This window comes from Roseburia intestinalis L1-82 (assembly GCF_900537995.1).
Lineage (GTDB): Bacteria > Bacillota > Clostridia > Lachnospirales > Lachnospiraceae > Roseburia > Roseburia intestinalis.
In genome coordinates this window covers 3,947,501-4,062,843 of record NZ_LR027880.1, presented here as the reverse complement: position 1 = coordinate 4,062,843, position 115,343 = coordinate 3,947,501, and the positions used below count along the sequence as shown (strand labels likewise).

At 41.7% G+C, this 115,343-nt stretch carries 103 protein-coding genes, 1 tRNA gene, 1 pseudogene and 1 riboswitch (2 of these 106 running past the window's edge); of the genes and pseudogenes, 95 read left to right on the top strand and 10 right to left on the bottom strand.

The annotated features are described in order from the left end of the window. The 10 genes from RIL182_RS19070 to RIL182_RS19020 form a co-directional block, all read left to right on the top strand. On the top strand, window positions 1-205 hold the 3' end of the coding sequence (locus tag RIL182_RS19070; RefSeq protein WP_006857403.1) for an ABC transporter permease. Its footprint begins 731 nt before the window's first position; 205 of the gene's 936 nt are visible here — the last part of the coding sequence; the start codon falls outside the window, past its left edge; its stop codon occupies window positions 203-205. A gap of 1 nt (window position 206) precedes the next feature. Then, on the top strand, window positions 207-1,277 hold the full coding sequence (locus tag RIL182_RS19065) for an ABC transporter permease (RefSeq protein ID WP_006857402.1): 1,071 nt from the start codon (window positions 207-209) through the stop codon (window positions 1,275-1,277). A gap of 16 nt (window positions 1,278-1,293) precedes the next feature. After that, on the top strand, window positions 1,294-2,385 hold the full coding sequence (locus RIL182_RS19060) for an ABC transporter ATP-binding protein (protein ID WP_006857401.1): 1,092 nt from the start codon (window positions 1,294-1,296) through the stop codon (window positions 2,383-2,385). Next, window positions 2,372-3,307 (top strand): ABC transporter ATP-binding protein, encoded by a 936-nt coding sequence (locus tag RIL182_RS19055; protein WP_006857400.1) that lies wholly within the window; start codon window positions 2,372-2,374, stop codon window positions 3,305-3,307. Before RIL182_RS19060 ends, RIL182_RS19055 begins: the two co-directional genes overlap by 14 nt. 210 nt (window positions 3,308-3,517) lie before the next feature. Beyond that, the gene (locus RIL182_RS19045) at window positions 3,518-5,239 is read left to right on the top strand and encodes a methyl-accepting chemotaxis protein (RefSeq protein ID WP_006857452.1); all 1,722 of its coding nucleotides are present in this window, start codon (window positions 3,518-3,520) and stop codon (window positions 5,237-5,239) included. Between the two features lie 108 nt (window positions 5,240-5,347). Then, window positions 5,348-6,730, top strand: a complete 1,383-nt coding sequence (locus tag RIL182_RS19040) for an alanine/glycine:cation symporter family protein (RefSeq protein ID WP_044999105.1) — start codon at window positions 5,348-5,350, stop codon at window positions 6,728-6,730. Window positions 6,731-6,760: 30 nt separating this feature from the next. Further along, complete coding sequence (locus tag RIL182_RS19035; protein WP_006857397.1) at window positions 6,761-8,116, top strand: sodium-dependent transporter; 1,356 nt, start codon at window positions 6,761-6,763, stop codon at window positions 8,114-8,116. A gap of 101 nt (window positions 8,117-8,217) precedes the next feature. Continuing rightward, window positions 8,218-8,835 (top strand): DUF4317 family protein, encoded by a 618-nt coding sequence (locus RIL182_RS19030; RefSeq protein ID WP_006857396.1) that lies wholly within the window; start codon window positions 8,218-8,220, stop codon window positions 8,833-8,835. 1 nt (window position 8,836) lies between these two features. Then, complete coding sequence (locus RIL182_RS19025; RefSeq protein WP_006857395.1) at window positions 8,837-8,995, top strand: hypothetical protein; 159 nt, start codon at window positions 8,837-8,839, stop codon at window positions 8,993-8,995. 75 nt (window positions 8,996-9,070) lie between these two features. Then, entirely contained in the window at window positions 9,071-10,282 is a 1,212-nt protein-coding gene (locus RIL182_RS19020) for an HD-GYP domain-containing protein (RefSeq protein ID WP_006857394.1), read from the top strand. 148 nt (window positions 10,283-10,430) lie between these two features. On the opposite strand, the gene RIL182_RS19015 is transcribed toward RIL182_RS19020, so the two are convergent. Beyond that, a complete protein-coding gene (locus RIL182_RS19015) occupies window positions 10,431-12,212 on the bottom strand; it encodes a methyl-accepting chemotaxis protein (protein WP_006857393.1) in 1,782 nt (593 codons plus the stop codon). 185 nt (window positions 12,213-12,397) lie between these two features. Continuing rightward, window positions 12,398-12,483, bottom strand: a tRNA-Ser gene (locus RIL182_RS19010). A 176-nt stretch (window positions 12,484-12,659) separates the two neighbouring features. Continuing rightward, window positions 12,660-12,844: riboswitch (cobalamin riboswitch) on the top strand. 175 nt (window positions 12,845-13,019) lie between these two features. Between RIL182_RS19010 and RIL182_RS19005 the strand changes: the two are divergent. From RIL182_RS19005 to bsh, 19 genes and pseudogenes are all read left to right on the top strand, one after another. Next, window positions 13,020-14,252: pseudogene (locus tag RIL182_RS19005) on the top strand (sirohydrochlorin cobaltochelatase); the annotation flags it as partial. A 435-nt stretch (window positions 14,253-14,687) separates the two neighbouring features. After that, a complete protein-coding gene (locus RIL182_RS19000; protein ID WP_242655570.1) occupies window positions 14,688-16,319 on the top strand; it encodes an ABC transporter substrate-binding protein in 1,632 nt (543 codons plus the stop codon). Between the two features lie 28 nt (window positions 16,320-16,347). Next, entirely contained in the window at window positions 16,348-17,352 is a 1,005-nt protein-coding gene (locus RIL182_RS18995; protein WP_006857391.1) for a FecCD family ABC transporter permease, read from the top strand. Window positions 17,353-17,358: 6 nt separating this feature from the next. Next, entirely contained in the window at window positions 17,359-18,540 is a 1,182-nt protein-coding gene (locus RIL182_RS18990; protein ID WP_006857390.1) for an ABC transporter ATP-binding protein, read from the top strand. Next, the gene (locus RIL182_RS18985) at window positions 18,537-21,575 is read left to right on the top strand and encodes an AAA domain-containing protein (protein ID WP_006857389.1); all 3,039 of its coding nucleotides are present in this window, start codon (window positions 18,537-18,539) and stop codon (window positions 21,573-21,575) included. The genes RIL182_RS18990 and RIL182_RS18985 overlap by 4 nt, the downstream gene beginning before the upstream one ends. A gap of 81 nt (window positions 21,576-21,656) precedes the next feature. Further along, on the top strand, window positions 21,657-22,361 hold the full coding sequence (locus tag RIL182_RS18980) for a FadR/GntR family transcriptional regulator (RefSeq protein ID WP_006857388.1): 705 nt from the start codon (window positions 21,657-21,659) through the stop codon (window positions 22,359-22,361). Between the two features lie 225 nt (window positions 22,362-22,586). Then, entirely contained in the window at window positions 22,587-23,942 is a 1,356-nt protein-coding gene (locus tag RIL182_RS18975; protein WP_006857387.1) for a GntP family permease, read from the top strand. Between the two features lie 180 nt (window positions 23,943-24,122). Beyond that, window positions 24,123-25,910: a dihydroxy-acid dehydratase gene (ilvD, locus tag RIL182_RS18965; RefSeq protein ID WP_015559689.1), complete on the top strand. Its 1,788-nt coding sequence runs from the start codon at window positions 24,123-24,125 to the stop codon at window positions 25,908-25,910. Window positions 25,911-26,190: 280 nt separating this feature from the next. Continuing rightward, on the top strand, window positions 26,191-27,372 hold the full coding sequence (locus RIL182_RS18960; protein WP_015521045.1) for a BadF/BadG/BcrA/BcrD ATPase family protein: 1,182 nt from the start codon (window positions 26,191-26,193) through the stop codon (window positions 27,370-27,372). A 19-nt stretch (window positions 27,373-27,391) separates the two neighbouring features. Next, window positions 27,392-28,117 carry a glucosamine-6-phosphate deaminase gene (gene nagB, locus RIL182_RS18955; protein WP_044999086.1) on the top strand — a complete coding sequence of 242 codons (726 nt, stop codon included), beginning with the start codon at window positions 27,392-27,394 and terminating at the stop codon, window positions 28,115-28,117. A 17-nt stretch (window positions 28,118-28,134) separates the two neighbouring features. Continuing rightward, on the top strand, window positions 28,135-29,277 hold the full coding sequence (gene nagA, locus RIL182_RS18950) for an N-acetylglucosamine-6-phosphate deacetylase (RefSeq protein ID WP_006857386.1): 1,143 nt from the start codon (window positions 28,135-28,137) through the stop codon (window positions 29,275-29,277). 207 nt (window positions 29,278-29,484) lie between these two features. Continuing rightward, window positions 29,485-31,065 carry a glucose-6-phosphate isomerase gene (locus RIL182_RS18945; protein ID WP_044999084.1) on the top strand — a complete coding sequence of 527 codons (1,581 nt, stop codon included), beginning with the start codon at window positions 29,485-29,487 and terminating at the stop codon, window positions 31,063-31,065. A gap of 357 nt (window positions 31,066-31,422) precedes the next feature. Continuing rightward, window positions 31,423-32,475 carry a 16S rRNA (cytosine(1402)-N(4))-methyltransferase RsmH gene (rsmH, locus tag RIL182_RS18940; protein ID WP_006857385.1) on the top strand — a complete coding sequence of 351 codons (1,053 nt, stop codon included), beginning with the start codon at window positions 31,423-31,425 and terminating at the stop codon, window positions 32,473-32,475. Window positions 32,476-32,707: 232 nt separating this feature from the next. Next, the gene (gene pdxS, locus RIL182_RS18935; RefSeq protein ID WP_006857384.1) at window positions 32,708-33,598 is read left to right on the top strand and encodes a pyridoxal 5'-phosphate synthase lyase subunit PdxS; all 891 of its coding nucleotides are present in this window, start codon (window positions 32,708-32,710) and stop codon (window positions 33,596-33,598) included. 11 nt (window positions 33,599-33,609) lie between these two features. Further along, window positions 33,610-34,311 carry a pyridoxal 5'-phosphate synthase glutaminase subunit PdxT gene (pdxT, locus tag RIL182_RS18930; RefSeq protein ID WP_006857383.1) on the top strand — a complete coding sequence of 234 codons (702 nt, stop codon included), beginning with the start codon at window positions 33,610-33,612 and terminating at the stop codon, window positions 34,309-34,311. Window positions 34,312-34,341: 30 nt separating this feature from the next. Further along, window positions 34,342-34,512 (top strand): hypothetical protein, encoded by a 171-nt coding sequence (locus RIL182_RS21415; RefSeq protein ID WP_006857382.1) that lies wholly within the window; start codon window positions 34,342-34,344, stop codon window positions 34,510-34,512. Window positions 34,513-35,012: 500 nt separating this feature from the next. Then, window positions 35,013-36,347, top strand: a complete 1,335-nt coding sequence (locus RIL182_RS18925; RefSeq protein WP_145988331.1) for an MATE family efflux transporter — start codon at window positions 35,013-35,015, stop codon at window positions 36,345-36,347. A gap of 504 nt (window positions 36,348-36,851) precedes the next feature. Continuing rightward, on the top strand, window positions 36,852-37,337 hold the full coding sequence (locus tag RIL182_RS18920) for a hypothetical protein (RefSeq protein WP_015559698.1): 486 nt from the start codon (window positions 36,852-36,854) through the stop codon (window positions 37,335-37,337). Between the two features lie 52 nt (window positions 37,338-37,389). Further along, window positions 37,390-38,364 (top strand): choloylglycine hydrolase, encoded by a 975-nt coding sequence (gene bsh / locus RIL182_RS18915; RefSeq protein WP_172606727.1) that lies wholly within the window; start codon window positions 37,390-37,392, stop codon window positions 38,362-38,364. On the opposite strand, the gene RIL182_RS18910 is transcribed toward bsh, so the two are convergent. Further along, window positions 38,361-39,257 (bottom strand): LysR family transcriptional regulator, encoded by an 897-nt coding sequence (locus RIL182_RS18910; RefSeq protein WP_006857380.1) that lies wholly within the window; start codon window positions 39,255-39,257, stop codon window positions 38,361-38,363. The two genes, bsh and RIL182_RS18910, sit on opposite strands and share 4 nt — an antisense overlap. A gap of 249 nt (window positions 39,258-39,506) precedes the next feature. Here RIL182_RS18910 and RIL182_RS18905 point away from each other — a divergent pair, with 249 nt between their 5' ends. Further along, complete coding sequence (locus RIL182_RS18905) at window positions 39,507-40,193, top strand: DUF6198 family protein (protein ID WP_006857379.1); 687 nt, start codon at window positions 39,507-39,509, stop codon at window positions 40,191-40,193. A 110-nt stretch (window positions 40,194-40,303) separates the two neighbouring features. On the opposite strand, the gene mscL is transcribed toward RIL182_RS18905, so the two are convergent. Next, a complete protein-coding gene (gene mscL / locus RIL182_RS18900; RefSeq protein WP_006857378.1) occupies window positions 40,304-40,585 on the bottom strand; it encodes a large conductance mechanosensitive channel protein MscL in 282 nt (93 codons plus the stop codon). A 138-nt stretch (window positions 40,586-40,723) separates the two neighbouring features. On the opposite strand from mscL, the gene RIL182_RS18895 reads away from it, so the two are divergent. From RIL182_RS18895 to RIL182_RS18815, 17 genes are all read left to right on the top strand, one after another. Beyond that, window positions 40,724-42,754 (top strand): M28 family peptidase, encoded by a 2,031-nt coding sequence (locus RIL182_RS18895; protein WP_243128714.1) that lies wholly within the window; start codon window positions 40,724-40,726, stop codon window positions 42,752-42,754. 26 nt (window positions 42,755-42,780) lie between these two features. After that, window positions 42,781-43,416 (top strand): GNAT family N-acetyltransferase, encoded by a 636-nt coding sequence (locus tag RIL182_RS18890; RefSeq protein ID WP_006857377.1) that lies wholly within the window; start codon window positions 42,781-42,783, stop codon window positions 43,414-43,416. A 130-nt stretch (window positions 43,417-43,546) separates the two neighbouring features. Then, on the top strand, window positions 43,547-43,828 hold the full coding sequence (gene flgM, locus RIL182_RS18885; protein WP_006857376.1) for a flagellar biosynthesis anti-sigma factor FlgM: 282 nt from the start codon (window positions 43,547-43,549) through the stop codon (window positions 43,826-43,828). A 28-nt stretch (window positions 43,829-43,856) separates the two neighbouring features. After that, complete coding sequence (locus RIL182_RS18880) at window positions 43,857-44,357, top strand: flagellar protein FlgN (protein ID WP_006857375.1); 501 nt, start codon at window positions 43,857-43,859, stop codon at window positions 44,355-44,357. 21 nt (window positions 44,358-44,378) lie between these two features. Further along, window positions 44,379-46,142 (top strand): flagellar hook-associated protein FlgK, encoded by a 1,764-nt coding sequence (gene flgK / locus RIL182_RS18875; RefSeq protein WP_006857374.1) that lies wholly within the window; start codon window positions 44,379-44,381, stop codon window positions 46,140-46,142. 17 nt (window positions 46,143-46,159) lie between these two features. Further along, window positions 46,160-48,001: a flagellar hook-associated protein FlgK gene (gene flgK, locus RIL182_RS18870; protein WP_006857373.1), complete on the top strand. Its 1,842-nt coding sequence runs from the start codon at window positions 46,160-46,162 to the stop codon at window positions 47,999-48,001. Between the two features lie 21 nt (window positions 48,002-48,022). Next, the gene (locus RIL182_RS18865) at window positions 48,023-49,624 is read left to right on the top strand and encodes a flagellin N-terminal helical domain-containing protein (RefSeq protein WP_006857372.1); all 1,602 of its coding nucleotides are present in this window, start codon (window positions 48,023-48,025) and stop codon (window positions 49,622-49,624) included. Between the two features lie 69 nt (window positions 49,625-49,693). Beyond that, window positions 49,694-50,155, top strand: a complete 462-nt coding sequence (gene fliW, locus RIL182_RS18860) for a flagellar assembly protein FliW (RefSeq protein ID WP_006857371.1) — start codon at window positions 49,694-49,696, stop codon at window positions 50,153-50,155. A gap of 2 nt (window positions 50,156-50,157) precedes the next feature. Continuing rightward, window positions 50,158-50,373: a carbon storage regulator CsrA gene (gene csrA / locus RIL182_RS18855; RefSeq protein ID WP_006857370.1), complete on the top strand. Its 216-nt coding sequence runs from the start codon at window positions 50,158-50,160 to the stop codon at window positions 50,371-50,373. A 169-nt stretch (window positions 50,374-50,542) separates the two neighbouring features. Then, window positions 50,543-51,070 (top strand): flagellar protein FlaG, encoded by a 528-nt coding sequence (locus RIL182_RS18850; protein WP_006857369.1) that lies wholly within the window; start codon window positions 50,543-50,545, stop codon window positions 51,068-51,070. A gap of 72 nt (window positions 51,071-51,142) precedes the next feature. Continuing rightward, window positions 51,143-53,884, top strand: a complete 2,742-nt coding sequence (gene fliD, locus RIL182_RS18845; protein ID WP_006857368.1) for a flagellar filament capping protein FliD — start codon at window positions 51,143-51,145, stop codon at window positions 53,882-53,884. A 186-nt stretch (window positions 53,885-54,070) separates the two neighbouring features. After that, window positions 54,071-55,069, top strand: coding sequence for an IS5 family transposase (locus RIL182_RS18840; protein ID WP_006857367.1), 999 nt, complete (start codon window positions 54,071-54,073; stop codon window positions 55,067-55,069). A gap of 180 nt (window positions 55,070-55,249) precedes the next feature. Continuing rightward, window positions 55,250-55,630, top strand: coding sequence for a flagellar export chaperone FliS (fliS, locus tag RIL182_RS18835; RefSeq protein ID WP_006857366.1), 381 nt, complete (start codon window positions 55,250-55,252; stop codon window positions 55,628-55,630). 13 nt (window positions 55,631-55,643) lie between these two features. Then, complete coding sequence (gene flgN, locus RIL182_RS18830; protein ID WP_044999101.1) at window positions 55,644-56,123, top strand: flagellar export chaperone FlgN; 480 nt, start codon at window positions 55,644-55,646, stop codon at window positions 56,121-56,123. 220 nt (window positions 56,124-56,343) lie between these two features. Beyond that, entirely contained in the window at window positions 56,344-57,162 is an 819-nt protein-coding gene (locus RIL182_RS18825) for a flagellin N-terminal helical domain-containing protein (protein ID WP_006857364.1), read from the top strand. A 110-nt stretch (window positions 57,163-57,272) separates the two neighbouring features. Continuing rightward, a complete protein-coding gene (locus RIL182_RS18820; RefSeq protein ID WP_006857363.1) occupies window positions 57,273-57,554 on the top strand; it encodes a hypothetical protein in 282 nt (93 codons plus the stop codon). 12 nt (window positions 57,555-57,566) lie between these two features. After that, window positions 57,567-59,411, top strand: coding sequence for a motility associated factor glycosyltransferase family protein (locus RIL182_RS18815; protein WP_006857362.1), 1,845 nt, complete (start codon window positions 57,567-57,569; stop codon window positions 59,409-59,411). On the opposite strand, the gene RIL182_RS18810 is transcribed toward RIL182_RS18815, so the two are convergent. Then, a complete protein-coding gene (locus RIL182_RS18810; protein WP_006857361.1) occupies window positions 59,408-60,571 on the bottom strand; it encodes a CgeB family protein in 1,164 nt (387 codons plus the stop codon). The genes RIL182_RS18815 and RIL182_RS18810 overlap by 4 nt on opposite strands. A gap of 11 nt (window positions 60,572-60,582) precedes the next feature. Continuing rightward, a complete protein-coding gene (locus tag RIL182_RS18805) occupies window positions 60,583-61,767 on the bottom strand; it encodes a CgeB family protein (RefSeq protein WP_006857360.1) in 1,185 nt (394 codons plus the stop codon). 162 nt (window positions 61,768-61,929) lie between these two features. Between RIL182_RS18805 and pseB the strand changes: the two genes are divergently transcribed. The 11 genes from pseB to RIL182_RS18750 all read left to right on the top strand — a co-directional run bounded on the left by pseB (window position 61,930) and on the right by RIL182_RS18750 (window position 73,891). Further along, the gene (gene pseB, locus RIL182_RS18800; RefSeq protein WP_006857359.1) at window positions 61,930-62,922 is read left to right on the top strand and encodes a UDP-N-acetylglucosamine 4,6-dehydratase (inverting); all 993 of its coding nucleotides are present in this window, start codon (window positions 61,930-61,932) and stop codon (window positions 62,920-62,922) included. A gap of 15 nt (window positions 62,923-62,937) precedes the next feature. After that, entirely contained in the window at window positions 62,938-64,140 is a 1,203-nt protein-coding gene (locus RIL182_RS18795; RefSeq protein ID WP_006857435.1) for an N-acetyl sugar amidotransferase, read from the top strand. Then, window positions 64,141-64,755, top strand: a complete 615-nt coding sequence (gene hisH / locus RIL182_RS18790) for an imidazole glycerol phosphate synthase subunit HisH (RefSeq protein WP_006857358.1) — start codon at window positions 64,141-64,143, stop codon at window positions 64,753-64,755. 16 nt (window positions 64,756-64,771) lie between these two features. Continuing rightward, window positions 64,772-65,530 carry an imidazole glycerol phosphate synthase subunit HisF gene (gene hisF, locus RIL182_RS18785; protein ID WP_006857357.1) on the top strand — a complete coding sequence of 253 codons (759 nt, stop codon included), beginning with the start codon at window positions 64,772-64,774 and terminating at the stop codon, window positions 65,528-65,530. 92 nt (window positions 65,531-65,622) lie between these two features. Further along, window positions 65,623-67,356 carry a GNAT family N-acetyltransferase gene (locus tag RIL182_RS18780; protein ID WP_049938249.1) on the top strand — a complete coding sequence of 578 codons (1,734 nt, stop codon included), beginning with the start codon at window positions 65,623-65,625 and terminating at the stop codon, window positions 67,354-67,356. A gap of 301 nt (window positions 67,357-67,657) precedes the next feature. Beyond that, window positions 67,658-69,223 carry a glycosyltransferase family protein gene (locus RIL182_RS18775; protein ID WP_044999080.1) on the top strand — a complete coding sequence of 522 codons (1,566 nt, stop codon included), beginning with the start codon at window positions 67,658-67,660 and terminating at the stop codon, window positions 69,221-69,223. A 19-nt stretch (window positions 69,224-69,242) separates the two neighbouring features. Further along, window positions 69,243-70,352 (top strand): DegT/DnrJ/EryC1/StrS family aminotransferase, encoded by a 1,110-nt coding sequence (locus tag RIL182_RS18770; protein WP_006857356.1) that lies wholly within the window; start codon window positions 69,243-69,245, stop codon window positions 70,350-70,352. Between the two features lie 38 nt (window positions 70,353-70,390). Further along, window positions 70,391-71,101 carry a WbqC family protein gene (locus RIL182_RS18765; RefSeq protein WP_044999078.1) on the top strand — a complete coding sequence of 237 codons (711 nt, stop codon included), beginning with the start codon at window positions 70,391-70,393 and terminating at the stop codon, window positions 71,099-71,101. Continuing rightward, window positions 71,098-72,054, top strand: a complete 957-nt coding sequence (locus RIL182_RS18760; RefSeq protein WP_006857355.1) for a hypothetical protein — start codon at window positions 71,098-71,100, stop codon at window positions 72,052-72,054. The genes RIL182_RS18765 and RIL182_RS18760 overlap by 4 nt, the downstream gene beginning before the upstream one ends. A 1-nt stretch (window position 72,055) precedes the next feature. Beyond that, a complete protein-coding gene (locus tag RIL182_RS18755; protein WP_006857354.1) occupies window positions 72,056-73,054 on the top strand; it encodes an NAD-dependent epimerase/dehydratase family protein in 999 nt (332 codons plus the stop codon). Window positions 73,055-73,066: 12 nt separating this feature from the next. After that, the gene (locus tag RIL182_RS18750; RefSeq protein WP_006857353.1) at window positions 73,067-73,891 is read left to right on the top strand and encodes a glycosyltransferase family 2 protein; all 825 of its coding nucleotides are present in this window, start codon (window positions 73,067-73,069) and stop codon (window positions 73,889-73,891) included. A 3-nt stretch (window positions 73,892-73,894) separates the two neighbouring features. On the opposite strand, the gene RIL182_RS18745 is transcribed toward RIL182_RS18750, so the two are convergent. Next, on the bottom strand, window positions 73,895-74,998 hold the full coding sequence (locus RIL182_RS18745) for a radical SAM protein (RefSeq protein WP_006857352.1): 1,104 nt from the start codon (window positions 74,996-74,998) through the stop codon (window positions 73,895-73,897). Window positions 74,999-75,174: 176 nt separating this feature from the next. Between RIL182_RS18745 and RIL182_RS18740 the strand changes: the two genes are divergently transcribed. From RIL182_RS18740 to RIL182_RS18670, 15 genes are all read left to right on the top strand, one after another. Beyond that, entirely contained in the window at window positions 75,175-76,794 is a 1,620-nt protein-coding gene (locus RIL182_RS18740; protein WP_006857351.1) for a glycosyltransferase family protein, read from the top strand. 10 nt (window positions 76,795-76,804) lie between these two features. Beyond that, window positions 76,805-77,545, top strand: a complete 741-nt coding sequence (locus RIL182_RS18735) for a class I SAM-dependent methyltransferase (RefSeq protein ID WP_197730449.1) — start codon at window positions 76,805-76,807, stop codon at window positions 77,543-77,545. A gap of 117 nt (window positions 77,546-77,662) precedes the next feature. Beyond that, window positions 77,663-78,025 (top strand): hypothetical protein, encoded by a 363-nt coding sequence (locus tag RIL182_RS18730; RefSeq protein WP_006857350.1) that lies wholly within the window; start codon window positions 77,663-77,665, stop codon window positions 78,023-78,025. A gap of 86 nt (window positions 78,026-78,111) precedes the next feature. After that, entirely contained in the window at window positions 78,112-78,807 is a 696-nt protein-coding gene (gene pseF / locus RIL182_RS18725) for a pseudaminic acid cytidylyltransferase (protein ID WP_044999076.1), read from the top strand. Between the two features lie 25 nt (window positions 78,808-78,832). Further along, window positions 78,833-79,972 (top strand): glycosyltransferase family protein, encoded by a 1,140-nt coding sequence (locus RIL182_RS18720; RefSeq protein WP_006857429.1) that lies wholly within the window; start codon window positions 78,833-78,835, stop codon window positions 79,970-79,972. Window positions 79,973-80,007: 35 nt separating this feature from the next. Next, complete coding sequence (locus RIL182_RS18715) at window positions 80,008-81,435, top strand: CDP-glycerol--poly(glycerophosphate) glycerophosphotransferase (protein ID WP_006857349.1); 1,428 nt, start codon at window positions 80,008-80,010, stop codon at window positions 81,433-81,435. Window positions 81,436-81,439: 4 nt separating this feature from the next. After that, window positions 81,440-81,814 carry a hypothetical protein gene (locus tag RIL182_RS18710; protein ID WP_006857428.1) on the top strand — a complete coding sequence of 125 codons (375 nt, stop codon included), beginning with the start codon at window positions 81,440-81,442 and terminating at the stop codon, window positions 81,812-81,814. Between the two features lie 9 nt (window positions 81,815-81,823). Further along, complete coding sequence (locus RIL182_RS18705; RefSeq protein ID WP_082241362.1) at window positions 81,824-82,291, top strand: class I SAM-dependent methyltransferase; 468 nt, start codon at window positions 81,824-81,826, stop codon at window positions 82,289-82,291. A gap of 30 nt (window positions 82,292-82,321) precedes the next feature. After that, entirely contained in the window at window positions 82,322-82,726 is a 405-nt protein-coding gene (locus RIL182_RS18700) for a sugar 3,4-ketoisomerase (RefSeq protein WP_006857347.1), read from the top strand. Between the two features lies 1 nt (window position 82,727). Beyond that, window positions 82,728-83,825 carry a DegT/DnrJ/EryC1/StrS family aminotransferase gene (locus RIL182_RS18695; protein WP_006857346.1) on the top strand — a complete coding sequence of 366 codons (1,098 nt, stop codon included), beginning with the start codon at window positions 82,728-82,730 and terminating at the stop codon, window positions 83,823-83,825. An 11-nt stretch (window positions 83,826-83,836) separates the two neighbouring features. Beyond that, on the top strand, window positions 83,837-84,880 hold the full coding sequence (locus RIL182_RS18690) for a glycosyltransferase (RefSeq protein ID WP_006857345.1): 1,044 nt from the start codon (window positions 83,837-83,839) through the stop codon (window positions 84,878-84,880). A 16-nt stretch (window positions 84,881-84,896) separates the two neighbouring features. Further along, window positions 84,897-85,631, top strand: coding sequence for a class I SAM-dependent methyltransferase (locus tag RIL182_RS18685; protein ID WP_006857344.1), 735 nt, complete (start codon window positions 84,897-84,899; stop codon window positions 85,629-85,631). 19 nt (window positions 85,632-85,650) lie between these two features. Further along, the gene (locus RIL182_RS18680; RefSeq protein ID WP_006857343.1) at window positions 85,651-86,388 is read left to right on the top strand and encodes a class I SAM-dependent methyltransferase; all 738 of its coding nucleotides are present in this window, start codon (window positions 85,651-85,653) and stop codon (window positions 86,386-86,388) included. A gap of 17 nt (window positions 86,389-86,405) precedes the next feature. Further along, on the top strand, window positions 86,406-88,229 hold the full coding sequence (locus RIL182_RS18675) for an aminotransferase class I/II-fold pyridoxal phosphate-dependent enzyme (protein ID WP_006857342.1): 1,824 nt from the start codon (window positions 86,406-86,408) through the stop codon (window positions 88,227-88,229). Window positions 88,230-88,240: 11 nt separating this feature from the next. After that, on the top strand, window positions 88,241-89,236 hold the full coding sequence (locus RIL182_RS18670; protein ID WP_006857341.1) for a GNAT family N-acetyltransferase: 996 nt from the start codon (window positions 88,241-88,243) through the stop codon (window positions 89,234-89,236). On the opposite strand, the gene RIL182_RS18665 is transcribed toward RIL182_RS18670, so the two are convergent. Continuing rightward, window positions 89,231-90,250, bottom strand: coding sequence for a hypothetical protein (locus tag RIL182_RS18665; protein ID WP_172606726.1), 1,020 nt, complete (start codon window positions 90,248-90,250; stop codon window positions 89,231-89,233). The genes RIL182_RS18670 and RIL182_RS18665 overlap by 6 nt on opposite strands. A 302-nt stretch (window positions 90,251-90,552) precedes the next feature. On the opposite strand from RIL182_RS18665, the gene RIL182_RS18660 reads away from it, so the two are divergent. The 12 genes from RIL182_RS18660 (at window position 90,553) to RIL182_RS22360 (ending at window position 102,920) form a co-directional block, all read left to right on the top strand. Beyond that, on the top strand, window positions 90,553-91,746 hold the full coding sequence (locus RIL182_RS18660) for a transposase (RefSeq protein ID WP_243128698.1): 1,194 nt from the start codon (window positions 90,553-90,555) through the stop codon (window positions 91,744-91,746). Window positions 91,747-92,097: 351 nt separating this feature from the next. After that, window positions 92,098-93,309, top strand: a complete 1,212-nt coding sequence (locus RIL182_RS18655; protein ID WP_044998570.1) for a glycosyltransferase family protein — start codon at window positions 92,098-92,100, stop codon at window positions 93,307-93,309. Between the two features lie 31 nt (window positions 93,310-93,340). After that, complete coding sequence (locus RIL182_RS18650; RefSeq protein WP_006855749.1) at window positions 93,341-94,237, top strand: DUF1919 domain-containing protein; 897 nt, start codon at window positions 93,341-93,343, stop codon at window positions 94,235-94,237. Window positions 94,238-94,307: 70 nt separating this feature from the next. Beyond that, window positions 94,308-95,336, top strand: a complete 1,029-nt coding sequence (gene pseI / locus RIL182_RS18645) for a pseudaminic acid synthase (RefSeq protein ID WP_044998569.1) — start codon at window positions 94,308-94,310, stop codon at window positions 95,334-95,336. 2 nt (window positions 95,337-95,338) lie between these two features. Beyond that, entirely contained in the window at window positions 95,339-96,403 is a 1,065-nt protein-coding gene (pseG, locus tag RIL182_RS18640; protein WP_006855747.1) for a UDP-2,4-diacetamido-2,4,6-trideoxy-beta-L-altropyranose hydrolase, read from the top strand. Between the two features lie 23 nt (window positions 96,404-96,426). Continuing rightward, window positions 96,427-97,551: a UDP-4-amino-4,6-dideoxy-N-acetyl-beta-L-altrosamine transaminase gene (pseC, locus tag RIL182_RS18635; RefSeq protein ID WP_006855746.1), complete on the top strand. Its 1,125-nt coding sequence runs from the start codon at window positions 96,427-96,429 to the stop codon at window positions 97,549-97,551. 125 nt (window positions 97,552-97,676) lie between these two features. Next, complete coding sequence (locus RIL182_RS18630) at window positions 97,677-98,504, top strand: flagellin N-terminal helical domain-containing protein (RefSeq protein ID WP_006855745.1); 828 nt, start codon at window positions 97,677-97,679, stop codon at window positions 98,502-98,504. Window positions 98,505-98,568: 64 nt separating this feature from the next. Beyond that, on the top strand, window positions 98,569-100,101 hold the full coding sequence (locus RIL182_RS18625) for a glycosyltransferase (protein WP_006855744.1): 1,533 nt from the start codon (window positions 98,569-98,571) through the stop codon (window positions 100,099-100,101). Further along, window positions 100,094-101,227, top strand: coding sequence for a dTDP-4-amino-4,6-dideoxygalactose transaminase (gene rffA, locus RIL182_RS18620; RefSeq protein ID WP_006855743.1), 1,134 nt, complete (start codon window positions 100,094-100,096; stop codon window positions 101,225-101,227). The genes RIL182_RS18625 and rffA overlap by 8 nt, the downstream gene beginning before the upstream one ends. Before the next feature lies 1 nt (window position 101,228). Next, window positions 101,229-101,930 (top strand): WbqC family protein, encoded by a 702-nt coding sequence (locus tag RIL182_RS18615; protein WP_006855742.1) that lies wholly within the window; start codon window positions 101,229-101,231, stop codon window positions 101,928-101,930. A gap of 10 nt (window positions 101,931-101,940) precedes the next feature. After that, window positions 101,941-102,705: a formyltransferase family protein gene (locus RIL182_RS18610; RefSeq protein WP_006855741.1), complete on the top strand. Its 765-nt coding sequence runs from the start codon at window positions 101,941-101,943 to the stop codon at window positions 102,703-102,705. Between the two features lie 71 nt (window positions 102,706-102,776). Next, the gene (locus RIL182_RS22360) at window positions 102,777-102,920 is read left to right on the top strand and encodes an NAD-dependent epimerase/dehydratase family protein (RefSeq protein WP_408638722.1); all 144 of its coding nucleotides are present in this window, start codon (window positions 102,777-102,779) and stop codon (window positions 102,918-102,920) included. Window positions 102,921-102,954: 34 nt separating this feature from the next. Here the strand turns inward: RIL182_RS22360 and RIL182_RS18605 are convergent, their stop codons facing one another. Continuing rightward, the gene (locus RIL182_RS18605) at window positions 102,955-103,968 is read right to left on the bottom strand and encodes a glycosyltransferase family 2 protein (protein WP_006855740.1); all 1,014 of its coding nucleotides are present in this window, start codon (window positions 103,966-103,968) and stop codon (window positions 102,955-102,957) included. Window positions 103,969-104,089: 121 nt separating this feature from the next. Here RIL182_RS18605 and RIL182_RS18600 point away from each other — a divergent pair, with 121 nt between their 5' ends. From RIL182_RS18600 to RIL182_RS18580, 5 genes are all read left to right on the top strand, one after another. After that, window positions 104,090-105,829, top strand: a complete 1,740-nt coding sequence (locus RIL182_RS18600) for an AAA family ATPase (RefSeq protein WP_006855739.1) — start codon at window positions 104,090-104,092, stop codon at window positions 105,827-105,829. 70 nt (window positions 105,830-105,899) lie between these two features. Further along, on the top strand, window positions 105,900-107,048 hold the full coding sequence (locus RIL182_RS18595) for a glycosyltransferase family 2 protein (RefSeq protein WP_006855738.1): 1,149 nt from the start codon (window positions 105,900-105,902) through the stop codon (window positions 107,046-107,048). Window positions 107,049-107,089: 41 nt separating this feature from the next. Then, entirely contained in the window at window positions 107,090-108,676 is a 1,587-nt protein-coding gene (locus tag RIL182_RS18590; protein WP_044998568.1) for an AAA family ATPase, read from the top strand. A gap of 18 nt (window positions 108,677-108,694) precedes the next feature. Then, on the top strand, window positions 108,695-109,960 hold the full coding sequence (locus tag RIL182_RS18585; RefSeq protein ID WP_134523444.1) for a glycosyltransferase family protein: 1,266 nt from the start codon (window positions 108,695-108,697) through the stop codon (window positions 109,958-109,960). A gap of 177 nt (window positions 109,961-110,137) precedes the next feature. After that, complete coding sequence (locus RIL182_RS18580; RefSeq protein ID WP_242655465.1) at window positions 110,138-111,322, top strand: CgeB family protein; 1,185 nt, start codon at window positions 110,138-110,140, stop codon at window positions 111,320-111,322. A gap of 92 nt (window positions 111,323-111,414) precedes the next feature. Here RIL182_RS18580 and fliD (RIL182_RS18575) read toward each other — a convergent pair whose 3' ends face one another. Further along, window positions 111,415-112,713 carry a flagellar filament capping protein FliD gene (gene fliD, locus RIL182_RS18575; RefSeq protein ID WP_242655464.1) on the bottom strand — a complete coding sequence of 433 codons (1,299 nt, stop codon included), beginning with the start codon at window positions 112,711-112,713 and terminating at the stop codon, window positions 111,415-111,417. A 382-nt stretch (window positions 112,714-113,095) separates the two neighbouring features. Between fliD (RIL182_RS18575) and rpmG the strand changes: the two genes are divergently transcribed. The 5 genes from rpmG to rplA form a co-directional block, all read left to right on the top strand. Beyond that, entirely contained in the window at window positions 113,096-113,245 is a 150-nt protein-coding gene (rpmG, locus tag RIL182_RS18570) for a 50S ribosomal protein L33 (protein ID WP_006855731.1), read from the top strand. Between the two features lie 26 nt (window positions 113,246-113,271). Beyond that, window positions 113,272-113,487 (top strand): preprotein translocase subunit SecE, encoded by a 216-nt coding sequence (gene secE / locus RIL182_RS18565; protein ID WP_015521110.1) that lies wholly within the window; start codon window positions 113,272-113,274, stop codon window positions 113,485-113,487. A gap of 17 nt (window positions 113,488-113,504) precedes the next feature. Continuing rightward, complete coding sequence (gene nusG, locus RIL182_RS18560) at window positions 113,505-114,023, top strand: transcription termination/antitermination protein NusG (protein ID WP_006855729.1); 519 nt, start codon at window positions 113,505-113,507, stop codon at window positions 114,021-114,023. Between the two features lie 70 nt (window positions 114,024-114,093). Further along, window positions 114,094-114,519: a 50S ribosomal protein L11 gene (gene rplK, locus RIL182_RS18555; protein WP_006855728.1), complete on the top strand. Its 426-nt coding sequence runs from the start codon at window positions 114,094-114,096 to the stop codon at window positions 114,517-114,519. Window positions 114,520-114,657: 138 nt separating this feature from the next. Further along, window positions 114,658-115,343, top strand: partial view of a 50S ribosomal protein L1 gene (gene rplA / locus RIL182_RS18550; RefSeq protein ID WP_006855727.1) — the 5' portion only. The gene runs 10 nt beyond the window's last position; only the first 686 of its 696 coding nucleotides appear in the window; the start codon lies at window positions 114,658-114,660; the stop codon falls past the right edge of the window.

Here is a 115,343-nt window from a genome sequence, read left to right as displayed (position 1 = left end):
GACCGGTTCTCTGGTTGTTGAAAAAATATTTGCAATACCGGGTGTCGGAAGTCTTCTGGTAAATGCCATTCAGTCGAACGACTACAACGTGGTTATCGCATTAAGCTTTATTTATTCTGCAATGTACATTGCCATCATGCTTGTGGTAGATATCCTTTACGGAATCATTGACCCGAGAATTCGTCTGGCAAAGAAAGGAGACTGATATGGTGTCACAGGAAAATACCATGAATGTGGGAAATGATGCTGCCGGCTACATACCGGTCGAGGCAGATTTTAAATTTAAACATACGGATGGCGAACTTGCGTTAGATGATAACTTTGCAGCACAGAGTTTCTGGAAAGACGTATTGATCCGCTATTTCAAAAAAATCAGTGCAGTGATCGGTCTGATCCTGATCATTATCATTACGGTATTTGCAATCATTGGTCCGGGAATGAATGATTTCAGTTACTCTGAACAGTCACTGACACAGAAAAACTTTGCGCCAAGGGTAAAAGGTCTTGAAAAACTTGGTATCTTTGATGGTAGTGAAGGTATGAAGACAACGACCGGAACCAAAAAGATCAATTACTATGAAGAAAAAGGTCTGGATGATCTTTACTACTGGTTCGGAAGTGATAACTTCGGACGTGATATCTGGACACGTACCTGGTCCGGTGCACGCGTTTCCCTGATTATCGCCGTAGCAGCCGCTATCATCGATATGGTGATCGGTATGAGCTATGGACTGATCTCCGGATATTTTGGCGGGAAAGTCGATATGTTCATGCAGCGGTTTCTGGAGGTCGCGAACGGTATTCCGCGTCTTGTAATCGTAACACTTTTGTTACTGGTACTGCAGCCGGGTATGCTTACCATTATTTTTGCATTGATGTTGACGGAGTGGGTCGGCATGAGCCGTATCGCAAGAGCTGAGATGCTGAAATTAAAAGAGCAGGAATTTGTACTTGCATCACGGACACTTGGAGCAGGAAATTTCTTTATTATCTTTAAAGAAGTTCTGCCAAATATCATTGGACCGATCATTACACAGGTAATGTTCTCCATCCCGACGGCGATCTTTACCGAGGCGTTCTTAAGTTTCGTAGGTCTTGGTATTCCGGTGCCGCAGTGTTCACTTGGTTCACTGATCTCCGAAGGATTTAACAGTTTTACCACACATCCGTACCAGATCATTCCGCCGATCGTTGTAATGGCTCTTCTGATGTTAAGCTTTAACCTTGTAGCAGATGGTTTACGTGAAGCATTAGATCCGAAGCTGAAAGAAATGTAAGAAAGGGGATTCGTATATGTCAGAGACAAAAGAACAGATTTTAAAAATACGGGACCTGGATATTACGTTTCAGACGACTGCAGGAAGCGTGCACGCCATCCGTGGAGTCAATATTGACCTGATGAAGGGCGAGACAGTTGCGATCGTTGGTGAGTCCGGCTCCGGTAAATCCGTAACAATGAAAGCTGCCATGGGTATTTTGGCATCCAATGCGAAAGTAACGGGCGGTACTATAGAATTTTCCTATCATCATGCGGATGGAACACCGCAGACGGTAGACATTTTAACAAAAGATAAAAAGTGGATCAGACGACATATCAATGGAAAAAGAATTGCTATGGTATTCCAGGATCCGATGACGAGTCTTGATCCGACCATGACGATCGGAAAACAGATCATGGAAGGTATGATCTGGCATTTTAAGACACCGAAGAAAGAAGCCTGGGATAAGGCAGTAGAACTGTTAAAAGAGGTTGGTATCGAGGATGCGGAAAAACGTATGAAAAACTATCCGCACCAGCTCTCCGGTGGTATGAGACAGCGTGTGGTCATTGCCATCGCGCTTGCCTGCAACCCGGATCTTCTGATCTGTGATGAGCCGACGACTGCACTGGATGTTACGATTCAGGCAAAAATCATCGAGCTGATCCGCAGGGTACAGAAAGAGAGAGGCATTTCCGTTATTTACATCACACATGACCTCGGCGTGGTTGCCAAAGTGGCAGATTACGTCAATGTCATGTATGCCGGAAAAATCGTTGAGAAAGGTATGATCAATGAGATCTTCTATGATCCGAAACATCCGTATACCTGGGGACTGCTCTCTGCAATGCCTGATCTTGACACTGCGGATGAGAGACTCTACACGATCCCTGGTTCGCCGCCAAACCTGTTAAACGAAAAACCGGGCGATGCGTTTGCACCGCGTAACCAGTTTGCGCTTGAGATCGACGACAAGGCAGATCCACCAATGTTTCAGGTGACAGATACACATTATGCGGCTACCTGGCTGTTAGATCCGCGGGCACCGAAGGCAGAGATGCCGCCTGAATTAAAAGAGCGTATTGCGCGAATGAAGAAGGAGGCAAAGATCGATGACGGTGAATGAAAACAGTAAGCCTCTTCTTACCGTGAAAGGCTTGAAACAATATTTTAAGGTAAGTAATAATTATACCGTGCATGCGGTGGAAAACGTAAGTTTTCAGATCTATCCGGGTGAGACATATGGTCTGGTCGGGGAATCCGGTTCCGGAAAATCAACGATCGGAAGAAGTATCATAAGACTTTATGATCCGACCGCCGGGGAGATCAATTTTAATGGAATGGACATCAGCGGCAGGATCAATAAGGCAAACAGCCAGGCACTGCGCACGCAGATGCAGATGATCTTCCAGGACCCGATGGCATCCTTAAATCCAAGAAAAAAGGTGCGCGATATCATCGGCGAGGGGTTAGATATCCATCATATGTACAAGACACGCGCAGAGCGTGAGGAAAAGATCAAAAACATCCTGGCAAAAGTTGGACTTGCGCCGGAACATGCGGGCCGTTATCCGCATCAGTTTTCCGGTGGACAGAGACAGCGTGTCGGAATTGCGAGAGCGCTGATCATGAACCCGAAACTGATCATTGCAGATGAGTGTATCTCTGCGCTGGACGTTTCCATTCAGGCACAGGTCGTTAACCTGATGAAGGATATCCAGCAGGAGACAGGAACCGCGTATCTGTTTATCGCACATGATCTTTCCATGGTCAAATATATTTCGGATCGCATCGGGGTACTTCATCTGGGACATCTCTTAGAGACCGGAACAACGGAGGAAATCTTTGAGAATCCAATCCACCCATATACGAAGAGCCTTCTTTCTGCGATACCTGCACCGAATCCGGTCGTGGAAAAAAATCGTGTGGCACTGAGCTACGATTACAAGACTTCCGGCATTGATTATAATAAGGGAACGGATCATCTGGTGTCCGGGACACATTATGTGAAATGTACGGATGAAGAATTTAAGAAGTGGACAGAATAATATAGCAGGAAACCATCACAAACCGGGAGCCGGGGAGTGGTGGTTTTCTTTTTTAGTAAAAGTGCTGAATTTTTTGCGTGGGATGTGCTGAATATTATGCGAAAAGTAGAATATGAAAAATTGAACCGAAACCGTATTGACTTTGAAAATGGAATTTGGTATATAAGAGTAAAAATTCAAAAATTCAATAGAGAAAGGAAATAACAATCTATGTTGTCACAAAAGAGTACAATGAAAGACAAATTGGAAAATATGCATCTGCAGGAGAGGATAAACTATGGCTACGGAAAAGTCATTAGTATGATGTTGATTTCGGGTCTGTTTTCTATTGTGGTCATAGGTGTGTTATTTGCTAATATGTTACATTATATAGATGATGTCAATGCTGCGGATCAGGCGGTAAAAATCTGCAGGATCAATGTGAATACGTCAGCGAGAAATATCAGGGAAATGGCATTAAATAATGATACATCTGCTTATGACAGTTATGAGCAGAATGTAAAAAAGCTGCTTACAGAAGTGGATTCGCAGCTGGAAATATTAAAGAAAACCAAAGTCTTACCGGATGAGGAATATAATGAGTATGCATCTGCTCTTTCTGATTGGGGAAACATTGGTTATTCGATTATAGAAGAAATTAAAAATGGCGAAAAAGAGAAAGCGATTGATGAAATTTTTAATAGTTGTACACCTGCATTAAATAAACTTGTGGAAATTGCCATAAGATTAGATGAGATCACAGATGAAGTAAGTGAGCAGTCTGCAAGAACTACAATTATTTTTGCTGTTGCAGGAATGGTGTGTATTATTATCTGTCTGGTTTGTGCATGCACACTGGCTAAGGTAATAAGTAAAAAGGTACTTGAAACAATTCTGGATCCGTTACATGCAGTGGAAGACGTTGCAAAGGAACTGACAGAAGGAAATTTACACAGTACGCTGGAATATCATTCGGAGGATGAGATTGGAAGACTGGCGCACAGTATGCGCAAATCAATTCGTATTTTGGGAACTTATGTAGATGATATTGATCGTGCAATGAAACTGTTCTCAGAAGGAAATTTTGATGTTCAGCCGGAAGTAGAGTGGAAGGGAGATTTTGTCGGTATTTTAAATTCTTTCATGTCATTTGAGAAGAGTATGGCAGAAACGATCAAAGGAATTAAAAATGTTTCGAGTGAGGTTTCAAGTGCAGCAGACCAGGTGGCATCAAGTTCCAATGATCTTGCAGATGGAGCTACGAATCAGGCAGCGGTTGTAGAAGAACTGACGGCTACAGTTGCCGGGGTTTCTGAACAGGTAGAAAAAAATTCGCAATCTGCAAAAGCAATCAGCGGAAGAGTGGATGAACTTGGAAATGCCATTTCAGACAGCAATGGTAAGATGCATGAAATGGTTGCTTCTATGCATGAGATTAATGAGGCATCAAAAGAGATTGATAAGATTATTGCAACAATTAATGAAATTGCTTCCCAGACAAATCTGCTGGCGTTGAATGCTTCTATTGAAGCGGCAAGGGCCGGAGAGGCAGGAAAAGGATTTGCAGTTGTAGCGAATCAGGTAAATTTATTAGCTGAACAGAGTGCCCAGGCGGCAAAGGAATCAGCATCACTGATCGAAACATCTGTGAATGCGGTAGAAAAAGGTATGATAATCGCGGAAGAGACTGCGGCACAGCTGGAGGAGGTAGCAGAGAACTCCAAGCTGATTACGGAAGACGTTACACATATTGCGGATACATTAGAGACACAGACAACAGAAATCCAGCAGATCAATGAGGGAATTGAGCAGATCAATGATGTTGTGCAGACAAATTCTGCAACATCTGAGGAGTGTGCGGCTGCCAGTCAGGAGATGAGCAGTGAGGCAGAGAGTCTGCAGGGAATGATCCAGAAATTTAAAATTCCGGAAATTGAAAATGTAACAGAATAAAAATACTTCAACTATATTACATGAAATTATCACTTGTTTATTGCATGAAAGAGACAATCTATAGTATGATAGAGAAAGTACAAACTAAGGATGGAAAAGGTATATACTATGATAGTCTCGGTCATTGAAAAGATCTACGCATTTTTATGGGGAGATCTGATTACGATCCCTTTGCCGCAGGAAAGCAGCATAGGGATTTCTTTACTTGTAATTCTTCTGATTCCGACAGGAATCTATTTTACGATCCGCACAAGATTTTTGCCGGTCAGGCTTTTCCCGGATATGATAAAAGCACTTATGGCAAAAAAGAAAACGAAGGACAGTCTTTCCACATTTCAGACGCTGATCGTCTCGACGGCTACCAGAGTCGGCATGGGAAATCTGGTAGGCGTTGTGGCGGCAATCTCGGCAGGCGGTGCCGGTGCTGTGTTCTGGATGTGGCTGACTGCGCTGATCGGTTCCTCGACCGCATTTGTGGAGGGGACGCTCGCACAGTTACACAAGGAAAAAGATCCTTTGTATGGCGGATATCGCGGAGGTCCCGCATATTATATCCATCATTTCTGTGAAGAAAAATTGAAAAAGAAGAAAAAGCATGTGCTGATCGCGGTACTTTTTGCAATTTCAGGACTGATCTGCTGGTGTGGCATCAGCCAGGTCATCAGCAATTCCGTGGTATCTTCCTTTGAAAATGCATTTGGCATCCCGCCACTCTACACAACGATCGTACTGGTTGCGATCGCAGCGGTGATCGTCCTTCGGAAAAATGCGACGGTAAAAGTGCTTGACGTGGTCGTACCGGTTATGGCGGTCTGCTATTTTGCGATCACGATATTTATTATCCTGAAAAATATTGGAAGCATCCCGGCGGTTTTTGATCGGATTTTTGAGGAGGCGTTTGGGCTAAGACAGGCAGTTTCCGGCGGCTTCGGCGCTGTCCTTATGAACGGCATCAAGCGTGGACTGTTTTCAAACGAAGCCGGTTCCGGCTCTGCTCCTTGTGCAGCCGCAGCAGCCGAATGTGAGACACCGGTCAGCGCCGGACTGACACAGGCACTTGGCGTATTTGTCGACACCATTGTGATCTGCAGTTGCACTGCTATGATCATGCTCACTGCACCGGAAAATATCGTAGCAGGAAAAGAAGGCATGGATCTTCTCCAGTCCGCAATGCGCTATCACCTGGGCGAGTTTGGCGTCATATTCATCGCAGTGACACTGTTTTTATTCAGTTTCTCCACATTCTTAGGCATCCTCTTCTATGCCAGAAGTAACGTCGCCTATTTATTTGGAGATAAATGGATCTTTCAGACCTTGTACAAAATCCTTGCACTGGTTATGCTGTTCATCGGCGGAATCGCTGCCTACACTTTCGTATGGGATCTCGGCGACGTCGGAATCGGTCTGATGACTATCTTCAACACCGGAATATTGTATCTGCTTGGTGGTCAGGCACTTACCGCCCTAAAAGAATTTGAATCCACCAAGTAAAAAATAAAATAGAAACGGAGCAAAATAAAAATGAAACGAGAATCCTTCAAATCCCGCCTGGGCTTTCTGCTCGTAAGCGCCGGCTGCGCCATCGGAATCGGAAACGTCTGGCGATTCCCCTATGTGGCTGGACAAAACGGCGGCGGCATCTTCGTCCTGTTCTACCTGATATTTTTAATAGCAATGGGACTTCCGGTGCTCACCATGGAATTTGCCGTGGGGCGCGCCAGCAGAAAAAGCGCCGTGTTAGGTTATAAAGCACTCGAAAAAGAAGGCAGCAAGTGGCATATTCACGGCTGGATCGCAATGTTTGGCTGCTATATGCTGATGATGTATTACACGACCGTATCAGGCTGGATGGTATCGTATTTCTTTAAATTTTTAAAAGGCGAATTCCAGACCGGCATGACTGCGGACGATACTGCGGCAGTATTTTCTAATCTGCTCGCAGATCCGGGACAGATGGCGTTCTGGATGATACTTACCGTGATACTGGGATTTTTTGTGTGCAGCAGGGGACTGCAGAACGGACTGGAAAAAATAAGCAAGATCATGATGAGCGCGCTGCTGATTCTGATTGTTGTTCTCGCGGTGCACAGTATTACACTGCAGGGTGCAGCAGAAGGCGTGAAGTTTTATCTTGTCCCGAATCTGGACACGGTTGCAGAGACAGGGCTTAAAAATGTGATCACGGCAGCCATGAATCAGGCATTTTTCACACTGAGTCTTGGCGTTGCCGCAATGGAGATCTTCGGAAGTTATATGGGTAAAGATCACTCGCTTGCCGGTGAGGGCGCAAGAATTTGCGGTCTTGACACCTTTGTGGCGATCATGTCTGGACTGATCATTTTCCCGGCATGTTTCAGCTATGGAGTGGAAGTGGATGCCGGACCGAGCCTGATCTTTATCACGCTGCCAAATGTGTTTGTCAATATGTCTGGCGGGCGGATCTGGGGATGTCTGTTTTTCCTTTTCATGACCTTTGCAAGTTTTTCGACGGTCATGGCAGTGTTTGAAAACATTATGTCATTTTGTATGGATATGTTTCACTGGAACAGAAATAAAGCTGCATTTATCAATGGAGTGATCATCCTGTTCGCAAGTCTTCCATGTGTACTGGGTTACAATGTGTGGAGCAGCCTGCATCTGATAGGCGGCCGTGATGTGCTCGACAGTGAGGATTTTATCGTCAGCAACCTGCTTCTTCCGGTCGGTTCACTGATCTATCTGCTGTTTAGCGTAACAAAGTGGGGTTGGGGATTTGATAAATATATTGACGAGGCAAATACGGGAGAGGGCCTTAAGATTTCGAAAAAGTTAAAGCCATATTTCCAGTTTATACTGCCGCTGCTGATCCTGTTTATCCTGATTCAGGGGCTGGTGTAAAAAAGGAAAGTAATTAAGAAAAAATAGTGAAAGAATAGTGAAAAATAGTGTAAAAATAGTGTAAATTTAATGGAATAAATTACGGGAATGAAAGGACCAAAATGATAAATCGCGACGACATGTTAGAACTGACCAGGCGCATGACTCCCGCACGGGCATCCATAGACCGGATCGCAGGCGCATATTTTGACGAAGAGGGATATGTGGATGGAACATTCAATACGCATTTCTTAAAACTGTCTGCATCCGAAAGAGCCAAAAACTTAGAACTTGCCAGGACGGTGCTGATCTCAAAAACAAATGAACAGTTAAGAGAATACCGGATCCCGGAAGAAAAAAGAAAGCCGGGCAGTATCTGGCAGCTCTTTGACGGGATCAGGGAGACAGGTCTGAAAGACGATGCATTCCCGGATCTTTTCTATGAGCTGCTTGGAGAGAAATATCAGCCGGGGTGCCCATATGCGTGTTTTTTGTTCCACGGGAGATACGATGTCCCGGTCAAAGGGACCGATAAGGCATGGCAGGAGGGCTCAGAGGAAGTGTACGAATATCTGATCTGTGTGGTCAGTCCGTTAGAGGGCGAGTATGAGCCGGGCGTGCCGGAGAGCGGATTTTTGTACCCGGCATTTAAGGATCGCAGCACGGCGGGAGAGTATATCAATTTGTATGAGAAAGATGCCGGTCACAGTGAGAGTGTGTGGCAGAAGCTGCTAAAGTGATATGTCAAAAATGGATGAATACATGGTCGTGCTGCCGGAGGCACATCCGCTTTGCGTAAAAGAAAAGATTGAAATTGAAAATCTGGAAAATGAGCCGTTCATGCTGTCAGAGCACGGTGGAAAAACGGCGTTCACCCGCAGAAATAATTTCCTGAAATGAAAAGCAATTCTGTGGTATCAAAAGTGATTTTGGTGTGCTAAGATAGAAAAAAATAAAAAAGAAAGTGAATGGGAAATGGAATTAGACATTATTGGTCTGCTTGGTGCATGCTCTTATGCACTCGACTGTGTCGAAGCGGAACTGACCCATGTTGCGACAAAACATGGAAAAAGAGTTGCATATATGAGCGTATGCACAGCACAAAAAATGGGAATTACAGGAGATGCCCTGCAGGATCTCGCGGCGTGTTCGCTGCTGCACGACAATGCGCTGACGCAGTATATTTATGAGGAATTTCACAATGACCTTACAAAAAATAATACGGAAAATATAACGTCAAAGCAGCTTGGCATCCACTGCATTTACGGGGAGGAAAACTTAAAAATGTACCCGTTTCTGACGGATGTGAAAAATGTGATTTTATATCACCATGAAAATGCTGATGGAAGCGGACCATTTGGAAAAACGTGGGAAGAGATCCCTCTTTTTGCAAGGATCATTCATCTGTGTGATATTTTAGATGCGTTCTGCCGGACGCCGGTATTTGATGATGCCGTGTGGCAGCGCGCGAAAGATTATCTTTTGAAAAATAAAGGGACAAAATTTGATACTGCATGCGTAGATACTTTTTTGGAAGTGTTTGGGCAAGAACATTTTTTGAGTCTTGGAGATGCAGATTTAGAAGAACGGCTGTGGAATATTGTTCCGAGAAAAAAGCGGGATTTAAGCGATGAAATGTGCAAAAATTTTGCCAATCTGTTTGCAAAGATCATCGACTATAAATCCGAATTTACAAGCCGCCATTCACTCGGTGTTGCGGAAAATGCAGCCAGATTATCCAGATATCTCGGTGATGACGAGGAGACGGTGCTGAAAATGTACCTGGCAGGCGCGCTGCACGATATCGGGAAAGCAGCAATCGGAAATGATATCTTAGAAAAACCGGGACGCCTGACGGACGAGGAGTTTTCTAAAATGAAAAATCATGCGGGATACACATATCTGATCTTATCACAGGCAGAAGGAATGGAAGATATCCGTGACTGGGCGGCGCTCCACCATGAAAAACTCGATGGCACCGGGTATCCGTTCGGTAAAACTGCCGACGAGCTAAACAGGCAGGAACGTATCATGGCGTGCATTGATATCTATCAGGCACTGACGGAGAGCAGACCGTATAAATCCGGAATGACGCACGAGGCAGCATGTGAGATATTGGAAAATATGGTGCAAAAGGGATGGATAGACGGTGAGATCACAGAACAGATCAAAAAATGTTTTGCTTAAGAGGAAGCGGCATTGAGCCTGCTCCACTCGTTTTACTGCTGGGGCTGCACGGGTGCAGTTCTGCTTTTTAGTTATAAAAACCGTGCGGATTAAAATTACCGCACGGTTTTTTGGGATTAAATATTAATTTGTATATCGTTCATATGATTTACAGCTTAAACTGTTTCATATCTGCAGAAAGTTTTTCAATATCATCTGCTAAAGCAGATACCAGATCCGAAGATTTACGGACAACGGCATCGAGCTCGGTTGCCATTGCGGAAGTTTCTTCTGTGGAGGATGCATTGTCGGTTGCAAGCTGTGTCAGGGTATCGATACTCTCTGTGACAAGCTCACGCTGAGAATTGACATTCTTGATCTTTCCTGTAATGGTCTGGATGGACGCCATACAGGAATCGAGAGCACCTTTTAAGTCTTCAAACATCTGCTGTGTGCTTTCAAGAGCTGCAACCTGTTCGTCGGAAGCCTCACTCATTTTCTTCATCAGCTCCATAGATTTTTCGGAGTTCTGGCTTAACTCACTAATGATATTGTTGATCTCACTGACCGTCTGCGCAGACTGGGTGGCAAGTCCGCCGATTTCTTCTGCAACAACCGCGAATCCACGTCCGGCTTCACCGGCTCTTGCTGCCTCAATGGAAGCATTTAAGGAAAGCAGGTTGGTCTGGGATGCAATTTCGCTGATCAGGGTAGCTGCCTGACTGATCTTGTTGACGGAATCATTTGTCTGGGCAGTCTGGTTATACATAGAATCAATATCAGTCTTGGTTGTAGAATTGACATCAATCAGTCTGTGTAAAGTTTCCATGGACTTATTGGAACGATCCTGCATCAGCTGTGCATTCTGATCAAGGGATTCCATTTCTGAGGAAGTATCTGCGATGCCATCGGCAATCTCAGCAATATTTTCAGAGGCACTTGAAGTTGATGCTGCCTGAGAGTTACTGTTTTGGGCAATTTCATTGATTGCAGTCGAAACGTTCTGGATAGATTCGTTCATGCTGTCAAAATTCTTTTTGAAATCCGAAACGGCGGACTGTAAATGAGAGGAAACTCCATCAATGTTGGAGATAAGTCCGACAACCTCCTGCTGTGCAAGATCAAGTGCACCGGCTGTTTTTCCAAGTTCATTTTTACTTGAAACATTGACTCCGGTAGTCAGGTCTCCGGTCGACATCCTGTTTGCAAAATTCTGAATCTCGATCAAAGGTTTGCAGATCGTATTACCGAAAATACGGGAAGCAATGAATACGATAACTGTAAAAATCAGATCAATTATGATTATGACTGTGATCATAGTATGGTATTTCGCCTGAACTTCGTTTTTGGAACTATTCATTTCCGCTTCCATATCATCTACATAGTTACCGGTGGAAACAACCCAGTTCCATGGGGTAAAGATTTGAGAGTACGCGATCTTTGGTGCTACGGTAACACCGTCGGCTTTCGTAAAATAAAATTCATTGAAGCCGCCGCCGTCAGAACCGGTCGAGACTTTCATGATCTCCTGAATGATCTTGACGCCATTCTGATCTGTCAGATCGTAACGGTTATTACCTTCCTGATCGGTTAAGATCGGATGCATAATGAGGTTGTAGTCGGTATCATCGATCCAGAAATAGCCGCTTCCATCATCCCTGTAACGCATGTTGCGGACGATCTCTGCTGCTTCTTTTTTTGCTTCGTCTTCAGTCAGATCACCGTTTTGGGATTTGTCGTATTCTGCCTGTAAAATAGCGATGACAGACTGTACCTGACTTTTGATCTCAGTATTGTACCCATCTAACCTGGCATTTTCATAATTCTTGTTTGCCGTGGAAGTCATAGTGCTGATATTTGAAATTGAAATACCGCCAATGACTATGACAGATACAAGAACAATCATAAGACACATTAGTGTCAGTGAATTTTTTACGCTTTTGCTTTTCATGGATATCAAGCTCCCTTTCCTATAGGTTAATTACACTTATTTTACTATTTTTTGACAAAAAATGGTAGACATAAATTACGAAAAAATATAGTACTTTAGAAGCAAAATTATGAGAAATAACGAAAAAGTGTCAAAAGAAAAAGGAAACACGAATATAAAGCAAATTGTGTTTCCTTTTGGAAGAGCGGAGACGGAGGGATTCGAACCCTCGTGCCCCGGAGGGCTAACGCATTTCGAGTGCGCCCCGTTATGACCACTTCGATACGTCTCCAGATATGTTTTTGCAAATACTTGATTAGTATACCATATTTTGAATGATTTGCAAGAGAAAAGTGGTTGTTGTAAATAGGGAGTGGATATGCTAGTATATTAAAAGTTTCATAGAGAAGATAATTGGTGCCGGCTGTTTTTATCCGGGAAATGGAGCAGTACATAAAGTACAGTATATTTTTCATATTAAAAATAGGTCGGTTAAAAGGGAAACAGGTGCGATTCCTGTACGATCTCGTCACTGTGATTAGGGAGTGCAGATTCCAAAGATAAGTCACTGATGTACTTTGCAGTATGTTGGGAAGGCGGAATCTGTGTGATGATCTTTCAGCCAGGAAACCTGCCAGTTGTCTGGTACAGGGAAATATTTCCCGGATCACGAGTAATTGGTCGTACCGTAAATGTAGGCTGTCAGATTGTCAGCTTATTTATGCAGACTTATTACTCCGCCCTCAAATAAGGCGGAGTGTTTCTTTGTGTGGAAAAATTCCATTGTGTACTATGAACGATACATTATATTATAATAAGGAGAGCATTATGAAGAAAAGAACTATCGCGTTACTTACCACATTAGCGCTTGCAACAGGTATGGTCGCCGGATGCGGAAGCAACACAGCAGCAACAGACACAGCAAAAACCTCTGAGACAGTATCTTCAGAGAAAACAGAGGCAACAGAAACCGTAGAGAGCACGGAAGTTGACGATCAGGCGGCAGCCGATCACGTCGCAGAACTGATCGATGCGATCTATGTTCAGACAAGAAATGATGATACGGACTCACAGTGTGCAGAGGCAAAAGAGGCATGGGATGCATTGACAGATGCACAGAAGGAATTAGTTTCCGGCGAGAACGCAGATCCGGATTATTTCGGAAGAGATACAGGAGATGCCTCAAAGGATGATCCGTTAAATGAAGATAATATTGGAGAAAATGAACTTCTTGTAGTAAGTTTTGGTACCTCATTTAACGACAGTCGTGCCGAGGATATCAGTGGAATCGAAAAAGCACTGGAAGCAGCATATCCGGACTGGTCTGTAAGAAGAGCATTTACCGCACAGATCATCATCAACCATGTACAGGCAAGAGATGACGAAAAGATTGATAATGTGGATCAGGCATTAGAGAGAGCTGTTGACAACGGAGTAAAAAATCTTGTTGTTCAGCCGACACACTTAATGCATGGTGCAGAGTATGACGAGCTGGTAGAGACACTTGACAATTATAAAGACAAATTTGAGACAGTTACCGTTGCAGAGCCAATGCTTGGTGAAGTAGGATCTGATGCAACTGTGATCAATGAGGATAAGGCAAAAGTTGCAGAAGCAATTACAGCAGAGGCAGTAAAGACAGCAGGATATGATTCTTTAGATGCAGCAAAAGAAGATGGTACAGCATTCGTATTTATGGGACATGGAACTTCTCATTCTGCAAAGGTAAGCTACAGCCAGATGGCAGCACAGATGAAAGATCTTTCCTATGATAATGTATTTATCGGAACTGTTGAGGGTGAACCGGAAGAGACAGCATGTGAAAATGTGATTGAGGCAGTAAAAGAAGCCGGTTATACAAAAGTTGTTTTAAGACCTCTTATGGTTGTTGCAGGAGATCATGCAAACAACGATATGGCAGGCGACGACGAAGATTCCTGGAAGAGCCAGTTCACAGCAAGTGGATATTTTGACAGCGTTGATACACAGATTTCAGGACTTGGAAGAATCGAAGCAATCCAGCAGATCTATATTGATCATACAAAAGATGCAATTGATTCCCTTGGAAACCTTGAGTCAGCATCCACCACAGAGAGTACCGTTGGTACTCTCGAGGATGGTGTTTACACCGCAAAGTTTGATACAGACAGCAGCATGTTTCATGTAAATGAGGCAGATGAGGGACGTGGTATCCTTACCGTAGAAAACGGAAAAATGACGATCCATATCAGCCTTGTTTCAAAAAAAATTGTAAATCTGTTTGTCGGAACAGCAGATGATGCGAAAAAAGACGGTGCTGATATTTTAGAGCCGACAACGGATACTGTAAAATACAGTGATGGAACCACCGACGAGGTATATGGTTTTGATGTGCCGGTAGAAGCATTAGATGAAGAATTTGATCTTGCAATCCTCGGCACAAAAGGCGAGTGGTACGATCACAAAGTAAGCGTTTCTGATCCGCAGGAGACAGATAACTAATAAATGGAGATTTGTATGAATAAAAAGAGAGTGACCGCAGTAATCTTATCCGCAATGATGTGCATGCAGATATTCACGGGATGCGGTGCAAAAAATAATGCCGCTGCAGTAGAAGGCGGGGCTGGTCAGACAGCTGCGGAAAGTGTACAGGGAGAGGCAGGTACAGCCACAGAGAAAAATGCACAGGCAGCAGAAGAAAATGTGCAGGGAACTGCAGATCAGGATGGAACGGAAGAAAGCATGACTGGAAATGATGCCGCAGAACAGGCAGACGGCACAGAAGTCTCAGTTCCTGAGGATGGCGAATATACGGTGGAAGTCACATTAGAAGGCGGCAGCGGAAAAGCAACTGTGGATTCACAGGCGAAAGTTACTGTGAAGGATGGAGTGGCATATGCGACGATCACATGGAGCAGTACGCATTACGATTACATGATCGTGAACGGGGAGAAATATCTCAATGAAAATGAAGGTGGAAACTCTACATTCACATTTCCAATTGATGGAATCCCATGTGAGATGGATGTGATCGGTGATACGACGGCAATGAGTACGCCGCATGAGATTGATTACACCCTGACTTTTCAATTTCCGGAAACGGCAGGTTTTAAAGACTTAGACTGCAATGGGCGTATGGAGTTATCCTGCGCCGACCAGTTTGAAGTAGAACAATATGGTGCTTATAAGCTGATTACGATCGTGGATAACGGTCGTTTTTTGCTTGTGCCAAAAGGTGTCAAAGTGCCGGCGGATGTTCCGGCAGATGTGACAGTTTTACAACAGCCGCTTGAAAATGTATATCTGGTGTCGAGTGCGGTGATGGATTTAGTCTGCCAGATCGGTGCTGTCTCCGATCTGAAATATACAGGAGTAAAAGAAAAAGACTGGTATGTAAAAGAGGCGGCAGATGCGATGGCAGCGGGAAATCTGATCTATGCCGGGAAATACAGTGCGCCTGACTATGAACTTTTACTTTCCGGTGGATGCACGTTTGCGATTGAAAATACGATGATCACGCACAACCCGGAAGTGAAAGAAAAATTAGAAGAACTTGGGATCAAGGTCATGATCGAGCGCTCCAGCTATGAAAAGCACCCGCTTGGAAGACTCGAATGGATAAAGCTTTTTGGCGTTTTGTTCGGGAGAGAACAGCAGGCCAAAGCGTTTTTTGATGCGCAGGCAGCACATATTGAGCCGATTTTGGAAAAAGAAAAAACGGGGCTGTCGGTAGCATTTTTTGCAGTTGCATCGGATGGAACGATTACGGTACGAAAACCAAATGATTATGTATCATCAATGATCGAACTTGCGGGGGGCACTTATTCCTTAAATGGTTATGTCCCGGAAGAGGAAAATGCACTCTCCACATTAAAAATGCAGATGGAAGATTTCTATGCGGCCGAAAAAGATGCTGACATTCTCATTTACAATGGTACAATAGAGGGAGAACTGACATCGATCGATGAACTGGTACAGAAAAACAGTCTGTTTGCCGACTTTAAAGCAGTAAAATCAGGACAGGTCTACACAACCGGAAGCAATTTTTACCAGCAGACCAGTGGAACCTGTGATTTCATTGAGGATCTCAATAAGGTACTGAATGGGGAAACGGATGCAGAGTACCGGTTTTTGAAGAAAATCAACTGACAGGAATTCATATAAACCAGAGGAAATCATGAAAAAACGTTATATCATCTCTTTTGTTGTTGCAATTATCATATTATCGGTATTGTTTTTATGGAATGTCGGGGCGGGAAGTGTGGACATATCCACATCGGATCTGTTTGCAATCCTTGCGGGAAGTGGAAAAGATGAGACATTTTCACAGATTGTGTGGAAAATCAGACTGCCGCGCATCCTTGCTGCGATCTTGTTAGGAGGAGCACTGTCAGTGTCGGGATTTTTACTCCAGAGCTTTTTCCAGAATCCGATTGCAGGACCGTATGTGCTTGGAATTTCATCCGGCGCAAAACTGGTGGTGGCACTTACCATGATTTTCCTGCTGGAAAAAGGCATTATGATCAGTTCCTTTGGCATGGTTATGGCTGCGTTTGTGGGTTCCATGCTTGCCATGGGATTCGTGCTTTTAATTTCATTTCGCGTGTCAAAAATGTCGCTGCTGGTGGTCTGTGGGATCATGATCGGTTATATCTGTTCCGCCATCACGGACTTTGGCGTCACATTTGCCAGCGATTCGAATATCGTCAATCTTCACAACTGGTCGATGGGAAGTTTTTCCGGCATGACATGGGAAAATATAAAAATGATCGTCGTGATCGTCGGTGCAGCAGTGCTTGTGACTTTTTGTCTGGCAAAACCGATCGGGGCATATCAGATGGGGGAGGCATATGCCAGAAATATAGGTGTCAATGTAAAAGTGTTGAGGGTCACGATGATTCTTTTATCAAGCCTTCTGTCTGCCTGCGTGACGGCATTTGCGGGACCGATCTCCTTTGTCGGAATTGCAGTGCCGCATCTGGTGAGGATGGCGACAAAAACAGCGCGCCCGATTATCCTGATTCCGGGGTGTTTTTTGTGTGGTGCAGTTGTGACACTTTTTTGTGACGGAATTGCAAGAACCGTGTTTGCGCCGACGGAAATCAGTATCAGCTCGGTTACGGCACTGTTTCTGGTGCCGGTCGTGATCGCAGCAATGTTGAGAAAACAGGAGGGGAGGTAGTTATATATGCAGGAGATCCGCACAGAGCATCTGACTGTCGGCTATGATAAAACACCTTTGATCGGGGATGTGAATCTTTCTGTCCGGCCGGGGGAGATACTGACACTGATCGGGCCGAATGGTTCCGGAAAATCCACGATCTTAAAGACGATTACAAAGCAGTTAAAGAAACTGGATGGAACCGTATTTTTGGGCGAAGCATCCATGGATGAATTAAAAGACAGCCAGATTTCCAGACGATTGTCCATGGTCATGACAGAACGCCTCCGCACGGAGCTGATGAGCGGCAGGGAAGTGGTTGCCTCCGGGCGTTATCCTTATACGGGAAGATTTGGCATCCTGTCAAAAGAGGACTGGGCAAAAGTGGATGAGGCGATCGCGCTTGTCCATGCAGGTGAAGTGCAGGATCAGGATTTCATGAAGATCAGCGACGGACAGCGCCAGCGTCTGATGCTTGCGCGGGCAATCTGTCAGGATACAAAAATCCTGATCTTAGACGAGCCAACCTCCTATCTGGATATGGGCTTTAAGATGGATATACTTACAAATATCCGCATGCTTGCAAGAGATAAAAAGATGGCGGTCATTATGTCACTACATGAGCTTGACCTTGCGCAGAAAGTTTCCGATACGGTCGCCTGTGTCAGAGGCGACCGCATCGACCGCATCGGCACACCGGAGAAGATTTTTGCCGGAAATTATGTGCAGGAATTATACGGGGTGGCGGATCAGAGTTTTGATCCGGTGACGGGGCAGATTTTTTTGTGCACGGGACATGAGAAGGCAGTTGTTTCGAGAGATTTTAGTGCAGAGAATTGCTCTGGCAAAAATTTTGGATGTGGTAAGAAGAATCCAGATCCGGTCAGTTCACAGATTTTTGTGATCGGCGGTGCGGGCAGCGGCATCCCGGTATACAACAGGCTGTGGCGCGAAAACATTCCGTTTGCAGCGGGAATCCTGCAGGAAAATGATGTAGAGTACAAGGCAGCAGTGGCACTTGCTTCAGAAGTTGTGGCAGAAAAGGCATTTTACCCGGTTGGACAGGATAAGGTGCAGGCGGCAAAGCGGCTGATCGATAGCTGTAAAAAATGTATTTGTGCGGTAGAAGAGTTTGGACCGTTAAATGAAGCGAACCGGGAGCTGGCGGAGTATGCGAGGAGGATTGGGAAGACTGGCAAAAACATATGAACAGTATACACAGAGATATCTTCAAAGCTATCCACGAAGGAAAATGGCTGAAAATTGAATATCTGAACAAAGAGGGCAGGCACACGAACTACTGGATCGGAATCCGGGACTTAGACCCACGGAACAAGACTTTAAAAGTGGACGGACTTCATCTCAACCGGTGCTCGATTGAGGGATACGATAAGATCTATATCGATTCCATCCTCTCGACCGAGATCGTGGAAGGCTCGTACTGCCCGGAGAATGAGCGGCTGATCGAAGATATCGCGCTGCACCCGGAACGCTACCAGAACCTTTTTGCAAACACGGCAAATTTAAAAATACTGAATTATCTGGAAATGTGCAGCAAACTGGATGCCACGCCGTATACGACCGATTATGAACTGGTGCGCTATATCGACGGAGATCAGGTGCGTGACGGGGAGTACCAGTTGTCGGAGGAACAGTTTAAAGAGATCGTGACAAATTTTCAGCGGCGCATGAACCGGGGCACGAAACAGGGGAAAACGCTTCATATTCAAAAGCTGGCACTAAATATTTTAAGTATCCATACAAAAAATGGATTGTATGTGCTGGCATACCGGAATCTGAATCTGGATGTAAAAAACAAGGCATTTAAACCGGATGAAGATATCACGATCTGCACGCAGTTTACCATAGGGGGAGAGCAGGAAAATATCCGAAGGTATTTAGATGCGGATGAATATGAGCTGTTATCCGATTTTGAAAAAAATCTTGAAAAAATAAAAGATGCGATTACAGAAAAAAACGGTGCACGGGCGGTTGTGGATGACATGCCCTATGTCATCGGACTTGGCATGGACTGTGCATTAAATCTGCATGAAGAGTATAAGGCGATTCTTGACATGTACGAAAAAGAGCAGGTGACTTTTCCAATCCGGGCATTTTTCGGCGATCTTTTGGAACGTCCGCGAAGAACGAAGGCATATCCGATCGCACTGTTAAACCAGAACATCAATCTTGACCAGCTTCTTGCAATTAACAATGCCATGAAATATCCGCTTGCCTATATTCAGGGACCACCGGGAACCGGCAAGACGAATACGATCTTAAACACGATCGTGACGGCATTTTTTAACAATATGACGGTACTGTTTGCGTCTTACAACAATGTACCCATAAACAATGTATTTGAAAAATTAAGTTCCCTGACTTATAAGGGAAAACGGGTCGCATTTCCGGTACTGCGCCTTGGAAATCAGGAAAAAGTAAAAGAATGTATCTGTTACATCAACCAGCTGCGGAGAGAGGTGCATGGCATTAAAGTATTTTCTTCCACGTTAGATCGTCGAAAAGGTGATAGAATTGACCGGGCGAAACAGCTTTCCGGCAGGTTAAAGGAATATGAGGAAGTCTTAGACCTGACGGAGCGCAAAGAAACGTTAACGCAGGTCATGGAGTATCAGGAACGGATGAAAAATGTGGCGACGCTCTTTCATTTCCATACGGATCTGCAGGGGCGTCAGCTGCGGAATCTGGATGAAAAAATCCAGAAGATCGGTGAGATATCTGAGCGGGATGCAATGGCTCTATTAGACCGCAATGAGGATGAATTTTACAGTTATCTGTATTATACCTCCGCAAAATACATCAAGGAGCTGGAAAGTAACAGGTTTCAGGATTTACGGAAAATTTTAGATGATGATGAAGATGTGAATGAGCAGGCAGCAGCATTTAACAAGTATCTGCAGAAATCGGAGAATGTAAAGAAGCTGCAGAAGGTATTTCCAATCATGATAACGACCTGCATTTCTTCCCATAAACTGGGTGAACCGGAACCGCTGTTTGACATGACAATCATGGATGAGGCGAGCCAGTGCAATGTTGCGGTCTCACTTGTGCCAATCATCCGGGGTGAAAAACTGATGCTGGTGGGAGATCCGCAGCAGTTAAAGCCGGTTATTTTATTGGACGAACTCACGAACCGGAAACTGCGCAGAAAATACCATGTTGCGGATGAATATGATTACCGCGAAAATTCCATTTATAAGACATATCTTGCCTGTGATGCGGTCAGCGATGAGATACTTTTGCGAAATCATTACCGCTGTAATAAAAAAATCATAGACTTTAACAATAAAAAATATTATAACTCCAAACTTCAGGTGCAGTCTGACAGCAGGGAAAGACAGCCGCTTGTCTATGTCAATGTGGATGGCGGGCCAGGTGACATGAAGAATACCTCTCCGGCAGAGGTGGAGGAGATCATGCGCTATGCGGGGGAAAATCCTGATAAAAGTATTGCTGTCATCACACCGTTTGTGAATCAGCGGATACTGATCGAGCGAGGGATCAAAGAAAACGGATTTGAGCATGTCGTGTGCGGAACGGTACATGCATTTCAGGGAGACGAAAAGGATGTGGTGCTGTTTTCCACGGCGTTAAGCGACCGGACTGGAAAGGGAACTTATGACTGGCTCAAAAATAATAAGGAACTGATCAATGTTGCAACGTCGCGGGCGAAGGACAAGCTGATCCTTCTTGCGGACGGGAAAGAATTGGAGCGCCTTCATCAGGGAAATGAGGATGATGATCTGTACGAGCTGGTGCAGTATGTGAAAATGAACGGGGAATCCAAAATTACGGAAAAGCATATCAGTTCGAGAGCACTTGGAATCCAGCCGTTTTCCACGGAAACAGAAGCGGCATTTATGAAAAACCTGACACATGCGCTGGAAAATATCTGGCTCACCCGGAATAAATATACGATCCACAAAGAGGTTGCCATATCCCAGGTGTTCCGGGATAATGTCACTTATGATAATCTGTTTTATATGGGAAGATTCGACTTTGTTGTCTATGAAAAGAGGGGAAAAAGCGAGCTGCCCGTTTTTGCGATCGAACTCGACGGCAAGGAGCATTTTGAGGATGAAGTGGTACGGGAGCGGGACAGACAGAAAAATGAGATCTGTAAGGCGCACCATATGCAGATCATCCGTGTGGAAAACTCTTATGCAAGACGCTATCACTACATCAAGGAAATTTTGAATGACTATTTTGCGAAGGCACGTTAAAAATTTTGCGTTCAAACATCCGGCAAAAAGTGGTATGATGTCTTTATGCATCACACAGGACAAAGGAGAAAATAATACAATATGGAAAAAAAGAGCCGGGAATTATTAGCACCGCATGTGGAAGAAGAACTGATGGATTATATTTTGCATACGCCGGTGAAAATAGGTGAGAAACTGCCAAATGAGTTTGAACTGGCAGAGCTGTTCGGCGTTGGGCGGAGCACAGTGCGGGAGACGGTAAAAAGCCTGGTTTCCAAAGGTGTGCTTGAGGTCCGCAGGGGTTCCGGGACTTATGTGATCGGGACGAACCGCTTAGAGGATGATCCGTTAGGGCTTTCAGGGTTTACGGACAAATATGAACTGGCGTTAGACCTCTGCAATGTGCGCCTGATGTTAGAGCCGGAGATCGCCATGCTGGCAAGTGAAAACGCGACGGACGAGGAAAAGGCGGAGTTAAAGCGGCTGTGTGATGAGGTGGAAAATCTGTATCTTGCCGGGGAGAACCATCTGCAGAAAGATGTGGAATTTCACACTTACATTGCGCGGTGCAGCAAAAATAAAGTCATTGAGAAACTGGTACCGATCATTCAGTCGGCGGTCATCACGTTCGTGAACCTGACACACCGCCAGTTAAAAGACGAAACGATTGATACCCACCGTGCGATCACGGATGCAATCTTAAATGGAGACAGTGCGGGTGCAAAATATGCGATGATCATGCACCTCAATTATAATCGTCAGATGATTTTGAAAAAACAGGCAAAGGCGCAGCAAAAAAATGAGTAAGGGACAAAAACTCCAAAAACTGGTAAGACGTCATATGACATGATGCAATATCGGAAAAATATACAAAAAACAAGGTGCTTTTTTAGGAAAACACCTTGTTTTTTTGTCTAAAAGAGAGGTTTTAACAAACTAGACATCAGATGTATTGACAAAAAATGATCAATAAAATACAATAATCGCAATGAAACATCAGACGTCATACAAATATCAATAAGGAGGTATATCATGGGTAACGTCGCAGAATTAGATACAACCCGGCTGGTTATTGCAGCAATTATCGGACTGGCATTGTTGTTAGTTTTGATCATCAAATTTAAGGTTCACGCAATGCTTTCGATCTTAATCGGTGCGATTGCAATCGGACTGATCGCAGGAATGCCGTTTGAAGAAATCGTAACGGCGGTGGACGATGGTATAGGAAACACGCTAAAGGGAATTGCCCTCCTGGTAGGACTCGGTTCCATGTTCGGTGCGATACTTGAAGCATCGGGTGGAGCACAGACTTTAGCAGTTACAATGGTAAAGAAATTTGGGGATGAGAAGGCTGCATGGGCGCTTGGAATCACCGGCCTTGTTATTTCTATCCCGGTATTCTTTGATGCAGGACTTATCATTTTAATTCCACTTGCATTTTCTCTTGCAAAAAGAACAAAGAAATCTTCCCTGTTTTATGCGATCCCGCTTTTAGCAGGACTTGCCGTAGGACACGCATTTATCCCGCCGACACCTGGCCCGGTATTAGTTGCCACAATGTTAAATGTGGAACTTGGATGGGTTATTTTAGTCGGTGTATGCTGTGGATTTTTTGCAATGATCGTTGCAGGTCCGGTCTGGGGAGCTATCTGCGGAAAGAAATTTTATGTTCCGGTTCCGGATCAGATCGCAAACCAGGAAGATATTGATGAATCCAAACTTCCGAGTTTTGCATCGGTCGTTACCATCATCATGATCCCTCTGGTACTTATCATATTGAAATCTGTTGCAGGCGTGGTTCCGGCATTGGCAGGAGTGGCACCGTTATTTAACTTTTTAGGACAGCCGTTTGCAGCACTTCTGATCGCAACATTAGCCGCAATGTTCATCCTTGGAACAAGACATGGATACACGATGCCGGAATTAGAGAAGATCCTCACAAAATCTTTAGAGCCGACAGGACTGATCCTTCTTGTGACAGCATGTGGCGGCGTGCTCCGTTATATTTTACAGTATTCCGGCTTAGGTGAGATCATTGGTAATGCTGTGGCATCCATAAATCTTCCAATCGTTGTTGTAGCATTTTTAGTTGCAGCACTGGTAAGAATCTGTGTAGGTTCTGCAACCGTAGCAATGACCATGGCAGCAGGAATTGTAGCAGCAATGCCGGAGATCGCATCCTTATCACCGATGTATCTTGCATGTGTGGTTGCAGCAGTTGCCGGTGGAGCGACAGTCTGCTCACACTTTAACGATTCCGGATTCTGGCTGGTAAGATCACTGATCGGACTTGACGAGAAGACAACGTTAAAAACCTGGACGATCATGGAGACATTGGTTGGTGGAACCGGATTTATCGTTGCACTGATCATTTCTTTCTTCGTGTAGAAGAAACGGTAATGACAGAGCAATCACAGAGCATGAAATTTAGTATATTATAGATTTTCACGGTAAAAAGCAGCGCAGGAATGGAGGCTAGTGTGAAAAATAAGATTTTTCACACGCAAGATTTGTGCTTACGCACAAACTTGAGATGCGCAAAAAAACAGCGCAGGAATGGAGGTTATCATGGAATTAAGAAGTCAGAAAGTAAGAGAACTTGCACCGGAGATGGACCCGCTTCGCATGGGTATGGGATGGAAGGCGGAGGAGCTTTCCAAACCACAGATCATCATTGAGAGTACTTATGGAAACAGCCATCCGGGTTCAAGCCATTTAAATATTTTTGTGGAAGAAGCAGTAAAAGGTGTTGATGAAAACGGCGGAAAAGCAGCGCGTTATTATGCAACAGATATGTGCGATGGAATGTCCCAGGGACACGATGGAATCAATTATTCTTTAGCACACAGAGATGCGATCACAAACCTTGTGGAGGCGCAGGCAAACGCTACAACGTTTGATGGTGGTGTTTTTATCGCAAGCTGTGACAAGGCAATGCCGGCGATGCTTATGAGTATCGGCCGTTTAAAAGAGATGAGCGCGATCGTTGTGACCGGTGGTGTTATGGAAGCAACGGTTGTAAAACCGGAATATGTGGAAAATGATCCGGGCTGTAAGATCAATGAGCTTTTAACCTTAGAGCAGATCGGAAAATTCAGCGCGCAGTATGAGCGTGGTGAGATCCCGGAAGAGCAGCTCCGCTATTACAAACACAATGCATGTCCAAGCTGTGGCGCATGTTCTTTCATGGGAACCGCTTCCACAATGCAGGTTATGGCTGAAGCACTTGGACTGATGCTTCCGGGAACAGCACTGATGCCGGCAACTGCACCGGAATTAAAAAAGGCTGCCTATGATGCCGGAAAACAGTTAATGAAATTAGTTGAAATGGGAATTGCTGCAAAAGATATCGTCACAATGGAAAGTCTTGAGAATGCGATCATGGTACATGCTGCAATCTCAGGTTCCACCAACGCGGTCATGCACATTCCGGCAATCGCACATGAATTTGGTTTTGAAATTGATGCGGATACTTTTGACAGAATGCACCGCGGTGCACATTATCTGCTAAACATCCGCCCGGCAGGAGACTGGCCGGCACAGTATTTCTACTATGCAGGCGGTGTGCCGAGAGTCATGGAAGAAATCAAGAGCATGCTCCACCTTGATGTGATGACAGTTACCGGAAAAACACTCGGTGAAAATTTAGAAGAGTTAAAAAAGAACGGTTTCTACGAGCACTGTGATGCGATCTTAAAAGAGAAATCCGCACTGATCGGAAAAGAGATCAAACGTACCGATATCATCGCTGATTTTGACCATGCGATCGGTACAGAGGGAAGCATCGCAATCCTGCGCGGCAACCTTGCACCGGAGGGAGCAGTCATTAAACACACTGCCTGCCCGAAAGAAATGTTCCATGCAAGATTAAACGCAAAACCGTATGACAGCGAGGAAGAAGCGATCGATGCGATCCTGAAGGGAAAAGTAGTACCGGGAGATGCCGTATTTATCCGCTACGAGGGACCGAGAGGCAGCGGTATGCCGGAGATGTTCTACACCGGCGAGGCAATCTGTTCTGACCCGAAACTTGCAGCCAGCGTTGCACTGATCACAGATGGACGTTTTTCCGGCGCATCCAGAGGACCGGTCGTAGGACATGTATCTCCGGAGGCAGCAGCCGGCGGCCCGATCGCATTTGTGGAAGAGGGAGATCTCATTGAACTTGATGTTGAGAACCGCCGTCTTGCGATTGTAGGTGTCAAAGGCGAGGAAAAGACCGGGGAAGAAATTGCACAGATCTTAGAGGAACGTAAAAAGAACTGGAAAGGTTTTACCAGCAAATATAAGAGTGGTCTGTTAAAATTGTATGCACAGCATGCGACCAGTGCGATGAAGGGTGCCTATATGGACTAAGTATCCAGACCATAAAAAAATCCGGGTGTTGCTGCCCGGATTTTTTGTATTCATGTACGATGTCAGCTCTGCTTTTTTAATTCATAGGAAATTACGTCCTATGAATTAAAAAGCCCTCCGGGCGGGATGCGCATCTCGCGGAGTAGAAGTTAGCTGTAAACAGCACCGCCAGGGCGCGAAAGAGTCGCAAGCGACTCTTTGTTCCATATCAACTGATAGTTGATGCGTAAAAAGAAATAACAACCGGCACATGCTTGAAAAATCAACCATTAGTTTTATAATGAAATTAGAAAAACGAGATGGGGGATGCGAAGTGTTTGATATCATGACAATGGCGGAAAACATCAAAACATACCGGAATAAAAGAGGACTGAATCAATATGAATTTGCGGAAAAATTGGGAATCAGCCCACAGGCGGTATCCAAATGGGAGTGTGGACAGTCCTGTCCGAGTATCGAAAATCTTTGTGTGATCTCAGAGATTTTAGATGTTTCCATCGATACGCTGATCGGTGAAAACAGTGACAGTGAAAAGATGATGATCGGAATCGATGGCGGGGGAACGAAAACAGAGTTTGTTTTATTTTCGGAAAGCGGAAGAATTTTAAAACGGATCATCCTTGACGGCTGCAATCCGAATACGGTAGGAATGGAGGAGGCAATGAACATCCTGCAGCTTGGCATTGATACGCTCATGAAGATCAAGGGGAAGATCAGCGGAATCTTTGTGGGTGCTGCAGGATTAGATTCCGGAAACAATACATCAAAGATCAAAAAGATGTTAAAAGAAAAATATCCGAAAGTAAAAATCCAGTGCGAAAATGACATCTATAACGTCATTGCCTGTGGAAAAAATCTTGACCGGTGTGTGGCTGCGATCAGCGGAACCGGAATGATCATTTACGCAAACCAGAATGGAAATTTAAAGCATTTTGGCGGGCGGGGATATCTGCTTGATAAAGGCGGCAGCGGCTACCACATCGGACGGGATGCGATCTGTGCAGCGCAGGATGCAAGGGACGGGATCGGAGAACATACGATACTGACGGATCTTGTTGAGGAAAAATTAGGGAATACGGTATGGGAGAGCATCCAGGACATCTACAGTAAAAACCAGTCCTATATTGCTTCGTTTACGCCGTGCGTATTTCTGGCACATGAAAATGGGGATAAAATCGCAGAGCAGATTTTAAAGAACAATGCAGCATGTTTAGCGGAACTTATCAATTTTGCCGTGGATCATTATGATGTCGGAAAATATGTGGTTGCATCCGGCGGAATTTTAAAACAGAAACCGGCATTCCGGGAAATGTTAAAAGAGATGCTGCATCCGGATATTGAATTAGACGTTCCGGACTATCCACCGGTATATGGCGCATGTATCATGTGCTGCCTGTTATGTGGGGTTGATACAAAGCCGGTAAAAGAGCGTTTTATGATGTCATATGATTCATACCAGTAAGGAGAGGGAGGAAAACAACATGAGAATTATTAAAGTGAAAAACTATGATGAGGTTTCTGTAAAGACAGCAAATTTGATTTTAGGACAGGTAAATTTAAAACCGGATGCGGTTTTAGGACTTGCTACCGGTGGTTCACCTGTGGGGGCATATAAAAAGATCGTGGAAGCATATAACAACGGTGAGGTTGATTTTTCCGGGGTTACGACGATCAATCTGGATGAATACAGAGGAATCAAAAGAAACCACGAACAGAGCTACTGGAGTTTTATGCAGGAAAATCTGTTTAAACATGTAAATGTAAGGGAAGACCACATTTTCATTCCAAACGGAGAAAATCTTAACAGTGAGGAAGTCTGCAGGGAATATGACAAGATCATCGAAAATGCCGGTGGTATTGATATGCAGCTTCTTGGAATTGGCCTGGACGGACATATCGGTTTTAACGAACCGGCGGATCATTTTGAAAAAAATACACACTGTGTGGAACTGACGGAGAGCACGATCGAGGCAAACAAGAGATTTTTTGAGAGTAAGGATGAAGTTCCGCGTCAGGCATATACCATGGGTATCCTGCCAATCGTACAGGCAAAGAAAGTCATCATGATCGCAAATGGAAAAAACAAGGCGGATATCATCAAAAAAGCATTTACCGGACCGGTCACACCGGAAGTCCCGGCATCCATTCTGCAGATGCATCCGGATTTCACACTGATCGCAGATGAGGATGCACTTTCGGAGATTTAAAAGGGGGAAAATCCAAAATGATCATAAAAAATGCATTGGTTTATACAGAAGATCATAAGTTTGAAAAGAAAGATGTCAGGATCGAAGATGAACGGATCGCAGAGATCGCAGAGAACGGTCAGATTACTGCCACAGATGAGAATGTGATCGACGGGGAAGGCATGTATGCGATACCGGGACTTGTGGATATTCATTTTCATGGGGCGGTAGGCTATGATTTCTGTCAGGCATCGAAAGAAGAACTGTTAAAAATAGCAGAGTATGAGGCAAAAAACGGTATTCTTGCCATCTGCCCGGCAACGATGTCCTATAATGAAGAAATTTTAGGACATGTCATGGACAAGGCGGCAGATTACAAAGAAGATACCGGAGCAGATTTGGTCGGCATCAATATGGAAGGCCCGTTTATCAATTTAAAAAAAGCCGGGGCGCAGAATCCGGAATATATTATGCCGGCAGATAAAGAAATGTTTCTGCGTCTGCAGGAGAGAAGCGGCGGGCTGATCAAACTGGTAGATATCGCACCGGAAGAAAAAGGTGCGATGGAATTTATCGAACAGTGCCATGACAAGGTAAAAATCTCTATCGCGCATACCTGCAGTGATTACGATACGGCGCGCGAGGCATTGGAAAAAGGCGTGGGCCATATGACACACCTCTATAATGCCATGCCGGGGATCAATCACAGGGAGCCGGGACCCATCATAGCGGCACTTGAGGCAGGAGCTGAGGTGGAACTGATCGCAGACGGTATTCATATCCATCCGGCGATGGTGAGAACGACATTCCGCATTTTCGGGGCAGATAAAGTCATTCTGATCTCAGACAGTATGGAAGCTACGGGACTTTTGGACGGGGACTACCAGCTTGGCGGGCAGGGCGTGACCGTAAAAGGCAGAAAAGCCGTCCTGACAAAAGATCCGGGTGTTATCGCAGGCAGTGTCACAAACCTGTTTGACTGCATGAAAAACTGTGTACTGAATATGGGAATACCGCTCGAGGATGCAGTCCTGGCAGCAACTGAAAATCCTGCAGAATCGATCGGTGTGGAGAAAGATTACGGCAGGATTGCAGTTGGAAATTATGGAAACCTGCTATTGCTGGATAAAGATCTGCATATAAAAAACATCGTTCAAAAAGGGAAAATAATGTCCATCTGAAAATTACAGACATGGTCGTAAGTGCACAATTTTTTAATTTTTTTAGTAATTTTTCGCGATCTTAAGGCAGAGGCTTGAACTTGCAGATATTTAATAGTATAATCACTTAAGCTAAAAAAATTTTAAGTACCTAAAAATATATTTATGGAGGAAAATGCGCGATTCTTATGGAGCGGGTATTTCTCTCTGAAAAACAAGGAGGACATTATGATTACCTGGAACAACTTAGACACCCTTGATTCCTATAAGGAACTTTCAAAGGCTTCCCGCGTAAACCTTGCAGAAGTAATGTCAGGCGAGAACGGTGCAGAGCGTGTAAAAAATTACAGCATTCCTATGGCTGAGGGATTTTCTTACAATTATGCAGCAAAAGCTGTTGATGATGATGTGCTTGATGCACTCGTAAAACTTGCAAAAGAGGCACAGCTTGCAGAAAAATTTAAAGCTCTCTACAATGGTGAAGTTGTAAATACCGGTGAAAAACGTCTGGTACTTCATCATATGACACGTGGACAGCTTGGTGATGCAGTAAACGCTGACGGCGTGGACAAACGTGCTTTTTATGTAGAGCAGCAGAACCGCATCGCTGATTTTGCAAACAAAGTACATGCAGGCGAAATCACAAACGCAGCAGGTGAGAAGTTTACAACAGTTGTTCAGATCGGTATCGGCGGCAGTGATCTTGGTCCTCGTGCTATGTATCTTGCATTAGAAAACTGGGCAAAGAAAAACAACACATTCAAGATGGAAGCAAAATTCATCAGCAACGTTGACCCGGATGATGCAGCAGCAGTTTTAAATTCCATTGATGTGGCACACTCTATTTTTGTACTGGTTTCCAAATCAGGTACCACACTTGAGACATTAACAAATGAATCTTTCGTAAAAGACGCATTAAAGAAAGCAGGATTAGATGCTTCGAAACATATGATCGCAGTTACCAGTGAGACATCCCCGCTTGCAAAGAGCGATGACTACCTGGCAGCTTTCTTCATGGATGACTATATCGGAGGACGTTTCTCTTCCACTTCCGCAGTCGGCGGAGCCGTTTTATCCCTGGCATTCGGACCGGAAGTATTTGCACAGTTCTTAGAGGGTGCAGCAGCCGAAGATAAACTTTCCGCAAATGAAGATGTATTAAAGAACCCTGAGATGCTTGATGCACTGATCGGTGTATATGAGCGAAACGTTTTAGGTTATCCTTGCACTGCAGTATTGCCATATTCCCAAGCATTAAACCGTTTCCCTGCACATTTACAGCAGCTTGACATGGAGTCAAACGGTAAATCTGTAAACCGCTTCGGTGAGCCGGTCAGCTATCCGACAGGCCCGGTGATCTTTGGTGAGCCAGGAACAAATGGACAGCACTCTTTCTACCAGTTATTACATCAGGGAACCGACATTGTTCCACTTCAGTTCGTTGGATTTAAGAATAACCAGATCGGAACCGATGTTGTGATCCAGGACAGCACAAGCCAGCAGAAACTGTGTGCAAACGTTGCAGCACAGATCGTTGCATTTGCATGTGGTAAATCCGATGAGAACCGCAACAAGAACTTCGAGGGCGGCCGTCCATCCAGCATCATTATCGGTGATCAGGTAAATCCTGGTTCTCTTGGTGCGTTATTAGCACACTTCGAGAATAAGATTATGTTCCAGGGATTCTTATGGAATGTAAACAGCTTCGACCAGGAAGGTGTTCAGCTTGGTAAAGTCCTTGCAAAACGTGTTCTTGCACATGAGACAGACGGTGCACTGAAAGTATTCAGTGATCTGCTGAATATCTAGTAGATACGGATGATGGTGTAAACTTGGGATTCTATGTAATTTAGGATTACATGTAATTTAGAATTACATATAATTTGGGATTACATGTAATTTGAGATTACATGCAGTTTGTCAGTGAATACAATTTCAGATGAAGTAAAAATGCTCTTTTCTAAGCAGGCGGGTAAATGTCTCTCAGAAGAGGGCATTTTTTGTGTTGTGGGATTTTTTATAATGCGCAAAGCAATCAGGCATTGAATTGTTCCAATCCAGCAATTATAATGAAAGACATTAGTTATTGATGGAAAAGGATGGTTTTGAGATCATCATAAGAAATATTTTTTGAAACCATGATTTGGAAACAGAAAGGACAGACATATGGAACAGGAACAGCAGACACCGCACAAGAGGCGTGTACGTTACAAGGGAAAATACCCCAAGAAGTTTGAAGAGAAATATAAAGAACTTCAGCCGGAAAAATATCAGGATACGATCGAACATGTCATCAAAAAGGGAAACACGCCGGCAGGAATGCATATTTCCATTATGGTGCAGGAGATCCTTGATACCTTAAAGATCCAGCCGGGCGAGACCGGTTTTGATGCAACGTTAGGATATGGAGGGCATACAAAAGCAATGCTTGCCTGTCTGAACGGACAGGGGCATATTTATGCAACCGACGTTGACCCGGAGGAGTCCGCCAAGACGAAAAAGAGATTGGAAGAACTTGGGTACGGAGAGGATATCCTGACGATCCGGCTGCAGAATTTCTGTACGATCGATGAGATCGCAAAAGAAGCCGGCGGTTTTGATTTCATTTTAGCGGATCTGGGTGTATCTTCCATGCAGATCGACAATCCAAAGCGTGGATTTTCATTTAAGGTGGATGGCCCACTTGACCTGCGCCTAAATCAGGAAGCAGGAATCAGCGCGGCAGAACGTCTTGATACCATCACAAGGGAGGAACTTGCCGGAATGCTCTATGAAAATTCCGATGAACCTTACTGTGAGGAGCTTGCGAAGGCGATCACCGACGAGATACGAAAGGGCAGCCGGATCGACACGACGACAAAATTGCGCGAAGTGATTGAAAAAACACTGGATTTTCTGCCGGAAAAAGAAAAAAAAGACACGATCAAAAAGACCTGTCAGCGTACATTTCAGGCACTCCGCATCGATGTGAACCGTGAGTTTGAGGTCTTATATGAATTCATGGAAAAACTGCCAGACGCCTTAAAACCAGGGGGACGTGTGGCAATCCTCACGTTTCATTCCGGGGAGGATAAGCTGGTCAAGAAAGCATTAAAAGAAGGCTGTCGTGCAGGAATTTATGCAGATTATTCAAAAGATGTTGTAAGACCGAGTGCACAGGAATGTGCACAGAATGGAAGAGCGCGGTCTACGAAGATGCGCTGGGCAGTCCGGGCATAGAAGATTTATTGGTGCTGATATGGTATCATGGATTGAAATAAAAAATGAATGCTCAGATCATGTTAATTACAAACTGGCATGACTGAAAAAGAAAAAACTGGATGTTTTCATACATCCAGTTTTTTCTTATACTTCATAACATCAGGATCCGGAAAGAAATTGATACAGAGTAACTGTTTGAAAAACTGCGCAGAAAATCAAACTGGTTGTCTGAAAAAGGAGAAAGTTAGTTATGAGTAATATAAATAATACAAAAGAGCAGTATGAATTAAACCGTGAACTGGCACAGATGTTAAAGGGTGGTGTCATCATGGATGTCACAAATGCCGAGCAGGCAAAAACCGCAGAGGCAGCAGGAGCATGTGCGGTTATGGCATTAGAGCGGATCCCGGCGGATATCAGAGCGGCAGGCGGTGTGGCAAGAATGAGTGATCCGAAGCTGATCAGGGAGATTCAGGGTGCGGTTTCCATTCCGGTTATGGCAAAATGCCGAATCGGTCATTTTGCGGAGGCACAGATCTTACAGGCATTAGAGATCGATTACATTGACGAGAGTGAAGTGCTTTCTCCGGCAGATGATGTTTACCACATTGACAAGACAAAATTTCAGGTGCCGTTTGTCTGCGGAGCAAAAAATTTAGGAGAGGCACTCAGAAGAATCGCTGAGGGTGCAGCGATGATCCGTACCAAAGGGGAGCCGGGAACCGGTGATGTGGTTCAGGCGGTACATCATATGAGACTGATCAACTCCGAGATCGCGGCAGTTGCGGCAAAACGTGAAGATGAACTTTTCGAGGCAGCAAAACAGCTTCAGGTTCCATATGATCTTGTAAAATATGTGCATGACCACAAAAAACTTCCGGTTGTAAATTTTGCGGCAGGCGGTGTGGCAACTCCGGCAGATGCAGCATTGATGATGCAGCTTGGTGCCGAGGGCGTATTTGTAGGTTCGGGTATTTTTAAATCCGGCAATCCGGCAAAACGTGCAGCAGCAATCGTACAGGCAGTGACCAATTACAATGATGCAAAATTGATTGCAGAGTTATCTGAAGATTTAGGAGAAGCGATGGTTGGCATCAACGAGGATGAGATACAGCTGCTTATGGCAGAGCGTGGGAAATAAATTGCTCAGAAATGGAGATAAGTGTGAAAAATAAGATTTTTCACACGCAGGATTTATGCTTACGCACAAACTTGAGATGCGCAAAAAACAGCGCAAGAATGGAGAATATCATGTCAGAAAAAGTATCAATCGGAATCCTTGCGGTGCAGGGCGCATTTGCGGAGCATCAGGCGATGCTTGACGGGCTTGGCGCGGATACATTCCTGATCCGTCAGAAAAAGGATTTGGAAGAGGCTGTGCAGAATGGCGGACTGCAGGGGATCGTGCTTCCCGGAGGTGAAAGCACGGTACAGGGAAAACTGCTTAGAGACCTTGGCATGTATGACCAGTTAAAAGAACTGATCGAAGCGGGTACACCGGTGCTTGCGACCTGTGCAGGGCTGATCCTTTTAGCAGAGCGTGTTTCCAACGATGACAGAGCGTATTTAAAAACCCTGCCGGTAAGCGTGAAGCGCAACGCCTATGGCAGACAGCTCGGAAGCTTTGTCACGGACGCAGAGATTGCACACATTGGAACTTACCGGATGAATTTTATCCGTGCACCATATATTGATGAAATTTTAAATCCGCAGGTGGAGACATTGGCGATAGTGGATGGCAATACGGTAGCAGTCCGCTACAAAAACCAGCTTGCGCTCAGTTTTCACCCGGAAGTGAGTGAAGATGCAAGGGTGCACGCGTATTTCTTAAATGAAATCGTGCAGGGTGTATAAGAAAGAAAAAATTGGCGAAGTGAACGGAAAATGAAAGAAATTCATCCATTTTTACCGAAGTCTAATGGAGATTTAGAAGAGAATGGGCGAAATGAATGGAAAATGAAAGAGATTCCCCCATTTTTATCGCAGTTTAATGAAAATTTAGAAGAGAATGGGCGAAAGCGTTATAAGGATGAAGCCAATAGCCCACGAAAATGAAAAAATCAGGGCGAAAACAGGAGAACAGAAGATGTTTTCGCCCGAAATGGCTGTGAAAATGTTAAAAAGAAAGAAGAAATGGGCGAAAGAGACTTGGACAAAGGAACTTTCGCCCATTATATATTGAGGATAGTAGGATGCATGTTATTAAGCTTCCAAAATCAGGAAAAAGGTCCCGCGAAATAGAATTTTTAGAAACAAATAATACTTGACCGCGTGCCGGAGGAAAATGACGCCCGCTATAAAAGAATCGTATTTTAGGACAAAGCGGCAGGCATCAAAGATGCGCTTCGCACGGAGATTGAAGAGTCCGAAGCGTTGCTCCTGCGGGGAATTTCAAAAGAGGAAAAAGAAATCTTTTTGAGAGTGGCACAGAAAATGCTGGAAAATTTGGATTCTGACTAAACTGCCCCCGTTAAAGTATGTATATATCGGTGTAGAAATGGTAATTCGTGTGAAAGCGTTTTTTCATGAAAAACCACCGAAAGAAAGGAGAAAAAATGAACGAAAATGAACTGATGAGCAGCCTTCCCGTCCCGAAGGCGGTTGCAAAGATGGCAATCCCGAGTGTGATCAGCAGTCTGGTAACAGTTGTATACAACATGGCAGATACTTTTTTTGTCGGACAGACCGGCGATCCGCTGCAGGTGGCGGCAGTCAGCCTGACAAACCCGATCTTTATACTGTTTATGGCATTTGCCAACATGTTTGGAATGGGCGGCAGTGCGGCTGCATCCATGGCGATGGGCGAGAAAAATGAAAAAAGAATGAAACAGGTATCCGCGTTTGTGACATATGCATCCCTGATCGTCGGTGTAGCACTTGCAGTCATTTTAATGGTATTTATGACGCCAGTTTTAAATATGTTCGGAGCAAACGAGCAGACGTTTCTCTATGCAAAAGGATACACTTTTCACATTGCATACGGGGCGCCGTTTATCATCTGGTCTGCAGCGGTAAGTTTTGTTGTGCGCGCGGAGGGTGCAAGCAAGGAGGCAATGATCGGCAGTATGATCGGCACCGTCGCCAATATCGTGTTAGATCCGGTGTTGATCAGCGGTATGGGGATGGGAGCTGTGGGAGCCGCAGTTGCGACGACAATCGGAAATATTTTGGCAGGCATCTATTACCTGTGGTATTTTTTAAAGAAAAGTAAATGTTTTTCCATCTCCATCAAATATTTTACCTGCAAAGACGGCATTTTGAGCGGAGTATGTGTGACCGGACTGCCGACCGCTGTTTTTTCCGTGCTGATGAGTGTGTCCACGATCGTGTTAAACCAGATCTTAGTGGCATACGGCAATGCGCCGGTGGCGGCGATCGGCATCGTGTTTAAGGCAAACATGTTTATCACATTTTTACAGATGGGACTGGCAAACGGAGTGCAGCCGCTTCTGGGATATAACTATGGTTCTGGAGATCACAAGCGGTTTGTTTCCGTGGAACGGTATACAAAAAAATGCTGTGTCATTGTCGGCATTTTAGCTACGGCGCTGTTTTTTGTTTTACGGGAGCCGATCATAAGGCTGTTCATCAGTGACGGGGAAGTTGTGTATTATGGCGTGAAAATGCTGATCGCCTACATGCTTTCCGGGCCGGTCATAGGGCTGTTATTTGTCAATATGAACTGTATGCAGTCAGTAGGAAATTCATTTCCGGCGACGATACTTTCCGTTATGCGTCAGGGACTGCTTCTGATACCGCTTTTGTACCTGTTAAATGCGTGTATGGGGTTAAACGGTGTCATTTACGGACAGGCATTGACGGATTATGCAGCAGTTATTTTGTCGGCTGTTTTATGGAGGAGAATCAGAAGACGGATTGAAAGACGGTAAGATCGGGCGTATAATAAAGGTGAACGAGCAATTTTGAAACCGGCAGTTATGAAAATTAGTAGGATGAATTTCGTATTTGTCGCATATTATGATTCGGGTGTCAAAAGGTGGTTTTCAATTTTGGGTTTGTCAAATTGCACAAAACCGAACTTGTTTTGTTCCGTTGTCCGAAAATAAGAAAAACTAAGTATGCCTGAATCAGTTTTTCACAGAGTGACGTAAACGGCATTCAACGAGCCTTCCATGGCTCGTGAAGCCTTGTTCTGCCGTCCGTGGCAGAACATTACTGTAAATAGACAGGCATACTAAGATTTTCTAATTTTCTCCCAAAGTCACAAAAACAGTCTCGGCTTTGTGCAATTTGACAATCGCTAAGTTATGAACCACCTTTTGACACCCTAATCATATTATCTCAACTGTAAAAATTGGCATATTGAATTGCAGATTTGCCGTATGATGAATCCTGGGTATAAAAGACCTATGGGGATGGAGGGGAGGAGCGTTATGATCGGTGGCGTGGATGGATACAAATGGAATATCACAGATTCCTATGATAATAATTTAAATCAGCGGAATAATGTTAATAATAAAGATGAACTGGGACAAAAAGGCGCGGTCGATAAATCTAAGACCACAGAGTGCCAGACCTGTAAAAACCGCAAATATGTTGATGGCTCTAACGAAGCGAATGTTTCCTTTAAAAATGCTGCGCATATTTCACCGGAAGCGGCATCTTCTGCTGTCCGGGCACATGAGGGGCAGCATGTTTCCAATGCGTATCACAAAGCTGCCACGCAAAACGGCGAAGTGGTATCTGCATCCGTCAGAGTTCAGACATCGGTCTGCCCGGAATGTGGCCGTTCTTATATTTCCGGTGGTGTGACGGACACACAGATCAGATATTATAATGAGTCGAATCCATACCAGCAGGATTTAAAACAGACAGACGGAATTAAACTGCGTGGGGCAAACGTGGACGAGATTGGCTAGATTTTTCGCACGAAAGCCCCGGCTTGAAAACAATATAAGAATGGAGAATTTTATGTGTACAGCAGCAACTTACCTGACGAAAGACTTTTATTTTGGAAGAACATTAGATTATGAATTTTCTTATGGCGAGGAAATCACGGTGACACCGCGGAATTATCCATTTCATTTCCGTCACACGGAAAATCTGGAAAAACATTATGCGATCATTGGCATGGCGCACATGGCAGGAGATTATCCGCTTTATTATGATGCGGTGAACGAAAAAGGTGTCGGCATGGCGGGACTTAATTTTGTTGGCAATGCATATTATCATAAGGAAGAAAGCGGTAAAAAAAATGTGGCATCCTTTGAATTTGTTCCATGGGTGCTTGCGCAGTGCGCAACGTTAGATGAGGTGCGGGATCTGATCACAGATTTAAATATTGTGGATACATTGTTCAGTGAAAATCTGCCGGCCGGCATGCTGCACTGGATCATTTCGGATAAGAGCGGATCGATCACGGTAGAGTCCATGAAAGACGGACTGCATATCCATGAAAATCCGGTTGGGGTCCTGACAAACAATCCGCCATTTGAGCAGCAGATGTTTATGCTGAATAATTACATGGGACTGTCACCAAAACAGCCGGAAAATCATTTTGCGGATAAACTGGATCTGAATATGTACAGTCGTGGCATGGGAGCATTAGGACTGCCGGGTGATCTTTCATCAGCTTCCCGTTTTGCGAGAGTCGCGTTTACAAAAATGAACGCAGTTTCTGACGATTCCGAGGAGGAGAGTGTGGCACAGTTTTTCCATATCTTAGGATCTGTCGACCAGCAGAGAGGCTGCTGCGAGGTATCCGATGGAAAATATGAGATCACGATCTACACCTCCTGCTGTAATGCAAGCCGTGGAATTTATTACTACACCACATATTCCAACAGCCAGATCACGGCGGTGGACATGCACAGAGAAGATCTTGACGGAAGTGTTCCGGTGCATTATCCAATGCTCACAAAACAACAGATCCTGTGGCAGAATTAATCTGGTATCATAGGATACTCACATTCTTTTAAAACAAATTCACAAAAATTTCTTACGGCAGGCGGCATAAACGCCTGCCGGTCATGAATCATATACAGATTACGCTCCCATACAGGCGCACTGATCTGCAGAATCTTCACATCCAGCTTTAATAAAAGATCCATATAAGGAACGACGGCAATGCCAAAACCCTGTGCAGTGAGTCCCGCAATCACCTCGGCTTCCTCTGTCTCATAGGCAATCTGCGGTACTGCATTGATCTGTGAAAACAGATGGTCCACAACGGCACGCATACCGGAACCGTGGGAAAAATAAATCTGTGGATAGATGAGCGTTTCCGTCAATGCAACGGACTGTTTTGCTGCCAGTGGGTGATGGCCTGGAACGATAAGTACCAGATCCTCGTGGGTGATCGGCACAGTGTCTAACGATTCTGTCTCCGGCGGCATGGAACAGAAAATCAGATCATAATCCCTTGCCGAGAGACCGTTGACAAGATCGCCGGTCGAGCCGGTATGAAATGTAAAACGCACATCATGCTCAGGATGGGATGCCAGATAACGCGCGGCAAGCTGCGGAATGAAACTGACACCAAGGGAACGCAGCATGCCAAGCCGGATCAATCCGTCACCGCGTGCGCTCCGCTGCAGGGATGAAACTCCGGAATCCAATGTGGCAAGCGTGCGGTTTGCGCAGATTAAAAACTCTTCCCCAAAACTTGTGAGTGTAGTATTGCGTCCGCTTTTTTCAAAAAGTGCCACGCCAAGTTCTGCCTCCAACTGCGAGATCGCATGGCTTAAACTCGGCTGTGTGATACAAAGTTCATGTGCAGCCTTTGTGTAGTGCTGCATTTTTGCTAAAGTTACAAAATAACGAAGCTGGAATAAGTTCATGGCAATCCTCCTTGTTTTGCGAAGCAAAATCCAATTTTACATGGTAAAATTTGCCCAATGGCGAGGAGAGGATTTTCCTCCCTGTTTTGCTCATTTTATCACGATTAATAGATACTGTCTATCGAACTATAAAAACTATTGATTTGTTAAATGGATTAGAAAGGTGTAAAGTGTTTCTGAAATTTGGGGATGACCATAAATGCAGAAGCAGGACTTCTGTAAAAACTTCCCCGGGAGGAAATATTTAAAATGAAAGAAACAGAAATACAGAAAGAAAAATCCCGCCGCACGGTCCGCGGGGAACTTGCACTCATGGTCGCAGTTGCCATCAACAGTCTTGGTGTTGTACTGATGCTGCATTCCGGCGCAGGCATCTCGGCAATATCAAGCGTGCCGTATGCATTTTCCGAAGTTTTCACACGCGTATCGCTTGGAACCTGGACTTATATATTTCAGGGACTTCTGGTGCTAAGCCTCATGATCCTGCGGAAAAAATTTGTGCCGCAGTATCTGTTCAGTTTTGTAGTGGGATTTGCATTCAGCGAATTATTGGATGTGCATGAGAGCTGGATCAATGTTTTGCCGCTGACGCCGGGATATCGTGTAATCTATTTTCTGATCAGTTATATTTTGCTCTGTATTGGAATTGCTTTGTCGAACCGATGCAAACTGCCGATCATACCGACGGATTTATTCCCGAGAGAATTGTCGGATATCACATCCGTTACCTATTCTAAGATCAAAGTTGGATTTGATGTTACCTGCCTTGCCGTGACAGCCGGACTGACCTTTGCATTTTTAGGACATCTTGACGGCCTTGGGATCGGAACCATTTTAGCCGCATTTACTATGGGAAAAGTGATCGGACTGATCGGAAAATGGATGGACAGACATGCCTGCTTTGTATCGTTCATGACACAAAGACAGACAGCCTGAACTAGTGTAATGTATCATTCACATTTCGTATAATTACTTGCCTGAAGTTTCATCTGCTGTGGCAAATGAAAATTACAAATTTTTCTCAAATGCTTCCACTGCCTTTGCATCTAAGATAGAGGTGCAATGCGGGCAGCGGTATTTAACGCTTTCACCAGTATAAATACAACAAAAGCCATGATCAGGAAATTCATCACGGCAGTCAGAAACTTTCCGTAATTCAATGTGACATCCCCAACAATATTCCAGTGCAGCTTATCAAAATTCATGCCACCGAAAATTCCAAGAAACGGGTTGATAATATCCTCGACCAGTGACGACACAATACTTGTAAAAGCACCGCCGATAATAATACCGACAGCCATGTCCATCCGAATCGAACCCATCCACATAATTATATCGGCTCAAAATCCCCCCACAAGACTGTTCATAACAAAAAAGTGTGTTATAATCAAAAACAGGAAATAATTTGAATACAAAAAGAAATAGATAACACAAAAAACAGCAAAAATAGAAGCAAAAAAGAAGGTGTGACACACGTGACAATGCAGGAAGCGGTCATAAAAAATATTGATACGGATTACTCGTACCAGCTTGCAAAACGGATGGAGCAGTTTCACTCAAACGAGAAACTCGGTTACCGTCCTGCGGGTTCGAAGGCAGAATTCCTGACAGGGGAAATGTTAAAGGATGAGATGCAAAAACTTGGACTGTCGGATGTATGTAAAAATGCGGTTACCGTGGATGGCTGGGAGTTTAAAAATGCGGAGCTTACGTTTGAAACGAAAGAGGGAAAAAGGCATACCGCATTGCTCGGGGCATATCAGACAGATTTTGTAACGGACGGTGAGCAGGCATTTTCCCTGATGTATCTTGGAAAGGGAACAGAAGCGGATTATGAAGGGAAAGATGTAACCGGAAAACTGGTGTTAGTGGATATCAACCAGAGAGATGAGTGGTGGATCAATTATCCGGTTTATCAGGCACATTTAAAAGGTGCGGCGGCAGTGATCGCTGTGCAGTGTGGCGGTTATGGAGAAGTCGATGCGAAGGCACTCAACGCACAGGATATCGCCGGACCGGAGGATGCACCGGCATTTTCCATCTCAAGGGAGGATGCTGCATTATTGCGGGAACTGCTGGATGGAGAGAAAGAAGCAACCGTATGGTTGAAAGCCGACAGCCGGGTAAAACGTGACTGCACGACTTATAACATTTCAGGCTGTATTCCGGGAAAACACCCGGAGCGCATGGTATTGTTGTCTGCACACTATGACTCCTATTTCAGTGGATTTCAAGATGATAATACGGCAGTCGCCATGATGTTTGGCATTGCAAAAACGCTGATTGAAAGCGGATTCAAGCCGAACAACACGATCGTGTTCTGTGCGATGGCGGCAGAGGAATGGGGCGTTGTTGATTCCAACTTTGACTGGTCGACCGGAGCTTACGAGCAGATTTTTACCGCACATCCGGAATGGGTCGGAAAAGTGATCGCAGATCTGAATTTTGAGCTGCCGGCGCTGGCACACGGCACGCGTGCAAGAATCCGCTGCTGTTATGAATATGTACATTATATAAAAGAATATTTAGACGGACTTCCGGAACTGACAAAGGCTTATCCTGAGATGACAAGCGTGACGGCACCGATCGAAACCTGGTCAGATGATTTTTCGATGGCAATCGCAGGAATCCCTTCCATGGTCAATGATTTTACCGGCGGAAGTTTCATGGAAACACATTACCATTCCCAGTTTGATAATGATGATTTTTATGATGAGGCGGTTTACCGGCTGCACCATGAGCTGTTCACACTGCTGATCTTAGCACTGGATGAAACGGCAGTTGTGCCGCTTGATTTTACACCGGTGTTAGAGCGCATACTTGCCGGAGGCAGTGAAATCACAGCGAAAGTGGAAGAAACACAGGAACAGATCGCTGCAATCACAAAAAAATTAATTCAGGTAACAGAAGAGGCACAGGAAAAAGCAAAACAGTCTTACGAAGAGACTGCCGCTATCAATACCCGCTACCACGCACTTCTTGCAGAAGGTAACATGCAAGAGGCAGAACAGCTCTTTGCGGAAAACAGGGAAAGAGAAAAACAACTGCTTGTAAAATTCAAACAGGAGCAGGATCATTTTGTCCGCATTGACTGGTATGGAGAGGTATTTTTCCCACATGAGATATTGTGGAAAAATATTGGCTTATTGCAGGACTCTGTAAACGCTCTGGAACAATCTGATGTGGATAAAGCACTGGAAAAAATATATCAGGTGGATAACAATGCGTATGCATTTATGTTTGATGAATATGTTTACCGCCATTTTACGGACTATGTGTTCAATCAGCCCAAAGATCGTCTGAAATGGGGTTACGGCAGGCTGTTAGGGCATGAAGATCTCTACCATGTGGTGAAATGCCTGCTGAAAAAGAGAAAAGAAGCAGACACAGATTACCGGGAAGAACTGCATTACTTAAAGGAATGCTATAAAAAACAGACCAGACGTCTCTGCGAGACCTTAAAAGAAATCAGTCAGACGGTAAAGGAAATGTTCTGACACAATAAAAAGGGGATAAGAAAAATATGAAATCGGACAAATTATACCGGGTACAGCGCGAGGACCTGCCAAAATTAGAACAGCTTTTATACCGCTGCTTTGCACACGATCCGCTTTATGAAACACTGATCCCGGATGCCGAAGTAAGAAAAAGGCTGATGCCGGAACTGTTTCAATGCGATATGGATGAATTTTATGAAACCTGCGAGATTTTTGCGGACAGTGAGGAACTAAACAGTATTCTTGTTGTGTCGGATGAAGCAGAGCACATCAATATGTTTCATTTTTTCCTGACAGAGTCATGGGCAACGATCCATACGGATGCATTTCTGATCAAAGAAGACCCATCGCTTGTAACACTTCACAATTTCATAAAAGGCGGGGATTATTTAAACTCAAGCTGGACCGATCAGCTGCACCAGACACAGAGACTTCATATTATTTATCTTGCAGTCGATCCGGAAATGCAGCACCATGGGATCGCTGCGAAACTGTTAGATGAAACGATCGCATATGCGCAGGAACACCACATGATGATATCATTGGAAACACACAATGAAAAAAATGTAGATTTTTATAAAAACTTTGGATTTCAGGTGTATGGAATTGTGGAGAAGAACTTCCCACTGAAACAATACTGCCTGATCCGTGAATACCAGTAGAAAAATGACAGGATACTGCGAAAAGTGGTGACCTGTCATTTTCTTTTTTCATATTTGCGCTAATGAAAAAAATGATTCGTCCGATATAAACACTAGAAAGCGAATTTCAAGGAAGAAAGGAGATGCCATTATGCGAGTAGAAGCTTATAATCAGGTGGCACAACTTTACAATAGAGAGAAAACGCAGAAAGTGCAGAACACAAAGCAGATGAGCACCGGACGCGATGAAGTGCAGATCTCTTCTATGGGACGTGATTACCAGATCGCAAAGCAGGCAGTGGCAGATGCTTCGGATATCAGGGAAGATAGAGTCGCACAGCTAAAGGAAAGGTTGGACTCTGGTAATTATAACGTGGATATGAATGATTTCGCGAATAAGTTATTAGAAAAGTACAATGCTTTAGTAAAGTAAAAGTGAGGATGAATCTGTGGCTAGTTTAATGGAAGAGCTTTTGGATGTGCTGGGTAAAGAGGAGAAGCAGTATCAGGAACTGATCACACTTGCGACTGAAAAAACAGACGCAGTGGTGCAGGGCAATATCGAACATCTTACGGATGTTACGACGAGAGAGCAGGATGCTGCGAGCGTGCTTCTTAATCTTTCCAATAAAAGAAACCGTGTCCTGACGGATATGGCGACTGTCTTAGGTCAGAGCCCGGAAGAGATGACGATCACAAAGATGATCGGATATCTTAACAAGCAGCCAAAAGAACAGGAAGCACTTACCAGACAGCGTGACAGGCTGCTTGAGGCCGGTGCTAAGATGCAGCAGCTAAACAGACAGAATGAAGCACTTTTAAAACAGGCATTGGAGATGGTGGAATTTGACCTTACCTTGCTGAGAAGTACGCGACAGGCACCTGAGACTGCCAACTATGATAAGAATGCCTATAATACAGGCGATATCTTAGGCAGCAGTGGATTCGACGCGAAGCAATAGTAAAAGCAGGGAGGAACTACCATGGCAAATGGTTTTGGAAGTATGTTTATCGGCGTAGCCGGTTTACAGAGCAGTCAGAATGCACTTAACGTAACATCAAATAACCTGGCGAACTTAGACACAACAGGATATGTGCGTCAGAGCGTTTTGTTTGCAGACCGTGACTATGTCACATTTAATACAACAGCAGCAATCAGCAATCAGCAATCCGGTCTTGGTGTAACGATCGGAGATGTTGTCCATTCAAGAGATGTATTCTTAGATCGGTTATATCGTACGGAATCAAGCCGTCAGTCTTTTTATGCATCGACCAGTGAGGCACTGACAGAGGTGCAGAACTATTATCAGGAATTAGAGGGACAGGCTTTTCAGGATGCATTAACCGATTTCTGGGGCTCATTTCAGGAGCTATATAATTACCCGGAGGATAGCGTATATCAGAATCTTGTTATTCAGAAGGCACAGCTTTTTACCAGCAGATCAAGTGCTGTTTATTCTGGACTGAAGAGTTATCAGTATAATATCAATTCACAGATTTCCGATGACATTGATCAGGTCAATGAACTTGGAAAGACGATCAGTGAACTAAATCTGCAGATCCAGAAGATCGAGGCAGGAAATATTGAAACTGCAATGACACTGCGTGATGCAAGAGATCTGGCATTAGATGAATTGGCAAGTCTTGTTGATATTTCTTATAAAGAAGAGGTAAACGGTGTCGTGCGCGTCAGCGTGGAAGGCAACGAGTTTGTCAATGAGAACGGCTACTATAAAGTAGAAAAACAGACGGACAAAGCGACAGGATTTGTGACACCATACTGGTCCCATCTGTCAGATCCGGACAAGGGTGAGTATACCTATCTGTTTAATTTTAACCGTGATATTTCCACGGAAAATAAAAACGATATGGGAGAGATCAAAGCTCTTGTGCTTGCGAGAGGAGATAAAGTTGCCAATTACAAGGATATTCTTGGAGTGGACGGCAAGACTTATGATGATACGACAGGCATGTCTGTTATGCTCCGTGCAGAAGCACAGATGGATCAGTTGTTCCATGGAATTGCAACGGCGATCAACGATATCTTATGCCCGAATACGGAAGCATCGAATTACATCACAGGTTTGACAGGAAACGGATCTGTTACCATGACCGATGCAGACGGCAATACCTATACCGTGACAGCAAATACGAAGATCTTAGATGCAGATAAATGCGCAGTGGGATCAGATGGCAAACTTCCGCCACAGGAGTTATTTACAAGACTTGGAACAGAACGTTATACGGAGGTTTCCTATACAGATCCGGCTTCTGGTGAGACAAAGACCTATTATTTATACAATGAAGAAGATCCGGCTGATACAACAAAGCAGTACACGATGGGAAGTACAAGTGTGAACAGCGCATTGATCACAGATGAAACACTACTTCCACATTTACGGCAGAATGGAGATGTAGACCAGTCACTGATGGCGACACTTGCAGCAGTGTGGGATAAAGAAAGCCTTACAGTCAATCCGAATGACACAAAGGCATACAGCTTTAAGGACTATTATGCAGCTATGATCGGAGAGGTTGCTACCTACGGAAATGTATACAATTCTACTGCAACAAACCTGTCCCAGACGGTACAGTCAGTTGATAACCAGAGACAGCAGGTAATCGGAGTTTCTTCGGATGAAGAATTGACTTATATGATCAAATACCAGAACGCATACAATGCATCCAGCCGTTTTATTAATGTTATTAATGAGATGATCGAGCATCTGATCACACAGCTTGGATAGCAGCATAGGAGGTTAACATGCCATCAACATTTTTTGGATTAACGATTGCATCTTCAGGATTAAGTGCATATCAGGTTGCCTTAAATACGAGTGCAAATAATATATCGAATGTACAGACAAAAGGATACAGCAAACAGCAGGCAAACCGTGTTGCTTCCGAGTCTATTCGTGCCTATGCAAAATACGGCAGTATGGGAACCGGTGTTACGACCGAGTCCGTAAAACAGCTTCGCAACCAGTATTATGACAACAAATACTGGTACAACCAGTCATCTGTCGGTTTATATGAGACGAAGCTCAATTACCTGAAGCAGATTGAAAATTATTTTATTGATGATGATTCTTCCAAAGGTTTTTCAACAATCTTAAACACGATGTTTAATGACTTAGATACCTTAAAGAACAATGCCGGAGATGTGAATACACGTCAGCAGTTTATCGGAAGTGCCCAGAACTTTGCAACATTCTTTAACAGCGTTGCATCCGGTCTGGGAGATATTCAGAATAATGCCAACGAGGAGATCAAATCCACGGTTCAGAATATCAATTCCATCGCAGAAAAGATTGCAAGTTTAAATCATCAGATCAACGTCATTGAAATTCAGGGTGGTTATGCGAACGAACTGCGTGACCAGAGAGCCTTACTGATCGATGAGCTATCCAAGATTGTTCCGACAGAGGCAGAGGAACTTCCGGTACAGAACTCAAACGATCCGGAACTGCCGACAGGAGCTAATTACTTTACAGTTAAGATCGGTGGTCAGGTACTGGTAGATACCTACGATTATGAAACATTAAAATGTGTTGCAAGGGAAAATAAAGTAAACCAGTCCGATATGGACGGTTTATATGATGTTAAATGGGAGAAAACCGGCAACAGCTTCAAAGCTGGCGCAAGTTCCATGTCAGGTACCTTAAAGGCATTGTTTGATATCCGTGATGGCAACAACGGAGAGAACTTTACCGGTGAGGCAAGAGTGATCGACAGCAAACATGTGAAAGTTGTCAGTCCTTCCATCACAGACATTGAGGCAATGACGGTGCCTGAGAGCGGTACACTTACCATTTACGGAAAAGATTACAATTATACGAATTTTACATTTGAGACGGATGCCAATGGCAAGATCACATCCTATACTTTCGAACTTGAGGACGCATTAAGCCAGCAGCAGTCCAATAAGGTAGACGGTATGCAGGCATCCATCGGAAGCTCTGTTGATACCATGGGTGTTCCGTATTACATGTCACAGATGAATCAGTTTTTACGTTCTTTCTGTTCTTTATTTAATGATATCATGTTAAAAGGACAGGATTTAGACGGAAATGCAACAGACTATTATTCTTTCTTTACCGGTGCAGATCAGGTGACCGGTGAGGAATATGTATTAGGAAAGAGCGATAAGAATCATGGAAACACGACAGACTGCGGCGCAAGCTCCTATTACAAACTGACAGCATCCAATATCTGTGTATCTTCCATTTGTGTAAAAGATTCTTCCAAGCTGGCTGCACAGTATAAGGCAGATACAGAGGAAGGTGTAGATAAGTATAAACTGGTGGAAGATCTGGCAAAATTAAAGAGTGATACGGTTTTATTCCGTGCAGGAAATGCATCAGGATTCCTGAAATGTATGATTTCTGATATCTCCATTGATACACAGCAGTCTACGATCTTCAGCAACAATTATACAAATATACAGGCAGCGCTTGAGACACAGAGAATGTCTGTTTCCGGTGTGGATGAGGATGAGGAAGCACTTGATCTGATCAAGTTCCAGAATGCCTACAATTTATCATCTAAAATGATCTCAGTTATGGCAGAAGTATATGACAAACTGATCGAGGAAACCGGAGTATAAACGGATTTATAACAGGAGGAAATGGCAATGCGTATTACAAATAATATCATATTGCATAATACATCCATTAATATCAATGGAAATAAAGGAAATGTGGACACACTGAACAATCAGATGACCAGCCAGAAAAAAATACAGCGTCCTTCCGATGACCCGGTAACGGCGATCCGTGCACTCCGTCTGCGCAGTACCTTAAGCGAGATCGACCAGTACTACGAGAAGAACATTCCAGATGCAGAATCATGGCTGGATGTAACGGAGACTGCAATCTCCAGTATGCAGGACGTTATCAAGACGATCCGTACCCAGTGTGAATACGGCGCACAGGATTCACTTACAACAGACAACAGAAAAACGATCCTGACACAGCTGGAAAAACTGCGTGATAAATTATATTCAGAAGGAAATGCGGATTATGCCGGCAGAACGGTATTTACCGGATACCGCACAAATAAAAAGCTGACATTTACGGAAGACGAACAAAAGACTTCATACGAGATCGACCAGAAGATGTCGTATGCTGATCTGCAGGAACACCGGTATTATGGAAATGATGTTACAGTTCCAGGAAATCAGGCAGATGTGTTAGATGGCACAAAGATCGCTTCTCCAACCCAGGCTGCTTATAATAGAATCCGTCTTGGCTATGACAGCATTGACAGCCTGGATGTGACAGATGCAGCAGGAACTACCACAAAAACCTCTGCAAATGGCAGTACGGTAACGATCAGTTACAATTATACAGATACAACAGGGACAACGCCTGTCAATAAGACGGGAAATATGAATGTTACCGTATATGATTCTTATGATAAATGGTTAGAAGCATCCACGAAAACACCAAAATCATATGACATTGCAGATGGAGAGGCAGTGCTGATCCGTAATACCGGAGAAATGGTATTCAGCAAAACAGCAGCAGATACACTTTCCACTAATAAAGCATCTTTGGATATTTCCTATACAAAGACCGGATTTACAAATGGTGAACTTCGTCCGGAATATTATTACAACTGCACGAATATTACAGATACGAACAATAAGTTAAAGTATGAGAAATATGATAAAGATGGCAATCAGATCTATCAGGATATCGATTATGTAGTGGCTGCAAACCAGACACTTACTGTCAATACAGAGGCATCAAATGTATTTGATCACGGACTCAGCAGGGATGTGGATGAGCTGATCGATGCTGTACAGCGTTCGCTTGACGCAGAACAGAAAGTGACAGATTTAAATGCCATGAAGAAAATGCAGGAATATTCTTCGGATGACTGTCAGGCAAAATTAGAAGAGTGGATCGCAGCAGCGAAAAAAGAGCGCGATTATGCCAATGATAATATGCAAAAGCTCTATAACAGCTACATTGGAAACTGCGATACCTATCTGCAGAAGGTCAATCTTGCATTAACAGATGTCGGAAGTAAAGGACAGAGCCTTGCGTTGACGAAAAACCGTATGTCAAATGAGCAGGAAACGATGGAAGAGTTAAAGTCCAAGAATGAAGACCGAGAACTTTCAGATATCATTCTGGAGTATACAGCGGCATACACTGCTTATCAGTCATCACTGCAGGCAGCTTCCAAGGTAAATCAGGTGACACTGCTCAGCTATCTGTAAATTATATTAACAGCATTATTCTTAGAATGCATGTCGTGATCACACAGGCTGCATCAGGAGGAAAAGGGAATGAAAGCAAATACAAGGCTTTTTGGGGAGATAGATATTGACGAGGAGAAGATCATTACTTTAGAGAATGGAATGATCGGATTCCCGGATTTAAGAAAGTTTACCCTGATTTTTGATAAGGAAAAAGAGAGAACACCGTCCTCGATCATGTGGTTTCAGTCCATGGACGAACCGGAAATTGCATTTCCGGTCATGCATCCGAATGAGATCAAACCTGATTATGCACCATCGGTCAGCGATGAGATGCTGACGCCACTTGGAGATCTTACAGAGGATAATACCTACATACTTGTAACGCTCACAGCAGCGGCGGATAAAAAAGATACGACTGTTAATCTAAAGGCACCGCTGGTGATTAATACAGACACCAGAAAAGGCTGCCAGGTGATCGTCGAGGATGATTATCCGATCAAGTTTAATGTATATGAAGCTGTAAAAGGCAGAAAGAAAGCAGAGGAATAAAAATGCTGGCATTGACACGAAAAAAGGGTGAATCTCTGGTGGTAAACAATAACATTGAGATCACAGTGCTTGAAATCCGCGGAGATCAGGTGAAAATCGGTATATCTGCACCGAAAGAAGTGCCGATATACCGCAAGGAAGTATATCTTCAGATTCAGAATGAAAATAAGGCAGCTCTTAATATCGATGCGATCGCATCCTTAAAGGATCTGCTTTGAAAAATACCGGAGCTCATAATTCACAATAATAGAATGACCTCGGAGCGTGCATTCTATTATACAGGCAGAAAAATGCGGCTCCGGTATTAATTTTATGCGCAAAGAAACCGATATAAAACACAGATTAAGTAAGTTAGCATACGGGTTGTAATATAGCCTGCATGCACAGATGGACACAGGGAAGTGTGAAACACAGCAGAAAGAAGTTGTGGATACCATGGAAACGGAGGTCAGGATCATGGGAGTTCAACGGATACAGGAAACATCGACAGCATCTTACGGCAAATCCGTAGAGGCAGCTGCAGCAGGAAATAGCAGTGCTGCAGGCAGCGGAAGTGCTACAGGCGGCACAACGCAAACAGTGGAGAACATCACGACTCCATGGAAGGCAGAAAACAAAAACAGTACGGATACCAAAAACAGTCTGAGTGCCAGAAACGACAAGGATGAGGAGCAGGAAACACTCGTAGGAGCAGGAAATAACACCCAGATCCGGAAAGCTGTAGAAGAGATCAATAAGAGAGCACACAATTCGGAAGCAGTCTTTGGCATCCACGATGCCACGAACCGCGTTATGATCAAGATTGTGGACAAGGACACAAAAGAAGTCTTGAAGGAATATCCGCCGGAGAAAACGCTTGACATGATCGCAAAGGTCTGGGAAGTCGCAGGACTTTTGGTGGACGAGAAAATGTAAACAAAGACAGTACAGTCTGTCTGCAGAGTATATAATAACAGATGAAAAGTTTCATCAGATAGGAGTGATAATATGCCAATCAGAATTACCGGTTTGACATCAGGTCTTGATACAGAAGCTATCATTTCAGCTCTGGTATCTTCATACAACTATAAGACGAATAAATACAAAAAGGCACAGACAAAATTATCCTGGAAGCAGGATGCGTGGAAAACACTGAATACGAAGATTTACAGTCTTTACAGCAGCGTCGGCAGCATGAAATTATCTACCGCATATAATTTAAAATCAACAACTGTTTCCGATTCTACCAAAGCAACGGTAAAGGCAGGAAATAATGCACCGACCGGAACACAACAGCTAAATATTCTTAAAGTTGCGCAGGCGGGTTATCTGACCGGAGCACAGCTTTCAAGCAAGACGACGACATCCACAACACTTGCTGAACTAGGTTATACAGGTGGAGATGCAAAGATCAATCTGACAAAGGGTGATGGTACAACAAAAGAGATTACAGTGACACAGGGATCGACTGTTGGTGATGTGATCGCTTCATTAAAAGATGCCGGTGTTAGTGCAAACTTTGATGAGACAAATCATCGTATCTTCATTAGTTCTAAAGATACCGGAAAAGATAATGATTTCACTCTGACCGGTGGAAATACAGAAGGTGCAAGAGCACTGTATCAGATGGGACTGGCTGTTGGCTCAGATGCGACGAATGCAACATACAAGTCTTATACACAGTACTATGATGCAAATGACACTAAGTTGGAGCAGAATGTAGTGAAGGCCATTCAGAAATATCAGGATGCGCAGAAAGCATATAAGACAGCATCAGGGCAGAATGCGAATCTTTCATCTGCATATGGATATGCAACGGCATATACAGAGATGATGGATGCGTTAAAAAACAGTGGTTTATCTGATGATGATCAGAAGAAACTTAAAACTTTACTTGGCATGAGTGCAACCCAGAGAGTGAATTCTGTGATGGATGCGGCTGGGAATGTATATACAGAAGCAGGTAAAGATGCAGATGGTAATACGATTTACGCGTATGATAATAATGGAACCAAACAGTATATACAGAAAGTTGTAACTTATCAGGGAAGCGATAATCTTACCTATACAGCGAATGATGACGGAACTTATACAGATAAAGATGGTCATGTCTGGACAGCAACCGGTGATAAGGATGATGATGGAAATGCAAAATATTCTTATATCTCAGATGATGGCACGACACAGACGATCAGTATCAAAGAAAATGTGGCATATTATAATGCTACAGGTACATCGCATAAGATTGGGGATAAGTATACAGATAAAAACGGAGTTGTGTATACACCGAATGATAACGGAACATATGCAGGAACAGATGGAAAAAATTATATATTAGACGGAACCACTTTTAAGGAAGTAGATAGTGATAAAAATGTAGTCAGTGGTGGAAAAACAGTTGCTGTGTCAGATTGTACAACAGAAGATATTACAGAGATGAAATATACACAGGGAACTGCAGCAACAGGTATCGAACGTTCCGCAGATGTACTCAGTAAGATTAGAGAGGATAAGAAGGATACACTTACCGATGAGGTTGTTTCTAAATTGACATCTAATATTGAGAAAGTCAATGTGTATGAAAGTGCAGAGGATTCACTGGCTGCTGATGATGAATATTCCAGAAAGAATATCATTGATTCCATTCAGCAGGCATATCAAACAGGTAAAGCAAGTGATGTTACAAAGGTGACAAACAAATATGCGGAGGTCATTACAAAGAATCAGACGACCATGACCACAGCACAGAAAACGATGGATGATAATTCGGTACTTGCAGATCTGGCTGCAATGGATTCAACTTCATCAGACTATACAACAGCATTAACTGCATTTGTAAAGAAAGTACAGAATTCAAAAGAAATTATGGATCAGAGCTCTCAATATACCAATTCAGGTGCTAAGAAGATTGATGGCTGTGATTCTGAAATTAAATTAAACGGTATTACATACACCAGTTCACTGAATACCTACTCTATCAACGGACTTTCCATTACTGCAATGCAGGCAACCGGAGATGGGGATACCAATGCGATTACCGTCACAACTGCGACCGATACACAGGCAATTTACGATAAGATCAAGAGTTTCCTGACACAGTACAATTCTCTGATCAACGAAATGACATCACTTTACAATGCGGATACAGCAAAGGGATATGAGCCTTTGACAGATGATGAAAAGAGTGCAATGTCTGATTCAGAAGTTGAGAAGTGGGAAGAGAAAATTAAATCTTCATTGCTCCGTCGTGATGACAGTCTGGAAAGTGTCATGAATCTGATGACGAATGCCATGAGTCAGCCGGTTACGATTGATGGCAAGAAATATTATCTGTCAAGTTTTGGAATCAAGACACTGGGTTTCTTGAATGCACCGGAGAATCAGCAGAATGCATATCATATTGACGGTGATGAGGACGATACAGCAACTTCCGGAAACGAAGATAAGCTGATGGCAATGATCAACTCTGATCCGGATACGGTCGTTTCCTTTATGCAGCAGCTTACAACCAATTTATACGATGCAATTGGAACGAAGATGAAATCTTCAACTTTAAGCAGTATTTATAAAGTATACAATGATAAAGAGATGGCATCCGAATACAGTGATTACACCACTACGATCAAGAAGTGGGAACAGAAGCTGCAGGATCAGGAAGATGCATATTACAAGAAGTTCTCTGCAATGGAGACAGCATTGTCTAAATTACAGAGCCAGACATCTTCATTATCCAACCTGTTCGGAAGCTGATAAAATTGCTGAAAATGGTGGTAAAATAAAAAAGAGAGTGATAAAATTTAAATATCTGCCCCACATAGATGTGGGACAGATATTTGTGACATAAAGAAAATTATATCTAAGGAAACGCTGATTAATTCATGCATCTCCTTGTGATTTTTGATATAATATAGGTATCAACTGAAAGGTCGTATACCTATGAATCAACTAACATTTTCCGACATGGAATACTCCAACCGCAAGAAGAAAACCAAGCGTGAGGAATTTCTTGATGCCATGGAAGAAATCATCCCATGGTCATATTGGGTAGAAATGATTCGCCCATATTATTTCGCTAACAAGCGCGGTCGCAAACCTATTGGTATTGAAACCATGCTTCGCATGTATCTCATGCAGATTTGGTTTAATCTGTCCGATGAAGGAATCGAGGATTCTATCTACGACAGTTACGCCATGCGTTCATTTATGCATATAGATTTCAATGAACAACAAGTACCGGATGCAACTACATTGCTTAAGTTCAGACATATGCTTGAAGCAAATAAACTTGGTGAGAAGATTTTTGCTGATGTCAACAATCGTCTCGACAAAGCAGGCCTTATGATGCATGGTGGCACTATTGTTGACGCCAGCCTTATAGCAGCACCTAAATCCACTAAAAACCAGAATGGCAAGCGTGATCCTGAAATGCATCAGACAAAGAAGGGCAATGAATGGTACTTCGGAATGAAGGTACATGCCGGTGTTGATGCAGGCAGTGGGTATGTTCATACAATAACCGGTACATCTGCAAATATGCATGATGTTTCAGAAACTGCAAATCTTATCAGAGAAGATGATGAGGTTGTATATGGTGACTCCGGTTATCTTGGAGCTGTTAATCAACCCGCAATTAAGGATGACGAGAAGAAATCAAGGATTGAATTCCGAATAAATAAGCGTCCTTCCAGCCTCAAAATGGCAGATGATTTTAAAGGTCTTAACTGGGACAAAAAAATGGAACATGAAAAGTCCGCAGTTCGCTGTAAAGTCGAGCATCCATTTCTCATTGTAAAGAAACAGATGGGATACTCAAAAGTTGTATATCGTGGAATCGCAAAAAACATGCATCGATTCCATATGTTGTTTGCCAGTGCAAATCTGTTAATGTGTAGCAGAGCTGGCAGAACAAAAGACTTTGTTGGGTGCACAGTATAACTGTGTCCATTTTGGGGAAATATCCTCAAAAAAGGATAAATAGCAAGAGGATATAACAGGTATATGAGGAAAAAATCCTCTTGGTTTTTATAAAAACTTGACAAACTGGGATAATGCTGAAAACAAAGCTAATTAATCAGCGTTTCCCTAAAATTATATAATACATGGAGGAAATGATTTATGCTGGCTAACAAAGGATACGCAGCGTATGCAAACAACAAAGTTATGACTGCATCACCGGCGGAACTGACGCTGATGCTTTATGAGGGAGCGATAAAGTTTGCAAATATCGCGATTGAAGCGATCGAAGCAAAAGATATTCAAAAAGCACATGACAATATTATGAAAGTAGAGCACATTATAGAAGAGTTCCAGAGTACATTAAATCATAAATATCCGGTGGCAAAAGACTTTGATGAGGTATATAATTATCTGATGATGCGCTTACAGGAAGCAAACATGAAAAAAGATAAGGAAATCATGGAAGAAGTATTAAAACATCTTCGTACCATGCGTGATACCTGGAAACAGGTTATGAAGCTGGCACATACACAGCAGTAAGGATATGGAAAAGATGGAGAAAAACCAATATATTCCGGTTATGATACAGAGCCTGAAAAAAAAGAGTGAGATATTAGATGCCATTATGGAATTAAATATCAGGCAGAGTGAGGAATTGGAAAATCCGGCATTAGATCCGGATGATTTTGATAAGACAGTAGAGGAAAAGTCAAAGCAGATGGAACAGCTGGATCTGTTGGATGATGGTTTTCAGGAACTGTTTGACCGGGTAAAAGATGACTTGAAGAATCATCAGGATCTTTATCGTGATGAAATAGCGCAGATGCAGGATTATATCCGTAAATTAACCAGTAAAAGTGCAACCATACAGGTACAGGAAGCACGCAATAAAGATTTAATGACAAAAAAATTTGCATCTGTACATAAACAGGTCAGAGAAGTCCGCAAGAGCCAGCGTGTTGTAAATCAGTATTATAAAAATATGATGAAGACAAACTATGGCGAGCCGGTGTTTACGGACAAGAAAAAATAGGAAAAAAATAGAGATAGAAAAAGAAAAAAATTTCTTTTTTACTATAAAGTATCGGGATGAACATCCGATATATAATACAAGTAAACAAAGTGATGATGAACATTACTTGAAAAAGTTACTTGGCAGTGGAACAGAATGGAGCGTACGGCCGGGAAGGAAAGCTGCAAAATTAAGACGATGCGGCATGGAAGCCGCAGTAAATTCAAGGAGGAAATGAATTATGGTAGTACAGCACAATATGACCGCAATGAATGCGAACAGAATGTTAGGCGTTACAACAAGCGCACAGGCAAAATCTTCAGAGAAATTATCTTCTGGTTACAGAATCAACCGTGCAGGTGATGACGCTGCTGGTTTAACAATTTCTGAGAAGATGAGAAGCCAGATCCGTGGATTAAACAAAGCTTCTGACAACGCACAGGATGGTATTTCCTTAATCCAGGTTGCTGAGGGTGCATTATCTGAGACACATTCTATCTTACAGCGTATGAATGAGTTAGCTACTCAGGCTGCTAACGATACCAATACAACTGCTGATAGAGGAGCTATTCAGGATGAGATCAACCAGTTAACATCTGAGATTAACAGAATCTCTTCTACAACTCAGTTCAATACTCAGAACCTCATCGATGGTACATTCGCAAATAAAAACCTTCAGGTTGGTTCTATCTGTGGACAGAGAATTACTGTTTCTATCGACAGTATGTCTGCTGGTAGCTTAAATGTATCTGCTAACTTAGTAAAGGTTAACACTTTCAGTGCAGCAGGTGAAGCAATGTCCAATATTCAGGGTGCTATTTCTGCAATTTCTACACAGCGTTCTTACTTAGGAGCTCTTCAGAATCGTCTGGAGCATACAATCTCCAACTTGGACAACATTTCTGAGAATACTCAGTCTGCTGAATCTCGTATCCGTGATACAGATATGGCTGAAGAGATGGTTACTTACAGCAAGAACAATATTCTTGCTCAGGCAGGACAGTCTATGCTTGCTCAGGCTAACCAGTCTACTCAGGGTGTACTTTCTCTGTTACAGTAATCTGACAGAGTGTAGCGTATACTACATAATTAAAAAGCCGACAGTAAAAGCTGTCGGCTTTTTTTCTATATAATATAGAAGTATTGTGAAAAAATAATTTGGGGAAAAAGATGAACAAAGAAGAATTACTAGCAGAGATAGATGCCGTTTGTATGATGTTATATCAAAATAATGAGCATGTAGCAATTGGACGGATATCAGAATTATTAAACATTTTTCAGGATATGATACAAACGTTATCGCAAGATCAACTGCAGCTGGTTGGAAATTTTGCGGTTGTAATGATACAGGAGTTGCTGAAAGCATATGAGAAACAGGATATGTATGGGATGGCAGATTGCCTGATGGAAAAGGCGGTTTTATTTGTATCGTTTTATTATGGCGAAGAGTAGTGGAGTTTGTATATGGGAATTTTTGAGAAAAATATTGCAGCATTAAAGAAGAAAAATGAGAAAATTGCGGGTGCTGTCACAAATATTGACTGGAATGAGGCAAATCAATGGATCAGTGTGAAGACGGCTTCTAATGGATCGGAAATAGTGGCTGTATGCATTGATAATTATGAATGGTATCTGAATAGCCGTCTGAACCCTGAAGAGGCGGCAGACATTTATTGGGAACGTTATCCGATAAGGTTGTATGGAACCTATTTTGTTTTTGGTTTTGGAGATGGAAGGCATGTAAGAAGACTGATAGAGTGCTGCGGAGACACAAATAGGATTATTATCTGCGTACCTGATTTAGTGGTTTTTGGAGTGGTTTGTCATTATTTTGACATAGAAGATTTGATTCAGAATCAGACACTGGATTTTTATTTCCCTGAGGTTGCAGAAGGAGAGGTAGAAAATATTCTTTCTGGTGTGATTGAATATACAAAAATGAAATTAATTGATTTTTGCATTTTACCTGGATATGATGTGCGTTATGCAGATGGATGTAAAAAGTTTATAGATAGTGTTATTGAGAAAATACAAAATGAAATTGTAAACAAAAGTACACACCTCGGATTTAACAGGATGATTCCACGTCATGTGCTGTTTCATATGAAAAAAATGATTGGTCAATGTAATTTGGAACAAGTAAATCAGAAATTGGAGAAATTTGAACTTAAGAATATACCGGCAATTATTGTTTCTGCGGGACCGTCATTGGATAAAAATGTAGGGGAATTAAAAAGAGCACAGGGAAAGTCATTTATAATTGTGGTTGATGCAGCACTTCGGACTGTATTGAGAAACGGAATTAGACCGGATATGGTTTGTACTATTGATCCAGAGTCCCCGGATCGATTTTTCGAGAATTTGAATTTGGATGGTTTGCTCTGGTCATGTTCTAGAATTACACGTCCAGACGTTATAAGACAGTTTGCAGGAAAAATTTTTTACAATGGATATTATTGGGGAAAATGGAACCAGAGGATGAGTGAAGAACTTGGCTATATGTTTCCAATACTGTCTGTAGGTGGTTCAGTTACTTCAGAAGCGTTTCAGATTGCGTCATATCTTGGATTTCGGAAAATAATATTAGTTGGACAGGACATGGCATTTACGAATGGTATATCGCATACGGAAGGAATAGAGAAAGCGTTTGGTGATAACGATGAATATATCCAGAGTCGTACACTTATGGATGTAGAAGGTATTGATGGAAAGATACTTAAGACAGATTTTCAAATGTGGTGTTACAAACGATGGTTTGAAAAACTCTTTATGACAAATGAAGGAAAATATCAGATTGTAAATGCGACGGAAGGCGGAGCCAATATAGTAGGTGCACAAAATCGAACATTGAGAGAGACCATAGAAGAATGGTGTAAAGATGAAATTGATATTTACGGAACGATACAGAAAATAGAATGTCCGTTTTCGGAGAATCAGCAGAAAAAAATGTTGCTTCAACTAAAGGAAGTGAAGAAAGAACTTGAAAAGTTTGAAGAAATCATTAAAGTGGTTATTGTGAAGCAGGAAGACCTCTTGGAACAGATGCAAAACTCCACACAGGGAAAGCATGATGAGGCGATGCAGTTAAGGGAACTGCTTGAACTGAATGAAAAATTAAGGGAAATGCCTGTTCAGGAGCTGGTCGTTTTATATGCGCAGGAGGCAGAATATCAGATGGGCGACGAGGTCTTTCAGGAAAATTTAGAACCGAAAGACCTTGTACAGAAGAGTACGGAATTATTAAGGGGGTATCAGAAGGCGATTCCATTACTAAGAGAAGATATTGAGGACTACATTATGAAAGATTAGTCAGACAAAATCTGAAGGATTGATGTTACACGATGGCAGAACGTATGGCGTTCTGCCATTTTGCCGAGTGCATTTGCAGCAATTTGCTGGCGTTCTTTTTCGTGGGAGAGATAATAATCGATTTTCCGGATAAAATCCTCCTCACTCTCATAGAAAACAAAATCTTCTTCTGGAACGAATAAATCAAGTAAATCTTCCTGATAGTTCGTAAGCAGAAAGCCGCCGCTTCCTAAAATGTCCATACAGCGAAGCGGGATGCCGGTGTGAATGCTTTTTAAGCTTATATTTAAGTTGATACGGCTATGTCTGAAGATAAGTGGCATTGTGGAATACCAGTCCACAGGTCCCATAAACTGTGCATGGGGAAGTTCGGGAACTGGGTTATGCGTGTATAACTTTAACGAAAAACGATCAGAAGCCTGCTTTAACAGGGAGAGTCTTTCTCGCGCAGTAATCTTTCGGCAAAGAAAATAATTTGCATATACATAGGCGGCAGATTCAGTGCCGTCTGACATTGGAGTATAAGGTGCTGCTTTCTGTAAATCGGCAATAATGTCCGGAGTCAGCAGATCTTCCAGAAAAAAACTGCCATAGACATTCTGTTGTGCGTGCATGATGGCATCCAGGTAGCCGCGGGTAAAGTCAGAGATAGTTTCTAACCGGTCAAAAAAATTGTGATCTTCGTTGTATAGTGAACCTACAAAAGAAGCGTCGGCGGAGAGCTTTTCTGTCAGTGCATCCGGGCAGACCATGGCAGAGAGACGGGATACATTTGCTGCAAGTGGAAGATAATATACGGTATCAATACCAGCATTTTTGAAGGTAAGGTAAACTGACTTATCAAACAGAAAAACGTAGTTGCATGAATTGATCAAGGTATAGGAATAAAGAGCAACTAATGGGCTGTCATAGATATAGGAGACATATTTGATGTTGTGGTTCTGACAGCATGCAGAAAGAATCGGGGAATAATTAAAAGAAAATACAAACGCATAGGATGCATTTGTAAGTGCAGCAGCAAATGCTTCTTCAAATTCTTTGCTGTGCCGTTCTTTATAATCTTTGTGGTAAAAAAGGTCACAGGTAATCTGATTCGCTTCAAACGCATCAATCATATCCTGTTTAGCAAAAGCAGGGGAGTCAAGAAATAATATTTTCATAAGTAGCCTTTCTAAATCGCATCTAATCCATAAGCCAGAGATATCATTTGCAGCAGACGCTCCGGATAATTATGGTATTTTTCGAGAGCAAGATAACCGTTGTGTGCAATTTCTTTTCGGTCGTTTTCGTGTGTCAGGTAATATTCTGTCTTAGAGAGTAAATCATCTTCTCCGGTATAACATTCCAACTCTTGTCCCGGAGTAAAATAATCCGTTAGTTCCGACTGATAATTCGTCAGCAAAAAACCTTCGCAGGCGAGCACATCAAACAGGCGTAATGGCAGTCCTGTCTGGATGGACTTGGCAGTAGGGTTTAGATTAATCTTGCTGAAGTGGAAAATAAGCGGCATTTCTGTCAGTGTTTTTGCAAGTCCACAGTTGTGGACAGAAAGTCCGGTCGTGTCGCTTGCGGTGTATAAGTTTACGGAATATTTGGAGCCAAGCGTCTGCATTAACCAGAGCCGCTCCATAGCAGTCACCTTTGCACCAAGGTATAACTGCGCCATTGTGGCGCGGTCATTCCGGCGGAAGCCGGTCGGCGGAGTATAAAAACCTTCTAGAGAATTACGAAACTCTTCTACGATGGAATCCGGCAGGATTTCCTCAAGAAAATTATAACCGTAGACCTTTAACTGGGCTGCCATAATGCCTTCCAGATAACCAGTAAGGTATCCTGGTTCTTTTTTTAGACGGTCATAGGGACATTTTTCAGTATAGAGTGAACCCACAAACGAGATATCACCGGAAAAACGGGAAATATCATCATCCGTGGCAGAAGATATCACTTTTTTCCAGCGCGTTGGATTGCTTGCCAGCGGCAGATGAAAAATGCAGGAAGGGTTGTAGCGGGAAAATTCGTTATACTGCGCGCGGTCAAAGAGAAAAATCCGATTCCACGGATTGCGGATGGAATCGGAATAAAGTTCCATGACCGGACTGTCCACGGTCCAGCAGAGATAGCGAATCTGAAAAATGTTGCAGACTTCTGAGATAAAAGGGTAGAAGTTGATGCTGAAAACAAAATCATAGCTTGCCTTTTGAAGTGCTTCATTTAAAAGTGCAACACCTTCAGAGGGAAGTAACTTTTTGTTGTAAATTTCCTCTGTGATTGTGACAACTTCATTTCCAAGTTCGCAGAATCCATCGATAATATCTGGTTCACATATGCTTCCATAGCGGTAAAATAATATTTTCATGAAAAATTCCTTTAATCCTGTCTGTTTGCAAATTGAATATAGTTATTATATACTAATAAACAAAGCATTTCTACCTAAAAGGTTATGATTATAGGTGAAAAGTTCGATATAAATAATATCATGACAGCAGGATGCTGTAAGAGAAAGCAGGAGGCTTAAAATATGTTAAATGGAAAGACAATCCTTGTAACAGGGGGAACAGGTTCTTTCGGAAACCAGTTTGTAACGTATGTTTTAGAAAATTATGATCCGAAGAAAATTATTATTTATTCCAGAGATGAATATAAACAGTTCATCATGGCGAATAAATTCAAAAAATATGGTGATAAGCTGAGATTTTTTATTGGCGATGTTCGTGATAAAGAAAGATTATACAGAGCTTTTGACGGCGTGGATTATGTGGTTCATGCAGCTGCATTAAAACAGGTTCCAGCCTGTGAATACAATCCGATGGAAGCTGTGAAAACCAATATTGACGGTGCAATGAATATCGTGGATGCAGCACTTGACTGTGGTGTGAAGCGAGTAGTTGCATTGTCTACGGACAAGGCAGTAAACCCTATTAACCTTTACGGGGGTACAAAACTTGTTTCTGATAAGCTGTTTATTGCAGCAAATGCATACGCGGGAACGAAGGATGTATGTTTTTCAATTGTACGTTATGGAAACGTTGCTGGAAGCCGTGGCTCTGTTATTCCATTTTTTCGCAATATCGTAGCAAACGGTGGAAAAGAGCTTCCGATTACTGATTACCGTATGACACGCTTCTGGATTAGTCTTGACGAGGGCGTGCAGCTTGTCATTAAGGCACTTTCAGAGGCAAAAGGTGGAGAAACCTTTATTTCCAAGATCCCTTCTTTTAAGATTACAGATCTTGCACAGGCAATTTTACCAGGATGTGAAATGCCGGAGGTTGGTATCCGTGAGGGTGAGAAACTTCATGAGATTATGGTAACGAGAGAAGATTCCATGATGACTTATGAATATGATAAACATTTTATTGTATATCCACATTTTGACTGGTGGGATAATTCAAAAATACAGCCGGGCGGAAAGAAAGTTGAATCAGGATTTGAATATAGTTCGGGAAAAAATACAGAATGGCTGTCTGTAGATGAGATTGCAAGACGGTTAAAGGATGTAAAAGAACATTAAAAATTAAATTTTGTAATGAAAAATCAGAATAAAATTGGAGAGAAAATTATGATTCAGTATTGTAAAAGATGCTGCTTGCCAAGCACAAAGCCGCATTTATCATTTGATGAGGAAGGTATCTGTAATGCCTGCCGTAACTATGAGAACCGTAAGAATGTAGACTGGGATGAGCGTAAAAAAGAATTGATGGAGATTCTTGACCGTTATCGTTCTAAAGACGGAAGTAACTGGGACTGCATTATTCCGGTCAGTGGTGGAAAGGACAGCACCTATCAGGTTATCACTATGTTAGAACTTGGAATGAATCCACTCTGTGTAACAGCGACAACCTGTGACCTCACTGATATCGGAAGAAGAAATATCGAGAATATCAAAAAAATGGGTGTTGATTACATCGAAGTAACCACTAACCGTGTGGTACGTGCGAAGTTAAACCGTATCGGACTGACAGAGGTTGGTGATATTTCATGGCCGGAGCATGTAAGTATTTTTACCGTCCCGGTGAGAATGGCGGTGAATTTCAATGTACCGCTTATCATCTGGGGAGAAAATTCCCAGAACGAGTACGGCGGACCGGCAGCAGCCGTTGAGAATAATGTTCTTGACCGCAGATGGTTAGAGGAGTTTGGTGGTATGCTTGGACTTCGTGTTAACGATCTTGTGGGACAGGAAGGAATTACAAAGAAAGACCTGATTCCATTTACCTATCCGACAGATGAGGAATTAAAACGTGTTGGTGTGACCGGCATTTTCCTTGGATACTACATCCCATGGGAAGGTTTACATAATGTACTTGTGGCAAAAGCGCACGGATTTGAAAGCTGGGGCAAGGTTGTAGAAGGCGATTACGATGATTATGAGAACCTTGACAATTATCAGGCTGGTATTCATGAATATTTCAAGTATCTGAAATTTGGTTTTGGACGCTGCTCTGACCAGGCATCCATGCACATCCGCCGCGGACGTATATCAAGAGAAGAGGCAATGAAAACGGTAAAGGAGCGTGATGGCGCATTCCGATGGACTTACCTTGATAAGAAGCTTGAAGATATCTTAGAACCAATCGGTGTGACAGTAGACGAGTTTATCAAAATCTGTGATGAATTTACGAACAAAAAACTGTTTTTGACTGATAAAAACGGTAAGCTGATTAAGGACAAAAATGGTAATCTGACTAAGATTAATTATGACAATGTAGAAGAGGACGAGAACAAATAAATGGAAACTGCGATTATCGACTATGGAATGGGAAACCTGTTGTCTGTACAGCGCGCATTTGAAAAGTGCGGTTCGGATGCAGTTATTATCGACAATCCGTTAGAACTGCGGGATGCAGAGCATATTGTACTTCCTGGAGTTGGCGCATTTCCGGATGCTATGGACAATCTCCGGAAAAATGGCTGGATAGAGGAATTAAACCGGGCAGTTTTGGAAAAAGAGACACCGATTCTTGGAATCTGCCTTGGAATGCAGCTCCTTGCGGACAAGGGGTATGAGGTGCGGGAATGTGACGGACTTGGTTATATTCCCGGAGAAATTGTCCGTTTTACGCAGACGCAGGAAAAGGAACGGATTCCGCATGTGGGGTGGAATGAGATTTTAAAGAGGGAAGATTCGCCACTTTTTGATGGAATTGCAGACGGAACAAATTATTATTTTGTACACAGCTATCATTTTCGCGTAGCAAATGAAAAAAACATTGCTACAGTGACACCTTACTGCGGAGAATTTGTGTCCTCTGTCATAAAGGATAATATTGTGGGGACGCAGTTCCATCCGGAGAAGAGCCAGAAGGCGGGGTTTAAGTTGATTAAGAATTTCCTTAGTATGTAGAAAAAGAGGTCGCAAAATGTTAAAGGTACGTGTGATTCCAACGTTATTATACAAATCAGTGGGACTGGTAAAAGGAGTCGGATTTAATTCCTGGCGTCGGGTGGATACGGTGCTGCCTGCCATCAAGGTTTATAATATGCGTGAGGTGGACGAGCTGATTTTGCTCGACATTGAGGCAACCAATGAAAAAAGAGACCCGGATTACGATGAAATCCGGGATTTTTCACGGGAATGTTTTGTACCGTTTTGTGTGGGTGGCGGGATTTGTCATATTGACCAGATTAAGAATCTGCTTCGTGCAGGGGCGGATAAGGTTGCAATCAACAGTGCGGCATATGATAATCTGTCTCTGATTACGGAGGGTGCGAAACTGTTTGGCTCGCAATGTATTGTGGCAAGCATTGACTGCCGTAAGATTGATGGAGAGTATCACTGTTTTTCTCACAACGGTTCGGTGGATACCGGTTGGCTTTTACAGGACTGGATTATAAAAGTGGTGGAGGCAGGTGCAGGAGAAATTCTGCTGACTTCCGTGGAACTCGACGGGACGATGGAAGGATATGATGTTGAAATGATAAAAATTGCAACGTCACTTGTGAATGTTCCGGTCATTGCCTCCGGGGGAGCCGGGAACTATGAGCATATGCGCAAGGCAGTGCAGGAAGGTGGTGCTTCTGCAGTAGCGGCGGCAAGCATTTATCATTTTACAGAGCAGACGCCGAAGGAAGCAAAAGAATATCTTGGGGAACACGGAGTTGCGGTGAGAATGATTTAGCGTATCTGCGCAACGAAAAAACGTTAGGGCTGCGGAAGAATTCAACATAGGGAGCGTTTTATAGAATTTGGTTAGACAAAAGGATGGAACATATGCAGAAACTGACACTAACAAGAGCGACAGAAGAAGATTGTCGCTTTTTATATGATTTGCGTAATGAGGAGGATGTCAGAAAAAATTCGTTTCAGACAGAGACATTTTCTTATGAAAGCCATGTGGCATGGTATAAGGAGAAACTTGGTGATAAGCAGACGCAAATTTATGTTTTGAAGCAGGATGGAGAGAACATCGGACAGGCTCGTGTGGATTTGCACGGAGTGGATGGAGAAATTTCTTATGCGCTCTGCCAAAAGGCAAGAGGATATGGATATGCTAAATGGATGTTAAGATGCATGGAAGATAGACTACGGGAGCAGGCATTTTGCAGAAAAATGACGGCTGAGGTTAAAAGAGAAAATATTGCATCACAGAAGATATTTGAAGGACTTTCATATTCGTCAGTTTCAACGGATTACGGATATATTTATGAGAAGGAAATACCACTTTTTACCATTATTATGTGTACTTATAATTCTGCACAGACAGTGGATGCAGCAATATCATCCGTGAAAAACCAGAAGTTTGATGGATGGGAAATGTTAATTCTTGATAATGGCAGTTCCGATGCAACTGTGGAGAAATTGAAACAGTATGAGAGGCTTGATGAAAGGATAAAATGCATATACCGTAAAGACAATATTGGTTGGTGTAAGGGAATCAGTGAGTGCCTGAAAATGTCGGTGGGAAGCTATATGATGTTCCTTGGAGCGGATGATTTTATGACAACAGAACAGACATTGTCAGAGGTCGCAGGGGAAGTTATTAAGCACCATCCGCAAGTTATTTTCACAGGAAGCTATTATGCGAAATATGAGCAAGGTAAATTTCAGGTAGTAAATCATACATTGCCGGAGTATAAGGTGTATAAAGAAAACAGAGACAAACTGACATGCATGGCAGAATTGATGAAAAATGTCTACTACAATTCTGTGATGCACTACGTGGAAATCGTTTTTTTAAAAGAAAATGGGATTGATTTTTATTATCCATTTTATGGGGACTGCCAGGGAATGACGGAAGCAATCGTGAGGGCAGAAAAAATTGTGGTTATGAGTCAGTCAGAGTATGTATTGACGCTTAACACATCGCAATCGTCAAAAACATGCGGATATAATCATGATGAGAAACGTCAGTGGGACAGCATAAAAGCAATTTTACCAGATAAATTTAATGCAAACGATACCAGAATTCAATATATAGCAAGACGGGTGTTAGACAATCTTACAGAGAAGTGTCAGAATATCGCGCTTGGAGAACCTCTTTGTGACAGTTATATGAATGCAATAGAAAAGAGTTTGCCGGAACGTTTTATACGTGTAGAAGAAATGATTTCTACACAGGAGATGGGTGAGATGATGAATTATGCCGGACGGGAAGAGTATGCGGAGTGCCTTATCGGGGCTGCGGGCGTGAATTACTGGATATGTAAGAAGAATAAGATGTTATTAGAAGAAATTTGCCGTAACAGCAAGTGGTTGGCGGAATTTGTGGAAGTTGCAATGGAAATGGATGAGACGGCGGGCATGGTCGTATGGAAAAAACAGTTTGACAGAGATGCGGGTGAGAGGCTGTTACAGATTTGTCAGAATCCGTGGAATCGTTTTAAAACAGGTGTGGAGTTACTGTTAAAAGACGATGTCAGGTATGAAGACACCAGAATAAGGGAGAAACTGTGCGAAGTAAAAGAAAGTGGTGTGATATATGCAATGCACAGTTTCACTCACTGACAGTAGTATTGACAGTGGGATTCATTATAATCTCACACATAGCTTCATCCCGATAGTCGCCGAAAAAAGGGCATGGTCGACACTTTCCTGGAGCGCAACAAGGATTTCCAGCCGGAAGTAGGTCTCAACACCTCAGGAGTTGTGAAAAAACTTTTGGCAGAGCCAAAGGCTTCTGATTAGGATCAGAAATATGTACTCTTTTTCCCAGCTTCTAATGTGAGATGGAAAGCATGAATGGAGTAGTCTGCGTGACGGATACGAGTGAATATTGACGAATGTAAGGGATAGGGAGGAATAAGAATTGAATGAATTCTTAACATTGATTTGCGATGCGATTGAACATATGAATATTGGCGGTTTCACTAAATTGCGCGAATTGGAACCGGAATTAAAGAGGCAGTATGATGTATTAGATCAACAGATTCAGTGGGATTGTCTGGCTGGTGTGGCAGAAACAACAAAACAGAATGGAAAATTTCAAATGCTGCTGTTTTCATACCTACTGAGTGCACTTAGAGATGAAAAAGTGGAATATTTTATAGAAAATATGTTAATAGAAGAAAATATACCACTTTTGAGCAGAATAAATACCATCCGTCAGCTCTGGAAAGCAGTTTTCAGTTCCCCAATGGTTACAGATGAAAAGCGTCATTATATTATTCAAAATAGTATTTATATAGATCTGGTAACACAGATTCGAAAAGAACTTAATATGAAATTGCAATATGTTCCATTTGCACAGAGGAACAAAAAAAGAGTTGTACTTATGATAGAACCTCTTTTGGGTGAAGCCCATGCACCAACTCAGAAAATGACAAATATTTATTGCTGGTTACAAAAGCTTGGATATGAAGTTTGTGTATATGCCACAAATATGAATCAAATAGAGATTTCAGAGTATTGGAATTGGTATAACTCACTGGTGGATGTATGCTGTTATCCGGAAACGGGGAAGTTTGAATTAAAACTTTTGGGGGTACATATAAAAGGATACAACCTGAATTATACGGAAGAGAATTATTTTGAAGAATTGAAAAAGGCAATACATGATATTAAAGAATATAACCCGGCATTTATACTGACGGTTGGAGATTCTAATATTCTGGCAGATCTATGTGGGGATTTTACGACGGTCTGTGCGATGGCATGTGTGAATCAGCCGGCTCAGACGGCTTCGTCTGTGATCGTAAGATACTTTCGATGTACGGAGGAAGAAAATAGAAAATATTTAGAATGGACCAGACCAGACCAGAAAATATTTGAAATGGTGTGTGTGGATGAACTGAATGCAAATGTAGAAAGTGGTGTCGATAGAAAAGATTTTGGAATTGCGGAAGATAAATTTGTAATTCTGATTGCAGGTAATCGTCTGGATACAGAAGTGACCGAAGAAGTAAAGAGGGTATTTCAAATGATTTTAGAACAAAATGAGGTGTTGTTTGTTTTTATTGGGAATTGCCCGAAACTTGAAAATGAGTTAGCAAAAGAGGCAGACCATTACCGCTTTTTTGGTGCAGTGAATGATTTTAAAGGGATCATGAGGATTGGAAATCTCTTTTTAAATCCGCCGAGACAGGGAGGAGGAACTGGAGCATTTTATGCGGTGGAAAATGATGTCCCGGTATTGACTCTGCCAGATTGTGATGTGGCACAGGTGGGGGAGGCATTTACCTGTGAAAAATTGTGGAATATGCCAGACATCGTAAACCGTTACATTCATGATGCTGCATTTATGGAACAACAGAAGGAAAATTGCAGAAAGAGTGCGGCAGCTATCTATGGAGTAGACAGTCTTGGAAATATCAAAAATTTTTGCAAAGAATTGCAGGAATATATTATAGAAAACGAGAATAACAGGGAAGGTTAGAGAAAACAGAGGAAGAAAGATGGATGATAAAATACTTGTAACACAAAGCTCAATGCCTCCATTTGAGGAATACGTGGAAATGATAAAGCCACTCTGGGAAAGTCATTGGCTGACTAATATGGGGGATTACCATAAACGTCTGGAAGATGAATTGAGAACTTATCTGAAAGTGCCGGAGATATCGTTGACGGTAAATGGGCATATGGCATTGGAATTGGCGCTTCAATCATTAAATCTTCCAAAAGGTGGTGAAGTAATTACGACGCCATTTACCTTTATTTCCACTACTCATGCGATTATACGCAATGGACTCGTACCGGTGTTCTGTGATGTGAAGGAAGATTATACTATTGATGAGAGCAAGATTGAGGAACTCATTACGGAGCATACTGTCGCTATTGTGCCTGTGCATGTGTATGGAAATATTTGTAATGTAGAAGAGATTGAGCAGATTGCATACAAGTATGATCTGAAAGTTATTTATGATGCGGCACATGCATTTGGAGAAACTTATCAGGGAAAAGGAGTCGGAAGTTTTGGCGATTTATCGACGTTCAGTTTTCATGCAACAAAAGTATTCCACACAATTGAAGGGGGCTGTGTTTGTGCGAAAACAAGAGAACAGTATGAAAAGCTGTATAATCTCAAAAATTTTGGAATACGGAATGAAGAATTAATCGTTTCTGTAGGGGCAAACGCTAAGATGAATGAATTTCAGGCAGCAATGGGACTGTGCAATTTAAAATATTTGCAGCAGAATATTGAAGCTAGAAAAAGAGTTGTGGAACGTTATTGTGAAAATTTTTCGGGAGAGACGAAGCTTCGGTTGAATCAGTATCAAAAAGGCGTAGAGCCGAATTATGCTTATATGCCGGTATTGTTTGAAACGGCAGAATTACGTGATAAAGTATATACAGGACTGCGACAGAAAAATATTTTTTCAAGAAAATATTTTTATCCGATTACTGCGGATGCAGCCTGCTTTAGGAACAAATACAAAAAGAATGATTTAGAGCAAGCGAGAGATTATTCTAACAGGATTCTTGTTTTACCGTTGTATGCCAGCCTGCGGATAGAACAGGTGGATATGATCTCTAAGGCGGTTCTTGAGATACAAAAAGAGGGATAAAGTGTGAAATTCCTTTTGGTATTGAAATGGAGAATGTGATGAAAGTTGGAATTATGCAGCCGTATTTTTTGCCGTATATTGGATACTGGCAACTTATGAATGCGGTAGACCGATATGTAATTTATGATGATGTTAATTTTATTAAGGGTGGTTGGATTCATAGAAACCGTATACTGCTTGGAGGAGAGGCAAAATATATAAATGTGCCGATGCTTGGAGCGAGTTCTTTTAAAAAAATTAATGAGATAATGGTTCATCATGAAATAGCGCTTGAAAATAAAAACTTAAGGATGCTTGAAAATGCATATGGAAAAGCACCATATTTTCAGGAGATATTTCCGATATTAGAGAGGATAATCCGAAATCCAGAGGAATCACTTGCATTGTATTTGGCGGATTCTATCCGTGAGATTCATGATTATCTGGAAATGAAATCAGAACTTGTTTTGTCATCTGATTTAAAAAAGGACTGTAGCAAACGTGGACAGGAAAAGGTACTGGAAATTTGTAAGTTGCTGCAGGCAGATACCTATTATAATGCAATTGGTGGTCAGGCACTTTATTCTTTTTCTGATTTTAAAGAGAATGGGATTATGCTTAAATTTTTAAAGACCGGGGAAATAAAGTATCAGCAGTTTGGGGATAAATTTGTTCCGGGACTTTCCATAGTAGATGTGTTAATGTTTAACAGTAAAGAAGAAGTTCGTAAACAATTACAGAATTATACGCTGGTGCAGGAAGAAGAATGAGAGAATTTGGCGGATATATTGAAATAGAACATTACAAAGGAAATGAATATCACACAGAATGTCTGGCATTAAACAATGGCAGAAATTGCCTGAGATATCTGATCCGTACGAGACGGATACGAAAAATAATGCTGCCGTATTTGCAATGCCGGGTGATTGAAGAGGTATGTAGGAGAGAAGGCGTACAGATACAGTGGTATGAGGTAAAGTCGTTTGAAAAACCTTATCAGGGGAAATATCCGGAGGAGGATGTTTTTTTATATCTTATCAATTACTATGGACAGCTTGAGAAGAATTATGTGGAAGAATTGTTTGCTGGGCATAAAAGAATCATTGTAGATAATGCGCAGGATTTTTTCTGTAAACCAATAGATGGTGTGGATACAATTTATACCTGCCGGAAATTTTTTGGAGTGCCGGACGGTGCATATTTATATACGGATGTGCAAGCGAAAATTACCTTACAAGCAGATTTCTCTTATGACAGAATGGAATTTTTGCTTGGAAGATATGAATGTGGTGCAGAGAAGTTTTACCGGAATTATCAGGAGAATGAAGCGTGGATGGACAAGCAGGAGCTGTTTGCAATGTCGGCACTGACACATAACATCTTACGAAGCATTGATTATGAAAGAGTAAAGAAAACACGTACCAGTAATGCAAAGAGACTAGATGCAGGGTTGGGTGAAAAAAATCTTTTGATGGTAAAGAATATGACAGGTGCTTATTTATATCCTTATTTTTGTGCTGATGGGGAAAGGCTTCGAAGAAAATTAATTGAACGCAAGATTTTTGTGCCAGTTTTATGGCAGAATGTGTTAGAAGATTGTGAAATACATACTGCGGAATATAACTATAGTAGAAATGTGGTGCCGCTTCCTTGTGACCAGAGATACACGGAGAATGATATGGATGAAGTAATAGCGGTGGTCAAAGAATTGGAGGAAAGGTAGAATGAAAAAAATTATTATTTTTGGGGCGACGGGAAATGTAGGGTCTTATGTTTTGAAATATGCGAGAGAATATTTTAATCCAGAAGAATATGAGGTAATTGCATCCGGAAGACGTAGAACGGATTTTTTCGAAAAACAGGGAATTCCGTATTATTCTGTGGATATTTCTCGTGAGGAAGAGTTTGAGAAACTTCCGAAAGAGGATGTGTATGCGGTAATTTATTTAGCTGCAGTTATTCCTTCTTACATGGAGGAGTACAATCCGGAGAGTTATATTAAAACGAATATAGTTGGAACATACCATGTGTTAGAGTATTGCAGACGTGTTCATGCAGACCGGATATTGTTTTCCACGACGGTGTTTGATATTTCACTTTTTGCAACGGATGGCACAGTTTTAAAGCCGGATTTGCCATACAATTTCAGTTATAAGGGAGACCATGCAGTCTATGTTATTACGAAAAATACAGCGATTGAACTGTTAGAACATTATCATCAGGAATATGGTTTGAAAAAGTTTGTTTTCCGTTTCCCGACAATCTACAGTTATAGCCCATATCACTATTATTTTCCGAATGGTAAAAAGACATTGCGTCCGGTATACCGCATGATTGAGCTTGCTATGAAGGGAGAACCAATTGAACTGTGGGGGAATCCGGACTATTCTAAAGATATGGTGCATGTTTATGATTGTGCTCAGATGCTTTGCAAGGCGGTAGAAGCAGACCGTGAAGAAGGTTTTTACAATGTGGGTACCGGAATTCCAGTGACGTTAAAGGAACAGATCGAGACAATTATTGAAGTGTTTTCATCAAAGGATCATCCATCCCAGATTGTATACAGACCTGATTTGCCAGCATCAGGGGGATTCCTGATGGATGTCGAAAATGCGAAAAAAGAGCTTGGATATGAACCACAATACGATTGCAGAAAATTATTTGAAGATTATAAGGCGGAAATGAAAATCAATCGTTTTAAGGAATTAAGGAAGCAGGATTAGAGGAAAACTATTATGAAACAGACAGAGCCGGTCAGCATCATATTGCCGACTTACAACCGGGCAAATCAGATTGGAAAAGCAATTGAAAGCGTGCTTGCGCAGACCTATGAAGACTTTGAGCTGATTGTTGTGGATGATGGCTCTACGGATGAAACAGAGAAAGTGGTTACTTCGTATAAGGACTGCAGGATTCGTTATCACCGGATGCCGGAAAATGGGGGACAGTCAAGGGCTAGAAACTGCGGAATGAAACTGGCACGCTATGATTATCTGGCATTTGAGGACAGCGATGATTTGTGGCGTCCGGGAAAATTAAAAGCACAGATGGAAGCAATGCGTAATGCCGGGACGAATGTGGGGATGGTTTACCATAAGTTCCGCTACGATCTCGGAGCAGGGAGAGGCATGGTGCTCCCGGATGAAAAAATTCCATATGAAAAGAAAAGCGGGGATATCTATGCACAGCTTTTGTGGGACAATCTGGTAGGAATTCCGACAATGTTGTTAAAGAAGGAATGTGTTGAGGCAGTCGGGGGACTTGATGAATCGTTACGATGTCTGGAAGATTATGATTTTGCCTTGCGGATTGCAAAAAAATATCAGGCGATTTTTCTGGATGAGATATACCTTGATGCCAGTTACTCGGTTTCGGGAGTATCAGGCGGTGACAGTGGACAGTATCTCATCGCAAGCTGTCTGCTGCTTGCAAAGTATAAGGCAGACTATCTTGCGACCGATACTTTTAATCACAGAGTAGAAATTATTTTACGGGATGCCGGGCGGCTTGGTGCCACGGAACAGATTGTGGAACTGTTAGAAAAAGTATTGCAAATGTAAGGATTAATTTACACACCAGTCATCTTTAGAGTAAGGAGCCTTTGACATTGCCCAATCAAACGGGACGTCGGCACTGCAGTAGCGGCAGGATTCCATTGGTGTAATCAGACGTTTCTGGATTTCCCAGCCGGTGAGTCCGGGTTCGTACAGGTCGATGCCCTCTTCCTCCGGAAGGTTTTCATGGAAATAGTCGTTAAAGTAGTGAACAACGAAAGGCTGGCAGCATGCCGCCATTTTACCCTTTGCGAGAAACGTACAGTTTCTGCGGATACAGTTTGCAAAGACCTGTTCCTTATCGGAGTCCCCCTGCGGATTTAAATACTTGGAAAAACACTCTTTTCCTTCACGCAGATCAGCGGAGAGGGCATGTGCCTGGATAAAAGAAATAATTTTATCACGGTCAAGGCAGGTATAGTCTGAAATGCTGATGTGTACACGATTTTCTTTGATCATCTGAATGACTTCTTCCTTTAAGGAGAGAAGAAGCAGTCCGTTTGTGACAATAATCAGATTCGTATAGGGAAATGCTTTGCGTACAGTGTTGATGTAGACACCGATTTCCGGGTTTAATAACGGTTCGCCTCCGAGCAGATAAAAATCATGAATCTGCGAGAAATAGCCGGTAAGCTGCTGAAGGTCGCGCACAAACTGTTCTTTATCCGGAAAGACAGGCTGTGGCACGAGGTTGGAAAAATGGCTGCATCCCTTGCAGTTTAAGTTGCAGTGGTCGGCAAGGTGAAATTCAAGCTGCATCAGCTCTGGGAGTACTTCTTTATAAGGATAAAGAATGGCATCACCGTCAATGGATTTGGAAAGCTCGAGTTTCTGGTAAAGAGTATGTGGAATGACATAGATATTTTCAATGCCAAGTTCTTTTAAAAGACGGAAATAGTAGGGATTTTCCCCTTGAATGTTAATGACACCGTCAATCTGGTGTGAACGGTAGAGGACTGCGGTTTCCTCTGGCGTATAGGTCACGGAAGAGGAAGCAAACTGCCCAAGGGAAACACTCGAAAGTCCGGCGATAAAGATATCCGGCCGGTAGGTCTGAAGTAACTGTATGCTTCTATTCCAGTTTGGAATATCTCCAAATAAAATCAGTTTCATGTAAATTCTCCTGTAAAGTATAAGATATCGATGATGCAGTGATACAAAGTATAAAGTGCATATCTGTATATATCGGAGAAAAGAGCGGAAATGTAAATGGATTTTAGAACATTAAAGAAGAAAAATGATGTAGCCGATATAAAAAAACAGTATGGGACGTTGTAAGGGAGAGATTTATGAAACGGGTTTTAAGACAGACGGCAGAAGGAATTTCGTTTTTGGAACTTTTGTTAGATGAGACGATCTGCGAGGGAGATATTCTGATCCCAAAAGAACTGATCCTGTTAGCGGGTGGCAGAAATGACCGGCTTCCGGCGAAAAAAAAGTATGAGCTTTTACTTCGGATTGCACAGAGAACGTCATTTGATCTGACAGAGGAGCCGTCTGGGGACATGGGAATGGAACTTTTGACGAATGACACCGCAGAAGAGACGGCAGACGGCTGGAAAACAGACTGTTACATCATCGGAAAATACAGTCAGATATTACAGGAAAATCAGGTGTTTGAGATGGCAGTGGCATCTGTGCTTGAGGAGGCACAAAGCCATGGGCATTATGAGCAGGCGGTTTCCTTTTTGGAGGCAATGATAGGGCATGCGGAATTGTTTTATGAACTTGACGCGCCAACAGAGCCAGTGTTGATTTACAAGGGAGATGATGTGTGTCACAATGTGCTGACCGTGTTTGCAGAACAGTTCGGGGCGGCACTGGGGAGAGCGGGAGCACAGATTATCTGGTATGATATGGCAAACCAGCCGCTAGAGGAACTTTTGCAGTACCGGAACCGGCACTTTAAGGCGGTTATCGGCGTACAGAGTTATCTGTTTTCTGTGAAGATGAAGGATGAGATTCATTATCTGCACGAGACAATTTACGGGCCGAAATTTAACTTCATTTTTGATCATCCGGTGTGGATGAAAAAACATTTGGAACATCAGTATCCTGATTTTTATGTACTCACACATGATGCGGACTATGTGGCATTTGTGCAGAACTATTTCAGAAAAAATGCAGTGTTGTTTCCACCAGCCGGGATTGAGCCGACGTGTAAGAACGAGGTCACCAGAAAATATGATCTGACATTCGTGGGAACTTATGGAAATTACTGGAATGAAATATTACTGATTCACCAGATGGAGCGAAAGGAGCGTTTCCTTGCAAACCGGTTTTTGCTTGTGATGCGAAAAAATCCCGATTTGTCATCGGAGGAAGCACTGAAAAGAGCGCTTATATTTTACGGCAGAAGCGTGGATAAAAAGGAGTTCGTGGAAATTTTATATGGACTGCGCCGAGTCATTTACTGCGTGATGCACTATTACAGAGACCGGGTGCTCCGGGTTCTGTTAGACAGCGGACTTACGGTGAATGTGTTTGGTGACAGCTGGAGGAACAGCCCGCTGGCTGCGTATGAGAATCTGATCTGTCATCCGGATGTCACAGTGGAGGAGAGTCTTTTGATCTGGCAGCAGTCGAAGCTTTCATTAAACATTATGTCGTGGCATAAAGCCGGGTTTACCGAGCGGATGGCAAATATTATGCTAGCGGGGGCGGTGCTTGTGACGGACGATACCAGATATTTGGAAGGAAGATATGAAAATGGAAAAGATTTGGTAAGTTTTGGACTTGCGGAGCGGGAGACACTACTAGAGCGGATAAAACGACTGCTTTCCGATGAGGCGGAAAGGGTACGGATTGCAGAGAGCGGAAGAGAGAAGACAAAGCAGTTTCATACCTGGGATGTTCGGGCAAAAGAATTTTTAGAATTGCTTGAGACACTGAATAAAAATGGGAGGTAATATAAATACGATGGAAAAATATGAAAAGCGCTTGGACGAGGAACAATGGGGAGAACTTTATAATAAAGAGCAGGCAGAGCAGGTTATTAATGGAATACTGACGGAGCAGGTGTTCTGCTGGACTGAGGAGTTATTAAAAATTTCTGCCGAGGGAGACAAGATGTGTGAGGTTGGCTGTGGTTCAGGTCAAAGTGCCGCATATCTGCAAAGGCATGGAAGAAAGGTGACAGCGCTTGACTTCTCCAAAGAATGTGTAGAATTGGTTAATGTGATAAACAGCCACCTGAATCTTGGAATGAATGTGGTCTGTACGGATGCGACAAAGCCGCTTCCGTTTGAGGAAAAAGAATTTGACTATATTTATCAGTGCGGACTTCTGGAGCATTTCCATACAGATGAGAGAATTGATTTGTTAAAAAACTGGAGCCATTATACGAAACACATGATTTCCATGATTCCGAATGCGGCAAGCATCGCATATCGCACTGGGAAGGCAATGATGGAGCAACAGGGCGTCTGGTCATATGGGTTAGAATTACCGCAGTACAGTCTTGGCAGCGAGTTTGAGCAGGATGGGATCCACAATGTGAGAGAGTATACGATTGGCGCAGAGCACGCACTTGCATTTCTGCCGGAGGAGCATTATTTAAGAAAAGCATTGCAGCTGTGGCTACTAGAAAGCAGACAGCTTGGGATGGAGGATATCTGTGGACAGGGGTATCTTCTGGTAACAATTGGGGATTGCGAATAAATAGCAACGTCTTTGGGGATTAAACTAAGGAAAATGTCACTTTATGCCGATATAATATTTAAAATGTAAAGAGAAAGGAACGCCAAATGGCATTGCTATTGTTGGCAGGGAAGAATCATGGAAGATAACAGAAAAGAGCAGATTGAGGCACTGGAGGTGCTTTTGGAGTTCAATGAACGTCTTGTAAAGAATATGAATATTATTGTGAAGGAATTATCCGGCAAGCGTCTGGATGATACCGATAAATTTTTAAAATCCATTGTAGATGCTATCAACTGGGAAATTCAGGTGGTAAATGGAACCTTGGAAGTGATCAATGACGGAGAGGAACGCCTTGATAAAAAAGCATTTAACAAGGCAGTTTCCGCATTGGCAGAGGCAATCAAGGCAAAGGATGATGCGGCAATGGCAGCGGAGTTCCAGAATGTGATTCCGGTGTTTGAAAAGCTGGGAGAGATTGCTGCGAAAGTAGTAAAATAGAAATTTGAAACTGTCATGTTAGCGCATATACTAATGTGACAGTTTTTTGCTTATAAAAAGCTTTGGAACAGGACGGAGGAGCAAATATGAATCAGAAAAGCCTGGCAATTATCACTGCGCGTGGGGGAAGCAAGCGGATTCCGCGTAAGAATATCAAGGACTTTTGTGGAAAGCCGATTATGGCATATTCGATTGAGGCGGCACTTGAAGCAGGATGCTTTGATACGGTCATGGTGTCGACCGATGATGAAGAAATAGCGCAGATTGCAAAAAAATATGGTGCGGAAGTGCCTTTTTTGCGGAGCGAGCGCACAGCGGGAGATTTTGCAACAACAGCGGATGTACTGATGGAGGTGTTTGAGGAATACGAAAAGCGTGGAGAGAAGTTTGACCATGCGGCGTGCATCTATCCAACAGCACCGTTTGTAACAGCACAGAAGTTAAAGGCCGGAATGTCACTGTTACAGGAGAAGCAGGGGACGATGCTGATGCCTGTTGTGGCATTTTCGTTTCCACCGCAGCGCGGTGTTGTAAAAAAAGGTGAATTTCTTGAGTTCTGCTACCCGCAGTACCGCAACAGCCGTTCGCAGGATCTAGAGACGATGTACCATGACTGTGGACAGTTTTACTGCTATGATGTAGAAAAATACAGAAGCGTCAGAGGACAGATTGACACCGGAATCATTCCATATATCGTATCGGAACTGGAAGTGCAGGACATCGATAACGAGACAGATTGGAAATTGGCAGAAATGAAATACCGAATGATGAAAGGGGAATAAGGTGGCAGATCATAAGGTTTCAGTTATGAAACTATTATTTTTTGAGTGGCATTCTTTTATGAATAAGGGAATCGAGCGGGGGTTGAAGGAACTGGAAATCCCGTATGATACATTTTTTTATCAGTTTAACGACTGGGAAAAGGATGATGCTTTTTTAGAGCAGTTTCGAGCTTATTTAAAGGCGGGAACTTATACGGACGTGCTGTCGGTCAATTTTTCGCCATTGATTTCGATGTTGTGTGAGGAACTTGGAATCGTATATACGGCATGGGTATATGATTCGCCACTTCACATTCGAAATCTGGAGAGCCTTAAGAATTCCTGCAACCGGATTTTCTTTTTTGACAGGGGACAGGCAGAGGAACACCACAAAAATGGAGTCAATGCGATGCATCTGCCGCTTGCGGTGGATACGGGGGTCTTTCGTATTAATGCATCGAAACGGGAAAAAGAAGACTATCGGACGGATATCTCTTTAGTTGGAAAACTTTACCAGACAGAGTATGCATATTTTACGGCACCGTTACAGGGCTATACAAAGGGGTATCTGGAAGGAATCGTAAATGCACAGGGCAAAGTGTACGGCGGTTATCTGATACCGGAATTAATTACGGATGAACTGTTGGCACAGATGAATGCCGATTATGCAAAGGTGGCAACGGACGGTTTCTCGATGGGCAGAAGAGAGCTTGAATTTATGCTTGCTTGTGAGACGACCGGGCGGGAACGTTATATGGCATTAGCACTTTTATCTGCACATTATCTGGTGGATTTGTACTCAACGGATGTGGATAAGCGGTTGGAAAAAGTGCGATACCGTGGATATGCGGACTATTATTCCCAAATGCCGCTTGCGTTTTCCCAGAGCAAAATCAACCTGAATATTTCGCTCAAGACCATCCGTACCGGAATACCGCTTCGTGTCATTGACGTGCTTGGCTGCGGCGGATTTGTGCTCTCTAATTATCAGGAAGAACTTTTTGAGTATTTTAACGTCGGAGAAGAGTTAGTCGTATATGAGAATATAGAGGACTTGTTTTATCAGGCAAAATATTACTTAGAACACGAGGATGAGAGAAAACAAATTGCACTTGCGGGAGTTGAGCGTGTAAAGCGTGATTTTACGTTCCGGGAACGGCTTGAAAAAATGTATCCAAAAAACTAGAATTTTATGAAACAGATTTTAAAAAGAGGAAAAGAATGGAAATTTCAGAACAGTTGGCCAGACAATTATTGGAATCTATTGAAAACGGATTTATAAACGAGACGACGATAGCAAAATTTCGATATTGGCATCTGGATGCGGTCATGAACATGACAAAATATATGGAACATGGCAGAGAAACCTTTTGGGAAATTAAATCCTATCTGGAACAGATGAATATTGAAAGACTTCGAAAACAGGAAAAAATAATTGTTGGTTTTATTACGTCATCGTCTCAGGACTGGATCGGAGATGAACTATACTGGCTGTTAGAAAAATCAGAAAAGTTTGAACCGTATATTTTTGTGATGGCAACATATTTAAATGGCATGGGGAACCCTTTAAAAAGGGATTATTGTGAGACCGTAAGTTTCTTTCAAAAACGTGGATTGCGGGTAAAACAGACCTTTGATGTGGAGACAGAGCATTTATACACATGGGATGAGATAGGGATGAAACCGCAGCTGTGCATTTGGCTGACACCTTGGGCAGACGGTTTTAAAGAACATTTTCATTTGTTATATTATTCACTGGATACGATTCATGCGTATATTCCATATGGTTTTATGATAGCAGGGAGTGAAGACGGAAGGTTTATCGAAGCACAGTATAACCAGTTGATACATAATATTGCGTGGAAAATTTTTGAAGAAAATAAAATTGCAGTAGAATTGGCAGGCAGGTATTCTTTTGTAGGAAACAGAAATACCGTTTATCTTGGATATCCCAAAATGGATAGTTTTTATGGAGAGCGTGAAAATTGTACAATTTGGGACGAATTGAAAGAAAAGATTGGAAATCCAAATGCAAAATGTGTGATTTATGCACCACATCATACACTTGATAAAGACAAAGAACCTGTGTGCTTTTCGACTTTTGCACAGAATGGGAAAAAGATGTTGGATTTTGCACGTAAATATCAAAAAGATATAGTGTGGGTGTTTAAACCACATCCGACGTTGAGGACGAAAGCGGTGTTGGCTGGAATATTCAAGGATGATAGCGAATGGGAAGATTATATAAAACAATGGGAAGATTTGGAGAATGCAGCTTATGTGAATGATGGAATGTATCAGGATTTGATGTGTAAGTCAGATGCAATGATCTTGGATAGCATATCTTTTTTAGCTGAGTACATGTATACGAGTCACCCGATGTTATTTTTGAAGAGAAAAGAACAGCGCTTTAATGAGTTCGGGAAACTGGTAGTGGAACAGTTATATCAGGCAGAGGGAAATAATTTTGCGGCAATAGACGAATTCCTTCAAAAAGTAGTTTTGAATGAAAACGACGAACAGTTCGAGAAGAGAAAAAAATTTTTTCTTGAAAATCTTGATTATAAAAATATGAATTATAAAAACGCAAATGCAGCACAAAGTATATATTGTGAAATAGAGAACACGTTTGGCAAAAAGGAAAAATGACAGAATGAAAAAGACGATGGAACAATTAGAAGCTTACAGGATAGTAAGGCAGGAATTACAGAATACACTAAGTGGTGATGCAAAAAAAGATTGCCAGATCTATAAAGATCTATGGTATTTGGATTTTATGGAGAAGGGTGGAATTATTTCTGAAGATGGAGGATTTTTGACGGACTCAGAAGAATTGATTAAGAAGGTAAAAACAAGATATCAGAATGACAGTATGACTGCGTGGTGGACAAAACAAAAGAATTGGACTGTAAAGAATGGTGTAAATGGTTTCCTTGATGAACAAATAAAGAAATGGTTAGAGGAGATGTATTTACCTTATATCGATGAAACACAGATTGTAGGAGATCTGGCCTGTGCAAGTGGGTAATGGAGTTTCCTGATAGCAAAGAAAGCAAAACAAGTATATGCATTTGATTATTCAAAGAGTATGATAGATTTTGCAAAAGATAAAGCTGAAAAGTTGAATATTAATAATATAGAATTTGTGCAGGCAGATGCTATAACATTAAAATTTGATCGGCAATATGATAATTTCATGATGTTAGGATTGCTGACTTGTATAAATAATGAGGAAGAGGCGGAACATATTATACGGAATGTATATGAAGTTTTAAAACCAGGGGCAAGATTAATTGTTAGAGATAGTCTTACTAAAACTGAATACAGAGAGATTTTTTTATATAATTTTATCAGTGGATATCAGGCAGTTTACAGAAATGTGGAGTGCTACAGAGAGTTATTTGTAAGATGCGGTTTTGAAATCGAATCAGAAATTGCATTAAAAGAAGAAGTTACGGATGGAATTGAATATGTAAATTATGGTGCAATATTAAAGAAAGTATGATTAAGATGTCACAAGAAGGTAGGAAATTTTATGCAGGTAATAAAATATGCGTTTCAGCAGCATGGTGATGACAGGGGAATGCTGGTCGCACTGGAAGAATATAAAGATATTCCGTTTGAAATTAAACGTGTTTACTATATGTATGATACGAAAAAAAATGTACATAGAGGGTTTCATGCACATAAGTCGCTGGAACAAATTTTAATCTGTATTCATGGATCCTGTAAGGTACTGTTGGATAACGGAACGGAAAAGAAGATTGTCTCGCTGGAAAAACCATATGAAGGTTTGTATATTGCAAATAACATGTGGCGTGAAATGTATGACTTTTCTGAGGATGCAGTCCTGATGGTGCTGGCATCAGAATACTATAAGGAAGAAGACTATATCAGGGATTACAATGAATTCCTGCGGATGGTCGGGGTAGAGAAATAAGATGAAAATTCCATTTGTATCATTTGAACCGATGCACCGGGAAGTGGATGCAGAACTGAAAAATGCACTTCTCTCGGTATATGAAGCGGGCTGGTTTATTCGTGGCGAACGGGTAACACAATTCGAACAGGAATTTGCGGCATATTGTGGAGCAAAATATTGTATTGGCTGTGGAAATGGGCTAGATGCTCTTTTTCTGATATTAAAGGCATATGGAATTGGTGCAGGTGATGAGGTAATTGTACCATCACACACGTTTATTGCAACAGCGCTTGCAGTGACATATGCTGGGGCAGTTCCTGTTTTTGTGGAACCGGATATGGAAAGTTATACGTTAAATCCGGCACGGATAGAAAAGGCAGTTACACCATATACAAAGGCAATCATTGCTGTGCAGTTATATGGGCAGGCAGCCGATATGGATGCAATTAATGCAATCGCAAAAAAGCATGGGCTGAAGGTGATTGAGGACGCAGCGCAGGCACATGGTGCCCTATATAAAAATAAAAGAATTGGAAATCTTGCGGATGCTGCAGGTTTTAGTTTCTATCCGGGGAAAAATCTTGGTGCATTTGGGGATGGTGGTGCTGTTGTGACATCTGACAAAGAGCTTGCGGATAAAGTACGTGCACTGGCAAATTATGGATCGGACTATAAGTATCATCATATCTATCAGGGAAATAATTCTCGACTGGATGAGATACAGGCTGCAGTACTTTCTATAAAATTAAAAAATCTGGATCGATGGAATGAAAACCGCCGGAAGACTGCACAGAAATATTTAACGGAAATAAAAAATGAAAAGCTGATTCTGCCAGTCGAAATGCCGTACAATTCCCACGTATGGCATATTTTTGCGGTTCGTACAAAGGAGCGGGACAGGCTGGAAACATATCTGAACGAGAATGGGATTGGGACAACCATTCATTATCCAACTGCGATACACAGACAGAAGGCATACGAGAATCTTGGACTGCTGGAGGGAAGTTATCCGCTTGCGGAAGAGATTGCAGCAACAGAGCTTAGTATACCGATGTATTATGGAATGACCGGAGAACAGATTAAGTATGTAATTGACACATTGAACCGCTGGAGATAAACGGAGGAAGTATGGAACCATTAGTAACAGTATTGATAAGCAGCTATAATCAGGGAGCGTATATTTCAGAATGTCTGAACAGTGTTTTAAATCAATCTTATAAAAATTTACAGGTTATTGTGGTGGATGATGGCTCGCAAGATGATACATTGGAAATTCTTCAATCCTGTGAAGATGAGAGAGTGACTGCTTTAACAACAGAAAAGAATACGGCATTTCGCCTGTATGAAATAGCGGAAAAAGAAATACAGGGAAAGTATGTAGCAGAACTTGCTTCAGATGATCGATGGACGTTGGATAAAATAAAAAAACAGGTTGATTTTCTTGAAAGTCATGGAAGTATTGGAGCGGTGTTTTCATGGTGTGAAGTTTTAACTCCGGATTTAAATGAGAAAGAGCGGCTGGAAAAGATATTTAATGTTCAGAACAGGGAAATGCATGAATGGTTTCGTGAACTGATTGTTGAGGGCAATAAATTTAACAATCCGTCCGTCATGTTCCGGACAGAAGTGTTTCAGAAATATGGTGGCTATCGATTTCAATACAGACAGTTACAGGATCTGGAATTGTGGCTTAGGATGCTGCCCAATGAAACTATTTATGTTATGCCGGAAAAACTGACATATTATATGTGGCATCCTCAGGATAAAGTTGGGAATATTAGTGCAGCCACAGTGGATAATATGGTACGGCTGGATACAGAAATGTCTTATATTCTTTTTGATGTTTTCAGGAATACAGATGGAGATTTTTTTAATCGTTCCTTTTCAAGAGAATTGGAAGGGGATATGTCACTGGAAAATGAGGATATCGTATGCAAAAAATTTTTAATATTGGCATGCTTTAACTCATCGGTTTTTCAGGATGCGGCAATTTTGTTTTACCATGAATGTATCAGGGAAGACGGCATATTGGATGTTCTTGAACAAAAATATGGATTTTCAAGAGAGGATTTCTGGAAATATGAAGGGGAAAAGGGCAGTGTTCATGATATGATGACGTACAGGGAACTGGCTGTAAAATGGAGAGAAACTTATTACAACAATCAGAAGTAACAAGGAAGTAAGTTTGATGAGGGATATACAAAAATATACAAGTGACTATGACTGCATGGATGATCCGGCAAATCGGTTTGAAACGGAGTATCAGGTGGTTTACCGCAGGAAAAAGGTGTTGGAAGAACTAAAACGCTATCAACATGACACGATTTTGGAAGTCGGCTGTGGATTGGATTCGTATGTAAATTATATAACAGAATTTAAAAAGGCTGTGGTTGTGGAACCGAGTCCTAAATTTGCAGAAAAGGCAAAAAATGAGCTTGATAAAGATGGGAGAGTTACTGTCATTTGCAGTACTCTTGAGAAGGCAGTAAAGATGCTGGAACATCAGACATTTGATTTTATTATTGTTAGCGGTTTGCTGAATGAAATCGAGGAGCCGGTAGATTTTCTTAAATCGATAAAGAGATTATGTAAAAATTGTCATACGGTTATTCATGTAAATGTAGCTAATGCAGATTCTGTCCATAGACTTTGGGCGGTAGAAATGGGTTTGATCAAGAATCCATGTGAAGCATCTGAGCGCAACAAGAAATTCCAGCAGACAATTCTGGAATCTGCGGAAGAAGGAGCTATAGAAATACTTGATATGGGGAGTTATTTTTTGAAACCATTTTCACACAAACAGATGATGCAGTGCATTGAACAGGGAATTCTTACGGAAACGTTGATAGATGGACTAGATAAAATGGTGAAGTATTTTCCTGAATATGGTTCTGAAATATATATAAATTATCGGATGAAATAATGTACGTGGAGGTCATACAATGAGGGTAATTGCAGATAAAGTAGAAATTGATGATAAGAAAACAAAAGATTTTTTTTCTAGAAGAGGTGGAAAGTATAATGAAAAAAATCCTTATTCGCTGACGATGTATCAGGATAATCATCCAGAACTGGTGCGTGAGAGAAACAAGTATGAGGTTCAAATATTAAAGCCACTGTTGCAGCTGGATTCACATTCGAGAGTTTTAGATTTTGCCTGTGGAATCGGCAGATGGGCGGATGCGATTACAGAGGATATCGAAGAATACTGTGGTATCGATTATAGTAGTGAATTTGTGAGAATTGCAAGAGAGCGTAATAAAAAAGAAAACTTTTCTTTTTATGAGGGGTCTGCATGGGAGGTTGATCAGGTTCTAAAGAAACATCAAAAGGAAAAATTTAATAAAATTATTATTGTAGGTCTTATTATGTATATTAATGATTCCGACATCAGAAATGTGCTTAAGAAGCTTTGTAATGTCTGCGAGGAAAATACAACCATTTGTATCCGGGAACCGATTGGAATTGTGGACAGATTGACATTAAAAGATTTTTATTCTGAGGAATTAAGGGATGACTATAATGCCATTTACAGAACGCGTGATGAATTGCTGGAGATTTTTGAAGATACACTGTTTGAAAATGGATTTTCAGTGGAACAGGAAGGTTATCTGTTTGAAGAGCCAGAATTAAACAATAGGAAAGAGACATCGCAATATTATTTCATTCTTAAGAGATAAAAGTACGGAGGTGACTTATGCAGGCGATTATTTTAGCAGCGGGTATGGGAAAGCGTCTGGGAGAACTGACCAGAGAAAATACAAAATGTATGGTAAAGGTAGGGGGCGTAAGTCTGATTGAGCGTGCACTCAAGATTCTTGATAAAAAAGGGTTAAGCCGGATTATTATCGTGGCGGGATATCAGCGCGAAAATCTGATGTCGTTTGTTAAAACGCTTGACATACATACACCAATTCAATTCATAATAAATGACGTTTATGATAAAACGAATAATATTTTTTCACTTTCTATGGCAAAAGATTATCTGGTGTCGGAGGACACTCTACTTTTAGAGTCGGATTTGATTTTTGAAGAATGTCTGATAGATTTGCTGTTAAATGATGAAAGAGATACGTTAGCACTTGTGGATAAATTTGAGAGCTGGATGGACGGAAGCTGTATTGTAGTAGATGAAATGGACAACATGACGGACTTCATTCCGGGAAAATTATTGAAATTTTCAGACAAAGAGCACTACTACAAGACAGTTAATATCTACAAATTCGGAGCAGAGTTTTCAAGTCAGGTCTATGTGCCGTTTTTAGAGGCATACACTAAAGCAATGGGGGATAATGAATACTATGAGACGGTAATAAATCTGATTTTACGATTGAACCGCAGGACGATAAAAGCGGAGCGGTTGAGCGGACAGTTATGGTACGAAATTGATGATATTCAGGACCTTGATAATGCGGAAACGTTGTTTATGGAAGATGATGTGGCAAGGTACAGGAAGATGAAGAAATGTAAAGGTGGTTACTGGAGATTTCCACACCTTCTCGATTACAGTAATCCGGTCAATGCCTATTTTCCAAATGAGAGGATGATAGATGAGATAACATCAAATCTTGGAGTGTTAATGAGACAATATCCATCCGGAAATAAAGCAAACAATTTACTGGCAGAGAAGTCGTTTGAAATCCGGCAGGAGAATGTCATGATTGGAAATGGGGCGACAGAACTGCTTGGGTCGTTACTAAAAAAGACGGACGGCAAGGTTGGATTTGTCGGAACAGCATGGGAAGAATCATTGATGTGCTGCAAGAAAGAATGGGTACAATATAATCCGGTGGAGGAGGATTTCCAGCCGGATATTGAAAAGTGGATGCATTTTTTTGCGGATAAAGAGGTCGGCAGTATTGTGATCAGTAATCCTGATAATCTGACAGGACAGGGAATAAAGATTGCAGATGTAGAAAAGATTCTTGACTGGTGCGGAAAAAGAAATATCAGACTCATTGTGGATGAGAGTCTTATGGATTTTGCAGATAAGGAAAAAATGTCGGTGCTGCATCAGGAGATGCTAATGAAAAATCCGGAGTTGTATGTGATAAAAAGTCTGTCAAAGAGTTACGGTGTTCCAGGTTTGCAGATTGGTATTTTAGCAGGTGGAAACCAGGCAGTAATAGATGCGTTAAAAGACGAAAAGACAGCCTGGAACATAAATGCTGTTGCTGAATTTTTCCTACAGATACTTGATAAGTATAAAGCAGATTACGCAAGAGCGCTGATTCAGGTAAAGGAAGCACGCGAGAATCTTTATGAGAGTCTTTGCACAATCCCGGAATTAAAGGCTTATGCTTCGTGTGCAAATTACTTTATGTGCGAATTAAAAAATGGAGAAAAAAGCGAGATACTTGCGGGAAAACTCTTAAAAAAGAACATTTTAATCAGAGATTTGACTGGAGCAATACAAAACGGAAAACAATACATTCAGGTTACAGTAAGAAATGAACAGGAGAACAGACGATTCATAAACGCACTGAAAGAATGTGTAAGTTGTAGGAACGTGGACGCATAAAAGGGGGCGTTATGGAATTTTCAATAAAATGTTATACAGAAGAACAGGAAGAAAACTGGGATTCTTTTGTAAAACAGAAAAGCATGAATGGAACATTTCTGCAGACAAGAAAATTTATTAATTATCATCCAAAGGATAGATTTAAAGATTGTTCTCTGATGATTTATAAGGGAAATACGTTGACTGCCTGCGTTTTAGGGTGCGAATGGATAGAAGAGGGGGAAAAAGTGTTTTTCTCACATAAGGGAACAACGTTTGGTGGGATTGTAATCGGAAAGCAGATATATAATGCTACAAGTATCAACGAACTTATGGACTGTATGGAAGACTATTTGCGGGAGCAGCAATTCGATAAGATTTATCTGAAAATGACGCCGGCGGTTTTTGAACGGGAAAATACGGATTTGTTGGATTATTTCTTGTATCAGAAGGGGTATGAACAATATACCGAGTTGAATTATTATATGCACCTTAACCGCTATCGGGAAAATATTCTTTCGCAGTTTTCAGCGGGAAAAAGGCGTGATTACAGATACGCATTAAAAAACAATCTTACATTTGAAAAACTTGAAACAAAAGAGCAAGTTATGCAATTTTATGATGTCCTGCAAATAAACCTGAAAAAACTTGGGTTAAAAAGTGTACATTCCTATGAGGATTTGATTGACTTAAAATATAACAGATTTGTACAGGAAATAGAGTTCTATGGCGTTTTTCTGGAGAAGAAAATGATTGCCGGAAGCATGGTATTCCTTTTTGATGGCAGAATTATGCACACACAGTATCTGTCTTCAGATGAACAGTATCAGAAGCTTTTTCCGATGGATTTCCTTATTTACCATCTGATAGAATGCGCGGTCGAAAAACAGCTTGAACTGTTTACCTTTGGAATCTGTACCGAGAATCAGGGTAGATACTTAAACTTTGGATTGTCGAGGTTTAAGGAGGGGTTTGGAACGGAATTCTGTCTGAACAAATCATTTGAAAAGCGGCTGTTACTCTCATGAGTGTTCTGAGATGGCGGATACAATATAGTTTGTCAGATGGCGTGCACCTTCAAAGTTTAAATGAGTCAAATCCTGATAGAAATCTGGATTATGCGAAATGTCCGTCAAATTTTTCAAATCGCAAAACGTAAAGTTTGCGTACTTTTCCTGAAATGAAGAGACAATGTTTTCAAAGTAAGGTTTCCAAAGCTGATTTACAGTCTGTTCTGTTTCCTCTACAACATAATATTTTGGCAACAGAACACCAATGACCTTGATATTAGGATTGATGCAGTATACCAGGTGGAGAAACTCTGCAAAGTTTGCAATCTGAAACTGGATGGTTGGTTCATACACATGCCGTTGAATGGATGAAAAAACGGGAGTGGATGGAGATAAATATGCAGCAATTGCATCTTGGTGAAGTGTGGTGTCAGGGCGCATCAGCTTTCGGTATTCATTTTGGTATTCCTGAACATCCGGGCAGTGTATCTGCGGAAAAAGAGTCAGAAAGCGCTGGAACGCAGAAGTATCAGAACGGAGTGCAAAAATCTCTGTCAGGCAGTGATTGATGTCGTCAACACTTTGCGAGTGGTGATAGTCGTGGCGATTTTCACAGAAGAAACCATTTGCAGTGAGATAATTTTGACATTCGTTCGTTAAAATAGTGTCAAAATTGAAATAGGTATAGTCAAACATATCGAAAATGATATACTTTGTATGACAGATAGCGTTATATGATTCTTCAGCAAGAGCAGATAAAATTTTGGTGTTAAAATAAATATCCTGCGAACTGGAACAAAAATTTAGGGCATTGCCTGGCAGTAAGTCTTCGAGAATACCTGCTTGACCGTGTGAAATGCCGAAAATCATGCCATCCAGAGGGGCAGTACAACTCCTGATAATCTGTTGATATTGTTTAATCGGAAGTTTGTGTAGATAGAGCTGGTAAATGTCCAATATCTGCGAAGAATCAATACCTAAAATGGATAAAAACTGCCGGATGACAGCTTGTATCTGAAATTTTGAAGTCATGAGACAGATGGTCAGATTAGTTGTCTGAAAAAGTGAAAAATGAGTCTGGATATAGTCTGTGACAGCAGGTATTGTATCACAGGGGATCCACAGAGATTTCGCTTTAAAAAATAAAAGCCCCTGTTCTGCCTGTGAATTCCAGGCAAAGCAGGGGATATCAATTTTGGGTATCAAATTACTGTTTTTTTCTGTATAATCACTCAAAAAGGACACCTTTTATTGTATAATTATGTTATGGAACAAAACATACGAAAGAAGGTGTCCTGAATGAAAAATTAGCATTGAAGAAACTGCTAACTTATATGAAGAGTGTATATAAAATCCCGCAAAAAATCAAGTGTTTAACGGACGAAAGAAAAAGAAAATCTATTCCATTGTTTAACATTGTCATGCCGGTACTGCTTTTTCTGATGCTGCAGTATGAAAGTTTCCATACCATTTTTTCAGCCCCTGAAAGCATGTCGAAAAGACTGAAAAACTGTATCAGTGGAAGGATTCCAAAAGTTGATGCAGTCCGCGACCTTCTCTCCAGAATAAACCCGGATGAAATACGCAGCATACATGAAGAAATGATTGATATCATAAAACGTAACCGGGTATTCCGGGAAGGAACGATAGGCGGATATGTTGTGGCAGGTCTCGATGGTGTGGAATTATTCAGCAGTACAAAAAAATCCTGTCCGAACTGTCTGAGCCGAAAAAAACACACAGGGGAAACCGAATACTTTTACCGGAGTGTGGTGTGCATGATTATAGGTAAATCGCCACACGTAATTCTGGGGCAGGAAATGTTAAAACCAAGGGATGGTTCTGGGAAAGACGAAGGAGAACTGACAGGCGGAAAAAGGTTGATTGAGCGGCTGAAGAAACGGCATGGACATTTTGCGGATGTGATTGTGGCGGATGCGTTATATCTGAATGCTCCATTTATCAACACTCTGAAGGAAAATGGTCTGGAAGGGGTGATACGCCTGAAAGACGAAAGAAGAATGATTTTTCAGGATGCAGAGCGTCTGTTCAAACAGGATGAGGGAAAAAAGGCATCTTTCTGGAAAGGGAAAAAGAAGATTGAAGTATGGGATCTTTCTGGTTTTAAGATGGAAGGGTGTCCATATAAACTGCGTGTGGTGCGGTATCATGAGCAGTGGGAAGAAAATGGAAAAGAAACAGAGCGTTTCATGTGGCTTGTAACGACTCTGGAAGCGGCAGACTACCGAGTCTTATGGGAAATGATGCACCGCAGGTGGGACATTGAGGAGAATGGTTTCCATCAATTGAAAACGTATTACCACGCAAAGCACTGTTACTGTCGAGATGCGGTTGAAACCATATTTAATCTGATAATCATAGGCTTTAATGTAAGAGAGTTATATTTGTACCGAAGAAGCCGGAACTTTGCAGGAAGTGGTATAAGCCGAAAGAGCATAAACCGGATTTTTTGCGATGAGCTGCTAACAGAAAAAGTGAAACAGATTTTATGTGAAAAAGGCGGATAGAAAATCAGCAGAAAAAATATATAGGGAAAAAGCAGGGGGAATTTTGCGCGTATTGACCAGGAACGAAGGGTAACCGCAGATGGAATGCTGATAACTGGATTATTTATAAAAATGCATAGATAAAAAAGTTAAAAGCGAAATCCCTGGGGGATCCATGCGAGAATTTCGATATCATCGCGAATAGACTATTTTAATAAGTTTTCATAAAAGGATTGGTAAAAAATAATTAGTTTTTCCATAGATAAACTGTCCCCCTGCCATAAAAAAGTTACAAATATATGATTAAGGATATTATAAGAGAGAGAAAATGGCAAGAAACAATTTTATGTGGACATACCTGGAGAAGAATACATGAATGAAAATAAAATCGCATTTATCATATGCACGAACAATCAATTATATTTTAATGAGTGCTGCTACTACATAAACAGGCTGCTTCTGCCGGAAGGATTCGAGCGGGATGTCATCGGCATTGAGGATGCACCATCGATGTGTGCAGGATACAATGCCGGGATGCAGAGCAGTGACGCGAAATATAAAGTATATCTGCATCATGATGTGTTTATCAAAGAACCGAAATTTATTTTTTATCTGTTAGAGCGGTTTCGCAGTGCACCGGATGTCGGCATGATTGGAATGGTCGGCGGATGTGGGATGCCCAAAACCGGAGTTGCCTATCTTGCGTGGAACAAGGGCACTGTGGATTGCAGGGAGCCGGATTTTGCATATCAGCTCATCTGTGACCCGGCGCAGCAGGCAGACTGCCCAGTGGATGCGGTGGACGGACTTTTGATCGCGACACAGTATGATGTGGCGTGGCGGGAAGATTTATTTGTGAACTTTGATTTTTATGATGTATCGCAGTCCTTTGAGATGCGTAAAGCAGGATATCATATCTTGGTCCCTTATCAGAAAACACCGTGGGTAATTCACGACAGCAGTTTTGCAAAGTTGAATCATTATGATGAGAATCGAAAAATTGCACTTGAAACGTATCCGGATTTTTTTACGGAGGAGGATGGATTTTCATTCGTCTATGAGGAGGAATGGGAGAATCTAAGCGAGGTGCTGGCAGATGAGGTGCGCAGACTAATTGATGTGGGGAATTGGGAAGATGCTGGAAAGATCGTAGAGTTGTATCACAAAAACCAGATGAAAAACTCTGCGTTAGAACTGTATGGTGTAATGTGTGAAATCTATGAAAAAGAGCAGGAGTGTGGTATAAAAGAACACTTTTTTGATAAGACAGGTGGCTATGAGGCAGCCTGCCAGAAATACATAACCGTAAGATTCCTTTTACGCCGGGTAGAGTGCGAAATGGAGAGTGCGGCTTATTCAGAGTTAAAGGATGCAGTGGTGGAAGGAAGAATTTCTGCGGAGACACTTCTTTTAATGATTTTGCACGGAAGCTATGATAAGGCGACAGTGCTTCGAAAAGTCATCCCATGGTGTGAAGCAGCGGGAGATAATGATGGTGCACAGAAACTGCAGGCATTCTATGACAGGGTAAAAGGAAAGAAGCTGCCATTTGCATACAGTAAGCGGGTTTCTGTAAAGCAGTGAAGAAAATATACAATGTTCGAGGAGAGAAAAAATGTATAAGATTGCAATTATTTATGCAGGTGCAACATACGAGAGTGCGTTAAATCATATAAGAATTCAGGAATTGCTTGGAAAGATAAAAGTTATTGGAATCGGAATGCAGGATATCTATGCGGAGTATGTAGACGGGTATCCAGTGACTACCATCGAAAATATTTTGCAACAGGAGTGGGATTATCTGCTGATTGCAGGTCAGGAACAGAATTTTGCACAAATGAAGGCATTATTGGTAAGTATCGGAATAGAAGCGGACAGAATTTTTTCGATAATGGTATTTTCGTTGCCAATGTTTGATATGGAAGAATATGTGCAGTTTGTTAACAGAAAGGTAAGCATCATATCAAATCATTGTTGGGGTGGTTTTACTTATCATTCGCTGAAAGCAGAATTTTTGTCCCCATTTATTAATATGTTTATTCCACAAGCAGATTACATCAGACTGTTAGAAAATTATGATGTTTATATGAATGAAAAAGTAAAATATTATAAAAATGAGTATGAGTCAAATTTAAAAAGAGAATATCCAGTGGCATTACTTGGTGACATAGAGCTTCATTTCAATCACTATAAATCTTTTGAAGAGGCAGAACAAAAATGGTATGAAAGAAAACAACGGATGAATGAGAAAAGGTTGTTTGTTGAAATGCAGACGGATAGTGAAGAACTGGCAGAACGATTTGATAGGTTGCCGTTTAAACAAAAAGTGGTCTTCGTTCCGTTTGAAACAAAGCTTACATCAGCGATAAGTTTAAAGAAAATCAATGCAAACTATTCGGGTGTATTTTATGAGAGTGTAAATAGGTTGGCAACAGGACAGCAGGCATTTTATAATATTCTGAAGTTGTTAAATGGAGAAAGAGATTTCTTGAGGGTTAGTGAAAAAATGTAAGCAGTGAATGATTTGAAAAAAATGCCGATATTATATTCAGAAAAGTGAATAAATGCATAAAGGAGCGGCTATGAATTTATATGAAAAAATGAAATCCGGCGTTTATGTTATTGCGGAGATGTCTGCAAACCATGCCGGAAAGATTGAAAATGCATTTAAGATTATTGAGGAAGCTGCAAAAGCTGGTGCTGATTGTGTAAAGATCCAGACTTATACAGCGGACACGCTCACGATTGACTGTGACGACGAACCATACCGGATCAAGGGCGGGTTATGGGACGGATATAATTACTATCAGCTATATCAGGAAGCTTATACTCCGTGGGAATGGCAGCAGCAGCTAAAGGATAAATGCGAAGAAGCAGGTGTAGATTTCCTGTCCACACCGTTTGACCGCACTGCGGTAGATTTTCTGGAGGGGATTGGAATTGAATTTTATAAGATTGCTTCGTTTGAACTGGTAGATATTCCGTTGATCGAATATACGGCGGGCAAGGGAAAACCGATGATCATGTCCTGTGGTATGGCATCGGAGGAAGAGATTGCGGAAGCACTTGCGGCATGCAGGCGACAGGGAAATGAACAAGTCATATTGTTAAAATGCTGCAGCCAGTACCCTGCACAGTATGAGGATATGAATGTGTCTGTAATTCCGGATATGAAGGAACGGTTTGGCATACCGGTTGGTCTGTCTGATCATTCCATGGGTTCCCTTGCAGACGTGGTGGCAGTTTCTCTTGGTGCACAGGTAATTGAAAAACATGTGTGCTTAAGTCATGAGATTGAGAATCCGGATGCAGCGTTTTCAATGGAAATGAAAGATTTTGCCCAAATGGTACAGGATGTCCGCAATGCCTGCCTTATCAAGGGTAGACCGACCTACGAACTGACCGAGCATGAGAAAGGCAGTTTAAAATACAGACGCTCACTTGTAGCGGTAAAGCCGATTGCAGAAGGAGAGTTGTTTACGGAAGAGAATGTAAGAAGTATTCGACCGGCAATCGGAATCAAGCCGAAATATTATAAAGCATTGCTTGGCAAAACGGCGAAGAAGGCATACCGTTTTGGGGAACCGATTGGGCAGCTGGAAGTGGAGTAGAGATGATCATATTTCGAGCAGATGCTAATGAGACGGTAGCGACGGGACATCTGATGCGCTGTATGACAATCGCAGATGCCTGTCGGGAAAAAGGCATGGAATGTGAATTCTGGCTTGCAGAAGACAAAGAGACCGAACGGCTCAGGCAGGCAGGATTTTCTTACCGGATCTTAGGAAGCCAATGGGATGATCTTGAGAAAGAACTTCCGTTTTTAGAGAGACAGCTTGATGATTTTGACAGGCAGGGGGAAAAAGTTACATATCTGATAGCAGACTCATATCAGGCAACTCCATATTATCTTGGAAAATTGAATGACAGAATTCCGGTACTTTATATTGATGATATGAGAATGCAGATATATCCGGTGGCAGCAGTGTTACAATATATTCCGGTCAGAGCGGAAAATTCATTGAATAAAGAAGAGTCAAAGCAAAATACGCCAGTTTATTTGCGTGGGTTTAGATATGCACCTCTGCGGAAAGAATTTTTAAAATCACATGGGGAACAGAGAGAAAAAAGCATTCTGATTACAACTGGGGGGACTGATACTTATAATATTGCCGGCAGGCTGTTACAGGAGTGTCTGGATAAGGATGTATTTCAAGGGTACAGATTTCATGTAATTGTTGGAAATATGAACAGTCATGAAGCAGAACTGCGCAGGCTTTCAGAGAGGGATAAGAGGATCTGTATTCATAAAAATATTTCTAATATGAGTGATTATATGCACAGCTGTGAACTTGCGGTTTCGGCAAGCGGTACAACGTTATTGGAACTGTGTGCCTGTGGAATACCGACGATATGTTTTTCTTTTGCAGATAACCAGATGGCATTTGCAGCCAGTATGGATAATTACGGAGCTATGTGCTATGTGGGGGATGCAAGGGAAGAACATAATATAGAAAGAATTATCTGTATGCGACTTACAGAACTGGCGAGACAGGAAAATCTGCGAAAAAGGCAGACCGCCTGCATGAAGGCACTTGTAGATGGAAGAGGTGCAGAACGGATTGCTGATTTCCTGATCTGTGGAAATTTGAACGAATGTGACGATATACATAAATAGATGATGAAAGGGTGATAATTATTATGATACCATATGGAAGACAGACAATTGAAGAGGATGATATTCAGGCAGTTGTGGATGTGTTAAAGTCGGATTATCTGACAACAGGTCCGAAGATTGCTGAGTTTGAGAAGGCAGTGGCAGATTATGTGGGGGCAAAGTATGCGGTCGCTATTTCCAATGATACTGCAGCACTTCATGCGGCATGTCATGCAGCAGGAATCGGAGAGGGCGATGAAGTCATTACTACTCCGATCACATTTGCAGCATCTTCAAACTGTGTGCTCTACTGCGGTGGAACACCTGTTTTTGCAGATATTGATCCTAAAACATACAATATTGATCCGGAGGATATCAAACGCAAGATTACGCCACGGACAAAGGCCATTATACCGGTGCATCTGGCAGGTCAGCCATGCGATATGGATGCCATTCATGAAATTGCGAAAGAACATAATCTGATAGTGATCGAAGATGCGGCTCATGCACTTGGTTCTGAATACAAAGGGAAAAAGATTGGTGGTCTTTCAGATATGACGACATTTAGTTTTCATCCGGTAAAACCGATTACAACCGGTGAGGGTGGCATGATCGTTACCAATAGTGAAGAATTGTATAAAAAACTTGTCTTATTCCGCAGTCATGGCATTACCAGAGACACCAGTCTGATGACACGTAATGAGGGACCGTGGTTTTATCAGCAGTTAGATCTGGGTTATAATTATCGCATGACAGATATACAATGTGCATTAGGCTGTAGCCAGATGAAAAAATTAGATTATTTTCTGGCAAGAAGAAGGGCCATCGTAGCACGTTACAATGAAGCCTTTGCAGATTGCCGGAATATCGTGACACCTTATCAGATGCCGGATACTAACAGCGGGTGGCATCTTTATATCATCCAGGTAAAAAATCGAGACAGGAAAGAAGTTTTCGAAAAACTCAGAGAAAGAGGAATTGGCGTCAATGTACATTATATTCCGGTATATGAACATCCATATTATCAGGAACATGGATATAAGGGAGTACATTGTCCGGTAGCAGAAGAAGTGTATTCTCATATCATCAGCCTGCCTGTCTTTCCACGGCTTACAGAGGAACAACAGGAGGAAGTGATCAGGGTGGTAAAACAGGAGGTTGAAGAATAGAGGGAAGAAATATAAATTTGAAATAAAATAAAAATGGTATGTAAATTATCTAAAGAAACCAGTCAAAATGTTCGATATAATTTACAGTAGGATAGCATAAAATCTCAGGGAAGAGGTAGGATAACATGGTAGTTAATCATAATATGGCATTGATCTGTGAGAGTAGACAGTTACGATGTAATGTGAAGAACATGGAGAAGTCTTCAAAAAAGCTGGCAACAGGTTATAAATTGCTTGGAGCAAATGATGATGCAGCAGGATTACAGATATCAGAAACCATGCGTCATCAGACCAGAGGTCTTAACAAAGCATCCAGAAATTCGCAAGATGGAATTAGTATGCTGCAGACAGCAGATGCAGCATTACAGGAGACACAGGAAGTGTTGGATCGAATGACGGATCTGACAACACAGGCAGCTAATGATATCAATACGGATGCGGATCGTCGTGCAATTCAGGATGAAATCGATCAGTTAAATCAGGAAGTGGATCGTATTGCATATACGACGAATTTTAATCAGCAGTATATATTAGCGGATGGAACTCCGCAGGCAAGACCAGGATACTATATGATACAGACAGGAAGTCTTGCGGGACAGGGAATAGAGATTAAGTTTGTTAATGCGAGCAAAGAGAGCTTGGGTGTGGACAAGGTTGATGTATCATCGCATGCAAAAGCGACAGAATCTATAGCAGTGGTACAGAATGCAATTGAAAAGGCAGCTTCGTTTAGAGATACATTTGGGGCACAACAGGAGCGGTTAGAACACGCATTGCGTGGAACGGATAATACATCAGAAAGTACACAGAGGGCAGAATCAAGTAGACGCGATACCAACATGAATATGGAGATGGTACAATATTCTACAAACCGTATTTTAGTACAGGCATCTCAGAGTATTTTAGCACAGTACAATGATGATGCAAAATATGTGTTGGAAATGTTAAAATAGTGAAATAGAAAGAGATTAGTAGAAGCTGGTCTCTTTTTTATTTTTGATAAGAGAGGAATAGAATATGGTTAGTTTTACTCCGGTACAGTGGCTGCAAACAATTATTTCAAATTGTATGCAGATGATTTCTATAGAAAATGATAGAAAACTATCTGCGATAAATCCAAAAGATTTGAAGAAAATATATGAGAGTTATTCAGAAGAAGAAAAGAATAAAATACATCAATTAATTAGATATCAATTTAATGTCAAAGATTCTGTGTTGATATTATCTTACATAATAAAAGTAATTCAATTGGATGAATTTCAAATGGACGCAGCAAGACAGATTTGTAGGGAAGAGTACGATTGGGTTACACAAATTATGTTGGAGATTCAAGTTGATAAGATTCCATATGAACTCAAATGTAAAATTCACAGAAATAACATAGCAAGCATTTTCAAGGCATTGCAGGAAGAATATACATATATACCTGTCTGTAATAGAAATCATAATAGAATTATGATTATAACAGAACAGTTAACGGAAAATTTGAATCATGCACCGACGAGAATGACTTTTGAAATAGCAAATACTCTTCAGAAAAAGTTTGGATTTGATGTTGAAATTATTACTTGTGCAAGTAATGAAAAACTTCCTTTTTATATATGGATAGGCGCGGTGTTTTATAATTCTGGTGAATATGGTTATGTAGAAAAAATTTATAAGGATAGTGTTTTATCGATATATCAGTATCCCTTGCGTGATTGTAATATCAAAGATTATCGCCAGATGCTTTCTAAAATTTATGAATTTAATCCGTTATTTGTGTTTGAAATGGGAGTATGTAATCCAATTGCAGATTTGCCACATATATTTACGACAACAGTAAACCTTAATATGGTAACAGAGGCGCCTGTTTCTGAAGCAGATATATTTGTCAGACATACAAGGTTAGAGGAAAGTATAGAAAATCTTTATGAAAAAAATCTGAACCCGTATCAAAAACAAATATTTATGAATAACAGATTTCCAGCATTGTTTGATACAGATGGCGTAGAATATACAAGACAGGAACTTAATTTACCTGAAGATAAATTTTTGATTGCAATTATTGGAAATCGGCTGGATCAGGAAATAACAGATTCATTTGAGCAGTTTATGAAGAAAATACTGCAAAAGAGCGAAAAGGTTGACTTTGTTATAATTGGTGAAACTAAAGATTTACAAAAACGGTTAGTAAATAATATGTTTGAGAAGCGTATACATTATTTGGGATATTGCCCAAATTTAAAGGGTACGGTTGGTGCATTGGATTTATATCTTAACCCTGAACGTCTAGGAGGCGGTTGGAGCAGTATGATTGCCTTATATGCAGGAATACCGGTTGTGACATTGCCGACAGGTGATGTGGCATATAATGTTTCGGGAGAGTTTGTTGTAAGCAATTATGAAGAAATGTATGAAACTATATGCAGATATATGAGAGACTCAGAGTTTTATAAAGCACAGCAACAGGAAGCAATACAATATGCAAAAGCACATGGAGAAAATAAAGTTATAGATTTTTGTGATGAAATGTTGAAAGGAATTAAGGAGATTCTGTTAAATGATTAATTTTAATGAACCCGTATATGTAGAAAAAGGGATTGGGTATATTACAGAAGCAATTTTGAAATATCGAAGATTGAATGGAGACGGAGAATTTACAAAACTTTGTACTACCTGGTTTCAGGAAAGATACGGAAAAAAGGTTTTATTTACAACTTCGTGTACACATGCGTTGGAAATGGCAGCATTGCTTTGTGATATCCAGCCGGGAGATGAAGTGATTATGCCATCGTTTACATTTGTTTCCACGGCAGATGCATTTGTACTGAGAGGTGCAAAAATTAAATTTGTGGATATACGGCCGGATACCATGAATATAGATGAAACATTGATTGAAAATGCAATTACGGACAAAACAAAGGCAATCGTTCCTGTGCATTATGCAGGAGTGGCATGTGAAATGGATACGATTCTTGATATTGCGAAAAAGAAAAGCCTGTTTGTCATAGAAGATGCGGCGCAGGGAATGATGTCAACCTATAAAGGATGGGCTCTTGGCTGTATAGGTGATTTTGGTACATACAGTTTTCATGAGACAAAAAACTATACCATGGGAGAAGGCGGGCTGATTTTTGTCAACAGGGAGGAATATGTTCATACTGCAGAAATTATCAGAGAAAAAGGAACAAACCGTTCACAGTATTTTAGAGGCGAAATAGATAAATATAGCTGGGTGGATAAGGGATCATCGTATTTGCCGAGTGAATTGAATATGGCATATTTATTGCCACAACTGGAAATTGCAGAGGAGATCAACAACAGGCGACTGATGTTATGGGAGTTATATTACAGCAGGTTACAGGAATTGCAAGAGGAGGGCAAAATCGGATTACCTTATGTTCCGAAGGAATGCCAACATAATGCCCATATGTTTTATATAAAAACTGCAGACCTGGAAGAAAGAACTGAGTTGATCGCATATCTGGGGCAGAATGGAATTAAATCGGTATTTCATTATGTACCGCTACATACATCGATTGCAGGCAGAAAATATGGACAGTTTATTGGGGAAGATCGTTATACAACCAAGGAGAGTGATAGACTGCTCCGGCTTCCTATGTTTTATGCATTAAAGGAAGAAGAAGTAATTTATGTTACGGATAAAATAAAGGAATTTTATAAGGGGCGATAAAATGGGAAAAAAAGTGGCTATATTGCAATCAAATTATATACCGTGGAAAGGATATTTTGACATTATCAATATGGTGGATGAATTTATCCTTTATGATGATATGCAGTACACCAGAAGGGACTGGAGAAACAGAAATAAAATCATGACACCTACAGGGCTGATATGGCTTACTATTCCGGTTGAAAATAAAGGTAAGTTTTATCAGAAGATTAATGAAACGAAAGTGTTGGATCATGAGTGGGTAGATAAGCACTGGCGAAGTATCCAGTATAATTATGCAAAGACAGAATATTTTTCAGAATATGAAGAACGCATTCACAATATTTATGAGGCATGCAGGGAAGAAAGTTATTTAAGTAAAATTAATTATCTGTTTTTAAAAGAAATTTGTGATATTCTGCACATTAATACGAAAATAACCTGGAGTTCGGATTATACGCTGGTTGACGGAAAAACAGAACGTCTGGTAGGCCTTGTAAAGGAAGCAGGGGGAGACTATTATCTTTCCGGACCTGCTGCAAAAGATTATATAGTAGAAAAATATTTTGAAGATGCAGGTATAACACTTGACTGGATGGATTATTCTGGGTACCCACAATACAAGCAGATGTCAAAACAGTTTGAACATGGCGTTTCCATACTAGACCTTATCTTTAATGAAGGTCCTAAAGCATCAGAATATATGAAGAGTTTAAAAAGGTAAGGAGTTATCTATGGCACATAGTGTTGATGATAGGATTTCTATTGTATATATCGGAAATTTACCGGATATGATCCGGATTCTGACAGATTCAAAAAAATTTATGATCAAAGCAGTGGTATGTGAATCTAAAAAGCGAACATTAGAGTTAGAAGATGTGGCACAAAAAGCAAATCTGTCTTTATTTGATGTAAAAAACAAAGCAGAACTGGAATCTGTTTTAATAAAAGAAAATATTTCCGTGGCAGTTATGTATGATTTTGGAATTATTATTCCACAGACGGTAATAGAACAGATAAATATTTTTAATTTCCATCCAGGGAGCCTTCGGACAAACCGTGGAAGTTCGCCATTAAACTGGGCAGTACTTTTAGGGGAAAAGACGACGGAAATGTCCTTGCATAAAATTTCAGCAGAAATTGATATGGGGGAACTGGTATCGACATCTGTCTGCTATTTGGAATATAAAGATACACCCGGAACTCTCAGAAAGAAACTTGAACAGCGTATTCCGGATATGCTGACAGATTTATATGAATACTTAAAAGGCAATCGGCATGGAAAGTTGATAGAGGAAGGCATATACCGGAGAAGAATTGAGGAGAAAGATTATACAATAAATCCGGAAACAGATACCCTGTTGCAGGTAAATGCAAAGATACATTCACAGGCAGAGTACAAGGGCGCGATAGTGGAGTGCAATGGGGAGAAAATATATATTAAGTGCTGGGGGGATTTTGAGAAAGTGTTTGGTTCAAATGATGCTGCAGTAATATAACATGGCATTCGGAAGCAGTTTATCTGTAAAGAATGTTTCGAAATAGTATTATGATTCATTGAAATAAATATATTATTTTAGGCGGAAATGGATTTATAGGACGGAATCTGTGCGATTATATTGTCAGACAGGGACATGAAATAGAAGAACAAAATAATATTTTAAAGATGCAATTAGAAGTTATAGATAAAAAAGATGAGCATATCAGATGTTAGATATTTGGTATGCTTTTTTTTAATATGGAGCAGCTCACAGCTGCTCCCAATACTCTCCGAACTTCTCCTCCGTCATCCCCTTCCCGATCATCCGATACAGCTCCATCTGTTTTGGAATCAGAGCACTGTAAACAGACTCCTCATAATCCGGCACCTCCAGGATAACCGTTTTTTCTAATTCTTCGCAGAAAGAATAGGAAGGCTGGAACCCCCGGAGTTTTGCAAAGTACAGCGTTTCATACAGATAGGTATGGAGAAAATACAGCTTGATCTCGTCATAATATTCCTGAAAAAATGGGGTTTCTTTCATAAAATTCCAGACTGCAAGCTGGACATCAGCATGCATCTTTAAGGTTTCTTCCTGTTTCATATCATTTCGCATGGTTCCGGCATCGTTTTGCCTGTAATAATAGTAGGCATCGTTTAAGATCACGATTTTATCTGCAAAATATAAAAGAGGGTATACAAAAAGCGGCTCCTCATAAATGACATGTTCTGCGTAGGAGGTATGAGCCTTTTTCAGCAGATCATGTCGGTAAAGTTTATTCCAGCAGCCATAAGTAACTTTTTCTGAGATCAGAAATTTTTTGCGTTCACTGACAGAAGAAATTTTAATCACTTCCGGTGTAACATTCCGACCAGAGTCTACGGCACCCAGACGGTCTGTATAGTAAAAATATTCAAACTGGATGATATCAGCATCCGATTCTTTTGCTTTTTCATAAGTTTCCAATAGAAAATTATCAGCAACAAAATCATCTGCGTCAACAAATGCAATATATTCACCCGTTGCGTACTGCAGGGCAATATTTCTTGCGCCGCCCTGACGCATATTTTCCTCAAGCTTTAAGATCATAATACTTTCCGGGTAGGCGCGTTCAAATTCCTGCAGCATGTTCCAGGTAGAACCGTCGTCCGTAGAAGCATCGTCTACAAAAATCAGCTCAATCTGACTGATCCCGATTGTCTGCTGTACAAGTGACATAAAACATTTCGGAAGATATTTTGTTGCGTTGAAACATGGGATAATGACACTTACTTTTTTCATAGATCAAAATTCTCCTGATAAAAAGGTTGCATATGGTATAATATACAAAAATGGTATACTATTAATTTATCACAATAAAAAAGAATGGACAATATCAGTATAAAAAAACAGGGAGGTATCAATGGCTGGAAATATAGCGATCGGTATACAGGATTTCTCAACGATCATCCAGGGAAACTATTTTTATATAGATAAAACGCCTTTTATTAAAGAATGGTGGGACTGTGGGGACAGTGCGACTCTGATTACCCGTCCACGTCGTTTTGGGAAAACGCTTACAATGAGTATGGTGGAGCAGTTTTTCTCCATAGATTATGCAGGCAGATCGGATCTGTTTGAACATCTGGCAATCTGGAAAGAAGAAAAATACCGTAATCTGCAGGGAACCTATCCGGTCATCAGTCTGTCATTTGCGAATATCAAGGAACCGACTTATGAGCTTACAAGGCAGAAAATATGCCAGTTACTTTCAAAATTATATACGGAGCATGTTTACATTTTGGAAAGTGGAATCCTGCGCGGGTCGGACATCACATTTTTTCAAAGAATGCTGACAACATCAGAGAACATGAATGATGTGGATGCAACACTTGCCTTATATCAGCTGTCGAGTTTTCTTTATCAGTATTACGGTAAGAAAAAGGTGATCATTTTACTGGATGAATATGATACGCCGATACAGGAAGCATTTGTGGATGGTTATTGGGATCAGCTGGTGTGCTTTACCAGAAGCCTGTTTAATTCCACGTTTAAGACGAATCCATGGTTGGAACGCGGAATTATGACTGGAATTACGAGAGTCAGCAGGGAGTCTATTTTTTCGGATCTGAATAATTTGAAAGTAGTTACCACCACATCGGATGAATATGCCACTGCATTTGGATTTACAGAAGAAGAAGTATTTGATGCATTGGATCGGTTTCAGGTTGGAGAAGAGAAAGAAAAGGTAAAATTGTGGTATGATGGATTTATTTTCGGAAATCATAAAGATATTTATAATCCTTGGTCTATCTTGAATTTTATAGATACAAAAACTTTTCAGGCGTTTTGGGCAAATACAAGTGCAAACAGTCTTGTCGGTAAGTTGATCCGCGAGGCGGGGCATAGTATCAAAGAGCAATTTGAATTATTACTGCACGGAGAAAGCATCAGATCCGTCATTGATGAACAGATCGTATATAATCAGTTAAACGGAAGTGAGCGTGCAATCTGGAGTATGCTTCTGGCGAGCGGATATTTAAAGGTGCTTCATTATGAGAAATATGATGAGATCCCAGAGGGGACGCAGCCAAAGTATGAACTGGCACTGACGAATCTGGAAGTAAATCTGATGTTCCAGAACATGATACATGCCTGGTTCGATGATGCAGAACAGGAATATAATGATTTCATCAATGCTCTGCTGGAAAACGATGTGGATGCCATGAACGAATATATGAATGGTGTAGCACTGCGTACTTTCAGCAGCTTTGATACAGGAAAGCAGCCATCTGTATCAAAACCGGAGAAGTTTTATCACGGATTTGTATTAGGACTTCTGGTAGATTTACAGGATCATTATTATCTGACTTCCAATCGCGAAAGCGGGTTTGGCAGATATGATGTCATGATAGAGCCGAAACAGCCGGCGGAACGAGATGCATATATAATCGAATTTAAGGTATTTAATGCACGCAGAGAGAAAAATCTTGAAGATACAGTAGAAACGGCTTTGGCACAGATCAGAGAAAAAAAGTATGTTGAAAATTTAGTGGAACGTGGGATTTCCAAAGAACATATCCACTGTTATGCATTTGCATTTGAAGGAAAGACAGTCCTGATCGAATCGGCTGCTGATCATCCACAGAATGCCGAAAATTGATAAAAAGTAAAATTCAGGATACACATATATATATTTCAGTAAAATTTGAATTACACAGGAGAACAACCACATGTTATCAGTCTGTATCATCACCAAAAACGAAGAACACAATATAGAGCGCTGCCTTAAATCTTTCCAGAACACCGGATTTGAGCTGATCGTAGCGGATACTGGATCGTCAGATCAGACAAAAAAAATTGCTGCAGAATACACCGATCATATCTATGATTTTCCATGGTGCGATGATTTTTCCGCAGCAAAGAATTTTGCAGTTTCAAAAGCAGCATATCCGTATGTAATGGTCATTGACAGCGATGAATATTTACAGAAGATCGATATGCCGGAGTTAGAAAAACTGATTGCTGCACATACAGGCGAAGTTGGCAGGATACAAAGGATCAACATTATTTCCGGAAAAGACGGCAAGCAGGAGAATAAGGAATGGATTAACCGTATTTTCTCAAAAGAAAAATTTCATTATACAGGAAGAATCCATGAACAGGTGACTGCATATGACGAAAAAGAATATCTTACATACAAAGCACCGGTTGTGATCGGGCATACAGGCTATGATCTGCCACAGGCAGAGAGGAAGAAAAAGGCGTTGCGCAACATCCATTTGTTGGAGCAGGAGTTAAAGAGCTTAGGATGGGATGCAAATGCGCATGCAGATGAGCTGGAGCAAAACATAAAGCATTCCAAATCGCAAAAGATAATGCCGACACAAAACATTGCGGATTTAAAGAAAATGGAGCAGATCCCGTATCTTTTATACCAGCTTGGAAAAAGTTATTATATGGCAGAAGATTATAATGAGGCATGTTTCTGGTTTGCCCATGGTTTAAGCTATGATCTTGAACCAAAGTTAGAGTATGTGATCGATATGGTGGAAACCTATGGCTATGCACTGATCAACAGCGGACATGCAGGGGAGGCACTTTTCTTTGAAAACATTTATGAAGAATTTGGAAACAGTGCGGATTTCCAGTTTCTGATGGGACTGATCTATATGAATAATGCTATGTTTGATGCCGCAGTGGGAGAATTTTTAAAAGCGGTAAAACACCGCGACTGCCGGATGGCAGGGGTAAATTCCTATGCAGCATATTATAATGTGGGTGTTATCAATGAATGTCTGGGAAAAATCAGTGAGGCGAAGTATTATTATCAGAAATGTGGCGGTTATGAGCCGGCGGTAAAACGTTTGAAACTATTGTAGTCAGCCTGTTGTAGATAGTATACGCAGGAATGGAGAAGAGAATGGGAATATATTTAAATCCGGGAAATGAAGAATTTCAGAAAGCACTTAATTCCAAGATATATGTGGATAAAACCATGCTGATTTCTGAAATGAATCAGAATCTGAATACCGAACATCAGAATATATGCGTAAGCAGACCTCGCCGTTTTGGAAAATCTATGACTGCAAATATGCTTGTAGCTTATTATAGCAAGGGATGTGATTCGAAAAGCATGTTTGCGGATTATAAGATTGCACAGGATGAAAGTTTTGAGGCAAATCTGAATAAATATAATGTCCTTCATGTCAACATGCTTGACTTTCTTAACCGGGCGCAGTCGGTGGATGCAATGATCGATTATATGCAAAAGAGACTTTTATGGGATATCAGGCGGGAATACGGAGATGTAGACTGTTTTGACCGGGAAGATCTTATTGATGTATTAGAGAACATCTATAGTCAGAAAAAACAGAAATTTATCATCATTATCGACGAGTGGGACTGCATATTTCGAAAGTATCCGGGGGATGATGAAGCACAGAAAAAATATCTGGATTTCTTGTGCCTGTGGATGAAAGATAAGCCATATATTGCGTTGGCTTATATGACGGGAATACTGCCGATTAAAAAGTATGGCGAGCATTCAGCTCTCAATATGTTTGATGAATATTCCATGACCAATCAAAGGGAACTCGCTGAATTTACCGGGTTTACGGAAGAGGAAGTTCAAAGTCTGTGTGTGTCATATGGTATGCCTTATGACAGAATGAAACAGTGGTACGATGGATATGATTTAAAGGGCGTTCAGATCTATAATCCAAGATCGGTTGTTATGTCATTGCTGGGACATGACTTTGACAGTTATTGGACGAAGACAGAGACATATGAGGCATTAAAAAAATATATCCAGATGGACATGTATCACTTGAAGGCATTAGTCACACAGCTTATATCAGGCAGCTGTATAAGGATTAATCCGGATAAGTTTCAGAACGATATGTCCACATTTGCGAGCGTAGATGATGTATTTACACTTTTAGTGCATTTGGGGTACCTGACCTACGATTTTGAGAACAAGACGGTTTCTATTCCAAACCAGGAGGTGCAGAAAGAGTTTATTAATTGCATAGAGGATGGCGGATGGGAACCGGTTATGGATGCGATTCGCAATTCAAAAGCACTGCTTCAGGCAACCATAGATGGAAAAGAAGAATATGTTGCGGAAATGATCGAGCAGGTGCATCAGGAAAATATATCCATTTTAAAGTATAATGATGAAAACTCTATGTCGTGTGTGCTTTCGCTGGCATATTATGCTGCAAGAAAAGATTATGTGATGTATCGGGAATTTGCCGGGGGAAAAGGATTTGCTGACATTGTGTTTGTCCCGAGAAAGTTTAGAGATGTGCCGGCGATCGTGGTGGAATTAAAATGGGATAAAGCCTCAGATGCAGCGATTGCACAGATAAAAAAGAAGCAGTACATGCAGAGCCTGAAAGATTATCATGGACAAGTGATTCTTGCTGGAATCAATTACGACAGCACAGATTCCACAAAGGATGATTATAAAAGGCATAGCTGCAGTATAGAAAAAATAAATCTATAAAAAGTACAGGAGACCACCATGCAGACAACCATCATTTACATCACCGGTGTCTACGACACCCTCGACTTATTCACCCAGGAACTGAAAAATGCCTTTGAATCCATGGGATATGCTTCCTTTACCTATGATGCCCGTCTCGAAGAGGTGAGCAAGCAGGCGCTGATCGAATGTATCGGAGATGGTGCAAAAAAAGATCAGAGGTTTTTCTGTGTGACGTTTAATAACCTGGGATATAATCTGTCACTTCCGGCAGGCATGACCGGAACAGGGATGCTTTTGAAGCAGGACATTTTCCAAAGTACAGCAGGATCAAAAAGAGCAGGTTCTGCGGAAGAAGAGCCAAATCTCTGGGAAACTTACAATATTCCATATATCAATATCCTGATGGATCATCCGTTTCACTATGAAAAACCACTGCAGAATGCACCGGCAACATCTATTGTGTTGTGCACGGACCGCAACCATGTCCGGTATATCCGCAGATATTTTAAAAATATCCGGTATACGGATTTTCTGCCACATGCCGGGGTGGAACTTGGCAGCAGGCATAAGCCGCTCGCGGAGCGTGGAATCGATGTTTTATATGCGGGGGCACTTCCAATCTACACAGTAGCGAAGATGATTCCGGATCTCTCATCTATCCCGGAGGTGGATGGGGAGGAGATGGCACAGGTGGTATTGTCAGAACTGGTGCATCATCCGGACCGCACGACGGAGGATGTGATCGAAGAGTACTTAAAATATAAGCGGAATGATATTTCAGAACAGCGTATTCATGAGATCATCGTGCAGATGCGTTTTATTGACTCGTATGCCACGTCATTTTTCCGTGAACAGGCTGTCCGTATTCTGGTGGAAAACGGAATACGGGTAACGGCATATGGAACAGGCTGGGATCAGTGTGAGTGGAGTGACAATCCGTATCTGGTGTATGGTGGAAAAGTACTTGCACCGGAGATTCTGCCTTTGATGAACGACAGTAAGATCGTCTTAAATACAATGACCTGGTTCAAAGCCGGAGCACATGACCGTATTTTTAACGGAATGCTTGCCGGAGCAGCAGTGGTGACGGACGATTCCACCTATCTGCGCAGAGAGTTTACGGATGGAAAAGAACTTGTCATGTTTTCAAGAAATGAGATCCGGACTTTGCCAGACCGTGTATTTGACCTGTTCGGACACATGCAGTCCACACAAAGGATGGCAGACTGTGGATATCAGTCAGCAAAAGAGCATCATACGTGGAAAAGCAGGGCAGCGTGGATCAGGGAAGCCTGGATGTAGAGCCGGAGGTTCTCATTCCCTCCCTGCAACAGGTTTTACATACAGATGAAAACGTTATTTTGGCTGACACGGCACAGGAATGGAGATTAGTGTGAAAAATACATTTTTCACACGCAAGATTTGTGCTTCACACAAACTCGTGATGCGCTTAAAAGCAGCGCAAGAATGGAGAGTATTATGCACATATTGATGTATCGCTGGAAAGCTTATAATTACAGAGACATAGAGCAGACATTTTTATTGCTGGGACATACTGTGGATAATATCGAACAGCATCTTGGCAATTATGATATTGATCCGGAATTTGAAAAAATAATTGAGCACAAAATACAGGAAACGCATTATGATATGGTATTTACGGTCAATTATTTTGCACTGATTTCGAATGTCTGTCAGAAGATGGGAATAAAATATGTATCGTGGAGCTGTGACAATCCGCTGATCAGTATGTATCACGAATCCATTTTTCATCCCTGCAATTATATATTTACCTTTGACAAGACAAATTATCTGGAATTTCGGGAGATGGGAGTAGAGCATATCTGGTATCTTCCGCTTGCGGTAGATACAAACCGGATGGATATGGTGATTGCAAATTCGCCGGAAATACAGAAATACAAAGGGGATATCGCATTTGTTGGAAGCCTTTATGAAAGAAATTCTTATGATAAGATAAAAAGCAGGCTGCCAGAATATCTACGGGGGTATTTTGACGCAGTGATCGAGGCACAGTTAAATATCAGTGGCGCAAATATTGTGGAACCCATGCTGACCACGGATATACTGGAAAAACTTCAGGAATATTTTGAACTGGAAAAATCAGAAGGGTCGTTTTCGGATCTTGGACTGATCTTTCAGACGACCGTACTTGGATTTAAAATTGCGGAAGTGGAGCGCAGACGTGCATTGATCGAACTGTCAAAACGTTATCATGTCAATGTGTACAGTAACAGTGATGTAAGTGATATGCTGCGGATTCAGTACTGTGGTTCGGTTGATTACTGGAGTGAGCTGCCGCAGGTTTTTCGTATGTCAAAGATTAATCTGAATTTTACGATTCCGAATATCAAGAGCGGCATACCACTCAGGGTATGGGATGTGCTTGGGGCAGGAGGCTTTCTGATGACAAATTATCAGGCGGAAATACCATATTATTTTAAAGAGGGGGAAGACCTGGTATGCTTTGACGGAATCAATGATCTTTGTGAAAAAGCAGAATATTATCTGGCACATGAGGAAGAACGTCTGGCAATCGCAGAAAATGGTTATCGAAAAGTAAGGGAGCATCACAATTATATAGAGAGAATAAATACGATGCTGGATATTATAGAAGAAAATGAAAATCAGGAAAATGATATATAGTACATGATCAGTGCGAAAGATGCATAATCTGAAGTTGCATCTGGGATATTGGAATATTAAACGGACACTACAGAAAATCTGTAAGTGTCCGTTTAGCAATATCTGTCTAACATCATTCCGGAATAAACGGAGGTCAGGTAAGGGCAGGAAAAATTCTTATGACCTGGTTTTTTGTAAGTGATCATCGTTTTGCTTGCATAATTTAACGGGTCAACAGAGACGGTTCCGGCGGTCGTTCCGAGATCGTTTTTAAACTTATTTAATGTTGCAAAGCATTCTTTTGCATCCGCGGAAGTAACTGCATCCGTCAGAAGATGTGTATCGACCTTGATGGCACCGTCATCTGAAAGTTTTAATCCATACGACTCAAATTCATTGTAATAAGGTTTTACCACCTGTGTAAAATCGCGCCGCAGTTTATCTGCTTCCTGTGTGCTGTCATAGCGATAGCTTAACTGGATCAGATTGTTGTATACATTTACCAGAGACTGGACATTGTCTACAATGGAGTCAGCTGTTGTTTTAAAGCCGATCTGTACAGGGTTTGCCTGGGAGCTTGGTTTATTCAGTGTCAGTTCAAAAGCATTGTTGACAGTAAAAGTATTTGACAGAGATGCATGCTCCGTACCGTTTAATAAGAAAGAAGAATTACTTGCTGTCTGGGTAACACAATCAATACCGAGTGTCTGCATTGCTTTTTCGGATGCATGATCGGAACTTGGGGTAACTTCAAACAGATAGGACTGACCGTCTGCAAGACCGGTCTGACTTGAAGTTAAACGCAGGGCAATCTTGTTACTGGCATTTTTGGCAAGATCGGCATGAATCCCGGCACCTGAAGAATTGACCAGGCGTGCAAGCTTTTCAAGAATATGCTGGTTGTCATCATTTCTGCTTACGGTATACTGAAACTCATATGAACTTAAATCAGTTGATATATCGAATGTGTAAGTACCTGTTTTGAAATCGCATTCATCAGGGTAAAGAAACTTTCCGACATTGATCTGTGGGGCTGCAAGCTGTTTTACCTCCACATCAAAATGCAAAGAATTATCGAGACTCTGATCCTCACCAATGTAGGTAACATTGACAGAAGATTCGTCGGAAGACTTTGCAACTTTTTTGTTGAATACATTTTCAATCCCCTCGTCGTTGTCAGAAAGGGCAGCGATTACATTCTGGATCGAACGGGTATGTTCTTTCAGGTCAATCGCAAATTTTTTCACATCCGTGGAATCTGGAATTTTATACAGAGGAGTATCTTTATTTGTTTTTACAATCTGATTATAGACAGCACGAAGCTGACTCTTCTTATGGGTATCATAACGCGATACCTTCGAAGTGCCATAAGTGCTTAAATAATAATGATAGGCACTGTCAATAGCAGCCAAGAAAACCCCTCCTTTCTTCCATGAAATATATACATTTATCAGGTTATAGGACAGCATCCTTGCCGCCTGGCATGATAAATGTGGGGATTTTAATTATATTTTTAAAGATTCTTTAAAAGTATTTCGGTCTAACTATATAAAAATATTATACCATTTGAGAAAAAAATGTGAAATAGGAAAAAATAATCAAAAAGGTTTAAAAGGGTATAATATACAAAAAAAGATTGACGGAAACAAGTGGATATGATATAGTAGACAGGCGATGGAAGTAGGTCTTTTTTTTATGCCTTTTTTTAAGGACTGTCGCTGATCCTTAAAAAACGTCTCACTACGGAGACCGGGGCAGAAAAAAGCACAAAGAATTTTAATGGAGGTGGAAGTTGTGCGCACAAAAATAACATTGGCATGTACGGAATGCAAAAACCGTAACTACAACATGACAAAAGACAAAAAAGCTCATCCTGACAGGATGGAAACCAAAAAGTATTGCAGATTCTGCAAGACCCATACGTTACACAAAGAAACCAAATAAGACGCGCGTGGCAAAGGAGTGAAAAAATGGGAGAAACCGAGAAGTTAGACAAGGCTCCAAAAGAGAGCTGGTTTACCGGTCTTTCGGCTGAATTCAAAAAGATTATTTGGCCGGAGAAACAATCACTTGTAAGACAGACCACAGCGGTTATTGCTGTATCCGTTGTATTAGGTCTTATCATCGCGCTTTTGGATTTCGCAATTCAGTATGGCGTTGATTTCCTTGTTGGTTTTAATTTTTAATGGAGGCAGAGTGATTTATGGCAGAGGCACACTGGTATGTTGTTCATACCTACTCAGGATATGAGAATAAGGTAAAAGCGAACATTGACAAGACAATTGAAAACAGACATCTGGAAGATCAGATCTTAGAGGTCCGCGTTCCGATGCAGGATGTTGTCGAAATGAAAAATGGCGCAAAAAAATCCGTATCAAAGAAAATGTTTCCGGGATACGTTCTTATCAATATGGTTATGAATGACGACACATGGTATGTTGTCAGAAATACCCGTGGTGTTACCGGATTTGTTGGTCCGGGAAGCAAGCCGGTTCCGCTTACCGATATGGAAATGAAACCTTTGGGAATCAAGAAAGAGAACATTGAAGTTGACTTTACAGAGGGAGACACCGTTGTGGTTACCGGAGGTGTTTGGAAAGACACTATCGGAGTGATCCAGGCGATGAATCACGGAAAGCAGAGTGTGACGATCAATGTTGAATTGTTCGGCCGCGAGACGCCGGTAGAAATAAGTTTCGCAGATGTAAAACTTAACAATTAAAGCACAGACCAGGATCTGTGCGCAGGCATGAGATTATGCCTGAAACATTGGATTAAGGAGGCAATTCCAAATGGCAAAGAAAGTAGAAGGATATATCAAATTGCAGATTCCTGCTGGCAAGGCTACACCTGCTCCTCCAGTTGGACCTGCTCTTGGACAGCATGGCGTTAACATCGTTGAATTTACAAAACAGTTCAACGCAAGAACCGCTGATCAGGGAGATCTTATCATCCCTGTAGTTATTACAGTATACGCAGACAGAAGCTTCAGCTTCGTTACAAAGACACCGCCTGCTCCTGTATTAATCAAGAAAGCCTGCAACATTAAATCTGGTTCTGCAACACCGAACAAGACAAAGGTTGCTACACTTTCCAAAGCAAAATTACAGGAAATCGCAGAATTAAAAATGCCTGACTTAAATGCAGCATCTTTAGAGGCAGCTATGAGCATGATCGCTGGTACTGCAAGAAGTATGGGTGTTACAGTGGAAGAATAGAATTTGCAAAAACAGCAAATTCATTGGAAGAATGCAAGAACGGCATTCTTCTGAGAAATTCTGCAAAAAATAACGATATTTATTAACGATTATGTGGGAGGGCCCTCTCCCGATAATACCACCAGGAGGTTTTTTAGAATGAAAAGAGGAAAGAAATATCAGGAAGCTGTGAAAAGTTTTGATAAGGCTGCTCAGTACGATGTTGCTGAAGCAATCAGCCTGGTAAAGAAAAACGCAACAGCTAAATTTGATGAGACAATCGAACTTCACATCAGAACAGGTTGTGATGGACGTCATGCAGAGCAGCAGATCCGTGGTGCAGTTGTATTACCACACGGAACTGGTAAATCAGTTAAAGTTTTAGTATTCGCAAAAGGAACCAAGGTTGATGAAGCACAGGCAGCAGGCGCTGATTACGTAGGCGGCGAGGAGCTGATCCCGAAGATTCAGAACGAGGGATGGTTAGACTTCGATGTTGTTGTTGCTACACCGGACATGATGGGCGTTGTTGGACGTCTTGGTCGTGTACTTGGACCGAAAGGTTTAATGCCAAACCCGAAGGCTGGAACAGTAACTATGGATGTTACAAAAGCTGTTAACGACATCAAAGCTGGTAAGATTGAATACAGATTGGACAAAACAAACATTATCCACGTGCCAGTTGGAAAAGCTTCTTTTACAGAAGAACAGTTAAGCGACAACTTCCAGACCCTTATGGGTGCGATCAACAAAGCAAAACCTGCAAGCTTAAAAGGTCAGTATGTTAAGAGTGCAACTCTTGCATCTACAATGGGACCTGGTGTAAGATTAAACGTAGTTAAAAT

Coding starts and splice junctions, on each gene's coding strand:
- RIL182_RS19065 (WP_006857402.1), top strand. CDS start 207: ATGGTGTCACAGGAAAATACCATGAATGTGGGAAATGATGCTGCCGGC.
- RIL182_RS19060 (WP_006857401.1), top strand. CDS start 1,294: ATGTCAGAGACAAAAGAACAGATTTTAAAAATACGGGACCTGGATATT.
- RIL182_RS19055 (WP_006857400.1), top strand. CDS start 2,372: ATGACGGTGAATGAAAACAGTAAGCCTCTTCTTACCGTGAAAGGCTTG.
- RIL182_RS19045 (WP_006857452.1), top strand. CDS start 3,518: ATGTTGTCACAAAAGAGTACAATGAAAGACAAATTGGAAAATATGCAT.
- RIL182_RS19040 (WP_044999105.1), top strand. CDS start 5,348: ATGATAGTCTCGGTCATTGAAAAGATCTACGCATTTTTATGGGGAGAT.
- RIL182_RS19035 (WP_006857397.1), top strand. CDS start 6,761: ATGAAACGAGAATCCTTCAAATCCCGCCTGGGCTTTCTGCTCGTAAGC.
- RIL182_RS19030 (WP_006857396.1), top strand. CDS start 8,218: ATGATAAATCGCGACGACATGTTAGAACTGACCAGGCGCATGACTCCC.
- RIL182_RS19025 (WP_006857395.1), top strand. CDS start 8,837: ATGTCAAAAATGGATGAATACATGGTCGTGCTGCCGGAGGCACATCCG.
- RIL182_RS19020 (WP_006857394.1), top strand. CDS start 9,071: ATGGAATTAGACATTATTGGTCTGCTTGGTGCATGCTCTTATGCACTC.
- RIL182_RS19015 (WP_006857393.1), bottom strand. CDS start 12,212: ATGAAAAGCAAAAGCGTAAAAAATTCACTGACACTAATGTGTCTTATG.
- RIL182_RS19000 (WP_242655570.1), top strand. CDS start 14,688: ATGAATAAAAAGAGAGTGACCGCAGTAATCTTATCCGCAATGATGTGC.
- RIL182_RS18995 (WP_006857391.1), top strand. CDS start 16,348: ATGAAAAAACGTTATATCATCTCTTTTGTTGTTGCAATTATCATATTA.
- RIL182_RS18990 (WP_006857390.1), top strand. CDS start 17,359: ATGCAGGAGATCCGCACAGAGCATCTGACTGTCGGCTATGATAAAACA.
- RIL182_RS18985 (WP_006857389.1), top strand. CDS start 18,537: ATGAACAGTATACACAGAGATATCTTCAAAGCTATCCACGAAGGAAAA.
- RIL182_RS18980 (WP_006857388.1), top strand. CDS start 21,657: ATGGAAAAAAAGAGCCGGGAATTATTAGCACCGCATGTGGAAGAAGAA.
- RIL182_RS18975 (WP_006857387.1), top strand. CDS start 22,587: ATGGGTAACGTCGCAGAATTAGATACAACCCGGCTGGTTATTGCAGCA.
- ilvD (WP_015559689.1), top strand. CDS start 24,123: ATGGAATTAAGAAGTCAGAAAGTAAGAGAACTTGCACCGGAGATGGAC.
- RIL182_RS18960 (WP_015521045.1), top strand. CDS start 26,191: ATGAAATTAGAAAAACGAGATGGGGGATGCGAAGTGTTTGATATCATG.
- nagB (WP_044999086.1), top strand. CDS start 27,392: ATGAGAATTATTAAAGTGAAAAACTATGATGAGGTTTCTGTAAAGACA.
- nagA (WP_006857386.1), top strand. CDS start 28,135: ATGATCATAAAAAATGCATTGGTTTATACAGAAGATCATAAGTTTGAA.
- RIL182_RS18945 (WP_044999084.1), top strand. CDS start 29,485: ATGATTACCTGGAACAACTTAGACACCCTTGATTCCTATAAGGAACTT.
- rsmH (WP_006857385.1), top strand. CDS start 31,423: ATGGAACAGGAACAGCAGACACCGCACAAGAGGCGTGTACGTTACAAG.
- pdxS (WP_006857384.1), top strand. CDS start 32,708: ATGAGTAATATAAATAATACAAAAGAGCAGTATGAATTAAACCGTGAA.
- pdxT (WP_006857383.1), top strand. CDS start 33,610: ATGGAGATAAGTGTGAAAAATAAGATTTTTCACACGCAGGATTTATGC.
- RIL182_RS21415 (WP_006857382.1), top strand. CDS start 34,342: ATGAAAGAAATTCATCCATTTTTACCGAAGTCTAATGGAGATTTAGAA.
- RIL182_RS18925 (WP_145988331.1), top strand. CDS start 35,013: ATGAACGAAAATGAACTGATGAGCAGCCTTCCCGTCCCGAAGGCGGTT.
- RIL182_RS18920 (WP_015559698.1), top strand. CDS start 36,852: ATGATCGGTGGCGTGGATGGATACAAATGGAATATCACAGATTCCTAT.
- bsh (WP_172606727.1), top strand. CDS start 37,390: ATGTGTACAGCAGCAACTTACCTGACGAAAGACTTTTATTTTGGAAGA.
- RIL182_RS18910 (WP_006857380.1), bottom strand. CDS start 39,257: ATGAACTTATTCCAGCTTCGTTATTTTGTAACTTTAGCAAAAATGCAG.
- RIL182_RS18905 (WP_006857379.1), top strand. CDS start 39,507: ATGAAAGAAACAGAAATACAGAAAGAAAAATCCCGCCGCACGGTCCGC.
- mscL (WP_006857378.1), bottom strand. CDS start 40,585: ATGTGGATGGGTTCGATTCGGATGGACATGGCTGTCGGTATTATTATC.
- RIL182_RS18890 (WP_006857377.1), top strand. CDS start 42,781: ATGAAATCGGACAAATTATACCGGGTACAGCGCGAGGACCTGCCAAAA.
- flgM (WP_006857376.1), top strand. CDS start 43,547: ATGCGAGTAGAAGCTTATAATCAGGTGGCACAACTTTACAATAGAGAG.
- RIL182_RS18880 (WP_006857375.1), top strand. CDS start 43,857: ATGGAAGAGCTTTTGGATGTGCTGGGTAAAGAGGAGAAGCAGTATCAG.
- flgK (WP_006857374.1), top strand. CDS start 44,379: ATGGCAAATGGTTTTGGAAGTATGTTTATCGGCGTAGCCGGTTTACAG.
- flgK (WP_006857373.1), top strand. CDS start 46,160: ATGCCATCAACATTTTTTGGATTAACGATTGCATCTTCAGGATTAAGT.
- RIL182_RS18865 (WP_006857372.1), top strand. CDS start 48,023: ATGGCAATGCGTATTACAAATAATATCATATTGCATAATACATCCATT.
- fliW (WP_006857371.1), top strand. CDS start 49,694: ATGAAAGCAAATACAAGGCTTTTTGGGGAGATAGATATTGACGAGGAG.
- csrA (WP_006857370.1), top strand. CDS start 50,158: ATGCTGGCATTGACACGAAAAAAGGGTGAATCTCTGGTGGTAAACAAT.
- RIL182_RS18850 (WP_006857369.1), top strand. CDS start 50,543: ATGGACACAGGGAAGTGTGAAACACAGCAGAAAGAAGTTGTGGATACC.
- fliD (WP_006857368.1), top strand. CDS start 51,143: ATGCCAATCAGAATTACCGGTTTGACATCAGGTCTTGATACAGAAGCT.
- RIL182_RS18840 (WP_006857367.1), top strand. CDS start 54,071: ATGAATCAACTAACATTTTCCGACATGGAATACTCCAACCGCAAGAAG.
- fliS (WP_006857366.1), top strand. CDS start 55,250: ATGCTGGCTAACAAAGGATACGCAGCGTATGCAAACAACAAAGTTATG.
- flgN (WP_044999101.1), top strand. CDS start 55,644: ATGGAGAAAAACCAATATATTCCGGTTATGATACAGAGCCTGAAAAAA.
- RIL182_RS18825 (WP_006857364.1), top strand. CDS start 56,344: ATGGTAGTACAGCACAATATGACCGCAATGAATGCGAACAGAATGTTA.
- RIL182_RS18820 (WP_006857363.1), top strand. CDS start 57,273: ATGAACAAAGAAGAATTACTAGCAGAGATAGATGCCGTTTGTATGATG.
- RIL182_RS18815 (WP_006857362.1), top strand. CDS start 57,567: ATGGGAATTTTTGAGAAAAATATTGCAGCATTAAAGAAGAAAAATGAG.
- RIL182_RS18810 (WP_006857361.1), bottom strand. CDS start 60,571: ATGAAAATATTATTTCTTGACTCCCCTGCTTTTGCTAAACAGGATATG.
- RIL182_RS18805 (WP_006857360.1), bottom strand. CDS start 61,767: ATGAAAATATTATTTTACCGCTATGGAAGCATATGTGAACCAGATATT.
- pseB (WP_006857359.1), top strand. CDS start 61,930: ATGTTAAATGGAAAGACAATCCTTGTAACAGGGGGAACAGGTTCTTTC.
- RIL182_RS18795 (WP_006857435.1), top strand. CDS start 62,938: ATGAAAAATCAGAATAAAATTGGAGAGAAAATTATGATTCAGTATTGT.
- hisH (WP_006857358.1), top strand. CDS start 64,141: ATGGAAACTGCGATTATCGACTATGGAATGGGAAACCTGTTGTCTGTA.
- hisF (WP_006857357.1), top strand. CDS start 64,772: ATGTTAAAGGTACGTGTGATTCCAACGTTATTATACAAATCAGTGGGA.
- RIL182_RS18780 (WP_049938249.1), top strand. CDS start 65,623: ATGCAGAAACTGACACTAACAAGAGCGACAGAAGAAGATTGTCGCTTT.
- RIL182_RS18770 (WP_006857356.1), top strand. CDS start 69,243: ATGGATGATAAAATACTTGTAACACAAAGCTCAATGCCTCCATTTGAG.
- RIL182_RS18765 (WP_044999078.1), top strand. CDS start 70,391: ATGAAAGTTGGAATTATGCAGCCGTATTTTTTGCCGTATATTGGATAC.
- RIL182_RS18760 (WP_006857355.1), top strand. CDS start 71,098: ATGAGAGAATTTGGCGGATATATTGAAATAGAACATTACAAAGGAAAT.
- RIL182_RS18755 (WP_006857354.1), top strand. CDS start 72,056: ATGAAAAAAATTATTATTTTTGGGGCGACGGGAAATGTAGGGTCTTAT.
- RIL182_RS18750 (WP_006857353.1), top strand. CDS start 73,067: ATGAAACAGACAGAGCCGGTCAGCATCATATTGCCGACTTACAACCGG.
- RIL182_RS18745 (WP_006857352.1), bottom strand. CDS start 74,998: ATGAAACTGATTTTATTTGGAGATATTCCAAACTGGAATAGAAGCATA.
- RIL182_RS18740 (WP_006857351.1), top strand. CDS start 75,175: ATGAAACGGGTTTTAAGACAGACGGCAGAAGGAATTTCGTTTTTGGAA.
- RIL182_RS18735 (WP_197730449.1), top strand. CDS start 76,805: ATGGAAAAATATGAAAAGCGCTTGGACGAGGAACAATGGGGAGAACTT.
- RIL182_RS18730 (WP_006857350.1), top strand. CDS start 77,663: ATGGAAGATAACAGAAAAGAGCAGATTGAGGCACTGGAGGTGCTTTTG.
- pseF (WP_044999076.1), top strand. CDS start 78,112: ATGAATCAGAAAAGCCTGGCAATTATCACTGCGCGTGGGGGAAGCAAG.
- RIL182_RS18720 (WP_006857429.1), top strand. CDS start 78,833: ATGAAACTATTATTTTTTGAGTGGCATTCTTTTATGAATAAGGGAATC.
- RIL182_RS18715 (WP_006857349.1), top strand. CDS start 80,008: ATGGAAATTTCAGAACAGTTGGCCAGACAATTATTGGAATCTATTGAA.
- RIL182_RS18710 (WP_006857428.1), top strand. CDS start 81,440: ATGAAAAAGACGATGGAACAATTAGAAGCTTACAGGATAGTAAGGCAG.
- RIL182_RS18700 (WP_006857347.1), top strand. CDS start 82,322: ATGCAGGTAATAAAATATGCGTTTCAGCAGCATGGTGATGACAGGGGA.
- RIL182_RS18695 (WP_006857346.1), top strand. CDS start 82,728: ATGAAAATTCCATTTGTATCATTTGAACCGATGCACCGGGAAGTGGAT.
- RIL182_RS18690 (WP_006857345.1), top strand. CDS start 83,837: ATGGAACCATTAGTAACAGTATTGATAAGCAGCTATAATCAGGGAGCG.
- RIL182_RS18685 (WP_006857344.1), top strand. CDS start 84,897: ATGAGGGATATACAAAAATATACAAGTGACTATGACTGCATGGATGAT.
- RIL182_RS18680 (WP_006857343.1), top strand. CDS start 85,651: ATGAGGGTAATTGCAGATAAAGTAGAAATTGATGATAAGAAAACAAAA.
- RIL182_RS18675 (WP_006857342.1), top strand. CDS start 86,406: ATGCAGGCGATTATTTTAGCAGCGGGTATGGGAAAGCGTCTGGGAGAA.
- RIL182_RS18670 (WP_006857341.1), top strand. CDS start 88,241: ATGGAATTTTCAATAAAATGTTATACAGAAGAACAGGAAGAAAACTGG.
- RIL182_RS18665 (WP_172606726.1), bottom strand. CDS start 90,250: ATGACTTCAAAATTTCAGATACAAGCTGTCATCCGGCAGTTTTTATCC.
- RIL182_RS18660 (WP_243128698.1), top strand. CDS start 90,553: ATGAAGAGTGTATATAAAATCCCGCAAAAAATCAAGTGTTTAACGGAC.
- RIL182_RS18655 (WP_044998570.1), top strand. CDS start 92,098: ATGAATGAAAATAAAATCGCATTTATCATATGCACGAACAATCAATTA.
- RIL182_RS18650 (WP_006855749.1), top strand. CDS start 93,341: ATGTATAAGATTGCAATTATTTATGCAGGTGCAACATACGAGAGTGCG.
- pseI (WP_044998569.1), top strand. CDS start 94,308: ATGAATTTATATGAAAAAATGAAATCCGGCGTTTATGTTATTGCGGAG.
- pseG (WP_006855747.1), top strand. CDS start 95,339: ATGATCATATTTCGAGCAGATGCTAATGAGACGGTAGCGACGGGACAT.
- pseC (WP_006855746.1), top strand. CDS start 96,427: ATGATACCATATGGAAGACAGACAATTGAAGAGGATGATATTCAGGCA.
- RIL182_RS18630 (WP_006855745.1), top strand. CDS start 97,677: ATGGTAGTTAATCATAATATGGCATTGATCTGTGAGAGTAGACAGTTA.
- RIL182_RS18625 (WP_006855744.1), top strand. CDS start 98,569: ATGGTTAGTTTTACTCCGGTACAGTGGCTGCAAACAATTATTTCAAAT.
- rffA (WP_006855743.1), top strand. CDS start 100,094: ATGATTAATTTTAATGAACCCGTATATGTAGAAAAAGGGATTGGGTAT.
- RIL182_RS18615 (WP_006855742.1), top strand. CDS start 101,229: ATGGGAAAAAAAGTGGCTATATTGCAATCAAATTATATACCGTGGAAA.
- RIL182_RS18610 (WP_006855741.1), top strand. CDS start 101,941: ATGGCACATAGTGTTGATGATAGGATTTCTATTGTATATATCGGAAAT.
- RIL182_RS18605 (WP_006855740.1), bottom strand. CDS start 103,968: ATGAAAAAAGTAAGTGTCATTATCCCATGTTTCAACGCAACAAAATAT.
- RIL182_RS18600 (WP_006855739.1), top strand. CDS start 104,090: ATGGCTGGAAATATAGCGATCGGTATACAGGATTTCTCAACGATCATC.
- RIL182_RS18595 (WP_006855738.1), top strand. CDS start 105,900: ATGTTATCAGTCTGTATCATCACCAAAAACGAAGAACACAATATAGAG.
- RIL182_RS18590 (WP_044998568.1), top strand. CDS start 107,090: ATGGGAATATATTTAAATCCGGGAAATGAAGAATTTCAGAAAGCACTT.
- RIL182_RS18585 (WP_134523444.1), top strand. CDS start 108,695: ATGCAGACAACCATCATTTACATCACCGGTGTCTACGACACCCTCGAC.
- RIL182_RS18580 (WP_242655465.1), top strand. CDS start 110,138: ATGCACATATTGATGTATCGCTGGAAAGCTTATAATTACAGAGACATA.
- secE (WP_015521110.1), top strand. CDS start 113,272: ATGGGAGAAACCGAGAAGTTAGACAAGGCTCCAAAAGAGAGCTGGTTT.
- nusG (WP_006855729.1), top strand. CDS start 113,505: ATGGCAGAGGCACACTGGTATGTTGTTCATACCTACTCAGGATATGAG.
- rplK (WP_006855728.1), top strand. CDS start 114,094: ATGGCAAAGAAAGTAGAAGGATATATCAAATTGCAGATTCCTGCTGGC.